Genomic DNA, 115,343 nt, shown 5'->3' on the forward strand with positions numbered 1-115,343 from the left:
CGACCAGGGCAGTGCGTGGCTGAGCAGCAGGCCCAGCAGCACGCCGTTGTAGCTGTACAGGCCGGCCTGGCGGTCGGCGCGGTTGTAGCCGCGGCGCTGCGCGGTGAGCAGCCCGGCAAGGGCGCCCAGCAGCGCACCGCCGATGAGTTCGGGGGCGGTAATCAGGATGGCCAGCAGGCACAGCAGGCCGCACAGCGGGTTGCGCTGCAGCAGCACCTGACTGAAACCGTTGAGCAAGGCGGTGGCCCAGTCGGGGCACGGGTTGACGAAGTTCTTGGTGTACATGGCAGTGGGTCAGGGTGGGTGGAGTGGGGCGCCTCTTCGGGCTATGTTGTCCCACGGTGTGGTGTGTGTCAGTGCGGGCCTCTTCGCCGGCAAGGCCGGCTCCTACAGGGTCTGTGCCGTGTGTAGGAGCCGGCGTTGCCGGCGAAGCGGTCAGAGCAGGGTTTCGATCCGCAGCGTATTGGTCGACCCCGGCTTGCCAAAAGGCACACCGGCAGTGATCAACAGGATGTCGCCACGGCTGGCCATGCCCTGGGCCTGGGCAATCTCCAGTGCCGTGGACACCACTTCGTCCACCTGGCGCAACCGATCGTTGACCACCGAATGCACGCCCCAGGCCACACTCAGGCGCCGTGCGGTGTTGAGGTTGGGGGTCAGGTTGAGGATCGGTGCACGCGGCCGTTCACGCGCTGCGCGCAGGGTCGAGTTGCCCGACTCGCTGTAGTTCACCAGCACCGCCACCGGCAGGATGCCGCTGATGCGACGGATCGCGCAGCTGATCGCATCCGACACGGTGGCCTCGGCCTGTGGCCGGCCCACGTCCAGCTGGGCCTGGTAGTCCGGGCCGCTTTCGACCTGGCGGATGATCTTGCTCATCATCTGCACCGCTTCGAGCGGGTAGTCGCCCGAGGCGGTCTCGGCCGACAGCATCACCGCATCGGCGCCCTCGGCCACGGCGTTGGCCACGTCGGTGACCTCGGCGCGGGTCGGGGCCGGGCTGAAGCGCATCGACTCGAGCATCTGCGTGGCCACCACCACCGGGCGGCCCAGCTGGCGGCAGGTGGTGATGATGCGCTGCTGGATCTGCGGCACGCTTTCGGCCGGCACTTCCACGCCCAGGTCGCCACGGGCGACCATGATCGCGTCGCTCAACTGGGCAATCTCGCGCAGTTGCGCGACCGCCGAGGGCTTCTCGATCTTGGCCATCAGGTAGGCCCGGTCGCCGATCAGTTGGCGCGCCTCGATGATGTCTTCAGGGCGCTGCACGAACGACAGGGCCACCCAGTCCACGCCCAGCTCCAGGCCGAAGGTCAGGTCGCGACGGTCCTTTTCGGTCAGCGGGCTGAGCTCGAGCAGCGCCTGGGGCACGTTCACGCCCTTGCGGTCGGACAGTTCGCCGCCGTTGAGCACCTCGGTGTCGATGGCGTCGGCGTGCTTGGCGGTCACGCGCAGGCGCAGTTTGCCGTCATCGAGCAGCAGGTCCATGCCCGGCTCCAGCGCGGCGATGATCTCCGGGTGGGGCAGGTTGACCCGCTGTGCATCGCCCGGTGTGGCATCCAGGTCCAGGCGCAGGGCCTGGCCGCGTTGCAGCTGCACCTTGCCTTCGGCAAAACGCCCGACGCGCAGCTTGGGGCCCTGCAGGTCCATGAGGATGCCCAGCGGGTAGTTGAGCTGGCGCTCCACTTCGCGGATCCATTCGAAACGCATGGCGTGGTCGGCGTGCTCGCCGTGGCTGAAGTTCAGGCGAAAGATGTTCACCCCGGCTTCGACCAGCTGACGGATGTCGTCGATGCCTTTGGTCGCGGGGCCGAGGGTGGCGAGGATTTTGACTTTCTTGTCAGGCGTCATGTTGTGCGGTCTCGAGGATCAGGATGGCGCGAAAATCGTTGACGTTGGTGCGCGTGGGCTCGGTAACGATCAAGGCGTCGAGCGCGGCGAAATAACCGTAGCCATTGTTGTTGTCCAGCTCGTCCGCCGCCGACAGGCCCAGGGCCTGGGCACGCGCATAGCTGTCGGGGGTCATGAAGGCCCCGGCGTTGTCTTCGGAGCCGTCGATGCCGTCGGTGTCACCGGCCAGTGCGTACACGCCGGGCAACCCCTTCAGGCTTTCGGTGAGGCTGAGCAGGAACTCGGCGTTGCGCCCGCCGCGGCCATTGCCGCGCACGGTGACGGTGGTTTCGCCGCCCGACAGGATCACGCAGGGCGCCGCCAGTGGCTGGCCGTGCTGCACGATCTGGCGCGCGATGCCGGCATGCACCTTGGCCACTTCACGCGACTCACCTTCCAGGTCACCCAGGATCAGCGGGCTGAAGCCGGCCTGGCGCGCCTTTACCGCAGCGGCCTCCAGCGACTGCTGGGGGCGGGCGATCAGCTGGAAGTGGCTGCGGGCCAGGGCCGGGTCATCGGCCTTGACGGTTTCGGAGGCCGGGTTGTTCAGCCACGCGGTGACGGCGGCCGGGGCCTGGATGTTGTAGCGCTTGAGGATCGCCAGCGCTTCGGCCGAGGTGCTCGGGTCGGCCACGGTGGGGCCGGAGGCGATCACGGTGGCGAGGTCGCCGGGTACGTCGGAAATCGCGTAGGTGTACACCGTGGCCGGCCAGCAGGCCTTGGCCAGGCGGCCGCCCTTGATCGCCGAGAGGTGCTTGCGCACGCAGTTCATCTCGCCGATGGTAGCGCCGGATTTGAGCAGGGCCTTGTTGACCTGCTGCTTGTCGGCCAGGGTCAGGCCTTCGGCGGGCAGGGCCAGCAGGGCGGAACCTCCGCCGGAGAGCAGGAAGATCACCCTGTCGTCGGCGCTGAGGTCGCTGACCATCGCCAGCACACGCTTGGCCACGGCCAGGCCGGCGGCGTCCGGTACCGGGTGGGCGGCTTCGACCACTTCGATCTTGCTGCAGCTGGCGCCGTGGCCGTAGCGGGTCACGACCAGGCCCGAGACCTCGCCCTGCCAACTGCGCTCGACCACTTCGGCCATGGCGGCGGCGGCCTTGCCGGCGCCGATGACGATGACGCGGCCGCTGCGGTCGCTGGGCAGGTGGGCTTCGAGCACCTGGCGTGGATGCGCGGCATCGATGGCCGTGGCGAACAGCTCGCGCAGAAAGTGTTGCGGATCGACCGACATGGCAGGCTCCCAAATCTTATTGTTTTGCAGAATCGAAAACGCCCCTGGGCCTGCCTCCGTGCAGACGGGCCCAAGGGCGGGTGGTGCTCTTTAGCGCGGCAAGCTTCAGGCTACAAGCTGCGAGAGGCAGCGGACCGATGCGCGGTCTGCCGGTCTTGCCGCATGAAACCTGCCGCTTGACGCTTACTTGTCGCCGCGGATCGAGAAGTTGGCCATGTGCTCAAGGCCCTTGACCAGCGCCGAGTGGTCCCAGTTGGCGCCACCGATGGCCGCGCAGGTGCTGAACACCTGTTGGGCATTGGCGGTGTTGGGCAGGTTGATGTTCAGCTCCTTGGCACCCTGCAGGGCCAGGTTCAGGTCCTTCTGGTGCAGGCTGATGCGAAAGCCCGGGTCGAAGGTGCCCTTGATCATGCGCTCGCCGTGCACTTCGAGGATTTTCGAGGAGGCAAAGCCGCCCATCAGTGCTTCGCGCACCTTGGCCGGGTCGGCGCCGTTCTTGGCGGCGAACAGCAGGGCTTCGGCAACGGCCTGGATGTTCAGGGCCACGATGATCTGGTTGGCGACCTTGGCGGTCTGGCCGTCACCACTGCCACCCACGTGGGTGATGTTCTTGCCCATGGCCTGGAACAGCGGCTGGGCACGTTCGAAGGCTTTGGGGCAACCGCCGACCATGATGCTCAGGGTCGCGGCCTTGGCGCCGACTTCACCACCGGACACCGGGGCGTCGAGGTAGGTGGCGCCGGTGGCCTTGATCTTCTCGGCGAAGGCTTTGGTGGCGGTAGGGGAGATCGAGCTCATGTCGATCACCACCTTGTTCGGGCCAATGCCCTGGGCCACGCCGTTTTCACCGAACAGCACGGCTTCGACCTGGGGAGTGTCCGGCACCATGACGATGATGAACTCGGCTTCCTGGGCCACTTCCTTGGGGTTGGCCAGGGCCACGCCGCCGGCGGCGATCAGGTCGCTCGGCGCGGCGCCGTGGTGCGAGGAAAGGAACAGGCTGTGACCTGCCTTCTGCAGGTTCTGAGCCATTGGAAGGCCCATGATGCCGGTGCCGATGAATCCGATTTTAGCCATTACAATTACCTCTTGTTTTTGTACATGTAGGAGCCGGCCTTGCCGGCGAATGGGGCCATGAGGTGTTCGGTCAGGCCCCTTCGCCAGCAAGGCTGGCTCCTACAGGGGTTATGTGGGGTTCAGATCGCGTTGTGGGTCTTGAGCCAGCCAAGGCCCGCTTCGGTGGTGGTCAGCGGCTTGTATTCGCAGCCTACCCAGCCCTGGTAGCCGATACGGTCCAGGTGCTCGAACAGGAAGCGGTAGTTGATCTCGCCGGTGCCCGGCTCGTTGCGGCCCGGGTTGTCGGCCAGCTGGATGTGGTTGATCTTGGCCAGGTTGCCTTCCATCGTGCGGGCCAGGTCACCTTCCATGATCTGCATGTGGTAGATGTCGTACTGCAGGAACAGGTTGGTGCTGCCCACTTCGGCCTGGATCTCCAGCGCCTGCTTGGTGGTGTTCAGGTAGAAGCCCGGGATGTCGCGGGTGTTGATCATCTCCATCACCAGCTTGATGCCTGCTGCCTGCAGCTTGTCGGCGGCGAACTTCAGGTTGTCGACGAAGGTCTTGCGCACCGTGGCGCAGTCCGGGCCTTGTGGGCGAATGCCGGCCAGGCAGTTGACCTGGGTGTTGCCCAGTACCTGGGCGTAGGCAATGGCCAGGTCCACGCCGGCACGGAATTCCTCGACACGGGAAGGGTCGCAGGCGATGCCGCGATCACCTTTGGCCCAGTCGCCGGCCGGCAGGTTGAACAGCACCTGGGTCAGGCCGTTGCTGTCCAGGTGCTGCTTGATTTCAGCCGAGCTGAAATCGTACGGGAAGAGGTACTCGACCCCGCTGAAGCCGGCGTCGGCAGCAGCCTTGAAACGGGCGAGAAAGTCCTGCTCGGTGAACAGCATGGACAGGTTGGCGGCGAAACGAGGCATGGTTGTCTCCTTGCAAAAGTGGGCCCTGTGCGCGGGGCAGCAGGGCCGCTACAACAGTCAGTCGAGCAGCGAGATCGCGGTTGGCGCGTCGTTGCCGACCAGCGCCAGGTCTTCGAATTCGTTGACCGCGTTGATTTCGGTACCCATGGAAATATTGGTCACGCGCTCGAGGATCACCTCGACCACGACCGGCACCTTGAACTCTTCGGCCATCTGCTGGGCCTTGCGCAGGGCCGGCTGGATTTCTTCCGGCTTGAACACGCGCAGTGCCTTGCAACCCAGACCTTCTACAACCGCGACGTGGTCCACGCCGTAGCCGTTCAGTTCCGGGGCGTTGAGGTTCTCGAACGCCAGCTGTACACAGTAATCCATCTCGAAGCCGCGTTGGGCCTGGCGGATCAGCCCCAGGTAGGAGTTGTTCACCACCACGTGGATGTACGGCAGGTTGAACTGCGCGCCCACCGCCAGCTCTTCGATCATGAACTGGAAGTCATAGTCGCCCGACAGTGCCACGACCTTGCGCGACGGGTCGGCCTTGACCACGCCCAGTGCCGCAGGAATGGTCCAGCCCAGCGGGCCGGCCTGGCCGCAGTTGATCCAGTGACGCGGCTTGTACACGTGCAGGAACTGCGCACCGGCGATCTGCGACAGGCCGATGGTGCTGACGTAGCAGGTGTCCTTGCCGAACACCTGGTTCATTTCCTGGTACACGCGCTGCGGTTTGACCGGCACGTTGTCGAAGTGGGTCTTGCGGTGCAGGCTGGCCTTGCGCTGCTGGCAGTCCTTGAGCCACTCGCCACGGTCCTTGAGCTTGCCGGCGGCTTTCCACTCGCGGGCCACTTCCAGGAACACGTCCAGTGCGGCGCCGGCGTCGGACACGATACCCAGGTCCGGGGTGAACACGCGGCCGATCTGGGTCGGTTCGATGTCGACGTGAATGAAGCGACGGCCTTCGGTGTACACATCCACCGAGCCGGTATGGCGGTTGGCCCAGCGGTTGCCGATGCCCAGCACCACGTCCGACTTGAGCATGGTCGCGTTGCCGTAGCGGTGCGAGGTCTGCAGGCCGACCATGCCCACCATCAGCGGGTGGTCGTCAGGGATGGTGCCCCAGCCCATCAGGGTCGGGATGACCGGGATACCGGTGAGTTCGGCGAATTCCACCAGCTTGTCGCTGGCATCGGCGTTGATGATGCCGCCACCGGCCACCAGCAGCGGACGCTCGGCGGAGTCGAGCATGGCCAGGGCCTTCTCGACCTGCACGCGGTTGGCCGACGGCTTGCTCACCGGCAGCGGCTGGTAGGCGTCGATGTCGAATTCGATCTCGGCCATCTGCACGTCGAACGGCAGGTCGATCAGTACCGGGCCAGGACGGCCGGTGCGCATTTCATAGAAGGCTTTCTGGAACGCATACGGCACCTGGCCAGGTTCGAGCACGGTGGTGGCCCACTTGGTGACCGGCTTGACGATGCTGGTGATGTCGACGGCCTGGAAGTCTTCCTTGTGCAGGCGCGAGCGGGGCGCCTGGCCGGTGATGCACAGGATCGGGATGGAGTCGGCCGAGGCGCTGTACAGGCCGGTGACCATGTCGGTGCCGGCAGGGCCGGAGGTGCCGATGCACACGCCGATGTTGCCGGCCTTGGTACGGGTGTAGCCCTCGGCCATGTGCGAGGCACCTTCCACGTGACGAGCAAGGACGTGATCGATGCCGCCGACTTTCTTCAGGGCCGAATACAGCGGGTTGATCGCGGCGCCCGGGATGCCGAATGCGGTGTCGACGCCTTCACGGCGCATGACCAGCACGGCTGCATCGATTGCTCTCATTTTGCTCATGGTTTTGTGCCTCTTAGATTTTGTAATTGTATACAAATTGCTTTTCGACAGAGTGTATTCACGGCAGGCGACTCTGGTCAATCCATTTTCATCCGCCACTGGGTGCTTTCGTCGTTACCCCGTAAAAAAGGGGTTGTGACGGGTTTTGGTCGGATGGAGTGAATTATTGTATACAAAAATATTCTTCATTGTGTTCTATTTGTTGTATTGGTTTTTCACTTGCCCACGTGGGCTTCTAACAACAAGAGGACCTTTGGATGAACGTTCTGAGCTTGAAAGTAGCGGTGAGCCTGGTGAATGGCGCGCTGGCGGCCGGCCGCAGGATCTCGGCGGCGCCGCTGACCGTGGTGGTGCTCGATGCCGGTGGGCACCTGCTGACCCTGCAGCGCGAGGACGGCGCCAGCCTGCTGCGTCCGCAGGTGGCGATGGGCAAGGCATGGGGCGCGATTGCGCTGGGCAAGGGCTCGCGCCTGCTGGCGCTGGACGCGCAGCAGCGCCCGGCGTTCTTCGCCGCGCTCAACGGGTTGGGCCAGAGCCCGGTGGTGCCGGCGCCGGGTGGGGTGCTGATTCGGGATCAGAGCGGGGCAGTGCTGGGCGCGATCGGTATCAGCGGTGATACGTCGGATATCGACGAGCAGTGCGCGATCAGTGCGATCGAAGAGGCGGGGTTGACGGCGGATGCGGGGGTAGCGGCTTAAGGCCCTATCGCGGGTCAAGCCCGCTCCCACAAAGATCACTGGTGTTTTTGTGGGAGCGGGCTTGACCCGCGATGCAATCGCCGCTATCTGTCAGGCGTCCGGCGCACAGCCCTTGAGCACCAGCCGGATGATGGTCTGCGCCGCCGCCTCGTAGTCGCTGTCCTCGAGCTTGGCCTTGCCGGTGACCACCGAGATCTGCCAGTCGAAATCGGCATAGGTCTGGGTTGCAGCCCAGATGCTGAACATCAGGTGGTGCGGGTCGACCGGGGCGATCAGGCCGCGTTCGATCCAGCCCTGGATGCATTCGATGTTGTGCCGTGCCTGCACGTTGAGCTGCTCGACCTGGCTGGCGCTAAGGTGCGGCGCGCCGTGCATGATCTCGCTGGCGAACACCTTGGACGCGAAGGGCAGGTCGCGGGAGATGCGCACCTTGGAGCGGATGTAGGCACTGAGCACCTCTTGCGGCTCACCGTCGGCATTGAACGGGGTGGAGGCCTGCATGATCGGCTCGATGATGCTTTCGAGCACCTCGCGGTAGAGGTTTTCCTTGGATTTGAAGTAGTAGTAGACGTTGGGCTTGGGCAGGCCGGCCTTGGCCGCGATGTCGCTGGTCTTGGTGGCGGCGAAGCCCTTGTCGGCGAACTCCTCGCTGGCGGCCCGCAGGATCAGTTCTTTGTTGCGCTCGCGAATGGTGCTCATGGTGGCGCTGTTCCTTGTATCTGGCCGCGTGCGGCAACAGGCCTGGGCAGGCGGTTGCGCATGGTAGCACCGCGTTCGCGAAGCGCTCAAGGTCGCCCCTTTTGCCCATCGACAGGCTAAGCTTGGCGCCATCTCACCTCAACGGAACATGAATCATGGCTGCAAGCAGTTTGCTGGTACTGATCGACGATATCGCCACGGTACTCGACGATGTCTCGGTCATGACCAAGGTCGCGGCCAAGAAGACCGCCGGCGTACTGGGTGATGATCTGGCCCTCAATGCCCAGAAGGTCACGGGTGTGCGCGCCGAGCGGGAACTGCCGGTGGTGTGGGCGGTGGCCAAGGGCTCGTTCCTGAACAAGCTGATCCTGGTGCCGGCTGCGTTGCTGATCAGCGCATTCATCCCGTGGGCGGTAACCCCGCTGCTGATGCTCGGCGGCGCCTACCTGTGCTTCGAGGGGTTCGAAAAGCTCGCGCACAGGTTTCTGCACAGCGCCGAGGAGGCCAAGGCCGGGCATGCGGCATTGACCGAAGCAGTGGCCAACCCGGCGATCGACCTGGTGACGTTCGAGAAAGACAAGATCAAGGGCGCGGTGCGTACCGACTTCATTCTCTCGGCCGAGATCATCGCCATCACGCTGGGCACCGTGGCCGATGCGCCCCTGCCCCAGCAGATCATCGTGCTGTCGGGCATCGCGATCGTGATGACGATCGGCGTGTACGGGCTAGTGGCGGGGATCGTCAAGCTGGATGACCTGGGCCTGTGGCTGACGCAAAAGGCCTCGCGTGCAGCCAAGGCCATCGGCAACGGCATTTTGAGTGCGGCGCCCTACATGATGAAAAGCCTGTCGGTGATCGGCACCGCGGCGATGTTCCTGGTAGGTGGCGGGATTCTGGTGCATGGCATCGCGCCGCTGCATCATGCCATCGAGGCCTTCGGCGAAGGGCGTGGCGGGGCGCTGACGACGGCCTTGCTCAATGCCGGCGTGGGCGTAGTGGCGGGGGCTGCGGTGCTGGCGGTGGTTGCCGTGGTGGGCAAGCTCTGGAAGGCCATCCGGGGCTGATGGCCTCTTCGCCGGCAAGGCCGGCTCCTACAGGAGTGAGCCCTCTGTAGGAGCCGGCCTTGCCGGCGAAGAACGCAACCCGGTCAGAAGTGCACTTTCACCAGCAGGCTCGCGGTGTTCTGGTCGGTATCGAAGGCGTCGCTGTCCTTGATGCCGTACTTGTCTTTCCAGTAGTCGTATTCGAAACCGACGTACAGCTGTTTTTCGCCCAGGTTCAGGGCCTTGCCCAGGTCATACTTGATCTGCGGGTTGAAGTGCAGGTTGGAATGATAGGTGCCGCGACGCCGGGTCTCGTCGTTGTCCACCACCCAGTCCATGTAGCCGTCGATCAGGATGTCCGACTTGCCCACGGGAATGGTGTACGACCACACCGGGGTGATCTGCCATACGTTGTCACCGGCGCGGCTGCCCTCGGTGTGGCGCTGGTAGAAGTTGAGCTGGAAGTAGTCGAAGCCGGGGATGGCCAGGTCGAAGCCTGGGCCGATCAGGTACGACTCGTTGTCTCCCTCGCCAAACTCGTAGGTCATGGCCAGCAGCACATCCTTGACCGGGCCGAACTCCAGTTTCTGGTCGAAGATCTTGCCGAACGACAGGCGCGGGGTGAACTCGCCGTAGTAGGTGTTCGGGCCGACGTTGCCGTCCTTCTTGCCGTTGTAGAAGATCTTGTCGATGAACAGGAAGTTGTCGCCGTACTTCCAGGCATCGGCGTGCTCGAAAGTGAAGGTCTGCTGGATCTGCGGGTTGACCGTAAAGTCTTTGCCGTAGAGGTAGGTCAGGCTGTTGTTCTGCCACTGCAGCAGGTCACCGGCGGTGGCGGTACTTGCCGCCAGCAGGCCGCCTGCAAGCATCAGGCTGTTGGTAATGCGCATTGCGTGCTCCCTTGATTGATTCGGCACTCTGTGTCGGCGCCGTTCTGGTTCAACGTGTTGTCTTTTTGGTCAGCTTTTTTCGATCGGCCACAGCGCGTTCGCAAGAGCTGAGCCAACCTTGGCGGGTTGGCGCAACGGGCCTGCTCGACGTCTTTCTGAACAGTTGAACAAGGGGCGTGAGGCTGGCAATACGCTTACCAACCGCCCGAATTCATTGACTGAGCGGTCAGTAAACGCAGGTAGGAGGGGTCCTACCCTGAGCGAGGGGGCGCGCAGATTACTGGCTTGCGCGCCGTCCCTCAAGTGCTCCGTTATGGAGCGTGTGCGACAAAAACTGTGCGTTCGATCAGGTTTTAGAAGTGAACCTTGATCAGCGCACTGGTCACGCTCTGGTTGGTCTTGAGGCGATCGCTGTCCTCGATGCCGTATTTGTCCTTCCAGTAGCTGTATTCGATACCCACGTACAGCTGCTTGGCGCCGATGTTCAGCGCCTTGCCCAGGTCGTACTTGACCTGCGGGTTGAAGTGCAGGTTGGCGTGGTAGGTGCCGCGACGGCTTTCGTCGTTGTCCACCACCCAGTCCATGTAGCCATCGATAAGCAGGTCGGACCGGCCCATGGGGATGGTGTAGGAGAACGCCGGGGTGATCTGCCACACGCGATCACCCGGGCGGCTGCCTTCGGTGTTGCGCTGGTAGAAGTTGAGGGTGAAGTAGTTGAAGCCGGGGATGGCCAGGTCGAAACCCGGGCCGATCAGGTAGGCCTCGTTGTCGCCTTCACCGGTTTCGTAGGTCATGGCCAGCAGCACGTCCTTGATCGGGCCGAACTCCAGCTTCTGGTCGAAGATCTTGCCGAACGACAGGCGCGGGCTGATCTCGCTGTAGTAGGTGTTCTTGCCCTTGTTACGGTCTTGGCCGCCGTTGTAGAAGATCTTGTCGACGAACAGGAAGTTGTCGCCGTACTTCCATTTGTTGGCGTGCTCGAAAGTCACCGTCTGCTGGATCCGCGGGTTGACCTGAAAGTCCTTGCCGTACAGATACGTCAGGCTGTTGGTGTGCCAGAGCAGCAGGTCCTCCGCTACCGCAGGAAGCGTGGCCAGCAAGCTGCTGCCCAGCAAGAGGGAAGAGGTGATGCGTTTCATGTGGTTATTCCCGGCTATTGTTATTGTTGGATTGCGGTTTTTTCGGCGCAAACGCGCCCCGAGCGGCCCACTCCCAGGGGCCGACGGTACTGCGTGGTGCTCGGGTTGAGCGGGGCGGCAGGCGCCGCCCCGTGTATCAGTGCTGGTGCACGGCGTCGTTGTGCGCGGCGCGTTCGGCGCCGCCCAATACGTTGAACAGCAGGTTCAGTACCAGGGCACTGACGGTGGCCATGGCGATGCCGCTGTGGGTGATCGGCTCCATCCACTGCGGCATCTGCGCGAAGAACTCCGGACGTACCACCGGGATCAGCCCCATGCCGACGCTGACGGCCACCAGCAACTGGTTGCGCCGGTCGCCGATGTCGGCCTCCTGCAGGATCTTGATGCCGGTGGCCGCGACCATGCCGAACATGGCGATGGAGGCGCCGCCCAGCACCGCCGGCGGGATCGAGGCAATCAGGAATGCCGCCTTGGGCAGCAGGCTGAGCACGATCAGGAACAGCCCGGCCACCACGGTCACGTAGCGGCAGCGCACGCCGGTCATCTGGACCAGGCCGATGTTCTGTGCGAACGAGGAGTGGGTGAAGGTGTTGAAAAAGCCTGCCACGAACGAGGCGCCGGCGTCCCAGAACAGGCCGCGACGCAGCATGCCCGGGGTCACTTCACGCTCGGTGACCTTGCCCAGCGCCAGGAACATGCCGGTGGACTCGACGAAGATGATCACCACCACCAGGCACATCGACAGGATCGGCGCCAGGCTGAAGGTGGGCATGCCGAAGTGCAGCGGGGTGACCACCTGTACCCAGGGGGCCTGGGCCAGTCCGCTGAGGTCGACCATGCCGATGGCGCCGGCAATGATGTAGCCCAGGCCCATGCCGATCAGTACCGACACGTTCACCCAGAAGCCACGCATGAAGCGATTGATCAGCAGGATGGTGGTCAGCACCAGGCCGGCCACGGCCAGGTAGATCGGCGAGCCGAACGGCGCGGCCGCCGCGCCGCCGCCGGCCCAGTTGACGGCGACCGGGAACAGCGACAGACCGATGGAGGTAATCACCGTGCCGGTGACCAGTGGCGGGAAAAACCTCACCACCTTGGACATGAACGGGGCGATCAGCATGCCGAAGAAGCCGGCGGCGATGGTCGCGCCGAAAATCCCCTGCAGGCCCACGCCGGGCATGCCGGCCATGGCCACCATGCTGCCGACGGCGGCGAAGCTGGCGCCCATCATCACCGGCATGCGGATGCCCAGTGCGCCAATGCCGAGCGACTGGACCACGGTGGCGACACCGGCGACCAGCAGATCGGCATTGATCAGGAATGCGATTTCTTCACGAGAGAGCCCGGCGGCCTGCCCGATGATCAGCGGCACCGCAATGGCACCTCCGTACATCAGCAGAACATGTTGCAAACCCACCAGGATCAGTTGCAGCAGGGGCAGTGGCTGTCGTGGCGGCGCAACGGGGATGTACGCCTTGCGTGACTCGGACATGCAGCACCTCAGGTTTTGTTTTTATTCTGGGTAGCTGCAGGCTCAGGCGCCCTGCTTGCGAAGAAGCAGGAGGCCGCGCCTGGCTTGCAGCTTGTAGCTTGCCGCTTGAAGCTTGTATCAGTTGGTTGGAGCACCCTTGGCGATCCATGCACCAATCAGTTCACGTTCCTGCTGGGTCATCTGGGTGATGTTGCCCAGGGGCATGATCTGGCTGGCGACGGCCTGTGCCTGGATGCGTGGGGCCAGTTGCTGGATCTGTTGCGGGGTATCGAGCATCACGCCGGCCGGGGCGGCACTGAACAGCGGGCTGGTCGGCTTGGCCGAATGGCACACGGTGCAGCGTTCCTGGATGACGCTGTGGATCTTGTCGAAGTTGCCGCTGTCCGCCGCAGCGGTGGCAGTGGCGGGTGCTTCGGCCGGGGTAGCGGCAGGTGCCGGGTTGGCAGCCTGTTCGGCGGCTTTCTCGGCAGCGGTCTTGCCACCCAGTGCGGTTTCCGGCAGCGGCTGGTACTGGACCTTGGCAGCGGCCTGCTCAGGGGCGGTCGGCATCGGCTTGGGGCCGGTGACGTAGGCCAGGCAGATCATCGCCAGGGCGCCGACGGGCAGGGTCCAGGCGTACTTGGCGCTGTCGTGGCGGGTGTTGAAGTAGTGACGCACCAGCACCGCTGCAATCGCGATCCCGGCCAGGATCAGCCAGTTGTACTGGCTGCCGTAGGTGCTCGGGAAGTGGTTGCTGATCATGATGAACAGCACCGGCAGGGTGAAGTAGTTGTTGTGGCGCGAACGCAGCAGGCCCTTGGCCGGCAGGGTCGGGTCGGGGGTTTCGTTCTTCTCGATGGCGGCGACCAGTGCACGCTGCGCCGGCATGATGATGCGGAACACGTTGCCGACCATGATGGTGCCGATGATCGCGCCGGTGTGCAGGTACGCACCACGGCCGCTGAACACCTGGCTGAAGCCGTAGCAGGCCGCAATGATCAGCACGAACAGCACCAGGCCGAGCAGGCCGGGGCGCTTGCCCAGGGGCGAGTCGCACAGTACGTCGTAGATGAACCAGCCGGCGATCAGCGAACCGACGCCGATGGCGATGCCTTCACCACCGCTCAGGGTGCTGCCGGGGGCCAGCAGGTAGACGCTGGGGTTCCAGTAGAACACCAGGCACAGCAGGGCAATACCCGACATCCAGGTGAAGTAGGCTTCCCATTTGAACCAGTGCAGGTTCTCCGGCATTTTCGGCGGGGCCAGCTTGTACTTTTCCAGGTGGTAGATACCGCCACCGTGAATCGCCCAGAGGTCGCCCGACAGACCGTCGCGCGGGTTGGCCCGGTTGAGGTTGTTCTCCAGCCATACGAAATAGAACGACGCGCCGATCCAGGCCACGCCAGTGATCATGTGAACCCAGCGCACGCTCAGGTTCAGCCATTCCAACAGATGTGCTTCCACAGTCTTTACCTCTTGCCGGTCACCGCAGGCCAGTGACCGACCTTCTCTTATTGGTGGGGTGCGAGGATCAGTTGCTCATCCTCATTGAAGAAATGTTCGTCGCAGTTGTTGCCGGAACCGCTGCGATCAACCACCAGGAAGTCATCCCGCTTTTCGATCGTCAGCACCGGGTGGTGCCAGACGCCGCGATGGTAATTGATGCCCTGCCTGCCATTACTGACAAAGGCGCGGACAAGACCCGATACAGGTACATCGCCAACGGGCGCGACCACGATCAGAAAGGGATTGCCGAGCAGCGGGATGAAGGCCTGGCTGCCCAGCGGATGGCGCTCCAGCATGCGCACGGTCAGCGGCATGTCCTGCGCGTCGGCGCGGAAGATGCTGATGATGGCGGAGTCCTCGGGCTGGGCGGTTTCTACCGTGGCCAGCTTGTGGAAGCGCATGGTCGAACCGTTGTTGATCATGAAGTGGTCGCTGCCGTCGGTTTCGATCACGTCACCGAAAGGGGCGAAGGCTTCTTTGGTCAGGGGCTCAATCACTAAAGTGCGCATGCGGGTGTTCTCTAATTATGTGTTGTCGGGGCTTTGGCGATTGCCGGCAGGCCAGTGCCTGCCAAGGCGCGCCGGTTACAGCTGCTGCAGGCGGAACAGGGCGATCAGGTTGATCTGCGCCAGGGCTTCCTTGAACTCGGCTTCGACCGAGTTGTGGATGCGTTTCTCGAACGAGGCGAGGATCTGGTGCCGGTTGCTGCCTTTTACCGCCATGATGAACGGGAACTGGAACCTGGCCTTGTAGGCGTCGTTGAGTTCGGTGAAACGGGCGAACTCTTCGGCGGTGCACTGGTGGATGCCGGCGCCAGCCTGTTCGTTGGTGCTCGATTCGGTCAGTTCGCCCTGGACGGCGGCTTTGCCGGCCAGGTCCGGGTGAGCATTGATCAGGGCCAGCTGGCTGGCGTGATCGGCGCTGAGCAGGATGTCGCTCATGCGCTGGTGCAGGGCTTCGATCTGGTCCAGCTCGTGCAGTTGTCCCAGGTCGTAGGCTTTTTCGGCGACCCACGGCGAGTGCTCGTAGATATCGGCGAAGGCGGCGACGAACGCGGCACGGTCCAGGGTCGAAGGCTTGAGGGTCTTGAAGTCGGTCATTTGGCGCTCTCGGCTTGGAAAGGGTGGGTGGCATGCCAGTGGCGGGCGATGTCCACGCGCCGGGCGAACCACACCTGCTCATGGCTCTTGGCGTACTCCACGAAGCGCTTGAGCGCGGCGATGCGTGCCGGGCGGCCGATCAGGCGGCAGTGCAAGCCGATCGAGAGCATCTTCGGCGCCTCGGCACCTTCGGCGTAGAGCACGTCGAAGGCGTCCTTGAGGTACTGGAAGAACTGCTCGCCACAATTGAAGCCCTGCACCTGGGTGAAGCGCATGTCGTTGGTGTCCAGGGTGTAGGGGATCACCAGGTGCGGCTTGCCGGTGGGGTTGTTGGGCTCCCAGTAGGGCAGGTCGTCGTCGTAGGTGTCGCTGTCGTAGAGGAAGCCGCCTTCCTCCATCACCAGGCGGCGGGTGTTGGGCCCGGTACGGCCGGTGTACCAGCCCAGCGGGCGCTCGCCGGTGAGGTCGGTGAGAATGCGGATGGCCTCGAGCATGTGCTCGCGCTCCTGGTTCTCGTCCATGTACTGGTAGTCGATCCAGCGGTAGCCGTGGCTGCAGATCTCGTGGCCGGCGGCGACCATGGCGCGGATCACGTCGGGGTGGCGCTGGGCGGCCATGGCCACGGCAAACACGGTGAGCGGCACGCCGGTGTCTTCGAACAGCTTGAGCAGGCGCCACACACCGGCGCGGCTGCCATACTCGTAAAGCGATTCCATGCTCATGTTGCGGGCGCCCTGCAGGGGCTGCGCCGAGACCATCTCGGAAAGGAAGGCTTCGGATTCCTTGTCCCCGTGAAGAATGTTGCGTTCGCCACCTTCTTCATAGTTGAGCACGAAAGACAAAGCGATGCGGGCATTCCCCGGCCAGCGCGGATGGGGTGGGTTGTTGCCGTAACCGATCAGGTCGCGAGGATAATCAGCGCTCACTGCAGCCTTCCTTCTTGTACGTGAAAACGGGGGTGTGGTGTCTGAGTCAGGTCATCGGCCACAACGATGGAGTGATTGTATACAACTTTATTGACGATTTGTAAGCCTGTTTTTTCGCATTTCTTCCGCCATTCGCCCTTGAAAAAGGTTGCAAGAAACCTGCCTGATTGGTCAGTAAATGACGATAGCGTCCGCCAGGCACGCGGCTTTGCGACTGATGGCGTATTTACAGGGTACGCTCGGCAGGCTAACAAAATCGTCGAATTTATTGTGTACAATTTTAGCTGAAAATGTCTTAATAATCCGACAGCCGCACGCTGCCCTGCTTCATCCCGGTGCCGTGCGGGTATTTTTTGCCCATAGATTGAAACGAGGCGCACGCAATGGGACGTTTGACCACGCATGTACTGGATGCCGCACATGGCTGCCCTGGCAGCTCGATCAAGGTCGAGCTGTACCGGGTCGAAGGCCAGCAGCTTGAGCTGGTGAACACGGCGCTGACCAACAGCGATGGCCGTTGCGATGCGCCACTGCTGCAGGGTGAGGATTACCGCAGCGGTGTGTACCAGCTGCAGTTCAGTGCCGGTGACTATTACCGTGCCCGTGGTGTGCAGTTGCCGGAGCCGGCGTTCCTGGATGTGGTGGTGCTGCGTTTCGGCATCAGCGCCGAGCAGGATCACTACCACGTGCCGTTGCTGATCTCGCCGTACAGTTACTCGACCTATCGCGGAAGCTAGTTGGTCGCTAGATGAATCTTCGTAGGTCCTTGCCCGCTCTCACTGGCGGGCTTTTTTTTGCCTCGGATTCGAGGGCGTGCCTGCAGGGCTGTTCGCTGGCAGAGCGGCACAGGCAACAAAAAGCCCCGCCCGAAGGCGAGGCTCCTTGAACCGACGCAGTGCTTACAGGAACACGAACTTGGCCACAAAGATCGCACACAGCACCCACAGGCTCGCCGAGATCTCCCTGTAGCGCCCGGTGCCGGCCTTGAGCACCACATAGGTGATGAAGCCCAGCGCAATGCCGTCCGCCACCGAGAATGTCAGCGGCATCATGATCGCCGTGACGATCGCCGGAATGCTGTCGGTGGCTTCATCCCAGTTGATGTGCGCCATGCTGCCCATCATCAGCATCGCCACATAGATCAGTGCGCCGGCGGTGGCATACGCCGGGATCATGCCCGCCAGCGGCGCAAAGAACATCGCCGCGACGAACAGCAGGCCGACCACCACGGCCGTGAGCCCCGTGCGCCCGCCGGCCGCCACACCTGCAGCACTTTCCACGTAGCTGGTGACCGGCGGCACACCCACCACGGCACCGAACACGCTCGATGCACTGTCGGCCTTGAGCGCCCGCGACAGGTTTTCGATGCGCCCCTCGGCGTTCACCAGGTTGGCGCGCTGGGCCACGCCCATCAGCGTGCCGGCGGTGTCGAACATGTGCACGAACAGAAACGCCAGTACCACGCTGATCATGCTGACGTTGAACACGCCCGCCACGTCCATGGCCATCCAGGTGGGCGCCAGGCTCGGCGGCAGGGAGAACACGCCGCCATATTCCACCAGGCCCAGGGCCCAGCCGGCCAGTGTCACGGCGATGATGCTGATCAGGATCGCGCCGAACACCCGGCGGTAGCTGAGCACGGCAATCATCAGGAAGCACGCCGCCGCCAGCAGCGGGCCAGGCTCGTGCAGCGAACCGAGCTTGATCAGGGTGGCTGGGCTGGCGACGATGATGCCGGCCGTCTTCAGCCCGATCACCCCGAGAAACAGCCCCACACCCGCGCCCATGGCGTGACGCAGGCTCAGCGGGATGCTGTTGAGCAGCCATTCGCGCACCCGCGACAGCGTCAGCAGCATGAACAGCACACCCGATACGAACACCGCACCCAGCGCGGCCTCCCAGGTGTAGCCCATGGTGCCGACCACGGTGTAGGTGAAAAAGGCATTCAGCCCCATGCCGGGTGCCAGGCCCACCGGCCAGTTGGCATACAGGCCCATCAGCAGGCAGCCGAGCGCCGCCGCGATGCAGGTGGCCACGAACGCGGCACCGTGGTCGATGCCGGCGTCGGCCATGATGTTGGGGTTGACGAAAATGATGTAGGCCATGGTGATGAAGGTGGTTACACCCGCGATCAGTTCGGTCCTGACAGTGGTGCCGTGCAGCTTGAGTTTGAAAATCCGCTCCAGCCAGCTCGTTTCGAGCGGTGGGGCAAGATCCAGCGTAGGGGCTTGGGGTTTGCGGCTTTCCACAGCGTGTACTCCTCACGTCTTTTCTTGTTGTTCAGAGCTTGTCCTGCGCGTTGACTGGGGGCTCTGCGAGGGGGAGGGCATGGCGACCAGACCTGTTGTTGACCTGCGGGTCAGGAAGTTGCACGGCTGGATTATGCGTTTGTATACAAATAATGCAAATAATGTTTTTGTCGGTGTGTGCAGGTAAATTGTCGCCACGGCTATAACGTGATGGCACTCTGCAGAAATCGCCAAGCCTGTGTACAATGCGTCAATACCATGAACGTCTAATTTTCTATCCAGGACTTGCCATCGCCCTACTGGCTGGTATTACAGTCAGGGTCCGATAGGTGGATCTCCGTGCTCGAGCGCCCATGAACGAACAGCTGCAACCCCTCAAGAAACCCACGCGCACCGGCAAGGCCGGTCGTAGCGGCACCCAGGACGATATCGTTTACGCGCACATATTCGAGGCAATCCTCGAACAACGCCTGGCGCCGGGTACCAAGTTGAGTGAGGAAGCCCTGGGCGAGATCTTCGGCGTCAGCCGCACCATCATCCGGCGTGCGCTGTCGCGCCTGGCCCACGAAAGCGTGGTGCTGCTGCGCCCCAATCGCGGTGCGGTAGTGGCCAGCCCGACCGTCGAAGAGGCGCGTCAGGTGTTCTTTTCGCGGCGCATGGTCGAGCGTGCCATCACCGAACTTGCAGTGGAGCACGCCACCGCCGAGCAGTTGAACGAACTGCGCCAGATGGTGCGCGACGAGCGCGACAGCTTCTCGCGCGGCGACCGGGGTGCCGGCATTCGCCTGTCTGGCGAGTTTCACCTCAAGCTGGCGGAAGCGGCGGGCAATGCACCGCTGATCAGCTTCCAGCGCAGCCTGGTATCGCAGACTTCGCTGATCATTGCCCAGTATGAAAGCGGCAACCGCTCGCACTGCTCGTATGACGAGCACATGCAACTGATCGACGCCATCGAGGCGCGTGATGCGGCCCAGGCGGTGAGCCTGATGATGCACCACATGGACCACATCGACAGCAAGCTCAACCTCGACGAGGAGAGTGCGTCGGATGACCTGCACGCGGTGTTCTCGCACCTGCTGCAAACCAAGAAGCGCGGCAGCTCGGTGCCGGCAAAGGGCTGATACTGCGTCGCCTGCAATCGCGGGTCGAGCCCGCTCCCACAGGATTGTCTCGGTCCTTGTGGGAGCGGGCTTGACCCGCGATGCTTTCAGGGCTGCTGGCACTTGAGCCAACCTCTGCTAGATTTCTATCTGTTGCACTCCCGCAAACCTTCATCAAGCAGTTGGGCTTGCGCTTCAGGCGTACCACTTCTTGAGGACTGACTGATGTCGATGCCCATGAGCAAACGCATGGGAGCTGAATTGATAGGGACGTTCTGGTTGGTGTTGGGGGGTTGTGGCAGCGCGGTACTGGCTGCGTCTTTTCCGATCGGCATTGGCCTGGTCGGTGTCTCCATGGCCTTCGGGCTGACTGTGCTGACCATGGCATTCGCCATCGGTCATATCTCCGGTTGTCACCTCAACCCTGCGGTATCGCTGGGCCTGGTCGTGGGCGGGCGTTTTCCGCTCAAGGACCTGGTGCCGTACGTGATCGCCCAGGTGGTGGGCGCCATCCTGGCTGCCGGTGTGATCTACCTCATCGCCAGCGGCAAGGCCGGCTTCGAGCTGTCGAACGGGCTTGCCTCGAACGGCTATGGCGAGCATTCGCCGGGGCAGTACTCGCTGGGGGCAGGTTTTGTCAGCGAGGTGGTGATGACCGCGATGTTCATTCTGATCATCATGGGCGCCACCGATTCGCGGGCGCCGGCCGGCTTTGCGCCGATCGCCATCGGGCTGGCGCTGACGCTGATCCACCTGGTGTCGATACCGGTTACCAACACGTCGGTGAACCCGGCACGCAGCACCGGGCCGGCGCTGTTCGTCGGTGGCTGGGCGCTGCATCAGCTGTGGCTGTTCTGGGTGGCGCCGCTGATCGGGGCAGTGATCGGCGGCGCGTTGTACCGCGGCCTGTTTCGAACGCCTTAGCGCTGGTGCACGCTGCGCCCGGCGGCAAAGGTTTCGCGAATGGTACGGTCGTCGCCCAGGGTGGTCAGCACGAACAGGGTCTCCTCGATGCTGCCGGACTGCTGGAGACGGTAGTCCAGCAACGGGGTGGCCTTGTAGTCGAGCACGATGAAGTCGGCATCGCTGCCCGGTTGCAGGTTGCCGATGCGCTCCTCCAGGTTCAATGCCCGCGCACCGCCCAGGGTGGCCAGGTACAGCGACTTGAACGGGCTCAGGCGTGCGCCCTGCAACTGCATGACCTTGTAGGCTTCGTTCAGGGTGTACAGCAGCGAGAAGCTGGTGCCGGCGCCCACGTCGGTGCCCAGGCCGACCTTGACCTTGTGCTGCTCGGCCTGGGGCAGGTTGAACAGGCCGCTGCCCAGGAACAGGTTGGAGGTCGGGCAGAACGCCACGGCCGAACCGGTCTCGGCCAGGCGCTGGCACTCGGCATCGCACAGGTGAACGGCGTGGGCGAACACCGAGCGCTCGCCCAGCAGTTCGAAATGGTCGTACACATCCAGGTAGCCGCTGCGCTCGGGGAACAGCGCCTTGACCCACTCGATCTCCTTGAGGTTTTCGCTCAGGTGGGTGTGCAGGTACAGGTCCGGGAACTCCTTGAGCAACTGGCCGGCCAGGGCCAGCTGTTGCGGGGTGCTGGTGGGCGCAAAGCGCGGGGTCACCGCGTAGTGCAGGCGGCCCTTGCCGTGCCAGCGCTGGATCAGCGCCTTGCTGTCGGCGTAGCCCGACTCGGCGGTGTCGGTCAGGTAGTCGGGGGCGTTGCGGTCCATCATCACCTTGCCGGCGATCAGGCGCAGGTCCAGGCGCTCGGCTTCCTCGAACAGGGCGTTGACCGAGGCAGGGTGCACGCTGCCGAACACCAGCGCCGAGGTGGTGCCGTTGCGCAGCAGCTCCTTGAGGAACAGCTTGGCCACCTTGTCGGCGTGAGCCTTGTCTTCGAACTGGCGCTCGCACGGGAAGGTGTAGGTGTTCAGCCAGTCCAGCAACTGCTCGCCGTAGGAGCCGATCATGCCGGTCTGCGGGAAGTGGATATGGGTATCGATGAACCCCGGGGTGATCAAGGCGTCCTGGTAGTGCACCACTTCGATGTCGGCGTCCAGGCCTGGCAGCAGTTCGCTGGCGTGGCCGATGGCGCTGATCTTGCCCTGGTCGATGACCAGCAGGCCGTCTTCGAAATATTCATACGATGCTTCGACGCCTACCTCGGCAGGGTCGGCGAGGCTGTGCAGCAGGGCGGCACGGTAGGCTTTGCGGGTTGCGCTCATGTGGCTCTCGTCAAATGGCTTGGCTGCGCCGTGACGGCGGCAGCAGTTTGGCAATGGGTTGGGTGGTGGCCGAGCCGGTATGCTGGCCGAAGTTCGCGTTGTAGGTGGCGATGATTTCGGCGGCGATGGACACGGCGATCTCGATCGGCAGCTTGCCCTTGACCTCGGCCAGGCCCATCGGGCAGCGCATGCGTGCCAGGCTGTCGGCGGCAAAGCCGCGCTCGCGCAGGCGGTGCTCGAACTTCACGCGCTTGGTCCTGGAGCCGATCAGGCCGAACCAGGTGAAATCGTTGCGCTTGAGGATCGCGGCGGTCAGTTCCAGGTCCAGTTGATGATTGTGGGTCATGACGATGCAATAGCTGCCGGTGGGCAGTTCATCGACCTCGTCGACCGGTTCCTCGCTGACGACCTTGCTCACCCCCGTGGGGATGATGTCGGGGAATTCCTGCTCGCGCGAATCGATCCAGCGTACCCGGCAGGGCAGCGCGGCGAGCAAGGGTACCAGAGCGCGGCCGACATGGCCTGCGCCGAATACCGCGATCTGCGCCTGCACGCCGCCCATGGGCTCGAACAGCAGCACGGTGGCGCCGCCGCAGCACTGGCCAAGGCTGGCGCCGAGGCTGAAGCGCTCCAGGTGGGTGGTTTCGCGGCCTTCGGCAAGCATCTGCCGGGCGATGTGCATGGCCTTGTATTCCAGGTGCCCGCCGCCGATGGTGTCGAACAGCTGGGTCGCGCTGACTACCATCTTCGAGCCGGCATTGCGTGGGGTGGAGCCCAGCTCTTCGATGATGGTCACCAGCACGCAGGGTTCGCCTCGGGTGTGCAGGTCGGACAGGGCGTTGATCCAGGTGTGCATAGTCGGTTGCCTCTTCAGTGCCTGATCGGGCCTCTTCGCCGGCAAGGCCGACTCCTACAGCAATCGCGCCCTGTAGGAGCCGGCCTTGCCGGCGAAAGGCGCACTACGGTGTAACGGTTTCCACCTCGGCAGCCGCCTGCCGGCCCGCCACCACCTTGCGCATCTGCTCGCAGCCCCACAGCACCCGCTCGGGGGTGGCCGGGGCATCGATCTGCGGTTGCTCGCGATAATCCGCCAGGCTGGCCACTGCATCCTTGATCGCGCACCACGGCGCGATCCCCAGCATGAACGGCGGCTCGCCCACCGCCTTGGAATGGAACACCGTGTCCTCGGGGTTCTTGCGGTTCTCCACCAGCTTCACCCGCAGGTCCACCGGCATGTCCGCCACCGCCGGGATCTTGTAGCTGGCCGGGCCGCTGGTCATCAGCTTGCCCTTGGCGTTCCACACCAGTTCCTCGGTGGTCAGCCACCCCATGCCCTGGATGAACCCGCCCTCCACCTGGCCAATGTCGATGGCCGGGTTCAGCGAGGCGCCCACGTCATGCAGGATGTCGGTGCGCAGCATCTTGTACTCGCCGGTCAGGGTGTCGACGATCACCTCGGCGCACGCCGCGCCGAAGGCGAAGTAGTAGAACGGGCGCCCGCGCGCCTGGCTGCGGTCGTAGTAGATCTTCGGGGTCTTGTAGAAGCCGGTGCTCGACAGCGACACCTGGGCAAAGTAGGCCTGCTGCACCAGGCTCTCGAAGGTGAGGATTTCATCGCGCACGCGCACGTGCCCGTTGCGAAACTCGACGTCTTCTTCACTGACCTTGTACTGGCGCGCGGCAAATGCCACCAGGCGCTGCTTGAGGATTTCGGCTGCGTTCTGCGCCGCCTTGCCGTTCAGGTCGGCGCCGCTGGACGCCGCCGTGGGCGAGGTGTTGGGCACCTTGTCGGTGTTGGTGGCGGTGATCTGTATGCGGCTGAAGTCCACCTGGAACACTTCGGCCACCACCTGGGCCACCTTGGTGTTCAGGCCCTGGCCCATCTCGGTGCCGCCATGGTTGAGGTGGATGCTGCCATCGGTGTAGATGTGCACCAGCGCACCGGCCTGGTTGAGAAAGCTGGCGGTGAACGAGATGCCGAACTTCACCGGGGTCAGCGCCAGGCCCTTTTTCAGCACCGGGCTGTTGGCGTTGAAGCGGCGGATCGACTCGCGGCGCTGCTGGTAGTCGCTACTGGCTTCGAGCTCGGCGGTGATCTCCTCGAGCATGTTGTGCTCGACCGTCTGGTAGTAGTGGGTGACGTTGCGCTCGGTCTTGCCGTAGTAGTTGGCCTTGCGTACCGCCAGCGGGTCCAGTGCCAGGTGGCGGGCGATGCGGTCCATCACCTCTTCGATGGCAACCATGCCCTGCGGGCCGCCAAAGCCGCGGTAGGCGGTATTGGAGGCGGTGTTGGTCTTGCAGCGGTGGCCGTTGATGGTGGCGTCGCCCAGGTAATAGGCGTTGTCGGAGTGGAACATCGCACGGTCGACGATCGAGGCCGACAGGTCCGGCGAGCAGCCGCAGTTGCCGGCCAGTTCCAGGTTGATGCCATGCAGGCGGCCGCTGTCATCGAACCCCACGTCGTATTCGATATAGAAGGGGTGGCGCTTGCCGGTCATCAGCATGTCCTCGACCCGTGGCAGGCGCATCTTGGTCGGCTGCCCGGTCAGGCGCGCGATCACCGCGCACAGGCAGGCGGGGCTGGCGGCCTGGGTTTCCTTGCCGCCGAAGCCGCCGCCCATGCGGCGCATGTCCACCACGACCTTGTTCATCGGCACGTCCAGCACTTCGGCCACCAGCTTCTGCACCTCGGTGGGGTTCTGCGTGGAGCAGTACACGATCATGCCGCCATCCTCGGTGGGCATCACCGAGGAGATCTGAGTTTCGAGGTAGAAGTGCTCCTGGCCGCCGATATGCAGGGTGCCCTGCACCCGATGCGGGGCGCTGGCCAGCGCGGTGACCGAATCGCCGCGCTGGTGGGTGTGGCTGTCGAGCACGAAATGCTTCTTGCGCAGGGCCTGAACCACATCCAGCACCGGCTCCAGGTCTTCGTATTCGATGATCGCGGCCATCGCTGCGCGGCGGGCGGTGTCCAGGTCGCAGGCGGCCACGGCCAGCACCGGCTGGCCGACGAACTCGACGGTGTCGATGGCTAGCAGCGGGTCGCCCGGCAGCAGCGGGCCGATGTCCTTCAGGCCCGGGATGTCTTCGTGGGTGATGGCGATGCGCACGCCTTCGATGGCGTAGCACGGGCGGGTGTCGATGCTCAGCACCCGTGCATGGGCGCGGTCCGACAAGCGAGCGTACACATGCAACTGGTTGGGGAATTCGAGGCGGTCATCGATATACACCGCCTCGCCGGACACATGCTTGTCGGCGCTGTCGTGCTTGATGCTGCGCCCGACGCCACTGGTCAGACCCTGGGCGAACAGCTCGGCCAGTTCGGCCTGGCTCCTGGCAACGTGAGGATGGTTAGACATAGGCGGTCACCCGGGTTTCGATGTGCGGCGTGTGCAGTTCGATGAAGTACTTGCGCAGCAGGTTCTGCGCGCCGAGCAGGCGGTATTCCTTGCTGGCCCTGAAGTCCGACAGCGGGGTGAAGTCTTCGCCCAGCGCCTGGCAGGCGCGCTCGATACCGGCCTGGTTGAACGGCTTGCCGAGCAGGGCGGCTTCACAGGCGCGGGCGCGCTTGGGGATGGCGGCCATGCCGCCGAAGGCGATACGGGCCTCGGCCACCACGCCGTTGTCGATGCGCAGGTTGAAGGCGGCGCACACCGCCGAAATGTCGTCGTCCAGTCGCTTGGACACCTTGTAGGCCCGGAACGCCCAGGCCAGCTTGGCCCGCGGCACGATGATCTTCTCGATGAACTCGCTTTCCTGGCGTGCGGTGATGCGGTAGTCGATGAAATAGTCTTCCAGCGCCAGGGTGCGTGTGTCCTGACCCCGGCGCAGCACGATCTGCGCACCCAGGGCGATCAGCAGGGGCGGCGAATCGCCGATCGGCGAGGCGTTGCCGATGTTGCCGCCCAGGGTGCCCTGATTGCGGATCTGCAGCGAGGCGAAGCGGTGCAGCAGTTCGCCGAAGTCGGGGTATTCACGGCTCAGCGCGTCATAGCAGTCGGTGAGTGGCGTGGCGGCGCCGATTTCCAGGCGATCGTCAAAGGCCTCGACCCGCTTCATCTCGGCGACGTTGCCCACGTAGATCATCACCGGCAGGGTCTTGTGGAACTGCGTGACCTCCAGCGCCAGGTCGGTGCCGCCGGCCAGCAGGCGGGCTTCGGGGTGCGAGCCGTACAGCTCGGCCAGGTCGGCCACGGTCAGCGGCACCAGGCAGCGCTTGTCGCCGCTGTTGAGTTCGCCGGTTTCCTTGGGCGCAATCGCCTGGAGCCGGGCGATGGTCTGTGCCTGGGCGCTGTCGAACTGGTCGGGGGCGGCCTGGCAGCAGGCCTGCTCGGCGGCTGCCAGGATCGGCCGGTAGCCGGTGCAGCGGCACAGGTTGCCGGCCAGGGCCTCCTGGGCGCGGTGCAGGTCGGGGGCGTCGCTGTTCTTCTGCAGGGCGAACAGCGACATCACGAAGCCCGGGGTACAGAAGCCGCATTGCGAGCCATGGCAGTCGACCATGGCCTGCTGCACGCTGTGCAGCTTGCCCTGGTGCTTGAGCCCTTCGACGCTGATCAGCTGCTTGCCATGCAGCGACGAGACGAACGTCAGGCACGAATTGAGGCTGCGATAACGCAGGTGCTGCCGGCCGTGTTCATCTGCAGCCAGTTCACCGACCACGACGGTGCAGGCGCCGCAATCGCCGCTCGCGCAGCCTTCCTTGGTACCGGGTTTGCCCAGGTGCTCGCGCAGGTACTCGAGCACCGTCAGGTTGGGGTCCAGGGCATGCTCACTGCGCAGCTCCTGGTTGAGTAGAAACTGGATCACGGAAGGCCTCACAAGCGAATTATTGTTGTTGAGTGGACGGGGTCGACTGTAGGCAGACTTGACTTGCCGGTCAACTGCTTTCTGACTTCAAGGTCAGCTTTTTGTGCGTGCTGATCCTGTCATCCTCGATAGCCTCTGTATTCAGCATAGAACCGGGGCCGGGTTGACGATTGTTTTGCTTCAATCGTGCCAACTGCGTGCCTGTGCCGCTGCGCGAGGTGCAGGCAAGTGCGCTACAATCGGCGCTTGTGCACAGTTCAATGATTTTGAAGGAAAACCATGACGTTCAAGGCGCCGGACAGCCTCTCCGAGCAAATTGCCCATTACCTAGCCGAGCGGATCATCCGCGGTGAGCTCAAACCTGCCGAGCGCATCCAGGAACAGAAGGTCACCCAGGCGCTCAATGTCAGCCGTGGCTCGGTGCGCGAGGCACTGCTGATACTCGAGCGCCGGCACCTGGTGACCATCCTGCCGCGCCGTGGCGCGCAGGTTACGGCGCTCAACGAGCACAACGTGCGCAGCCTCTGCACCCTGATGAGCGAGCTGTACATCCTGCTGGGCAATGCCGTGGCCAGCGCGCCGCGCAGCGAAGCCGAACTTGCACCGTTTCTGGTCATCCAGCAGCGTCTGCACGCCGCCAGTGCGCGCCAGGACATCAAGGCCTTCGTCGAAGAGAGCTTCGCGGTGATGCGCGCCGCGTACCCGTTCGCCAACAACCCCTACCTGCAGGAAACCGTCGAGAACCTGCAGCCGGCCATGAGCCGCACCTATTACCTGGCGCTGGACCAGCGCAAGGCCAACATGAACGACTTCCTGGTGCTGTTCGCCCAACTGCTCGAAGCGGTGGTGGGTGGCGACCTGCCGCGTATCCGCGAGGTGCTGACGCAGTACTGCGAGCGCAGTTGCACGCTGGTGCTGTCCTCGCTGGTTGCTGGCTGAGCATGCGCCTCAAGTGCATTCGCCTGGCGGGGTTCAAGTCGTTCGTCGACCCGACTACCGTCAACTTCCCCAGCAACATGGCGGCCGTGGTCGGCCCCAATGGCTGCGGCAAGTCCAACATCATCGATGCGGTGCGCTGGGTGATGGGCGAAAGCTCGGCGAAAAACCTGCGTGGCGAGTCGATGATCGACGTCATCTTCAACGGCTCCACCAGCCGCAAGCCGGTCAGCCAGGCCAGTATCGAACTGGTGTTCGACAACAGTGACAACACCCTGGTGGGCGAGTATGCCGCCTATGCCGAGATCTCGATCCGGCGCAAGGTGACCCGCGACGCGCAGAACACCTATTACCTCAACGGCACCAAGTGCCGTCGGCGCGACATCACCGATATCTTCCTGGGTACCGGCCTGGGCCCGCGCAGCTACTCGATCATCGAGCAGGGCATGATCTCCAAGCTGATCGAGGCCAAGCCCGAAGAGTTGCGCAACTTCATCGAAGAGGCCGCCGGCATCTCCAAGTACAAGGAGCGCCGCCGCGAAACCGAAAACCGCATCCGCCGCACCCACGAGAACCTGGAGCGCCTGACCGACCTGCGCGAAGAGCTCGAACGTCAGCTCGAACGCCTGCACCGCCAGGCCCAGGCAGCGGAGAAGTACAAGGAATACAAGGCCGAGGAGCGTCAGCTCAAGGCCCAGCTGGCGGCCCTGCGTTGGCGTGCGCTGAACGATCAGGTGGGCCAGCGCGAGGCGATCATCGGCGACCAGGAAGTGGCCTTCGAGGCCCTGGTGGCCGAGCAGCGCAATGCCGATGCGAGCATCGAGCGCCTGCGCGACGGTCACCACGATCTGTCGGAGCGTTTCAACCTGGTCCAGGGGCGCTTCTATTCGGTAGGCGGCGACATCGCCCGGGTCGAGCAGAACATCCAGCACGGCCAGCAGCGCCTGCGCCAGTTGCAGGATGACTTCAAGGAAGCCGAACGCGCGCGTCTGGAAACCGAATCGCACCTGGGCCACGACCGTACCTTGCTGGCGACCCTGGGCGAAGAGCTGGAGATGATCGAGCCCGAGCAGGAACTGTCGCTGGCGGCAGCCGAGGAGGCCGCCGCGACCCTTGAGGAAGCCGAGACCACCATGCACGGCTGGCAGGAGCAGTGGGACAGCTTCAACACCCGCTCCGCCGAGCCGCGCCGCCAGGCCGAGGTGCAGCAGTCGCGCATCCAGCAGCTGGAGCAGAGCCTGGAGCGCGTCTCGGAGCGCCAGCGCAAGCTGGGCGAAGAACGCGACCAGTTGAGCGCCGACCCTGAAGATGCGGCCATCCTGGAACTGAACGAACAACTGGCCAGCAGCGAATTGCTGCTCGAAAACCTGCACCTGGAAGAACAGCAGGTGATCGAGCGCCTCGACGCGCTGCGCGAGCAATTGCAGCAGGCCGCTCAGGCGCAGCAGCAGGCCCAGGGTGAACTGCAGCGCCTGGGTGGCCGGCTGGCATCGCTCGAAGCCTTGCAGCAGGCCGCGCTGGACCCAGGCAGCGGTACCCTCGACTGGTTGCGCGCGCAGGGCCTGGAGCAACGCCCACGCCTGGCTGAAGGCCTGCGCGTGGAGCCGGGTTGGGAGCTGGCGGTGGAAACCGTGCTGGGCGCCGACCTGCACGCGGTACTGGTGGACGACCTGGCCGGGCTCGACCTGACGGGCTTCGAGCAGGGCGAGTTGCGTCTGCTGGAGGCCGCCGGCACCGGCAAGCGCCTTGCCGGCAGCCTGCTGGACAAAGTACAGGGCGGCGTTGACCTGGCCCCCTGGCTGGGCCAGGTCAAGCCGGTCGAGAGCCTCGAGCAGGCATTGAGCCTGCGCGGCCAGCTGGCCGACGGCCAAAGCCTGATCAGCCGCGACGGCTACTGGGTGGGGCGCCACTTTCTGCGGGTCAGCCGAGGCAACGATGCCCAGGGCGGCGTGCTGGCCCGCGGGCAGGAGCTTGAGCTGCTGGGCCTGGGGCGTCTGGAGCAGGAAGCTGCCCTGGAGCAGCTCGAAGCGCAGTTGCTGGCCCTGCGTGAACAGCAGCGCGTGCAGGAAGACAGCCGTGAACAACTGCGTCGTCGCACCCAGGAAGAAGCCCGCCAGCAAGGTGAGCTCAAGGCCCGTCTGTCGGCCGGCAAGGCCCGCGCCGAGCAGCTGACGTTGCGCCGCCGGCGCCTTGAAGAAGAGCTGGCCGAGCTGCTGGAGCAGCGCGCCATCGAACACGAAAGCCTGGGCGAGTCGCGCCTGCACCTGCAGGAAGCCCTCGACCTGATGGCCCACGACACCGAACAGCGCGAGGCCTTGCTGGCCCAGCGCGACAACCTGCGCGAACGCCTCGACCGCGTGCGCCAGGAAGCCCGCCAGCACAAGGACCACGCCCATCAGTTGGCGGTGCGCCTGGGCTCGCTGCGTGCCCAGCACGACTCCACGCGCCAGGCCCTCGAGCGCCTGGAGCTGCAGTCGGAGCGCCTGAACGAAAAACGTGAACAACTGAGCCTGAACCTGGAGGAGGGCGAGGCGCCCCTCGAAGAGCTGCGCATGATGCTTGAGGCGCTGCTGGAAAAGCGCATGAGTGTCGACGAGGAAATGCGTCAGGCGCGCCTGCACATGGACGAGGCCGACCGCGAACTGCGCGAGGCCGAAAAGCGTCGTACCCAGGCCGAACAGCAATCCCAGCTGCTGCGCGGTCAGCTCGAACAGCACCGCATGGAATGGCAGGGGCTGAGTGTGCGGCGCAAGGCCCTGCAGGAACAGTTGCAGGCTGACGGCTATGATCTGGAAGGCGTGTTGGCGACCTTGCTGGCCGAGGCCAGCGAGCAGGAGGCTGAACTTGAGCTGGAGCGCATCGATGCGCGCATCCAGCGCCTGGGCGCGATCAACCTGGCGGCCATCGACGAGTACCAGCAGCAGTCCGAGCGCAAGCGCTACCTCGACGCCCAGGATGCCGACCTGGTCGAGGCCCTCGATACCCTGGAAAACGTGATTCGCAAGATCGACAAGGAAACCCGCAACCGCTTCAAGGATACCTTTGATCAGATAAATGCCGGATTACAGGCACTTTTCCCAAAAGTTTTCGGTGGTGGCAGCGCTTATCTGGAACTGACGGGCGAAGATCTACTCGATACAGGGGTAACGATCATGGCGCGCCCGCCGGGCAAGAAGAACAGCACCATCCATCTGCTCTCGGGTGGCGAGAAGGCGCTGACGGCCCTGGCCCTGGTGTTTGCCATCTTCAAGTTGAACCCGGCACCGTTCTGCATGCTCGACGAAGTCGATGCGCCGCTGGACGATGCCAACGTCGGACGCTATGCGCGCCTGGTCAAGGAGATGAGCCAGACCGTGCAGTTCATCTATATCACCCACAACAAGATCGCCATGGAAATGGCCGATCAACTGATGGGGGTGACCATGCACGAGCCCGGTTGCTCGCGGCTGGTGGCGGTGGACGTGGAGGAGGCGATGGCCATGGTCGACGCCTGAAAAACGGATATAACGCACGAACTTGCAGCAAATGCCCCTGTCAGTTGCGACAGACGGTGTAAAGTTATCTTTGGTCGTGCTAGCTTAATGTAAATTTTTCTATGCGTGGGTAAAACGCCTGTCAGAACATAGAGTTGGCGCCACGTTTTAAAGGGGTTTAAACCCTTTATTTTTCAGCATTTTTCACAGAGGCACGGGATTACATGGAAATCGGTCTGCGCGAGTGGCTGATCGTCATCGGCATCATAGTCATTGCCGGTATTCTTTTTGACGGCTGGCGCCGCATGCGCGGCGGCAAGGGCAAGTTGAAATTCCGTCTGGACCGCAGCTTCTCCAACCTGCCGGACGAAGAGACCAGCGCCGAAGTGCTGGGCCCGCCGCGGGTGCTTGACGACCACAAGGAGCCCCAGCTCGACGAGCACGACCTGCCGTCGATGACGGCTGCGCGCGAGCAGCGCGAGCCGAAGGTGGGCAAGGGGTCCAAGCGCGCCAAACGTACCAGCGAGCCGCAGCAGGGCGACCTGAACCTGGCGGCCGAGCCACGCGAGCCTGACCTGTTCGGCAATGCCGACGACGACTTCCCGGACGAAAGCCCCAAGAGCACTGGCTTCGGTGCCAGCGAAGGCAAGGACCTGCCGCCGGTCGAGGAAGTGCTGGTGATCAGCGTGATTGCCCGCGACGAGAGCGGCTTCAAGGGCCCTGCGCTGCTGCAGAACATCCTGGAAAGCGGCCTGCGCTTTGGCGAGATGGACATCTTCCACCGTCACGAAAGCATGGCCGGCAATGGCGAAGTGCTGTTCTCCATGGCCAACGCGGTCAAGCCTGGGGTGTTCGACCTGGACGACATCGACCATTTCAGCACCCGTGCGGTCAGCTTCTTCCTTGGCCTGCCGGGCCCGCGCCATCCCAAGCAGGCGTTCGACGTGATGGTGGCGGCGGCGCGCAAGCTGGCCCATGAACTGAATGGCGAGCTCAAGGATGACCAGCGCAGCGTGATGACCGCGCAGACCATCGAACACTACCGCCAGCGCATCGTCGAGTTCGAGCGCCGCGCCCTGACCCAGAAACGCTGACAGGTATGGCCGCTCCCTGCAGGAGCTGGCCTTGCCGGCGAAAGCTGCCCCGCCGATCCACCGATTTGAACGCCAAGAGCAGCCCCGAGCTGCTCTTTTGCTTTGCAAGAGACGACACACATGACCGCCCAAACCCGCATCCTCGAACTGCGCGCCGAACTCGACCAGCACAACTACCGCTACTACGTGCTCGACGAGCCAAGCGTCCCGGACGCCGAATACGATCGCCTGTTCCGCGAGCTGCAGGCCCTGGAGGCCGAACACCCCGAGCTGGTCACCCCCGATTCCCCCACCCAGCGGGTGGGCGGCGCGGCGCTCTCGGCCTTCACCCAGGTGCGTCACGAGGTGCCGATGCTGAGCCTGGGCAACGCCTTCGAGGAAAATGACCTGCGCGAGTTCGACCGGCGCGTGGTCGAAGGCCTCGACCTGCCGACCGGCGACCTGTTCGGCGCAGGGGCGGCGGTGGACTACAGCTGCGAACCCAAGCTCGACGGCCTGGCGGTCAGCCTGCTGTACCGTGACGGCCTGCTGGTGCAGGGTGCCACCCGTGGCGACGGCACCACCGGCGAAGACATCAGCGTCAACGTGCGCACCATCCGCAACGTGCCGCTCAAGCTGCAGGGCAAGGGCTGGCCGGCGGTGCTGGAGGTGCGCGGCGAAGTGTTCATGAGCAAGGAGGGCTTCGAACGGCTGAACGCAGCCCAGGCCGAGATCGGCGGCAAGACCTTCGCCAACCCGCGCAACGCCGCCGCCGGCAGCCTGCGCCAGCTCGATTCGAAGATCACCGCCAGCCGCCCCCTGGAGTTCTGCTGCTATGGCGTGGGCCAGGTGTCCGAGGCCATCGCCGACACCCACATCGGCACCCTCGAAAAGCTCAAGGGCTGGGGCATGCCCATCAGCCGCGAACTGCGACATGCCGCCGGCATCAAGGAATGCCTGGACTACTACCGTGACATCGGCGAGCGGCGCAACGCGCTGCCCTACGAGATCGACGGGGTGGTGTTCAAGGTCAACAGCCTGGCCTCGCAACGTGAACTGGGCTTTCGTGCCCGTGAGCCGCGCTGGGCGATAGCGCACAAGTTTCCGGCCATGGAAGAGCTGACCGAGGTGCTCGACGTCGAGTTCCAGGTTGGTCGCACCGGTGCGGTAACCCCCGTCGCACGGCTCAAGCCGGTCAAGGTGGCCGGCGTGACCGTGGCCAATGCCACCTTGCACAACATGGACGAAGTGGCGCGCCTGGGGGTGATGATCGGCGATACGGTGATCATCCGCCGTGCCGGTGATGTGATCCCGCAGGTGATGCAGGTGGTCACCGAGCGTCGCCCGGCCGATGCGCGTGCGGTGCACATCCCTACCCAGTGCCCGGTGTGTGGCTCGCAGGTCGAGCGCACCCAGCTGGTCAAGCGCAGCAAGGGCAAGGAAACCGTCAGCGAAGGCGCGGTGTACCGCTGCGTCGGCCGCCTGGCCTGTCGCGCGCAGCTCAAGCAGGCGATCATCCACTACGTGTCGCGCCGCGCCATGGACATCGAGGGCCTGGGCGAGAAGAGCGTCGAGCAGTTGGTGGACGAAGGGCTGATTGCCTCGCCGGCAGACCTGTACCGCTTGAAATTCGAAGACATCGTCGACCTCGAAGGCTTTGCCGAGGTGTCCAGCAACAAACTGCTGGCTGCCATTGCCGACAGCAAGCGCCCGAGCCTGGCACGCTTCATCTACGCCCTTGGCATCCCGGATGTGGGCGAGGAGACCGCCAAGGTGCTGGCGCGCTCGCTGGGCTCGTTGCAGCGCGTGATGGTGGCGTTGCCGCAGGTGCTGACCTACCTGCCGGATATCGGCCTGGAAGTGGCGCACGAGATCCACAACTTCTTCGAGGACGAACATAACCGCAGCGTCATCGCGCAACTGCTCGAGAACGGCCTGCAGTTGCAGGAGGAGGGCGAGCTTGCCGCCGAGTTCGCGGCCAGTACGACCCTGGCCGGGTTGATCGCCAAGCTCGACATCCCTTCTGTCGGCCCGACGGGTGCCGAGAAGCTGGTGGCCAAGCTGCAAAGCCTTGAGCGCATCATTGCCGCCGACGGCATCGACCTGCGCCAGGCGCTGGCAGCCAAGCAGGCTGATGCGGTGCGCGAGTTCTTCCTGGTCGAGGCCAACCAGGCGCTGGCGCGCAGCGTCGAGGCGCAACTGCGCGAGTTCGGCATGCACTGGGAGAGCGAGAAGAAGGTTGCCCAGGGCTTGCCGCTGGCGGGGCAGACCTGGGTGCTGACCGGTTCGCTGGAGCGCATGAGCCGGGATGTCGCCAAGGACAAGCTGGAGAGCCTGGGGGCCAAGGTGGCGGGGTCTGTTTCGGCCAAGACCCACTGCGTGGTGGCGGGCCCGGGGGCAGGCTCCAAGTTGGCCAAGGCCACTGAGCTGGGGCTCAGGGTGTTGGATGAGGATGCGTTCGTGGCGTTTCTGTCGGAGCAGGGCATAGCGGTGTAGCGGTCACGCGGCCCACTTCTGCCCGAAGGGCGTGGGAGCGGGCTTGACCCGCGATCGAGCGCGAAGCGCTCGCAACACCTGAGCGCACGGTGCGTCAGGCACACCGCAAGCGCTGTCACGCACATGGTGTAGGCTAGGCTCCAGCCAGGAGGTGGCCCCATGTACCCATTCTTCGAACAGCTCGTCGCCCGTATCGCCGCACCCTTCGTCAGCCAGGCACGCCGCAGCGCGCGCGTGTGGCAATGCGAGTGCGGACAGTCCGTGTTCTTTCGCAACAGCCAATGCCTGGCCTGCCAGGCGTCGCTGGGCTACTGGCCCGATACCCACCATGTCGGTACCTTGCTGCCGGCCGCTGTGGACGGCCAGTGGTACCTGGACGGCCAGCCAGAACTCGGCCCGCTCAAGCGTTGCGCCAACCTCGACACCCCGGCTTGCTGCAACTGGCTGCTGGCTGCAGACGACCCCGAAGCGTTCTGCCTGGCCTGTCGCCTCAACCGCACCATCCCCGACCTGTCGTTCACCGAAAACCACCTGCGCTGGCGCAAGCTGGAAACCGCCAAGCGCCGCCTGATTGCGCAACTGCTGCACCTGGGGTTGCCGGTCACGCCCAAGCAAGGCGCAGCCGGCGAGGGCATCGCCTTCGACTTCATCGGCATCGACATTGCCGGCAATCCCCCCACCACCGGCCACGCTGGCGGCCTGATCACCCTGGATATCCGCGAAGCCGACGACGACTGGCGCGAGCAGGTGCGCGTGCAGCTTCAGGAGCCCTACCGGACCGTGCTGGGCCACCTGCGCCACGAGATCGGGCATTACTACTGGGACCGTCTGGTGGCCAGCAGCGCCTGGCTGCAGGACTTCCGCCGCCTGTTCGGCGACGAGCGCGCCAGCTACGCCCAGGCCATGGAGCGCCACTACCAGCAAGGTGCACCGCTGGACTGGGCAGTCGCCCACGTCAGCGCCTATGCCACCATGCACCCCTGGGAGGACTGGGCCGAAACCTGGGCGCACTACCTGCACATGACCGATGCGGTGGACACCGCCCTTGCGCTTGGCATGGACGCCTCGGTGATGGACCTGGACTATCCGCCGTTCGATGCCCGCAGCCTGTACCAGCCCGAGCACCCTGGGGCGCCTGCGTTCCTGGCGTTCATCAATGCCTGGGTGGAGCTGTCGGCGATGCTCAACGAGCTGTCACGCAGCATGGGCCAGACCGACTTCTACCCGTTCGTACTGAGTGCGCCGGTGGTGGCCAAGCTGCACTTCATTCACTGCGTGATCCAGGGCGATGCCCCGGCGGCAGTCACAAGTCCTTGAGCCAGAGTGGTTTTTTCACGGTACAGAGGTTGTAACTTCGCGTCAGACCGGTACAATGGCCCCGCTCGCTGCCAGGCGAGCATCGTTATGGTGACCCCATCGGTCCCCCCGCAACGATTACCCGTAAACCTGGTCAGGCCCGGAAGGGAGCAGCCACAGCGGGAACATCGTGTGCCGGGGTGTGGCTGGTGGGGTTGCCTCCATAACGCAAGCCCTTGTCTGCCAGGGGCCGCCTCTATCCAGTTCCCTTTCCCCCGAATACGCATGCAGTGCACTGCTTTCCCTTCGCGCGCACGAAAAATGCCTGCGACCGGATCACTGTCGCAGACACCTCACTCTCTTCAGCGCTATCAGCAGGGCTCGTAAATGAACGCCTTGTAATCGCCACCCTCCCGGTAGATATAGCGCCCGATACATTCAATGTTGGCTATCTGTGCAACGTAGGTAATACGATCCGGTTTGAATTCCCGTGCCGCGGTGAGCAGCACTTTGGACAGGTCTCTTTTGACGTTTGTCACATGTTGCTCGTTGGTCTGGCTGAAATCATCATACTCGATGGCCCAGACGGTATTCACACCAGCCAACTTCTTCCATTGTTGTTCTGCCAGGAAGTTGTTGAAGTTGTCTCGTTCCGATTCCTTGTTGGTGAGGTCCAGCGAAAGCAATACCCTGATCATTGAGTCATTCCTTTGTGCGGTGCGCTAAGGGACGACACTGCCCGCTGGCAGCGCCCGGCGGGCATGATTGCAGAAGCGCAGCGCTCGCTTCAAGACGCTGTAATTGCGCCGAAACGGCACGCCTTTGAATGTTTCTGTTTATTTTAAAGTGCCTGAAAGCCCTTTGTTCCATAAAAAGACTTTATAGCTCGTGTTTCTTTGCGTAGTAACTTTCCTACATGGCCTTGGCTAAGTTGTTTAGTTGCTGTTTTTTGGTAAATTCTTGAATTATTTTAACTCTCAGGTGATGGCCATTTAGCATTGATGGATGAAAAGCGAGTGACTAGGTTGCAAGGGAATTTCACTGCTTATGGGAGCCCACCATGACCCTCTGCCTGTTGTCCCTCGACCTGTCCAATACCGGCGAAGTTCAGCGCGTGGCCTTTTGCAAGGTGCTCAAGGACGATAACTGGAAGCGATTTCGCAATGCCGACGCCACCTGGGAGAAGTCATACGAACTGGCCTACGACGCCCTTGTCGAAAAGCGCGTCAAGACCCTGCTCGAAGCTGCCGCCAATATGGCGGGTATCGAAGAACTGAGGTTCGTGGTGCAAGCCGGCGAGCAGGAGGGCTGGTGTTGCCAGCTGGAGAAGATCCACGGCATCTACCACTTCACCACGTTCGATTCAGCGGCAGATCTGAAAAAACTTGCCTGAGCAGTCGCCAGCGCCCGCTGCGCCGTGTCAACGCGCGCAGCGGGCGTGGTGCGTCATGGCCTGGGGGGCAGCTGCACGTCACCCGCATAGGGCGTCTGCAGGTCGCGCTCGGGTATCTCCCAGATCACCAGCTGTGGCGGCGTCTGCCTGAACGCCGGGCTGTCGAAGTAGGCCTTGGCGGCTCCGGAGAATTCGCCGCCGTCCTTGGCGAAGTTGCCCACAGGCGCCGACAGCGCACGTTGCAGAAAGCCGACAAAGCTCGAGTTGCGCGAAAACGAGGTGCCGATCAGCGCGACGTTCGGCAGGTTGTCGTCGCCGAACAGGTCATCGAGGTTGTCGCCCGCATCGCTGACGGCCTCGGCCCGCTCGGTGATGACCGTTGGCGCCACCTGTTCCTGCGGCGGCTGCAAGGCCACTGGCAGCCAATCGATGCCGGCCAGCCGCACCAGGTCCCCGGGGCGCGGTGCCAGAGGCTCCTGGCGGGTGTCGAAGGTCTTGCTGGGGGTGGCGCTCAAGCCCATGCCCTTGACCTGCTCGGCAATGGCCTGGGCAGCGGCCTGGGCGCCGGCTTCGCTCCAGTGGGTATCGGTACGCAGAAATGCACTGGCGCCCAGCGGCTGCAGGCTGGCAGTCAGGTCCAGGGTGGCCACGCCGGCCGCCTGGAGTTTCTGCACCCACTGCTGGATGCGCGCCTGCGAGGCCGTGGGGCGAGTCAACCCGCACAGCTCGCTGGCGGCGATACGGCTCTTGTCCGGCACCACGCTCACCAGCAGGCGGATACCCCGTTGCTGCAAGCTGCGTTGCAGGGCGATCACCGCATCGGCCTTGGCCTGGGCGTTGTCGGCCGCGTGCCGGTCGAGCTTGAGTTCATCGCTCAGAAAAAGCCACTGCGTGCAGCCCGGCCGCACCCGCGGCCCGGTGTCGCCCAGCAACAGCCAACTGCCGGCCCGTTCCAGGTCGGCGGCCTCGCTCGGCAGCGGCGCCTTGGCCAGCTCCTTGGCAATGCGGTGGGTGATTTCACCATGCAGCACCTGGCCATTGGACAGGTGCTTGTCGGGCATCAGCTCGAGCTTGCCGCTGGCCACCAGCCAGCCACACGACAGCAGGCCGGCACCCAGGAACAGCGCCAGGGTGACGCCGGCGATCGGGCTGGTGCGCAGGGCCAGTGCACTGGGGGGCGTGGGCGCTGTACTGGGAGGAGGTGTCTTCATCGTCATCAGAACTGGAAGTACAGGAAGGGGACCGAATCACGGCTGGCGATCAACGCGAACGACAGCACGAAGCCGGCCACGGGCCACAGGGCAGCGGCATGCACGAACCACGCGCGGCTGGCGAAGCGGTGCTCGGCGCGTGTCTGCCAGATCGGCAGGATGATGCACGCCACGCCCAGCAACGCCGCCAGGCCGTGCACCGGGCGTACGGTGGCTGCCAGTGCCTCGCCCAGGGCAAAGCCGTGCAGGCCGAACTGGCCGGCGTACATCGACAGCGCCGTATGAAAGTCCGGGGCGCGGAACAGCGTCCAGGCCAGGCACACGAACAGCAGCGTCAGGGTGTGCGACAGCACCTTGGGGATCGCCGGCAGGCTGGAACGGCTCCAGGCCCGGTCGACGCACAGCGCGATACCGTGGGCCGAGCCCCACAGCAGGTAGTTCCAGCTGTCCCCGCCATGCCACAGGCCGGCAATGGCCATGGTCAGGAACAGGTTGCGGTAGGTGTTCCAGGTGCCGTGGCGGTTGCCGCCCAGGGCGATGTACAGGTAGTCGCGCAGCCAGCTCGACAGCGACAGGTGCCAGCGCCGCCAGAAGTCCTGGATGCTGCTGGCCAGGTACGGCCGGTTGAAGTTCTCGGGAAAGTGGAAGCCCAGCATCAGGCCCAGGCCGATGGCCATGCAGCTGTAGCCGGCAAAGTCGAAGAACAGTTGCAGCGAATACGCCAGGCAGCCCAGCCACGCGTCCAGGAACGACGGGTTGTCCAGGTGGAAGGCCACGTCCACCAGCGGCGACAGGGTATCGGCCACCAGCACCTTCATGCACATGCCGATCATGAAGCGGCGCGCGCCCAGCGAGAAGTTCTGCCAGTTGAAGTAGCGCTGGTTGAGCTCGCGGCGTACCCAGTCGTAGCGGATGATCGGGCCGGCGATCGAGTGGCCGAACATCGAGATGTAGGTGGCGAAGTTCACGAAGCTGCGCTCTACCGGCACGGTATGGCGGTGCACATCCACCAGGTAGGAAATCGCCTGCAGCACGATGAACGACAGCCCCGCCGGCAACGCCACCCGCTGCCACTCCATCGGCAATGCACCGTAATAGGTGATCAGCTCGTTGTAGTTGGCGGCCAGGATGTTGGCGTACTTGTACCAGCACAGCACCAGCGTATTGAACACGATCAGCGCGGCCAGCAGGCGTATGCGCCCGCGCGAGTCCTCATGGCTGCGGTTCACCAGCAGCCCGCCAACCCACGCGACCACGGTCAGCGCCATGTGCAGCAGCAGGAACAGCGGGCTCAGCCAGCCATAGAACAGCCAGCTGCCGATCAGCAGTACGCCGTTGCGCCAGGCCGGACGGCTCAGCGCGTACACCAGCATGAAGATCGGCAAAAACAGCGTCAGGAACTCGAGTGAGGCGAATACCATGGTGGTGAAGACGTCCGATCAGTTGGAGAGCGTGTCCGTGACGGGCACAAGCTGCGGGCCGCTCGCCGTGGGCAGCAGCAATACGCTGTAGCGCTCGCCGGCCTTGAGTTCGCCCAGGTCCACCGGGCCGCCGACGTTGGCATTGGCGCACACCAGTTGCACCGACAGCTTCACCGGGTTGATCGATCTACGCTGCACGCTGGCCTCTGGCGCGTCCTTGAACAGGTCCGCCGTGCGCCCGGCAGGGCGCAGGCTTGCGCCCTGGCAGGAAGGGTCGAGGTTGACGAAGGCCAGCGAAGCCTTCAGCGCATTGAAGTCGTCGGGTTGCTCGCGTACCACGCGTTGCCGGATGCCGCTGGCGTCCTGCAGGGCGACTACCGTGGCGAATTCGCCAGGAGCAACGCTCAGCTGCAGGGCCGAGCGCTGGCCGTCAAGGCTCAGGGTGCCCTTGATGGCCTTGTTGGCCGGTACCGGCAGGTACGCCGACACCGGTTTGGCCGCGTCCAGCTGCAGGCTGGCCCTGGAGCCGTCCGCCACCAGTTGCAGGGTGCCGGGGGCCGCGTTGACGAAGCGCAAGAACGCCGAGTCTTCGCTGGGGCCGGTGGGGTACAGCGCGATCTCTGCCTGGGCCAGGCCCGCGCCGAAGGCGGCGGGCAGGGCCAGCAGTACAGCGTGCAGGGCGCGCTTCATTTCTTGATGCTCGTCACGACCGGCGCCTTGACGATCTCTTCGCTGATCTTCTTGCTCCAGGCCAGGTAGCCCGGGGCGGTCAAATGCTGACCGTCGACCGTGGCCCACTCGCCTTGCTTGGAGAATTTGAGCGAGTCGACGTAGTCGCACGGCGCCACGTTGGCGGCGAGGAACTTGGAGGTCAGTTCGACGCGGGCGTAGGTCTTGCCGTACTTGCCGCCTTCGGTCCCCCAGTTGGGGCCGACCCATACGCACTTGGCCCCGGTGTTGGCGATTTCCTTGGCAAAGCTGGTGGTCTGCTGCCACAGCCAGGCCTTGGGGAAGGCCGGTTTGGTGTAGCTGGCCATGGTGTCGCCCATCACCACGACCACCAGGTCCGGCTTGTCGGCCTTGATCAGGTCGCCGATCGGCCGGGTGGCCGCCTTGCTGCCCAGTACCACGGGCTTTTCGGTGCCACGGCGCTCGGCACCGCCGCAGGTGCCAGGGGTGGCTTTGAGCCAGTCGCCGGCATTGGCGCCGCAGATACCCAGCGAGTGCACCTGGGCACCTTGCTGCACGAGGTTGTCGTGCAGGCTCTTGATCAGGTAATCGGGGGTCGCCAGGTGGCTGTCGCCGATCATCAGAATGGTCAGGCCTGCGAGAAGTGAACTAGCCATGGTTGATACTCCTGCAAATCAATTCGAATAAGGGGAACGGTACGGGTTGACGGGCAACGGCATGGCGCCGCGGCCGTCGTCGAACAGGTAGCGCAGGTACAGGCCACCGGTCCATTGCTGGTAGTCGCGGGCGTTGTCCACACCCAGGGTGCCGCCGAAGAAGAACCCATCGCCCAGCCGGTATTCGCCACTGGCGCCCAGCGAGTAGCCGATGCCGGTCTTGCTCTGCGAGGCATAGGTGGTGCGCAGGGTCGTACCGTCCGTGGCAAAGGCCTGGGAAATTCGTTCCAGCGCCGCTTGTGACTGCCTGTCGCGGAAGTACGGTGCGCTGTCCTGCTCGATGTGCTGCATGCCCACCGAACCCTGCACCTGGTAGCTGAAGTTCGGTCCCCGCTGCGCCCAGCTGACCGGCACACCGATGGAGAAGAAGTTCTGCGGGCTGAAGTAGCCGCCGTGGCCGTAGGTGAAGAAGCTCTGGTTGTTCGCGTAATGCGCCCCGGACACGCTCAGGCCAGCGGTAAGGCGTTCATCCTGATTGTTGAGCAGGTACCAGTAGATGCCGCTGCCCAGTTCACTGCGGGTGTTGGACTCCACGTCGTGACCCAGCAGCTTGTGCCAGGAACCATAGCCGTACATGCCGTAGGTCTGATTGTCATAACCCAGCTGCAGACGACCACCGTTGGAGGTTACGCCACCCCATTGCAGGTCGGTGCGCTTGTCGCGGGCTCCGGCGAAGGAGGTCAGGCTGTCGGTGACCGAGCGCCGGGACAGGTTGAGGTTGTAGCGCCAGTTGCTGCCTTCTGCAAAGGGGCGATCCAGGCTGATGCCGCCCACGGCGGTGTTGTACAGGAAGCCTACCGGGCTCACGCCCAGGTCTGCCTTGAGGCCCTGCGACGGGTTCTCGTAGGCTACGGCCACGCCTACGCCGCTGTCCTTCTGCGAGCCGGGGCTGTCGATGTAGAAGTCCTCTGCTTCTGCAAGCAGGTCGGGTAGCGGCATGGCGAGTATGTTCCTGGCCATTTCGCTGGTGATCCCGCCAAAGCGCGAATTGGCGCTCAGCTCGTTTTTCACCCCCCCTGCGTTCAGCGACACTGGCGTGATGCGCAGGGCCAGTCGATCGTCGTTCCACGGCACGCTGATCTCCAGCGGCGCCTCCACATCGGTAATCTTGCCCAGCCCCGATTCGCTGTCGTTACCGCGGAAAGTGACACCCTGCTTGATCTGCGGGCTGCGGGCCTCGCGAATCGTATCCAGCTCGGTCTGCAGCGCGGCGCGCGGGTCGACCGGTGCCGGCGTGGCGAGCTGCGGCGTGGCCTGGCTGGCCGTGCGCAGGCCAGGTTCGCTGTCGCGACTGGCCAGCAGCACCGGTGCGTCGAACGCCTCGTTGGCGCGGCTGCTGACCTGGGTCTGTGCCGGCTCGGGAATCTCGGCCAGCACCGTTTCGCTCAGGCGCGACTGCTTGCGCTGGCCCGGCTGGCCGACGAAGGGGTTGACGGCAATCGCCTGGCCGAAGGGGTTGAGCACGTTCTGCTCCGGCGGCGCCTGCAAGGCCAGGGCCTGGGCATACAGCTGCTCGGCCTTGGCCAGCTTGCCGCGGCCACGGTAATAGCCGGCAGCACTGGTGAGAATCTGCGGGTTCTGCGGGGCCAGTTGCAGGGCCTTTTCAACGGCGCGCTCGGCCTTGTCGGCATCGCCGGCCTGTACGAAGGCCTGGGCGGCGCCCATCTGCACGTCGGCATTGTCCGGGTACTGGCGCAGCAGCGGGGTGAACAGCTCCACCGCCTTGGCCGGGTTGCGGTTGTCCAGGTACATGCGCGCCAGCGACGACACTGCCTGCGGGTCTTGCGGGCGTTGCGCCAGGGCCGGGGCGAGGGTGTCGTAGGCGGCCACCAGGTCGCCCTTTTCACGCAGCAGGTCGGCCTGGCGCACGGTGTACTGGAACACCAGGTCGTCGTAGCTGCGCTGGTCGCCGGCCTGCAGTGGCTGGCTGCGCAGCTCGCGCAGAATCTGGTTCACCTGCACGTCGTCGCCGGCCTTGAGCAGTGCGCCGGCATAGGCCAGGCGCAGGGACGGGGAGGGCGTGCTGCTCTGGGCAATGGCGGTGCGCAGCATGCCCAGCGCATGTTCGGTCTGGCCGATATCGATATAGGTCGCGGCCAGCGCCGAGAGCATGCCGGGGTTGTTGGCCGCTGCCGGTTCGGCGCGTTGCAGCAGCTTCATGGCCTGTTGGCGCTGGCCCTGTTTGGCCAGGTCTGCCGCCTGGCGGGTCAGCAGGTGCAGTTCGATCTCTTCGGCCAGGGTGTGCATGGCGGCGCTGCGCTGGGCCGCGGGCACCTGCGCCAGGCTGCGCTGGGCCGACTGCCACTCGCCCAGGCGGCTGGAGAACAGCGCGCTGGCATACAGCGCCTCGGCCCGCTGCGGGTTGGCCTTGAGCATCTCGTCGATGGTCTGGCGCGCCTTGCCGGAGGCATCGCTCTTGAGGTAGACCTGCGCCAGGTCGTAACGCGCCCACACGTTCTGCGGGTCGTTGCGCACGGCCTCTTCCAGCGCCTTGCGAGCGCCGGCCAGGTCGCCACTGCGCTCGGCGTCGCGGGCCTGGCCTACGGCGATGGCCGCGCGCAGCACGCGCAGGTCGCCCAGGCGTTCGCGCTGGGCATCGCTGAGCCCGTCGATCAGGCGCTGGCTTTCGCCCAGCTTGCCGTTCTGCGCCAGCACGCTGACCAGCCCGCGCAGCGCATCGGGGTTGCCGGCATCCAGGCTCAGGGCCTGGCGATAGGTGGTTTCGGCGCTGTCGAACTGACCCTGGGCGGCCTGCAGGTCGGCCAGGCTGACAGGCCCCTGCACCTGGCGCGGGTTCATCGCGATGGCGCGTTGCAGCAGCTCGCGGGCGTCTTGCGGATTGCCGGCGTCGCGGGCGGCATTGGCCTGGTCCAGCAGCACCCAGTAGCGGTTGCCTTGCAGGGCGCTTTGCCAGCGGCTGCTGTTGCCACGGCTGATGGCCTGCTTGAACAGTGCATCGGCGTCGCCCAGGCGGCCCTGGCGCTGGCGCACGATGCCCAGCCCGCCGAGGGCGTCGGCATCCTGCGCCTGCTCGCGCAAACGGGCCTGGAACGACTGCTCGGCCTGGGGCAGGTCGTTGGCGTCCAGCGCCTTGAAGCCGCGCACCAGGTGGCTGTTCTGGCGTTGGACGGCGCTGGCCTGGCTGGCACGGGCACCGCTCTTGAGCTGGTTGCGGATCTCTTCGTCGTCCGGGTAGGCTTTGAGGTAGGCATCGAACAACGGCATCTCGGCCGGGCGCGGCGCACCCAGCCAGGACAGGCCCTGGCGCCAGCCCTCGATCGATTCACTGCCGATCACCGGGTCGTTGGCATAGGACGCCAGCCGGCGAATGCCCTCCACCCGCGTGCTTTCGTTGCGCAGCAGCAGCTTGGCCAGGTTGAGCTTGATCTTGGGGTTGTCCGGCGACTGGCCCTGCAGGCGCTCCAGGCCCTGGCGCGCTTCCTGCCAGCCGGTGGCGGTGTAGCCCAGGTAGCTGTAGAACTCCAGGCCCAGCTCGCCCTGCGGTGCACTGCCACCGAACAGCGTGCGGTATGCCGCCACGGCCTGATCCAGCTCGCCCGATTCGGCGAGTTGGCGGGCCTGCTCCAGTTGCGCGGTGTTATCGGCGCTGTGCAGGGCGATCTCCTGTTGCAGCAACAGGGTCTGACGCTCGCCGGGGTGCGCCTGCCTGAGCTGGTCGAGGTAGCGCTTGGCGCCCTGCGGGCGATTGCCATCAAGCTCCAGCAGGCCAAGGCCGTACAACGCGTCGGCCTGCTGCGGATCGATCAGCAGCAGCTTGCGCCATGCCTCGGTGGCGCGGGTGGTGTCTTTGCGGGCCTGCCAGTATTGACCCTGTTCCAGCAGGACCTTGCCGTTCTCGCTGAGCTCGGCAAAGCTGCTGTTGTGGATCAGGGCGGCAAGCACCCCAATGGCTAGGGTTTGGCGGCGCGAGGGCATGAAGTCTCCCAGAGTGGTTGCAGCTTCCCGTCGTCGAGGAAGTGGTAACGATCATCCATGAAGCCGAGGGCGAACAGGCTCAGCACGAAGTCGTAGTAAGGGGGTTGTCTGGCCTGCAGCGCTTCGGGGCTCAGGCTTTTGCTCATCAGCTGGTCGACACGGGCACGCTGCTGTTCCTGCAGCCAGGGCTGCTGGCGCGCCTTGAAATACGGCAGCAGGGCGGCAGAAAAGCCGAACGGGCCATCGCCGCTGCTGGTGTTGGCCTGCACCTGCACTTTCTCTGGCGGTACGCCGTGGGTCGCGACACTGCGCGCCATGCCGTCGAGGCTGTCGAGGATCGGCTTGGCCAGTGGGTCCTTGGCCGGGGTCATGCCGGCCCACAGGTAGGTGCGGATGGCGTCGTAGCTGCCGGTTTCGCCCTTGACCGGGTCGATCACGAACAGGCCCTTGTCCGGGCCGGTGCCACGGTAGCCCACCCAGTCGGCCACATAGCCGTTGTGGCTCACGCCCTTGATCAGGCTGGCGGTGCTGCGGGCGATCTGGCTCCACGGCCCCTTGGGGTCGACCACCGCCAGGCGTCGCAGCACCGGCACCGGCAGGTAGCTGGGGTTGAGCTGCCAGAAGTGATCGGGCTTGGCAAAGCCCTCCACGCCGGGCAGCAGCATCATGCCCAGGCCCGGTAGCTCGGCCACTTCGCGGGCCTTGATATTGGCCAGCAGCTGGGCAGCCTGGGCGTTGTAGGCCGGGGTGTTCCACAGCCGCGCGGCCTCGCTCAGCGCGTAGGCGAACCACAGGTCGGCGTCCGAGGCCGAGTTGTGGTCCAGCAGGCGCCACTGGCCCTTGTCGTCCAGGCCCCAGATCCACCCCGGCAGGTTCTGCTTGATGTCGCCACCGGCAAGGTTGTTGCTGGCCCACAGCCAGAGCTTGTCGAAGCTGGCCTGGTCGTTGGCCACCAGGGCAAAGAACATCGCGTAGGACTGGCCTTCGGACGAGCTGTGCTGCTGCGGCGTGCTGGCATCGAGCACGCGCCCGTCGGGCTGCACGAAGTGCTGGCGAAACACCTGCCACAACGGCCAGGGGTCGGCCTGGCAGCTGTTGGCCTGGCTCACGCCGGGCAGCAGCAGGGTAAGGGCGCTGGCGCCCAGCAGGCGGCGCAGCAGCGAGCGCGAACGCCTGGCGGGCAACGGTGCGGTGTGTCCGGTTGGCAGAGGCATGCGATTACTCGATGTTGAGGCGACGTTTGGCCTGGGCGCGCAGCGAGAAGAACGCCACCAGGCTGACCAGGGCAACCCCCAGCAGGGTCAACAGCAGCAGCGCCGGTACATGCTGGGACAGCAGCCACTGGATGTAACGGAACGGCCCCAGGTGCCCCACGTAGTAAGCCTGCTCGGCCACCAGCGATTCGACATTCCTGCCGTTGATCACCACAAGGCTGCCTTGCAGTGCCTGGGTGTACTGTTCGCCGCCGATCAGGGCGTCGGTGACCTCCACCAGGTTCTGCGGCTGCGGGCTGGACAGCACCACCACGCTGCGCCCGCTCTTGAGCGGCGACTCGAACCCGGTGACGTACGAGCTGCGGTTCTCGCCGGTGAAGGTGAGCGCACCGCGCGCGGCGCGCAGGTTGGCCTTGGGATCGGGGCTGATCCATTCGCGCAGGCGCATCGGCAGGTCGGAGAACTCCACGTAATGCCTGGCGTCCTGGGTCCTGCTGGGCAGGTAGTCGGCCCAGGTCTTGAGCAGTGGCTGGTTGTCGCCGGAAGCCAGCACCAGCAGGTCCTTGTCGGCCAGGGCATCGACCTGGCCGGCCTGGGCCACGGTGACGGCGGTGGCCGGGTAGCCGGTGGAGTCGCCAAAGCGTCCGAGCACGGTGAGGTAGGCGCTCCAGTCGGCGCTGCCGGCGTTGTCCGGCAGGATCACCGCCGAGTCGGACAGGTCGGCCAGGCGCGTGAACGGGAAGCCGCTGTCCTTGAATACGCCCAGGTTGGGCATGGCGATGAAGTGGTCGTAGCCGCTCAGGTCCAGGGTGGAGTCCGGGTCGATGGCGCCGCGCATGTTGTCGATGATGATGTCGCGGCATTCACCCTGCTTGATGTAGTCGTACATGAAGCGGAACTGCAGGCGCGACTGAAGGGCGACCGAGTCCAGCGGCAGCAGCATGCTCGCCTCGCGGGCGATGCTGTCGTCTTTCTTCAGGGCTGCCAGCAGGCTGTCGCCGCCGCCCAGGCGCTCGATCGAGGGCAGGTTCATCGACTTGATGAAAGTGTCGTTGAAGCTCACCAGCAGCGAAGAGTTGGACGAGGTCTGCTGTGGGGTGTAGCGGTACTTGAGGTCCAGCCGGGCGCCCTGTTCGCGCCAGTTGAACAGGTCGGGTGGCAGGCGCACCGGCACGGTGATCATGCCGGGGTTGTAGCCCGACACATTGAGCTGACGCGGGTCGATCAGCTCGCCAAGGCGCACCGGGCGATCGGTCGGCAGCCAGTTGGGCGCGTCATACGGCTGGCGTGGCTGCAGCGCATTGACGGTGTCGATCTGCACGCTGGGGCCGGAGAAGCTGCGGTAGCCGATCACCAGGGCGGTGGCGGCGCGCTTGAGTTCGGCGCTGTCGCGTCCGGCGATGACCAGCAGCTTGCCGTGCGGGTCGTTGGGGTTGCTCACCAGCGACAGGGTCGGGCCCTTGAGGTCGGGCAGCGTCAGGCCCTCGACCTGGTTGGCCTCGGCGGTGTTGACCAGCACCACCGCGTTGCCGCTGGCGGGCAGGCTGTGCAGGTTGGTGGGGAAGTTTGCGCCACGGTAGCTGGCCAGTGCACCGATCCACGACGACACCGCGCCCGCCGCTTCGAGGGTGGTGTTGTCGGGGGCCACGGCAAACACGAACGGCAGGCTCAGGGCGCGTGGGTCGCGACGATCGAACAGCGGCAGCGGCAGCAGGGCCAGGTCGTTGGGCAGCACCACCGGCTTGACCTGCAGGCTCAACTGGCTTTCGTTGCTGATCTTGGCCCACAGGCTCGAATGCAGCGGGTCTTCGCACTGCATGGTGTAGTGGCCGATCAACTGCACGCCGAGCCGGTTGAACTCGGTGATCAGGTACGGCGGAATGTCGATCACCTGCTTTTGCAGGACGCCGGCGTTTTCCTTGGGCAACGGCAGGCTGGCGGCCACTTCGTCGTTGACCATGATGTTGATCTGCGAGAGGTCGCTGAGCAGCGCTGGCGAATAGGTGTATTGCAGGGTCAGTTGCGCGCCGGTCACCACCTCGTCGGCCCGCACGTCGAAGTTGACCGTGTCGGTCGACTCCACGCCACGCAGGCTCATGGTGTAGTTCTTGCCCAGCTGCTTGAGGCTGAGCTGGTACTTTTCGCCGGCCGCATCCGGTGCCGCCGGCGCCGTTTCGCTGGCGGCGGGCTCCGTGGCGGGCGCCGCTGCGCTGGCCGCGACCTCATCGGCCTGGGCAGGTTGCAGCAGGCTGCCCAGGCACAGCAGCGAGCCGGCGAGCAGACGGCGAGAACGGCGCGACAGGTTCACTTGTTGGTCGGTATGAAGCATGACGGTCATTGCGAGTCCAACGAAGGTTCGAGGTGGGTGGGGGCTTGCTTGCGCTTGTAGCGACGATGGCGCAGGGCGCTGAGGGTCGCCTGGGCCAGGTCCATGATGCCGCGCACGCCGATGCGGCTCACATCGTGCAGGGCGCTCAACGGGGTGTCGGGCTTGCTGCCACCCCAGGTTGCGGCCCAGGTATCGGCCCGCGAGAAGGTCAGGCGCACGAAGTCGCTCTGCTGGCGCAAGGTCAGCGGCTTGAACTGCACCCCGACCATGGCGCCACGGCTGAACACCACGGTGGCCGGCAGTACGCAGGCCTGCTGCTTGCGCATCAGGATCACCTGGATGTCCTGGCCCTTGTGCAGGCTCTGGCCCTCGGGAAGCTTGAAGCCCACGCCCTTTTGCGAGAAGTCCACGGTGGTGCAGTCGATGGTGGTGCCGTCGGCGGTCTGCACCTGAATCGGCAGCTCGGCGCGCACGCGCGGCTCGGAACGCACCTGGCGGGTTTCACTGGCAACCGCAACGGCAGCGCTGGTGATGATCACGTTGTAGATCGTCCAGGCCAGGTTGATGATGATGGTGATGGCTGCGGCCGGGTCGCCCCAGATCAGTTGCACCACACCGAACACCATGCCGATCAGGTTCAGGGTCAGCAGGATGATGTAGGGGCGCGCCAGCTCCCAGTCGAAGTATTCCTTGTCGATGATGCCGCCCTTGTCGGTCACGTTGAAGCCGCCGAGCTTGGGGTTGATCAGCGCCACCAGTACCGGGCGCATGATGTACCAGGCCAGCACCGACTCGTAGACCTCGTTCCAGAACGAATGGCGAAAGCGCCCCTGGATACGCGAGTTGGTCAGGCTGGCGTGGAAGATGTGCGGCAGTACGTAGGCGGTGATCATCAGCGCCGAGGCGTGGAAGATCTGCGCGCCGAAGATCAGGTACGCCAGCGGCGCGGTCAGGAAGACCAGGCGCGGCAGGCCGTAGAAGAAGTGCAGCATGGCGTTCACGTAGCACACGCGTTGGCCGAAGCTCAGGCCCTTGCCGATGAACGGGTTGTCGGTACGGAAGATCTGCGCCATGCCGCGTGCCCAGCGGATGCGCTGGCTGATGTGCCGCGACAGGCTCTCGGTGGCCAGGCCCGCAGCCTGGGGGATCGCTAGGTACGCGGTGTTGTAGCCCTTGCGGTTGAGCTTGAGCGCGGTGTGCGCATCTTCGGTCACCGTCTCGATGGCCACGCCGCCCACTTCCAGCAGGTGGCTGCGGCGGATCACTGCACACGAGCCGCAGAAGAAGGTGGCGTTCCACAGGTCGTTGCCGTCCTGCACCAGGCCGTAGAACAGCTCGCCCTCGTTGGGCACCGAGCGGAACGTGTCGAGGTTCTTCTCGAACGGGTCGGGCGAAAAGAAGAAGTGCGGGGTCTGCAGCAGGGCCAGTTTCGGGTCCTTGAGGAACCAGCCCATCGCCACCTGCAGGAAGGAGCGCGTGGGCACGTGGTCAGCGTCGAAAATGGCGATGTACTCGCCGTCGGTGACTTTCAGGGCCTCGTTGAGGTTGCCGGCCTTGGCGTGGACGTTGTCGGCGCGCACGATGTAGTTGACCCCGATCTGCCGGCAGAACTCGCGAAAATCGTCGCGGCGGCCATCATCCAGCACGTGCACGCGCAGCTTGTCGCGCGGCCAGTCGATGGCCTGGGCGGCGAAGATCGTCAGCTTCACGATGCTCAGCGCTTCGTTGTAGGTGGGGATGAACACATCCACCGTGGGCCAGTCCTTGGGGTCCTGGGTAAGAATCTTGGGCTTGCGCTGCAACGGCCAGGCGGTCTGCATGTAGCCGAACGCCAGCACCACCAGGGCATAGAACTCTGCTGCCACCAGGCCGTAGCCGAACACGATGTCCAGCCAGCTGTCGAAGCCCAGCGTGTCGGTGACGCGCCAGTACACATAACGCAGGGTGGCCACCAGCGACAACACCACCATGGCCAGCACTGGCAGGCGCCCGGGCAGCTTGCGCAGTATCAGCAGGCCGGCGAAGCACAGGGCGGCGAAGGCGAACTGGCGCTCCAGCTCCAGGGGGGCGGTGACCACGGCCACCAGCAGCAGGGCGCCGATCAGGCCGGCACCGATCTTCAGCGCGCGCAGCACCGGGGCGGGCCATTGCCCGAAGCGTTCGAGCCAGACATTCAAGCGCGCAACCGTGTTGGGCGCCTGCACTGCAGACGCCTGGTCTAAGGGGGCGGTCATGGGGTACCGGACTGTTGGTGGTGATGGGCGAGGTGGGCGCCAAGGGCATGCGCCACGTCGCGCAGGTCCTGGCAGGCAGGGCTGTCGGGCACCTTGACGAACGGATCGAATTCGAAGGCCTGGGCTTCGTCCAGGCTGTGGTCGAGACGGACCATGCCCAGCAGCTCGCGACCGATGCGCTGGCGCAGTACCTGGCACATGTCCAGGTCCAGCGCGCGGGTGGGGTCGACCTTGTTGATCAGGTAGCTGCAGCGCGGCGCGGGGCTGCGCTGGTGCAGGGGCGCAAGCCAGGCCTGCAGTTCATCCAGCACGCGGTAGGCGGCTGGAGTCGGCAGGGTCAGGGCCACCACCTGGTCGGCCATCTCCAGCACTGGCGCAAGCCATGGGGTGGCGCCGGTGGGCAGGTCGATGATCAGTACGTCAGCGGGTGTCAGTGCCAGCGTTGCCAATTGCTGCAGCAGCCAGCCAGGCTGGTTGGCCAGGCGCTGCTCCAGGCTGCGCAACTGGGTGGCGTCGGCGTGCCCGAATGGCAGGCATTCGGCGGTCGAGTCGGGCACTGGGTGGCAGTGGATGCTCCAGGGTTCGTCGCTGTCGGTAGCCTGGCTCAGACCGGGGGCGGTACGCGGCAGCATCAGTTGGCTGGCGAGGCTGTTCTGCGGGTCCAGGTCCAGTGCCACCACGCGACCGTGCGGGCGCTCCAGCAGCTTGGCCAGCGCGGCGGCAAAGGTGGTCTTGCCCACACCACCCTTGGCCGAAACCACAGCGATGATGCTGGCCTGGGGGCGTGTCGGTGCCGGTTTGTGCATGGCATGCTCCAGTGCACCCTGATTCAGCCCCTGGGCCGTGGCATGGCGCAGGCGAGCCGCCGCTTCGAGTTGTTCACGCAGCGACAGGGGGGCGCCGGCGGGTTGTGCAGCCGGTTCGGGAGCGGGCGATATACGCTTCACGGGCGCGGGCACCGCAACGACTGCCGGCGCAGGAACTGGTGCCTGTACCGGCGCAGGCACCGATGCCAGGGTCGGCGGCAGCTTCAGGGCCGCCAGGGTCGCGGCCACCGGGGCAACCGGCTCGGGCGCGGCAGCAGGTGTGATCGGTTCAGCCACCGTCAGCGCGGGTTCGAGGTATTCGAACTCGGTGTCGATTTCTTTATAGCTGTCCGCACTTGCCCCAAACCTGGTGAACAGATTTCCAATGTCGTCTGCATGACTCATATGTGTAATCCCGGCCTACGGCTATCTGATCAACTGCTGGGGCAGATAAGGTCTGTCACACTGCTAGGATGCTAATGTGTGATATCAAACTGATAGTGTCAATATTTTGTTTATTTCTGGGCTGGTTTTTCGCATTTTCGCCGAGTTAAAAAAAATACCGCCATAAGTTTGACTGTTTTGTCGCTGCCTGTGCAGCGCATCTGTACGATGGATGCCGTTCTTGAACAAGGTCGGCACGAACGGCATAAAGCTTAGCCTAGCTTGTAGGAAATGACTGATAAGTCGTGCTGACATATATCAGTTTGTTTCACGATTGGCACATAGGTTACCAAGCTTTGCCTGGCGCGTGTTCAGTCAGAGGACAGGCAACCGGCCAGCCCGCGCCGTTGTCCGATCAACGGTGACTGGCCGGCGTGCCCATGCACGGCGGATGCATTTTTGCCCCTGCTCCGCTAGGATTAGCGGTCTTTGGTCTATCTATCCGACGGTTTTCGATGAGTTATCAGGTTCTTGCACGTAAATGGCGTCCGCGCTCGTTCCGCGAAATGGTCGGCCAGACCCATGTGCTCAAGGCCCTGATCAACGCGCTGGACAACCAGCGGCTGCACCACGCCTACCTGTTCACCGGCACCCGCGGGGTGGGCAAGACCACCATCGCGCGCATCATCGCCAAATGCGTCAACTGTGAAACCGGCATTACCTCGACACCGTGCGGCACCTGTTCGGTGTGCCGCGAGATCGACGAGGGGCGCTTCGTCGACCTGATCGAGATCGACGCCGCCAGCCGCACCAAGGTCGAGGATACCCGCGAGCTGCTCGACAACGTGCAGTACGCGCCAAGCCGCGGGCGCTTCAAGGTCTACCTGATCGACGAAGTGCACATGCTCTCCAGCCACTCGTTCAACGCCTTGCTCAAGACGCTTGAAGAGCCGCCGCCCTACGTCAAGTTCATTCTTGCCACCACCGACCCGCAGAAGCTGCCCGCCACCATCCTGTCGCGCTGCCTGCAGTTCTCGCTCAAGAACATGACCCCCGAGCGGGTGGTCGAGCACCTGAGCCATGTGCTCGGGGTCGAGAACGTGCCGTTCGAAGACGACGCCCTGTGGTTGCTGGGTCGCGCCGCCGACGGTTCGATGCGCGATGCCATGAGCCTCACCGACCAGGCCATCGCCTTTGGCGAAGGCAAGGTGCTGGCGGCGGATGTGCGCGCCATGCTCGGCACCCTCGATCACGGCCAGGTCTATGGCGTGCTCCAGGCCCTGCTCGAAGGGGACGCACGAGCCCTGCTCGAAGCCGTGCGGCACCTGGCCGAGCAGGGGCCGGACTGGAACGGCGTGCTGTCTGAAATGCTCAATGTGCTGCACCGCGTGGCGGTGGCCCAGGCGCTGCCCGAGGCGGTGGACAACGGCCAGGGTGATCGTGACCGTGTGCTGGCGCTGGCCGGCGCTCTGCCGGCCGAAGATGTGCAGTTCTATTACCAGATGGGCCTGATCGGCCGGCGCGATCTGCCGCTGGCCCCCGACCCGCGTGGCGGCTTCGAGATGGTGCTGTTGCGCATGTTGGCGTTCCGCCCGGCCGACACCGTCGATGCGCCGACACCGACGCTAAAGTCGACGGGGATCAGCCAGGCCACAGCTGACTCCCCACCCGCGGTGGCAGCGGTCGCCGCGCCGGTGGTGGCTGCACCAGTCGTGCCCACGCCCGTTGCCGAACCTGTTGCCCGCCCGCAGCCCGAACCCGAGCCGCCGGTGCAGGCTGCGCCAGTACTGCAAGCGCAGGTTGCCGAGCCGCCCGTGCCCGAGGTCGACCTGCCCTGGAACGAGCCGGCCGCGCCTGCGCCCGAGCTCGCTGCGGCGCCTGAACCCGAACCGGAACCCGAGCCGCAGCCCGAACCTGAACCCGAGGCGATTGCTGCGCCCGTGCCAGCCGCGCCCGCGCCGGCCATCGCGCATCACGATGAGCCACCGATCGCCGACCACGCCAGCTATAGCCCGGCGGGCATGGAGCGCGACGACGAGCCACCGCTGGACGAAGATTACTACGACGCCGAGATCGACCCGGTGGGCTACAGCTACCTGGACGAGCTGGCCAGCGAGACCGCGCCGGAGCCTGCACCGGAGCCCGAGCCAGAGCCTGCCGCGCAACCGGCCACCGGCCTGGCGTTGCAATGGCTGGAGATGTTCCCGCTGCTGCCGATTTCGGGCATGACCGGCAGCATCGCCGCCAACTGCACGCTGATCGCGATGGACGGCGACAACTGGCTGCTGCACCTGGACCCGGCGCACAGCGCCCTGTTCAACGCCACCCAGCAGCGGCGCCTGAACGATGCGCTCAACCAGCACCTTGGGCGTACCCTGAACCTGAGCATCGAGCTGATCCGCCCTGAGCAGGAAACCCCGGCCCAGGCCGCGTCGCGCAAGCGTGCCGACCGTCAGCGCGAGGCCGAGGCGTCGATCGAGAACGATCCGTTCATCCAGCAGATGATCCAGCAGTTCGGCGCCACCGTGCGTCACGATACTATTGAACCTGTCGACGCCCTGGTGGCCCAGGGCGAATAACCCGTTTACCCCAGCACCGCGGTCTGCCGCGGTGTGCCAAGTAACTTGATACCGAGGTGATTCCCATGATGAAAGGTGGCATGGCCGGCCTGATGAAGCAGGCACAGCAGATGCAGGAAAAAATGGCCAAGATGCAGGAAGAGCTGGCCAACGCCGAAGTGACCGGCCAATCGGGCGCCGGCCTGGTCAGCGTGGTGATGACCGGTCGCCATGACGTCAAGCGCATCAGCCTGGACGACAGCCTGATGCAGGAAGACAAGGAAGTGCTGGAAGACCTGATCGCTGCGGCCGTGAACGATGCGGTGCGCAAGGTCGAGGCCAACAGCCAGGAAAAGATGGGTGGCATGACCGCCGGCATGCAACTGCCGCCGGGCTTCAAGATGCCGTTCTGAGGCATTGCCTGCGTGACCCTCGGTGGGAGCACAGCCAGTCGGTTGTCGCTCCCATCGTCGTTTTTCCGTTCAACCGATGATCTGCCAGGCCTTTTACCATGAGCTTCAGCCCCTTGATTCGCCAACTGATCGACGCCTTGCGCACGCTGCCGGGTGTGGGTCAGAAAACCGCCCAGCGCATGGCCCTGCAACTGCTGGAGCGTGACCGCAGCGGCGGCGTGCGCCTGGCCCAGGCGTTGAGCCAGGCCATGGAGGGGGTGGGGCATTGCCGTCAGTGCCGCACCCTGACCGAGCAGGAGCTGTGCCCGCAGTGCGCCGACCCACGGCGTGACGACACCCTGCTGTGCGTGGTGGAGGGGCCGATGGACGTGTACGCGGTGGAGCAGACCGGTTATCGCGGCCGCTACTTCGTGCTCAAGGGGCATCTGTCGCCACTGGACGGCCTGGGGCCGGAGGCCATCGGGATTCCGCAGTTGCTGGCGCGTATTGCGGAGCAGGGCAGCTTCACCGAGGTGATCCTGGCCACCAACCCCACGGTGGAAGGGGAGGCCACGGCGCATTACATCGCGCAGCTGCTGGCGGACAAGGGGCTGGTGGCTTCACGCATCGCCCATGGTGTGCCGCTGGGCGGGGAGCTGGAACTGGTGGATGGCGGAACGCTGGCGCATTCGTTCGCGGGGCGCAAGCCGATCACGCTGTGACCGTGCCGGCCAATCGCGGGTCAAGCCCGCTCCTACAGGGGTTGCGTAACACCTTGTGGGAGCCGGCTTGACCCGCGATTGGCTGCACAGCGGCCCCATCAATATTCGCTAAGCGAAAACTCGGTCAGGCAGAACGTCTGCACCCCTGCCGCCTGCAGCTTCTGCGAGCCGCCCAGCTCCGGCAGGTCGATGATCGCCGCCGCCTCGAACACGGCCGCCCCCATGCGCCGTATCAGGCTGGCCGCTGCCAGCAGGGTGCCGCCGGTGGCGATCAGGTCATCCATGATCAGCACCGCATCGCCCTCGCACAGGCTGTCGGCATGCACTTCCAGAAACGCCTCGCCATATTCGGTCTGGTAACCCTCGGCCAGCACATCGGCCGGCAGCTTGCCCTGCTTGCGAAACAGGATCAGCGGCTTGTTGAGCTGGTGGGCAATGATCGAGCCGATCAGGAAGCCGCGCGCATCCAGCGCCCCGACATGGCTGAAGTCAGCCTCGACATAGCGTTCGATGAATTGGTCGGCAACGTGGCGCAGGCCCCGAGGGGACTGGAACAGCGGGGTAATGTCGCGAAAGATCACCCCCGGCTTGGGAAAGTCCGTTACCGGGCGGATCAGGGATTTGAGGTCGAACGCATCGGTCGGCATGGGACAGGTATCCTGAAGGGCAAACGCCAGCCAGTATACCTGCTGCGCCAGGTGTCAGCTGTCCAGCGAGCCGCCGGCCAGGGCGCACAGCTGAATCGGGTCGATGATGCGTACTTCCTTGCCTTCGGCTTCGATCAGGCCGTTCTGCTGGAAGCGCGTGAACACCCGTGACACGGTTTCCACCGCCAGGCCCAGGTAGTTGCCGATTTCGTTGCGCGACATGCTCAGGCGGAACTGGTTGGCCGAGTAGCCGCGTGCGCGAAAGCGCGCCGACAGGTTGACCAGGAAGGTGGCGATGCGCTCGTCCGCAGTCTTCTTGGACAGCAGCAGCATCATCTGCTGGTCGTCGCGAATCTCGCGGCTCATCACCCGCATCAGTTGGCGACGCAGCTGCGGCAGTTGCACCGACAGCTCGTCCAGGCGCTCGAAGGGGATCTCGCACACCGAAGTGGTTTCCTGGGCCTGCGCCGATACCGGGTAGGCCTCGGTGTCCATGCCCGACAGCCCGACCAGCTCGCTGGGCAGGTGGAAGCCGGTGATCTGCTCCTCGCCCGCGTCGCTCAGGCTGAAGGTCTTCAGGGCGCCGGAGCGCACGGCGTAAACCGAGCCGAAGTTGTCGCCCTGGCGGAACAGAAACTCGCCTTTTTTCAACGGACGCCCGCGCTTGACGATTTCGTCCAGTGCGTCCATGTCTTCCAGATTCAGCGAAAGAGGCAGGCACAAGGGCGCCAGGCTGCAATCCTTGCAATGGGCCTGGTTGTGAGGGCGCAGTTTAACTGGCTCGGACATTTTCATTCGATCCTTCTGGGGAAAGCACACATAAGCCGTAAGGGTAACTCAGACGGCCGGGTTCAGGCCAGCGTGCGCGCTTTTGGTGCGTGCTGGGCTCAAGATCGGCGATGTTTGGCCGATGACCTGGAATAGTGTCCTTAACAGGAAAGACTGTCCATGCTCTCTATCGATTCAAATCCTCTGAATAGCGCTGCAACCCAGCTCAAACCCCCTGTCGCCAAGACCAATGTCGACGGTACCCAGAGCGCCCAACCGGCCGAGGCTCCTGCCAAGGAGGGGGTCAGGGTCAACCTGTCCCTGGCGGGCCTGCAGGCGTCCAAAAGCAGCGGCGGCAACAAGGACATCGAGGAAAGCGGTCTGCCCCAGACCATCCAGCAGACCCTCAAGACCATCCGCAAGCTGCAGCAGCAACTGGCTGAAAAGATGCAGCAGATGCAGGCCGTCATGCGAGACAACTCCCTGACCCCCGAGCAGATGCGGCAAAAGGTCTCATCGCTGCAGGGTGAGATCGCCACGCTGACGGGGGCAATCACCACCGCCACCGCCAACCTGAACAAGGCAATGAAGCAGGAGAACCTGAGCCTTGATCAGGTCGCGAAGGTGTTCGAGTTGATGGGCTGATTCAAATCACCCGCGAAAACCGCTGGCGGTTGTGCAGGTCCAGGTAGGCATCGAACACCATGCATACCGAGCGTACCAGCAGGCGCCCCGCCGGCAACACCTTGATCCCGTTGGCATCCAGGCTGATCAGGCCGTCCTTGGCCATGCCCAGCAGGGCAGGCCACTGCGCGTTGAAGTAACCGCGAAAATCGAGGGTGAAGGCGCGCTCGATGGTCTCGAACTCCAGTTCGAAATGGCAGATCAGCTGCTGGATCACCGCGCGGCGGATGCGGTCGTCCTCGTTGCAGATCAGGCCGCGACTGGTGGGCAACTGCGAGGCGCCGAGGGTGTTCTGGTATTCGTTCAGATCACTGCTGTTCTGGCAGCACAGGTCGCCGATCTGGCTGATGGCCGACACGCCAAGGCCGATCAGGTCGCAGTGGCCGTGGGTGGTGTAGCCCTGGAAGTTGCGCTGCAGGGTCGACTCTTCCTGGGCAATGGCCAGTTCGTCGTCGGGCAGGGCGAAATGGTCCATGCCGATGTAGCGATAGCCTGCCTCGGTCAGCTGCTCGATGGTGTTGTGCAGCATTTCCAGTTTCAGCGCAGGCGCCGGCAGGTCGCTGCTGTCGATGCGCCGCTGGGGCATGAAACGCTCGGGCAGGTGCGCATAGTTGAACACCGAGAGGCGGTCGGGCTGCAGCTTGATCACTTCCTCGACGGTGCGTGCAAAGCCTTCGGTACTCTGCTTGGGCAGGCCGTAGATCAGGTCGAGGTTGATCGAGCGAAACTGCAGGGTGCGCGCCGCCTCGATGATCGCGCGGGTCTGCTCCAGGCTTTGCGGGCGGTTGATGGCCCGTTGCACCACCGGGTCGAGGTCCTGCACGCCCAGGCTGACACGGTTGAAGCCCAGTTCGCGCAGCAGCCCCATGGTCGACCAGTCGGCCTCGCGCGGGTCGATCTCGATGCCGTAGTCGCCCGAATCATCATCCAGCAGGTTGAAGTGCTGACGCAGGTGCGTCATCAGCTGGCGCAGTTCGGCGTGGCTGAGAAAAGTCGGTGTACCGCCGCCCAGGTGCAGCTGCTCCACGGTCTGGCGCGGGTCCAGGTGGCAGGCGATCAGCTGGATTTCCTGCTCCAGGCGCTGCAGGTAGGGCTGGGCGCGGCCGCGGTCCTTGGTGATCACCTTGTTGCAGGCGCAGTAGTAGCAGATGTTGGCGCAGAACGGCACGTGCACGTACAGCGACAGCGGGCGCGCGGCGCGGCGGCTGTCACGCAGGGCGTGCAACAGGTCGAACGAGCCGACCTGGCTGTGCAGTTGCACGGCGGTCGGGTAGGAGGTGTAGCGCGGGCCCGCCAGATCGTAACGGCGAATAAGGTCGGGGTCCCAGTGGAGGGCGTCGAGCATGGTGGCAGTCCCTGGAATGGCGGCAGTGTCCGGAGTCTAGGGAGCGTTGTGTCAGGGCGTGTTGATTTGTATCAACGGGTGTTCAGTGCCCCATGAGCCAGTGCTGGTGCGACCCCGGCAGGGTCCACAGGCCGAACAGGATCACCAGCAGGCCCCCCGTCACGCGTACCCCGCGCTTGCGCAGCAGGGCGCTGGTGCGCTCGGCAGCCAGCCCCGTGGCCAGCAGCACCGGCCAGGTGCCCAGGCCGAAGGCCAGCATCAGCAGGGCGCTGTGGGTGGCGTTGCCCTGGCTGGCGGCCCACAGCAGGGTGCTGTAGACCAGCCCGCACGGCAACCAGCCCCACAGCGCGCCCAGCAGCAGCGCGCGCGGCAGGCTCGACACCGGCAGCAGGCGATTGGCCACCGGCTGTATGTGCCGCCACAGGCCGCGCCCCAGGCTTTCGATGCGGGTCAGGCCGCTCCACCAGCCGGCCAGGTACAGGCCCATGCTGATCAGCAGCAGCGCCGCGAGCACGCGCATGCCGGTGGCCAGCGGGCCGCCCGCCACCGCCCAGCCGGCCAGGCCCAGCAGCAGGCCGGCAGCGGCATAGCTGAGGATGCGCCCCAGGTTGTACGCCAGCAGCAGCTGAAAGCGCCGGCTGCGCTGCGCCTTGGGGATGGCCAGGGTGAGTGCGCCCATCAGGCCGCCGCACATGCCCAGGCAGTGGCCGCCCCCCAGCAGGCCGAGGATCAGCGCCGAACTCAGCAGCGGCAACAGGTCAAGCACGGGGCGGGGCGCCGCTGTCGTCGGGCTTGCGCGGCTCGGCCTGGTCCAGGGCGGCCTGGTGCTTGGGGTCCTGGTCGTCGAACAGGATGCTGTGGGCCGGGCCTTCGAGGTCGTCGTACTGGCCGCTGTCCACGGCCCAGAAGAAGATGTACACGGCGATCGCGACGATCAGCAGCGCGGCGGGAATCATGACGTAGAGCGCGGGCATGGGGTCTCCGGGTCAGGCCGTCGCGGGGTGTGCGGCGTCGACGATAGGGGCGGTGGCAGGCAGCTCGCGGATGCGCGTAAGGCGCAGGGCGTTGAGCACCACGATCAGCGAACTGACCGACATGCCGACCGCCGCCCAGATCGGAGTGATCCAGCCCAGTGCGGCGAACGGCAGCATGAGGCCATTGTACAGGCCAGCCCACAGCAGGTTCTCGATGATTATCCGGCGCGTGCGGCGCGCCAGGCCGAAAGCCTGCACCAGCGCCTCCAGGCGGTTGGACAACAGCACCGCATCGGCGCTGGTCTTGGCCAGGTCGGTGGCCGAGCCCATGGCAATGCTGATGTCGGCCGCGGCCAGCACCGGCACGTCGTTGACCCCGTCACCCAGCATCAGCACCTTGTGTCCCTTGGCCTGCAGGGCCTTGAGCCGTTGCAGCTTGTCGTCCGGGCGCAGGCCGCCGACGGCCTGGTCGATGCGCAGCTCGGCGGCGACGCTGGCCACCATCGGCGAGCTGTCGCCCGACAGCAGCAGGGTCTGCCAGCCGCGGGCACGGCAGGCTGCCAGCAGGTCCGCGGCGTCGTGGCGCAGGCGGTCGTCGAGCACGAACCAGGCCAGCGGCCCGTGGCTGTCGCCCAGCAGCAGCCACTGCCCGGGTTCGTCGGGCATCGCCGGCGCTGCGCTGTGGCTCAGGGCGCACACGAAGTCGGCCTGGCCGATGCGCAGGCGGCGGTTCTCCACCTGCCCCTCAAGACCCAGCCCCGGCGTGCTCTGCACGTCGTCGGCGACCGTGATGGTGCGCCCGAAGGCGCGGGCGATCGGGTGCTCGGAGCGGCTTTCGAGGGCGGCGGCGAGGGTCAGGCACTGGTCGGCGTCCAGCGTCCCCAGCGGGCGGATGGCGCGCAATGTCAGGCGCCCCTCGGTGAGGGTGCCGGTCTTGTCGAAAATCACCGTGTCGATCTGGTTCAGGCCTTCCAGCACATGGCCGCGGGTGAGCAGCAGGCCGAGCTTGTGCAGCGTGCCGGTGGCCGCCGTGAGCGCGGTGGGGGTGGCCAGCGAGAGTGCGCAGGGGCAGGTGGCGACCAGCATGGCCAGCACGATCCAGAACGCCCGCGAGGGGTCCAGTTCCCACCACAGCAGGCCGATGGCCGCGGCGGCCACCAGCGAGAACAGCAGGAACCACTGCGAGGCACGGTCGGCGATCTCGGCCAGGCGAGGTTTTTCCGACTGGGCGCGTTCGAGCAGGCGCACGATGGCCGACAGTCGGGTGTCCTGGCCCAGGGCCTGCACCTGCACGGTCAGTACGCTCTCGATGTTCAGCGTGCCGGCCGTCACCGCATCGCCGCGCTGGCGCGGTTGCGGCAGGTACTCGCCGGTCAGCAGCGATTCGTCGACGCTCGACTGGCCGTCGATGATGCGCCCGTCGGCGGGCAGCACCGCGCCCGGGTGTACCAGGACCCGGTCGCCGGTCTGCAGCTCGCGCAGCAGGATGCGCTGGCTGTTGCCGTCGGCATCCAGGCGCAGGCACGAGGCCGGCAGCAGGTTGACCAGTTGCGCGGTGGCTGCGGCGGTGCGCTCGCGGGCACGGCGTTCCAGGTAGCGCCCGGCCAGCAGGAACAGCGCGAACATGCCCACTGCATCGAAATACAGCTCGCCGCTGCCGGTGATGGCGGTCCAGATCCCGGCGAAGTAGGCCAGGCCGATGGCCAGCGACACCGAGACGTCCATGGTCAGGTGGCGGGTGCGCAGGTCGCGGGCGGCGCCCTTGAAGAACGGCGCGCAGCTGTAGAACACGATGGGCGTGGTGAGAAACAGTGCCACCCAGCGCAGGATGGTGTGCAGCTCCGGGCTCAGGTCGATGTTGAACTCGGGCCAGGTGGCCATGGTTGCCATCATGGCCTGGAACCACAGCAGGCCGGCCACGCCGAGCTGGCGCAGGGCGGTGCGGTTCTCGCTGGCCAGCTGCTCGGCGGCGCGGTCGGCCTGGTAGGGGTGGGCGGCGTAGCCGATATGGCGCAGTTCACCCAACAGTTGCGAGAGCGGCAGCTGGCTGTCGGCCCATTGCACCTGCAGGCGATGGTTGGACAGGTTCAGTCGCGCCTCGGCCACCGCCGGCAGGTTGCGCAGGTGCTTTTCGATCAGCCAGCCGCAGGCGGCGCAACTGATGCCTTCGATCATCAGGGTGGTTTCAGCGAGTTCGCCGGTGTGGCGCACAAAAGGCTTCTGCACGTCGCTGCGATCGTACAGGGCCAGTTCGTCGACCAGTTGCACGGGCAGCGCGTCGGGGTTGGCGCTGGCTTCGCTGCGGTGCTGGTAGTAGCTTTCCAGGTTGCCGGCGACGATGGCTTCGGCCACGGCCTGGCAGCCGGGGCAGCAGAATGCACGGGGTTCGCCGAGTACCACGGCGGTGAAGTGGCTGCCGGCCGGGACGGGCAGGGCGCAGTGGTAGCAAGGCGTGGGGCTGGTCATTGTTATCTATCGCAGATGGGTGGTGACCTTGTCGCGGGTCAAGCCCGCTCCCACAGGGTGTCTGAGCACCGAAAACCTGTGGGAGCGGGCTTGACCCGCGATTGCAGTCGACTCATTTCTCGAGGTGTTCAGCCCCTTGCAGCGCCTCGTCACCCAGCATCAGCGTGGTGTCGTGCGCCACTTGCTCTTCTTCGAACAGGCGCCATACCTGGCCCTTTTCGGTACCCAGCAGCTCGACGAAACGCCGGCCCTCGACCTTGTCGCTCAACTGCCCCAGGTAACGTCCGGGCTCGCTTTCGCTGCGGGTCAGCATGATCTTGCGGTCCTTCTCCGGCTGGGTCGGCGAGATCAGGTTCAGCTCCAGGGTCTGCGGCTGGCTGTCACCGCTCAGGCGCAGGTCCACTTCGCCGGTCAGCTCGTCCAGGTGCACGCTGGCCTTGAGCTTCAGGCTCTGCCCCAGCAGCTCGCGGTCCAGCGAGCGGTTGATGCCCTTGCCAGCCTCGTAGTAGTTGTCGTTGACCAGGTTGTCCGGGTTGTTCACCGCGATGGTCACCATGGTCAGGCTCAAGGTCACCGACGTGGCCAGCACGCCGATGATGATCCACGGCCAGAGGTGGTGGTGCCAGGGGCTGGAGGCGTTTGCAGGCATGTCTCTACTCTCTTAGCGAATGTTGGGGCCGATGAAACGGCTCTTGGCTTCGACCTGGGTGCCGTTGTCGTCGGCGTCCTTGAGGGTGAAGGTGACTTCGTTGGCAGTCGAAGGCAGATCTTCCGGTGCCATCGACAGTTGTACCGGCAGGCTGACGATATCGCCGGCCGCCACGCGGATCTCCCGCGCGCCTTCGAGCTTGAGGTCCGGCAGGCCGGAGGCATCGAGCACGTACACGTGGTCGCGCTGGTCCTTGTTCATCACCTTGAGGCTGTACACGTTCTCGATGCGGCCCTGGGCGTTCTCGCGGTACAGCACGCGGTCCTTGCTCACGTCGAAGCCCACCAGCGGGCGCATGAGGAAGGCGGTGGCCAGCAGGCCGATCATCACCAGCAGCACCACGAAGTAGCCGATCAGGCGTGGGCGCAGCATGTGCGTCTTCTGCCCCGACAGGTTGTGCTCGGTGGTGTAGCTGATCAGCCCGCGCGGGTACTCCATCTTGTCCATGATGGTGTCGCAGGCATCGATGCAGGCGGCGCAGCCGATGCACTCGATCTGCAGGCCGTCGCGGATGTCGATGCCGGTCGGGCACACCTGCACGCACATGGTGCAGTCGATGCAGTCGCCCAGGCCCTTGGCCTTGTAGTCCATGTCCTTCTTGCGCGGGCCGCGGGTTTCGCCGCGACGCGGGTCGTACGACACGATCAGCGTGTCCTTGTCGAACATCACGCTCTGGAAGCGCGCATACGGGCACATGTAAATGCACACCTGCTCACGCAGCCAGCCGGCGTTGCCGTAGGTGGCCAGGGTGAAGAAGCCGACCCAGAAGTAGGCCCAGCCGTCGGCCTGGCCGGTGAAGAATTCGATGCTCAGTTCGCGAATGGGGCTGAAGTAGCCGACGAAGGTCATGCCGGTGACGAAGCCGATGCTCAGCCACAGGCTGTGCTTGGCCAGCTTGCGCAGCAGCTTGTTGGCGCTCATGGGCGCCTTGTCGAGCTTGATACGCTGGTTGCGGTCGCCTTCGGTGACCTTCTCGCACCACATGAAGATCCAGGTCCACACGCTTTGCGGGCAGGTATAGCCGCACCACACGCGCCCGGCGAACACGGTGATGAAGAACAGGCCGAAGGCCGCGACGATCAGGATGCCCGAGAGCAGGATGAAGTCCTGGGGCCAGATGGTGGTGCCGAAGATGTAGAACTTGCGCTCGGGCAGGTTCCACCACACGGCCTGGTGCCCGCCCCAGTTCAGCCAGACGGTACCGAAGTACAGCAGAAACAGGAGGGCCCCGCCGGCCATGCGCAGGTTGCGGAACAGGCCGGTGAAGGCGCGGGTGTAGATCTTTTCCCGTGCGGCATAGAGGTCGACGCCGCCGGCATCTTTCTTGGCAGGTGGGGTGACGTCATGTACTGGAATCTGTTTGCTCATCATTGAGTCCCACGGCAGTGGAAAAGTGCCGCGGCCAGTACATGCCGACCGCAGTCAGAAGTTGTTGCTGCTCTAGGGCGCATGATACGCCTGTCATTGCGGTACAGGGTGCAGTGCGACCTTTGGTCGCGTTGGTTAGTGGCGGGCGATAGTGTAGTGGAGCTTGTCAATTGACCTGAGTCACGTGGGTGGCAGATCCGGCCCCTTGGCCGGCTAGCCGGCAGAAGGGGCCTGCGCCAATAAAAAGGCCCCGCCAGCAACACTGGCGGGGCCTTTTCACAGCCGGGGCATGTTCACTGCGCTTCGGCGGTTTTCTCTTGCTGGTGAGACAGGCTGTAGACATAGGCCGCCAGCAGGTGGACCTTGTCGTTGCCCTGAATGTCCTGCTGCGCCGGCATCTGGCCCTGGCGGCCGTAACGGATGGTCTGCTGCAGCTGGGCGTAGCTCGAGCCGTAGATGAACGCCTGCGGATGGGTCAGGTTGGGCGCGCCCATCGCCGGGGTGCCTTTGCCTTCCGGCCCGTGGCAGGCCACGCAGTTGGCGGCGAACAGCTTCTTGCCGTTTTCCACGTCGGCCTTGGCGTCCTTGGGCAGGGTGCGGCCATCGAGGTTGGTCAGCACGAACCCGGCCACATCGGCCACGCCCTGCTCGCCGATCACTTCGGCCCACGCCGGCATCACGCCGTGACGACCGCCCATGATGGTGGCCTTGATGGTCTCGGGCTCGCCGCCCCAGCGCCAGTCGTCGTCGGTCAGGTTGGGGAAGCCGTAGGAGCCCTTGGCGTCGGAGCCGTGGCATACCGAGCAGTTGGAGGCGAACAGGCGGCCACCCATCTTCAGGGCTTGCGGGTCCTTGGCCACTTCTTCAATTGGCATCGCTGCAAATTTGGCGAAGATCGGCCCGAACTTGGCATCGGAACGCGCCATTTCCTTTTCCCACTCGTGCACGCCGGTCCAGCCCGACTCGCCGTTGGCAAAGGCCACCTTGTTTTCGTTGTCCAGGTACTGGTAGCCCGGCAGCAGGCCTTTCCAGTTGCCCAGGCCCGGGTACAGCACCAGGTAGCCCAGGGCGAACACGATGGTGCCCACGAACAGCATGAACCACCACTTGGGCAGCGGGTTGTCGTATTCCTCGATGCCGTCGTAGGCGTGGCCCACGGTTTCTTCGGTGGTTTCGCTGCGCTGGCCCTTGCGGGTGGACAGCAGCAGCCAGGTCAGGGCAAAGATGGTACCCAGACTCAGAACGGTGACGTACAGACTCCAGAAGGTAGTCATTCTTTGTTACTCCTAGAAGCGCTCGCTTGCGCTTGCTCGACGTGCTTGCTGGCTTCGGGATCATCCGCGAAGGGCAGCATGGTCGCTTCGTCGAACTCGGACTTGCGCCGAGAACTGAATACCCACAACGCCAGGCCGATGAAGGCCACCATCACCACGACGGTGCCCAGGCCACGAATCATCCCGATATCCATCAAGGTCACCGTTTGCTTTTGATGATGGTGCCCAGCCCTTGCAGGTAGGCAACCAGAGCGTCCATTTCAGTCTTGCCCTTGACCGCGTCGCGGGCACCGGCGATGTCCTCGTCGGTGTAGGGCGTGCCGAGGGTACGCAACACTTCCATTTTCCTGGCGGTCAGCTTGCCGTCGAGGGTGTTCTCCACCAGCCACGGGTAGGCCGGCATCTTCGACTCCGGCACCACGTTGCGCGGGTTGTACAGGTGCGCGCGGTGCCAGTCGTCGGAGTAGCGGCCGCCGACGCGGGCCAGGTCAGGCCCGGTACGCTTGGAACCCCACAGGAACGGGTGGTCCCACACGCTTTCACCGGCTACCGAGTAGTGGCCGTAGCGCTCGGTTTCGGCGCGGAACGGACGGATCATCTGCGAGTGGCACTGTACGCAGCCTTCACGGATGTAGATGTCGCGGCCTTCCAGCTCCAGCGCGACGCGGGGCTTCATGCCCTCGACCGGCTTGTTGGTGACGTCCTGGAAGAACAGCGGGACGATCTGGGTCAGGCCGCCGATGCTCACGGCGATGACCATGAAGAAGGCCAGCAGGCCGATATTCTTCTCGACTACTTCGTGCTTCATCAGTGAGCTCCAACGACAGCGATCTGAGCGGCGGCTTCAGCTTCGGCCGGCTGCGAGGCGCGGACGGTGCGCCAAACGTTGTAGGCCATCAGCAGCATGCCGGAGGCGAAGAACGCACCGCCCAGTGCACGCACGATAAAGCCCGGGTGGCTGGCCTGCAGCGCTTCGACGAAGGAGTAGGTGAGGGTGCCGTCGTCGTTGATGGCGCGCCACATCAGGCCCTGGGTGATGCCGTTGACCCACATCGAGGCGATGTACAGCACGGTGCCGATGGTCGCCAGCCAGAAGTGCGCGTTGATCAGGCCCACGCTGTGCATCTGCACGCGGCCATAGATTTTCGGAATCATGTGGTACAGCGCGCCGATCGAGATCATCGCTACCCAGCCCAGAGCGCCGGCGTGTACGTGGCCGATGGTCCAGTCGGTGTAGTGCGACAGCGAGTTGACGGTCTTGATCGCCATCATCGGGCCTTCGAAGGTCGACATGCCGTAGAACGCCAGCGATACCACCAGAAAGCGCAGGATCGGGTCGGTGCGCAGCTTATGCCAGGCGCCCGACAGGGTCATCATGCCGTTGATCATGCCGCCCCAGCTCGGGGCCAGCAGGATGATCGACATCGCCATGCCCAGCGACTGCGCCCAGTCGGGCAGGGCGGTGTAGTGCAGGTGGTGGGGGCCTGCCCAGATGTACAGGGTGATCAGCGCCCAGAAGTGCACGATCGACAGGCGATACGAGTAGATCGGGCGTTCGGCCTGCTTGGGTACGAAGTAGTACATCATGCCCAGGAAGCCGGTGGTCAGGAAGAAGCCTACGGCGTTGTGGCCGTACCACCACTGGATCATCGCGTCGGTCGCGCCCGAGTAGGCCGAGTACGACTTGAACAGGCTGACCGGCAGCGAGGCGTGGTTGACGATGTGCAGCATCGCGGTCACCACGATGAAGGCACCGTAGAACCAGTTGCCCACATAGATGTGCTTGGTCTTGCGCTTGACGATGGTGCCGAAGAACACCGCACCGTAGGTAACCCACACGATGGCCAGCAAAATGGCGATAGGCCATTCCAGTTCTGCGTATTCCTTGGTCGTGGTGTAGCCCAGCGGCAGGGTGACCAGCGCGCCGACGATCACCGCTTGCCAGCCCCAGAAGGTGAAGGCCGCGAGGCTGTCGGAAATCAGTCGCGTCTGGCAGGTTCGCTGCACGACATAGTAGGAAGTGGCAAACAGTGCGCACCCACCGAAGGCGAAGATCACCAGGTTGGTGTGCAGGGGGCGCAGGCGTCCAAAGCTCGTCCACGGCAGGTCCAGGTTCAGCTGAGGCCAGACCAGTTGCGAGGCGATGAAGACACCGAGGCCCATGCCAAGGATCCCCCAGACCACCGTCATGATGGCGAACTGGCGGACGACCTTATAGTTATAAGCAGTCGGACTGATTGCTGTGCTCATTCTAAGGTTCCACGGTTTGGGTGTTTTTGTTGGTTAAAAAATCGGCGCAAGTATGTATAAACCGTGTGGTTATTGCAACGCGATGGAAATCGCGCCGCACCTTGCGAAGGCCGATTTTACGGCGTTTCCAGCCGATTGGCGGTGGGAAGTGTACACAATCGCAAGGCGATAATGTGCACCATTATTCCGCTTTCGTTGTGCACGCATTAAGCTGCCTTGGCACTATCGTCCTGCGTGGTCAGGGCAGGCAATTCGCACTTGGGCCGGGATCCATCAGCCTTTGGTGGTGGCTCGCGAACAGAAAGTGCGCCAAAAAGGTGCATTCAGGTGCAAGACTTCAAGCCACTGTGGCAACAAGCTTAGTCTCGATCAGGGGGGGTGCAAGGCGGGTGTGCGGCGGGGTGCGACACTTGGTCGCAAGGGGCGGTGGGAACCGCCGCACCGTTGTCGATGCGGCGGTTTGAGTCAAGGCTCAGTTACATCATCGTTTCACTTGGCAGTTACGTTCTCTGCCGGTTGCGACAGGCTGTAGACATAGGCCGCCAGCAGGTGGACCTTGTCGTTGCCCTGAATGTCCTGCTGCGCCGGCATCTGGCCCTGACGGCCGTAACGGATGGTCTGCTGCAGCTGGGCATAGCTCGAACCGTAGATGAATGCCTGCGGGTGGGTCAGGTCAGGTGCGCCCATCGCCGGGGTGCCTTTGCCTTCCGGTCCGTGGCAGGCCACGCAGTTGGTGGCGAACAACTGCTTGCCGTTTTCCACGTCGGCCTTGGCGTCCTTGGGCAGGCTGCGGCCATCGAGGTTGGTCAGCACGAACCCGGCCACATCGGCCACGCCCTGCTCGCCGATCACTTCGGCCCAGGCCGGCATCACGCCGTGACGACCGCCCATGATCGAAGCCTTGATGGTTTCCGGGTCACCGCCCCAGCGCCAGTCATTGTCGGTGAGGTTGGGGAAGCCGTAGGCACCCTTGGCGTCCGAGCCGTGGCACACCGAGCAGTTGGAGGCGAACAGGCGACCGCCCATTTTCAGCGCCTGCGGGTCCTTGGCCACTTCCTCCACCGGCATGGCGGCGAACTTGGCGAAGATCGGCCCGAACTTGGCGTCGGCGCGGTCCATTTCCTTTTGCCACTCGTTCGCGCCGGTCCAGCCGTTCTCGTAGCCGGGCAGGATGCCTTTCCAGTTGCCCAGGCCCGGGTACAGGATCAGGTAGCCCACCGAGAACACCAGGGTGCCGACGAACAGCCAGAACCACCACTTGGGCAGCGGGTTGTCGTACTCCTCGATGCCGTCGAAGCTGTGGCCCATGGTCTGGTCGGTGGTGCCCTTGCTCTGGCCCTTGCGGGTGCTGAGCAGCAGCCAGGTCAGGCCGATCAGGCTACCGATGGTCAGTACGCAGATGTACGTACTCCAGAAGGTGGTCATTGCCCGTTACTCCTCGATTCGGATTCTTTGGCGGCAGGTACAAGGCGATCGTCGGCGAACGGCAGCAGGCTCGCTTCGGCGAACTCGCGGTCACGCCGGCCGCTGAACACCCACAGCGCCAGGCCGATGAAGGCGATGGCTACCAGCAGGGTGCCCAGGCCGCGCAACTGGCCGATATCCAGTGTGAAGTCCATGGCGCTTACCTCTTGTTCTTGATCGCGGTGCCGAGCACCTGCAGGTAGGCGACCAGCGCGTCCATCTCGGACTTGCCCTTGAGCGAGGCCACGGCGCCGGTGATATCGTCGTCGCTGTAGGGCACGCCCAGGGTGCGCATCACGCGCAGCTTGGTCTCGGTATGGCTGCTGTCGACCGGGTTGGCCACCAGCCACGGGTAGGCCGGCATCTTCGACTCGGGTACCACGTTGCGCGGGTTGTACAGGTGCGCACGGTGCCAGTCGTCGGAGTAGCGGCCGCCGACGCGGGCCAGGTCAGGGCCGGTACGCTTGGAGCCCCACAGGAACGGGTGGTCCCACACGCTTTCACCGGCTACCGAGTAGTGGCCGTAGCGTTCGGTTTCGGCGCGGAACGGACGGATCATCTGCGAGTGACACTGTACGCAGCCTTCACGGATGTAGATGTCGCGGCCTTCCAGCTGCAGCGCGGTGTAGGGCTTCATGCCTTCGACCGGCTTGTTGGTGACGTCCTGGAAGAACAGCGGGACGATCTGGGTCAGGCCGCCGATGCTGACGGCAAACACCATCAACAACACCAGCAGGAAGACGTTCTTCTCGATTACTTCGTGTTTCATCAGGTTCTCCTCAGGCCAGCTGCGCAGTGGCGTTGGCGGTCTCGCCCGCTGGGGCACGCACGGTGCGCCAGGTGTTCCAGGCCATCAGGAACATGCCGGTGAGGAAGATCGCACCGCCCACGAACCGCACGATGAAGCCAGGGTGGCTGGCCACCAGGGTTTCGACGAAGGAGTAGGTCAGGGTGCCGTCGGCGTTGACTGCACGCCACATCAGGCCCTGGGCGATGCCGTTGACCCACATCGAGGCGATGTACAGCACGGTGCCGATGGTGGCGAGCCAGAAGTGCGCGTTGATCAGGCCCAGGCTGTACATCTGCTCGCGGCCGAACACTTTCGGGATCATGTGGTACAGCGCGCCGATCGAGATCATCGCTACCCAGCCAAGGGCGCCGGCGTGTACGTGGCCGATGGTCCAGTCGGTGTAGTGCGACAGGGCGTTGACGGTCTTGATCGCCATCATCGGGCCTTCGAAGGTCGACATGCCGTAGAACGCCAGCGACACCACCAGAAAGCGCAGGATCGGGTCGCTGCGCAGCTTATGCCAGGCGCCCGAGAGGGTCATCATGCCGTTGATCATGCCGCCCCAGCTGGGCGCCAGCAGGATCAGCGACATCACCATGCCCAGCGACTGCGCCCAGTCGGGCAGGGCGGTGTAGTGCAGGTGGTGCGGGCCGGCCCAGATGTACAGGGTGATCAGGGCCCAGAAGTGCACGATCGACAGGCGATACGAGTACACCGGGCGCTCGGCCTGCTTGGGCACGAAGTAGTACATCATGCCCAGGAAGCCTGCGGTCAGGAAGAAGCCTACGGCGTTGTGGCCGTACCACCATTGCACCATCGCGTCGGTGGCGCCGCCGTACAGCGAGTACGACTTGGTCAGGCTGACCGGGATTTCCAGGTTGTTGACGATATGCAGGATCGCCACGGTGATGATGAACGCACCGAAGAACCAGTTACCCACGTAGATGTGCTTGGTGGTGCGCTTCATCAGGGTGCCGAAGAACACCACGGCGTAGGCCACCCAGACGATGGTGATCAGGATGTCGATCGGCCATTCCAGTTCGGCGTATTCCTTGGAGCTGGTATAACCCAGCGGCAGGCTGATGGCCGCGAGCACGATCACCAGTTGCCAGCCCCAGAAGGTAAAGGCGGCAAGGCGTGGCGAGAACAGCACGGTCTGGCAGGTACGCTGTACCGAGTAGTAGGAGGCGGCGAACAGTGCACAGCCCCCGAAGGCGAAGATCACCGCGTTGGTGTGCAAGGGGCGCAGGCGCCCGAAGCTGGTCCACGGGAGGTCGAAGTTGAGTGAAGGCCAGACGAGCTGCGCGGCGAGAAAAACGCCGAGCCCCATCCCGACGATTCCCCACACCACCGTCATAATGGCGAATTGGCGGACCACCTGGTAGTTGTAGGCGGTACTGCTGGTTGTGTTCATGTATGGGTTCCCATCCACGGTTATAGGCAGGCTAAACAGCGAGGCAAGCATGAGTAATGGGCAAGTGGCCGGTATTGACGGGGATCAATGGGCGCAGTGGGTCGAACAACGCGGCTGGTTGTACGATGCCCCGCAAAATCAGGCAGATGCGTCGCCTCTGGGGTGCCTGATCCTGGCCCACGGCGCGGGCGCACCCATGGACAGCGCGTTCATGACCGACATGGCGCAGAGGCTTGCCGCGCAAGGGCTGGCGGTACTGCGCTTCGAGTTTCCCTACATGGCTCAGCGCCGGCTCGATGGTGGCAGAAGGCCGCCAAACCCCCAGGCCCGCCTGCTCGACTGCTGGCGCGAAGTGGTGGCCCAGGTGCGACCATTGGTCGCTGGGCCGCTGGTGATCGGCGGCAAGTCCATGGGCGGGCGCATTGCCAGCCTGGTGGCGGACGAACTGGGGGTGGATGCGCTGGTGTGCCTGGGGTATCCGTTCTATGCCGCAGGCAAGCCCGAGAAGCCGCGGGTGGCGCACCTGGCCGAACTGAAGACGCCAACCCTGATCGTGCAGGGCGAGCGTGATGCGCTGGGCAATCGCGAGACGGTGGAGGGGTATGCACTGTCGTCAGCCATCGAGCTGTGCTGGCTGGTGGCAGGGGATCATGACTTGAAGCCGCTGAAGGCCTCGGGGTTCAGCCATGCGCACCACCTGGGGGCGGCGGCGGACAGCATCGTGGCGTTTTTACGCTGATGGCCGCTTCGCCGGCAAGGCCGGCTCCTGCAACGACCGCAGTCCCCTGCAGGAGCCGGCCTTGCCGGCGAAGCCTTTGAATCAGTCGCGGTATTCGCACAGGTAGGCGGTATCGACCTTCACCTGCAACTGGAACTTGCTGTCGGCCGGCACATTGAACTGGCTGCCGGCGGTAAAGGTTTCCCAGTTGTCGCTGCCCGGCAGCTTGACGATCAGGGCGCCGGACACCACGTGCATGATCTCGCGCTTGGCCGTACCGAACTCGTACTCGCCCGGGGCCATCACGCCGACAGTGGCCGGGCCTTCGGCGCTGGTGAAGGCGATCGACTTGACCGTGCCATCAAAGTACTCGTTGACCTTAAACATGGGCGACTCCTGAAAGGGGCAAAAAAGGGCTGGCCAGTATGCCCAAGCCTCCCGGTGGCGTCATCCGCTTTCAGGCGCCCTGGGCCGGCAGGCTCAGCGGCAGCAGGCGTGCGGTATTGCGCGCATCTTCCAGGGCGCGGTGCTGCTGCCCGACAAACTGCAGCCCGGCCAGGGCCAGCGCGCCCTTGAGCCCGGGCGGGCGTTTCAGGTGGCGGGCCTTGGCGAAGCGCTGCTTGAGGTTGAGGTGGCAGGCGTCGGCCAGCAGGCTGTGCACCTGGTGCACCTGCCATTCCTGCAGCAGCTGGCGGCGATCGTAGTCGCCCCAGCTGACCCAGCCCTGCAGGTGCGCCTGCTGATGCTGCAGCCAGCGCTCGAAGGCTTTCCACACCTCTGCAAACACCGCGGCCGAGTCGATATCGGCCTGGCTGATATGCGTCAGCTCCCGGCAAAAGGGCGTCAGCAGCGGGCGCCGCACGGGTTTGACGAAACGCTGGAAGTGGTCCACCTCGCGGCCTTCGCGGTTGACCAGGCTGGCGCCGATCTCGATGATTTCCATGTCTTCGATCGGCCAGCCACCCTCGTCGGTGGTAGCTTCCAGGTCGATCACCAACCAGTGGCCCATGGCAGGCTCCTTGACAGATACTCGCCTGAGCGTAGCCAATCTGTGGCCTGTGCGGTATCCCGTGGCCATTTGCCTGATGGTTCTGCCAGTTGTGCAAGCGTAGGAAAACGCCTAGTTTAGGCGCGAACCCGTAAAGAGTGTGTTGCCTTGAGTTCAGCGTCACTGCCACAGGTCGTGCTCTCCCTGTCGATGCTCGCGGTGGCGTGGCTGACCACACCGGCGTGTGCCCAGGAGCAGATCAGGATCGGCGCAGCGCACTTTCCGCCGTACACCGTCAATCCCGAACGCGATACCGACAGCGGCCTGCTGGCGCAGTTGATCCAGGCCTTGAACGCGCTTCAGGACACCTACCATTTCACGCTGGTGCCCACCTCCATACCGCGACGCTTTCGCGACTTCAACGAGGGTCGCATCGACATGGCGATCTTCGAAAACCCTGACTGGGGCTGGAAAGGCATCGACTTCGTCAAGGTCGATCTCGGCCTCGAAGATGCCGAAGTCTTCGTCACGCACAATATCGAAGGCCGCGGCCAGGGCTACTTCGACAGCCTGCAGGGCAAGCGCCTGGCGTTGTACAGCGGCTATCACTACGCCTTCGCCGGTTTCAATGCCGACGCCAGGTACCTGCAGCAAACATTCGGCGCCACCCTGACCTATTCCCACGACAGCAACCTGATGATGGTGCAGCGCGACCGCGCCGACGTGGCCTTGGTGACCCGTTCGTACCTGTACGACTTTCTGGCGCGCCACGAGGATTACCGAGGCCAGTTCTTGGCCTCCGAGCGTACCGACCAGACCTATCACCATTACGCACTGTTGCGTCCTCAGGCACCGATCAGTGGCGAGGCCTTTGCCCGTCTGTTGCAGCAACTGCACGAGAACGGTCAGTTGCAGGACATCTTCGGGCCTTACCAGATCGGTGTCAGCGCGGCCCATTCGCCCTAAATTCGCCCACGGTTTTCACGTCAACAGCAGTGAGATTGTCTCTTCCACTTCGTGAGCCCAAGACCATGCCTTCCGATACCGCATCCTGCGCGTTGGCCCTGCCGCGCTGGCGCAGCCTCAGCGCCGATGAAACCGACTGCCACCTGAGCCTGGTGCTCGAAGACACGCCATTGGTGCGCCTGCGTCTGGAGCGCGGTGATGACCTTAACGTGCACCTTGAATACACCTGCCCCGAGCGCCCACAGCAGGCGTTGTGGGCCGCGTGCTACTGGCTGTTTTCCCGCGATCCGGGGTGTCAGCGCCTGTGCTGGCATCTGGCGCAGGAGCCCGAGGCGGCACTGGCCAGCGGCCTGCTGGTGGCCGACGAACAGGCGGGGCGCTACCGCTGCGAGCGCACGCTGTTCTGGCAGTTGCCGCAACCGTGGCTGGGCGAATCGCTGTCGGGCGTGTACCCGCAGCAGATGCAGATCAGTGCCGGCAAGCGTCATCCGCGCCGTGCGCCCAAGCCGCGGGGGGAAGTGTATCGGCGCTTCGATGCGCGGCTGGGGGCCTGGATCTCGTTGCGGACCCTGGAAATCGACCACGACCTGGAGCGCTTCAACCGTTGGCAGAACAACCCGCGGGTGCTGAGCTTCTGGCAGGAGGGCGGCAGCCTCGAACAGCACCGCGACTACCTGAGCAAACTTGAGGCCGACCCGCACACACTGACCCTGATCGGCTGCTTCGACGACCAGCCGTTTGCCTACTTCGAAGCCTACTGGGCCAAGGAGGACCGGATTGCACCGTTCTATGCGGCCGACGACTACGACCGCGGCATTCACATGCTGGTAGGGGAGCAGGCGCACCGCGGGCCGCACAAGGTGGCCAGCTGGCTGTCGGCGCTGGTGCACTACCTGTTCCTGGACGACCCGCGCACCCAGCGCGTGGTGGCCGAGCCTCGGGCCGACAATGCCAAGATGATCGGCTACATGCACGACCAGTGCTTTCACTGCGAGAAGGAATTCGACTTCCCGCACAAGCGTGCGGCGCTGATGATCCTGGGGCGCGAGCGCTTCTTCGAGCGCTGCAGGCTGGTATAGGCCGGCACCCGATCCTGTAGGCGCCGGCGTTGCCGGCGAACCAGCAAAGGCGCTCGTGCTGCCGGACACCCGGCATCTGGCCTGGAGGATCGCCGGCAACGCCGGCTCCTACAGGGCAGCAGCGGCGCAGGGTGGCCCCTTCAGGCCACCTCACCCCGCGCCAGCGACACCTTGCGGCAATGCACCAGCGCATCGCGAATCATGAAGTTCACCAGGGTCGGCGACACGCCCAGCTCCTTGGCGATGTCCTTCTGCGGCACGCCATGCAGGCGGTACATCTCGAACGCATAGCGGGTGCGCTGCGGCAGCTCGCTCAGCGCATCGGCAATGTGCTCAAGCGTCGCGAAATTGATGTGCGTGGCTTCGGGCGAGGCACCATGGATGACCACATTCAGACCTTCCTCTTCGCTGCCGGAATACTTCAGCTCCATCGCCTGCTTGCGGTAATGGTCGATGGCCAGGTTGCGCACGATCTGGAACAGGTAGCTCAACTGCGCCTTGAACGACGAGGTGATCTGCGGGGCTGCACTGAGCCGGAAGAAAGCGTCCTGCACGACATCCTCGGCGCGTGAGCGACACCCAGTGATCCGGGCGGCAATTTTCACCAGAATGCTGCGATTGTCGACGAACGCTTGGAGTAACGGTGAATCGCACTTACTTGTGGACAGTTGTTCCGCCATGGAAATTTCACCTTGTTCTCGAAGAGGGAAGCGAAGCACTCCGCGAGGAGATGCTTCCTACGACGTGCGACAAGCTATTCTTAATGATAATTATTGTCAAATGCGAAAAGTAATACTTCAAACTGTTTTTTGGTTCTAAGCACCACCCCGTGATCCGCTTCGAAAATCACCTGTCGCCGCGCCACAGTGGCGCCTAATTATTTCACCCGTTCATCCGTTCCCCTGTGTACATCCTCGGCCCCTGAAGGGCGTGTGCCGGTGCCCGAACACCCGGCTCCCTGCGCCCCGCGATGCCGATTTTCACGTACAGACACTGGCAGGAACTTTCCATGACGGACGCCTTCGAACTCCCGGTTACGCTGGTCCAGGCCCTCACCCAGCGTGCTGCGCTGACCCCTGAGCGGGTGGCCTTGCGCTTTCTCGCCGAAGACGCCCGCGACCAGGCCGTGCTCAGCTACCGTGACCTGCACCTGCGTGCATGCAGCATCGCCGCCGCATTGCAGGCGCGTGCGGTGCCGGGCGACCGCGCGATCCTGCTGTTCCCCAGTGGCCCGGACTACGTCGCCGCGTTCTTTGGCTGCCTGTATGCCGGGGTTATCGCCGTGCCGGCCTATCCGCCGGAATCCTCGCGCACCCACCACCAGGCCCGCCTGCTGTCGATCATCGAGGACGCCCAGCCGCGCCTGCTGCTGACCGTCGACAACCTGCACAACAGCCTGCTGGCCCTGGATGCACTCAAGGGCGAGGATGCGCCGCAGCTGCTCAGCGTCGATCACCTCGACGTCGGCCTGGGCGAGCAGTGGCAGGCCCCGTCGCTCAAGCCGGACGACATCGCCTTTCTGCAGTACACCTCCGGCTCCACCGCGCTGCCCAAGGGCGTGCAGGTCAGCCACGGCAACCTGGTGGCCAACGAAGTGCTGATCCGCCACGGCTTCGGCATCGACGTGAACCCCGACGACGTGATCGTCAGCTGGCTGCCGCTGTACCACGACATGGGCCTGATCGGCGGCCTGCTGCAACCGATCTTCAGCGGCGTGCCCTGCGTGCTGATGGCCCCGGCCTACTTCCTGGCGCGGCCGCAGCGCTGGCTGCAGGCGATTAGCGATTACCGCGGCACCATCAGCGGCGGGCCGGACTTCGCCTACCGCCTGTGCAACGAGCGCGTCAGCAGTGCGGCGCTGGCCAGCCTCGACCTGAGCTGCTGGCGCGTGGCCTATTCGGGCTCCGAGCCGATCCGCCAGGACAGCCTCGACAGCTTTGCCGACAAATTCGCCGCGTGCGGTTTCGTGCCCTCGAGTTTCTTCGCCAGCTACGGCCTGGCCGAAGCCACCCTGTTCGTCAGTGGCAGCGTGCGCGGCGGCGGTATCCCCGCGCTGGCGCTGGACAGCGCGGCACTGGCGCACAACCGCGCCGAAGCAGGCGAGGGCAGCGTGCAGATGAGCTGCGGCTTCAGCCAGCCGCTGCACGCGGTGCAGGTCGTCGAACCGCACACCCTGGCTGTGCTGGGCGATAACCAGGTGGGCGAGATCTGGGCCGCCGGCCCGAGCATCGCCCTCGGTTACTGGCGCAACCCCGAGGCCAGCGCAAAGACCTTCGTCGAGCACGGCGGGCGCACCTGGCTGCGCACCGGCGACCTGGGCTTCATGCGTGACGGCGAACTGTTCGTCACCGGGCGCCTGAAGGACATGCTCATCGTGCGCGGGCACAACCTCTACCCGCAGGACCTGGAAAAGACCCTGGAGCGCGAGGTCGACGTGCTGCGCAAGGGCCGCGTGGCGGTGTTCGCCGTCGACGACCAGGGCGAGGAGGGTATCGGCATCGCGGTGGAGATCAGCCGCAACGTGCAGAAGGTCATCGAGCCGGCGAACCTGATCCGCACCCTGCGCCAGGTCATCGCCGATGCCTGCCAGCAGGCACCGGCGGTGGTGCTGCTGCTCAACCCCGGTGCGTTGCCCAAGACCTCCAGCGGCAAGTTGCAGCGTTCGGCCTGCCGCCTGCGCCTGCACGATGGCAGCCTGGACTGCTACGCCCGCTTCCCGGAGGCCCAGGCGCCTGCCGCACGCCACGCGGCGCCGAGCGGCGACGGGTTGCAGGCGCTGATCGCGCGGCTGTGGTGCGAGCAACTGAACGTGGCCGAGGTGGGCGACGACGATCACTTCTTCCTGCTCGGCGGCAACTCCATCGCCGCCACCCAGCTCACGGCGCGCCTGCGTGACGAACTGGGGCTGGAACTGAGCCTGAGCCTGCTGTTCGAAGCGCCGACCCTGGCAGGCTTCACTGCCCAGGTGGCCCGCCTGCACATCGACGGCGGGGTGGCCCAGGGCGCCATCGCGCAATTGCCCCGGGAACAGGCGCTGCCGCAATCGCTGGCTCAGGCCCGGCTGTGGCTGCTGTGGCAACTGGAGCCTGGCAGTGCGGCCTACAACATCCCGGGTGGCCTGCGCCTGCGCGGCGAACTGGACGAGGCCGCGCTGCGCAGCAGCTTCCAGGCGCTGGTGGCCCGCCATGAAGCGCTGCGCACGGTGTTTGCCGACCACCACGGGCAACCGGTGCAGCGCGTGCTGGCGAACCTGGCGTTGCAGGTGCACAGCCTGGACCTGGGGCACGAAACCCCGGCCCGCGTTCAGCAGTTGCGCGAAGACGAGGCGCGCCAACCCTTCGACCTGGAGCGCGGGCCGCTGCTGCGGGTCACCCTGGTACGCCAGGACAACGAAACCCATCAGCTGTGGGTGACCCTGCACCACATCATCGCCGACGGCTGGTCGATGAACATTCTGCTGGACGAATTCGCGCGCCTGTATGCCGCCGCCTGCCAGGGCCAGCAGGCGCGACTGAATACGTTGCCGGTGCATTACGCCGACTATGCCAGCTGGCAGCGCCAGTGGCTGGCCCAGGGGGAAAGTACCCGCCAGCTCGCCTACTGGAAGGCCTTGCTCGGCGATGCGCAGCCGGTGCTCGACCTGCCCACCGATCACCCGCGCTCGGTGCAGCAGCGCAACAGCGCCACGCGCCTGAGCCTGCGTCTTGAGCCGGCGCTGGGCACTGCACTGCGCCAGGTGGCCCAGGCCCACGATGCCAGCCTGTTCATGCTGTTGCTGGCGGCCTGGCAAACCCTTCTGCACCGCTATAGCGGCCAGCGCGACATCCGTGTCGGCGTGCCCAATGCCAACCGCCCGCGCCTGGAAACCCAGGGCCTGGTCGGCTTCTTCATCAACCCCCAGGTGCTGCGTGCCGAGCTTGACCCGCGCCAGCCCTTCAGTGCCTTGCTGGCCCAGGTGCGCCAGCGCACCCTTGAAGCCCAGGCCAACCAGGACCTGCCGTTCGAGCAGTTGGTCGAAGCCTTCCCCGAGGCCCGCGAGCAGGGCCTGTTCCAGGTCATGTTCAACCACCAGCAGCGCGACCTCGGCGCCTTGCGCCGCCTGCCGGGGCTGTTGGCCGACGAACTGGCGTGGCACAGCCGCGAGGCCAAGTTCGACCTGCAACTGCACAGCGAAGAAGACCACCAGGGCCGCATCAGCCTTTCCTTCGACTATGCCGACGAGCTGTTCGACGCTGCCAGCATCGAGCGCCTGGCCGCGCAACTGGTCAGCCTGCTGCAGCAGGTGAGCAGCGCGCCGCAGCTGCCGCTGGCCGAGCTGAACCTGCTCGACGCCCCGGGCCGCGCCCAACTGCTCGACTGGGGCCAGGCCCCGGCAGCGGCCCCCGGCCAGTGGCTGGTGGAGCAACTCAACGAACAGGCGCGCAGCACCCCGCAGCGCACCGCGCTGGTATGGGCCGGCGGCAGCCTGGACTACGCGAGCCTGCACACCCAGGCCAACCGCCTGGCCCATTACCTGCGCGACAAGGGCGTGGGCCCGGACGTGTGCGTGGCGATTGCCGCCGAGCGTTCGCCGCAGCTGCTGGTGGGCCTGCTGGCGATTCTCAAGGCCGGTGGTGCCTACGTGCCGCTGGACGTCGACTACCCGGCCGAGCGCCTGGCCTACATGCTCGCCGACTGCGGCGCAAGCCTGCTGCTCAGCCACAGCGAGGTGCTCGAACGCCTGCCCCAGGTCGAGGGCGTGAGTACCATCGCCATGGACACCCTGCACCTGGACAACTGGCCCAGCCAGGCGCCGGGCCTGCACCTGCACGGTGACAACCTGGCCTACGTGATCTACACCTCCGGCTCCACCGGCCAGCCCAAGGGCGTGGGCAACACCCATGCGGCCCTGGCCGAGCGCCTGCACTGGATGCAGGCCACCTATGCGCTGGACGACCACGACGTGCTGCTGCAAAAAGCCCCGATCAGCTTCGACGTGTCGGTGTGGGAATGCTTCTGGCCGCTGGCCCAGGGCTGCACGCTGGTGCTGGCCGGCCCCGGCGAGCACCGCGACCCGCAGCGCATCGCCGAACTGGTGCAGCAGCATGGCGTGACCACGCTGCACTTCGTGCCGCCGCTGTTGCAGGTGTTCGTGCAGGAGCCGCTGGCGGCCGCCTGTACCAGCCTGCGCCGGGTGTTCTCCGGCGGCGAGGCGTTGCCGGCGGCGCTGCGCGACCGTGTGCTGCAGGAACTGCCGCACGTGGCACTGCACAACCGCTATGGGCCGACCGAAACCGCGATCAACGTCACCCACTGGCACTGCCGCCGTGAAGACGGCCTGCGCTCGCCCATCGGCCGGCCCCTGGCCAACGTGCAGTGCCAGGTGCTTGATGAGGAGCTGGCGCTTTCGCCTGTGGGGGTGCCCGGTGAGCTGTGCCTGGGCGGTGCGGGCCTGGCCCGTGGCTACCTGGGCCGGCCGGGCCTCACCGCCGAACGCTTCGTGCCCGGCGCCGACGGCCAGCGCCTGTACCGCAGCGGCGACCGTGCGCGCTGGCTGGCTGACCTGGGGGCACTGGAATACCTGGGCCGCATCGACCAGCAGGTCAAACTGCGCGGTTTTCGTGTAGAGCCCGAAGAGGTGCAGGCCTGCCTGCTGGCCCAGCCGGGCGTGGAGCAGGCCGTGGTGCTGGTACGCGACACGGCGGCCGGCCCGCAACTGGTCGGCTACTACACCCACGCGCACGACTGCGGCGAAGCATTGCTGAGCGCACTGGCGGCGCAATTGCCGCCCTACATGGTGCCCGCGCAACTGGTGCACCTGGCGCAGATGCCGCTGGGCCCCAGCGGCAAGCTCGACCGCAAGGCGCTGCCCGAGCCGAGCTGGCAGCAGTGCGTGCATGTTGCCCCGGTCACGCCGCTGCAACAGCAGATCGCCGCCATCTGGTGCGATGTGCTGGGCCTGGCGCGGGTCGGCCTGGACGATGACTTCTTCGCCCTCGGCGGGCACTCGCTGCTGGCCACCCAGATCATCGCCCGCACGCGCCAGGCCTGCGACGTCGAACTCCCGCTGCGCACCCTGTTCGAAGCCAGCGCGCTGGGCGCCTTCGCCGCGCGCATCGAGGCGCTGCAACTGGCCGGGCAGCACAACCTGCAAGGCGAAATTACGCGCATCGACCGCAGCCAGCCGGTGCCGCTGTCGTACTCGCAGCAGCGCATGTGGTTCCTCTGGCAGATGGAGCCGGACAGCCCGGCCTACAACGTCGGCGGCATGGCACGCCTGCGCGGGGTGCTGGACGTCAGCCGCTTCGAACAGGCCCTGCAGGCGCTGATCGTGCGCCACGAAACCCTGCGTACCACCTTCCCGAGCATCGATGGCGTACCGTACCAGGCCGTCTCGCCCGACACCGGGCTGGTGATGAACTGGCTGGACTTTTCGGCCCACGACCAGGCGCAGCGCCAGCAGCGCCTGCAGGCCCTGGCCGACGAGCAGGCGCACCAGCCGTTCGACCTGGAGACCGGCCCGCTGCTGCGTGCCTGCCTGGTCAAGGCCGGCGAGCAGGAGCACTACTTCGTGCTCACCCTGCACCACATCGTCACCGAAGGCTGGGCCATGGACATCTTTGCCCGCGAGCTGGGCGAGCTGTACGAAGCGTTTCTGGACGACCGCGATTCGCCGCTCGAACCGCTGCCGGTGCAGTACCTGGACTACAGCGTGTGGCAGCGCCAGTGGCTGGAGGCCGGCGAGCGCCAGCGCCAGCTGGACTACTGGCGCGCACAGCTGGGCGATGAACACCCGGTGCTGGAATTGCCCGCCGATCGTCCGCGCCCGGCGGTGCAGAGCCACCGCGGCGAGCTGTACCGCTTCGACCTGAGCGATGAGCTGGCCGCCAGGGTGCGCGCCTTCAATGCCGAGCATGGCCTGACCCTGTTCATGACCATGACCGCCACCCTGGCGCTGCTGCTGTACCGCTACAGCGGGCAGACCGACCTGCGCATCGGCGCACCGGTGGCCAACCGCATCCGCCCGGAAAGCGAGGGGCTGATCGGCGCCTTCCTCAACACCCAGGTGCTGCGTTGCCAGCTGGACGGGCAGATGCGCGTGGCCGACCTGATCGAGCAGGTGCGCCAGACCGTGATCGACGGCCAGTCGCACCAGGACCTGCCGTTCGACCACCTGGTCGAAGCCTTGCAGCCACCGCGCAGCGCCGCCTACAACCCGCTGTTCCAGGTGATGTGCAACGTGCAGCGCTGGGAATTCCAGCAGAGCCGCCAACTGGCCGGCATGCAGGTGGAGTACCTGGTCAACGACGCCCGGGCGACCAAGTTCGACCTCAACCTGGAAGTCACCGACCTCGACCGTCGCCTGGGCTGCTGCCTGACCTACAGTTGCGACCTGTTCGACGCGCCGCGCATCGCGCGCATGGCGGCGCACTGGCAGCGGTTGCTCGACGCCTTGCTGGCCGACCCGCAGCAACGCCTGTGCGAACTGCCGCTGCTGGGCCAGGGCGAGCGCCAGGCCCTGTTCGACAACCTGGCCGGCGACCCCGCAGCGCCGGGCCTGAACCGCACCGTGCATGACCTGTTCAGTGCACAGGCCCAGCGCACCCCGGATGCACTGGCACTGACCTTTGCCGGTGAACACCTGAGCTACGCCCAGCTCGATGCCCGGGCCAACCGCCTGGCGCGGGTGCTGCGCGAACGTGGCGTGGGCCCGCAGGTGCGGGTGGGCCTGGCGCTGGAGCGTTCGGCGCAGCTGGTGATCGGCCTGCTGGCGATCCTCAAGGCCGGCGGCGCCTACGTGCCGCTGGACCCGGAATACCCCCTCGAACGCCTGCAGTACATGATCCAGGACAGCGGCATCGGCCTGCTGCTGGGCCAGCGCGCGCTGTTCGACAGGCTGGGCGAGCTGCCGCCCGGCGTGGCCCGCTGGTGCCTGGACGACGACGCGGCGGCGCTGCACGGCTACAGCGCCGAGGCCTTGCCGTCACTCAGCCTGCCGGGCCACCAGGCCTACCTGATCTACACCTCCGGCTCCACCGGCAAGCCCAAGGGCGTGGTGGTCAGCCATGGCGAGATCGCCATGCACTGCCTGGCGGTGATCGAGGCGTTCGGCATGCGCAGCGACGACTGCGAGCTGCACTTCTATTCGATCAACTTCGACGCGGCCACCGAGCGCCTGCTGGTGCCATTGCTCAGCGGCGCACGGGTGGTGCTGCGCGCCCAGGGGCAGTGGGGCGCCGAGGAAATCTGCACGCTGATCCGCCAGCAGCAGGTCAGCGTGCTGGGCTTCACGCCGAGCTACGGCAGCCAGCTGGCGCAATGGCTGGCCAGCCGCGACGAACAGCTGCCGGTGCGCCTGTGCATCACCGGCGGCGAAGCCCTGACCGGCGAGCACCTGCAACGCATTCGCGAGGCGTTCAAGCCGGCGCAGTTCTTCAATGCCTACGGCCCCACCGAAACCGTGGTGATGCCGCTGGCCTGCCTGGCACCACCGGCCCTTGAAGCGGGCGTCGGCAGCGTGCCGATCGGCCGGGTGATCGGCGCCCGCGTGGCGTACATCCTCGATGCCGACCTGGCGCTGCTGCCGCAGGGCGCCATTGGCGAGTTGTACATCGGTGGCGCAGGCCTGGGCCAGGGCTACCATGATCGACCTGGGCTGAGCGCCGAACGCTTCGTCGCCGACCCGTTCAGCCAGCGGGGCGGGCGCCTGTACCGCACCGGCGACCTGGTGCGCCAGCGCGCCGACGGGCTGCTGGAGTACATGGGGCGTATCGACCATCAGGTGAAGATCCGCGGCTTCCGTATCGAGCTGGGTGAAATCGAAAGCCGCCTGCTGGAACATGCCGACGTGCGCGAGGCCGTGGTGCTGGCGCTGGACATGCCCGGCGGCAAGCAACTGGCTGCCTACCTGATGTGCGAGCAGGCACAGGCCGGCGCCGAACAGCAGGCGGCGCTGCGCGACAGCCTCAAGGCGCAACTGCGGGTGAACCTGCCCGACTACATGGTGCCCGCCCACCTGGTGCTGCTGGATCAGATGCCGCTGACCGGCAACGGCAAGCTCGACCGTCACGCGTTGCCGCTGCCGGACAGGGAGCAGGGCCGCGAGCACTACGAGGCGCCACGCAGCGAGGTGGAGCAGCAACTGGCCGCGATCTGGCGCGATGTGCTCAACGTCGAGCGCGTGGGCCTGCAGGACAACTTCTTCGAACTGGGCGGCGACTCGATCCTGTCGATCCAGGTGGTCAGCCGCGCCCGCCAGCTGGGCCTGCACTTCAGCGCCCGCGACCTGTTCCAGCAGCAGACCGTGCAGACCCTGGCCACGGTGGTCAGCCGCAGCCAGGCCACGCTGATCGAACAGGGCCCGCTCAGCGGCGCCGCAGCGCTCACGCCGATCCAGCACTGGTTCTTCGACAGCGACGTGGTGCAACCGCAGCACTGGAACCAGGCCGTGCTGCTGCAACCGGCCGAGCGTCTTGTCGGCAAGGCGCTGGAGCAGGCCTTGCACGCGCTGGTGGCGCATCACGATGCGCTGCGCCTGCGCTTCAGTGAAGGCCACGCCAGCTATGCCCATACCGACGCGCGCGAGTTGCTGTGGCAGGCCTCGGTGGCCGATCTGCAGGATTGCCAGGCCCTGTACAGCGATGTGCAGCGCAGCCTCGACCTCGCCGACGGCCCACTGCTGCGTGCGCTGCTGGTGGAGGACGGGCAGGGCGCCCAGCGCCTGCTGCTGGCGATCCATCACCTGGTGGTGGATGGCGTGTCGTGGCGCGTGCTGCTCGAAGACCTGCAGGCGCTGTACCGTGGCCAGCCGCTGGCAGCCAAGACCAGCGCGATGAGCCACTGGACCGCACGCCTGGCCACCTATGCCGGCAGCGACTCGCTGCGTGACGAGCAGCACTGGTGGCAGGCGCAGCTCAGTGCCGCCACCCGCGAGCTGCCGTGCGACCACCCCCAGGGTGCCAACCTGCACCGCCAGGCGCACACCGTCAGCGTGCAACTGAGCCAGGGGCAGACGCGCCAGTTGCTGCAGCAGGCCCCCGCGGCCTACCGCACCCAGGTCAACGACCTGTTGCTGACCGCGCTGGCCCGGGTGCTGTGCCGCTGGAGCGGCGATACCTCGGTGCTGGTGCAGCTCGAAGGGCATGGCCGCGAGACCCTGTTCGACGACATCGACCTGAGCCGCAGCGTCGGCTGGTTCACCAGCGCCTACCCGCTGCGCCTGAGCCCGCTGAACATCGAGGAGGCCGCCGGGCAGGCGGCCTCGATCAAGGCGATCAAGGAGCAACTGCGCAGCGTGCCGCACAAGGGCCTGGGGTATGGGGTACTGCGCTACCTGGCCGATGACGCCACCCGCGAAGCCATGGCCGCGCTGCCCCAGGCGCGCATCACCTTCAACTACCTGGGCCAGTTCGACCAGCAGTTCGGCAGTGCGGCGCTGTATCAGCCGGTGGATGAACCCGCGGGCCTGGCCCACGACCTCGACGCACCGCTGCCCAACTGGCTGAGCGTCGACGGCCAGGTGTACGGCGGCCAGTTGCAGCTGCGCTGGAGCTTCAGCCGCGAGCGCTTCGACACCCAGACCATCGAAGAGCTGGCCCGCGCCTACCTCGGCGAGCTGGCGAGCCTGATCGTCCATTGCCTGGATGACGCCAACGGCAGCTTCACGCCGTCGGACTTCCCGCTGGCGCGCCTGACCCAGGCACAGATCGACAGCCTGCCGGTGCCCGCCGCGCAGATCGAGGACGTGTACCCGCTGACCCCGATGCAGGAGGGCATGCTGCTGCACACCCTGCTCGAACCGGGCACCGGCATCTACTACATGCAGGACCGCTACCGCATCAACAGCGAGATCGACCCGCAGCGCTTCGCCCAGGCCTGGCAGGCGGTGGTGGCGCGGCACGAAGCCCTGCGCGCCTCGTTCTGCTGGAATGCCGGCGAAGGCATGCTGCAGATCATCCACAAGCCCGGCACCACGCCCATCGACTATCAGGACTGGAGCGCCGACCCGCAGGCCGATCACGAAGCACGCCTGCAGGCCCTGCACAAGCAGGAGCGCGAGGCCGGTTTCGAGCTGTTGCAGCAGGCGCCGTTCCACCTGCGCCTGATCCGCGTGGGCCAGGCGCAGTACTGGTTCATGATGAGCAACCACCACATCCTCATCGATGCCTGGTGCCGCTCGCTGCTGATGAACGACTTCTTCGAGCTCTACCTGGCCCTGGGCGAGGGCCGTGAGGCGCAGCTGGCGACGCCGCCGCGCTACCGCGACTACATAGGCTGGCTGCAGCACCAGAGCCTGGACGAGGCGCGCCAGTGGTGGCGGCAGAACCTGCAGGGCTTCGAGCGCACCACCTACCTTCCAAGCGACCGCCCGCTGCTGCGCGAGCACGCGGGCGATCACGGCGGCATGCAGGTGGGCGACTGCTACACGCGCCTGGCGGTGGAGGACGGGGTACGCCTGCGCGAGCTGGCCCAGGCCCATCAGCTGACCGTCAACACCTTCGCCCAGGCGGCCTGGGCGCTGGTGCTCAGCCGCTTCAGCGGCGAGCGTGACGTGGTGTTCGGCGTGACCGTGGCCGGGCGCCCGGTCAGCCTGCCGCAGATGCAGCACACCGTGGGCCTGTTCATCAACAGCATCGCACTGCGTGTCACCCTGCCGGCCCCCGGCGAGCGGTGTTCGGTGCGCCAGTGGCTGCAGGGCCTGCTGGAACGCAACATGGAGGTGCGCGAGTACGAGTACCTGCCGCTGGTCAACATCCAGGAATGCAGCGAACTGCCCAAGGGCCAGCCGCTGTTCGACAGCCTGTTCGTGTTCGAGAACGCCCCGGTCGAAGTGGCGGTGCTGGACCGCGCCCAGAGCCTGAATGCAACCTCCGACTCGGGCCGCACCCACACCAACTTCCCGCTCACGGCGGTGTGCTACCCCGGCGACGACCTGGGCCTGCACCTGTCGTTCGACCAGCGCTACTTCGACCGCGCCACCGTCGAACGCCTGCTGGGCGAATTCAAGCGCCTGCTGCTGGCGCTGATGGAGGGCTTGCACGGCGATGTGGCGCAGCTGGCACTGCTGGGCGAGCAGGAACAACGCTTCCTGCTGCAGGACTGCAACCGCAGCGAGCATGCCTATCCGCTGCAGCAGAGCTACGCGGCCTTGTTCGAGGCGAGGGTGGCGGCGCATCCCGAGCGGGTGGTCGCACGCTGCCTCGAACAGCAGTGCAGCTACGCCGAGCTGAACTGCCAGGCCAACCGCCTCGGGCATGCCCTGGTGGCGGCCGGGGTGCAGGTCGACCAGCCGGTGGCACTGCTGGCCGAGCGCGGGCTGGCGCTGCTGGGCATGATCGTCGGCAGCTTCAAGGCCGGCGCCGGCTACCTGCCGCTGGACCCGGGCCTGCCCGGCGCGCGTCTGCAACGCATCGTCGAGCTCAGCCGCACCCCGGTGATCGTCTGCACCCGGGCCTGCCTGGCCCAGGCACAGGCCCTGCTCGACGAACTGGGGTGTGCCGGGCGGCCGCGCCTGCTGGTGTGGGAGGACATTCAGGCCGGCGACGGCACCGAAGCCAACCCGGGCATCTACAGCGCGCCGGAGAACCTCGCCTACGTGATCTACACCTCCGGCTCCACCGGCCTGCCCAAGGGCGTGATGGTCGAGCAGCGCGGCATGCTCAACAACCAGCTGAGCAAGGTGCCGTACCTGCAACTGGGCGAAGCGGACGTGATCGCGCAGACCGCCTCGCAGAGCTTCGATATCTCGGTGTGGCAGTTCCTTGCCGCGCCGCTGTTCGGCGCGCAGGTGGCGATCGTGCCCAATGCCATCGCGCACGATCCGCAAGGGCTGCTGGAGCATGTGCAGGCCGCCGGCATCACGGTGCTCGAAAGCGTGCCGTCGCTGATCCAGGGCATGCTGGGCAACGAGCGCCAGCACCTGAGCGGCCTGCGCTGGATGCTGCCCACCGGCGAGGCGATGCCGCCGGAACTGGCCTGGCAGTGGCTGGAGCGCTACCCGCAGATCGGCCTGGTGAATGCCTACGGCCCGGCCGAGTGCTCCGATGACGTGGCGTTCTTCCGCGTCGATGCGGCCTCCACCCAGGGCAGCTACCTGCCGATCGGCACGCCGACCGACAACAACCGCCTGTACCTGTTCGGTGAAGATCACGAGCTGGTGCCGCTGGGCGCGGTGGGTGAGCTGTGCGTGGCCGGCACCGGGGTAGGGCGCGGCTACGTGGGCGATCCGCTGCGCACGGCCCAGGCGTTCATCCCGCACCCGTTCGGCGCCCCGGGCGAGCGTCTGTACCGCACCGGCGACCTGGCACGCCGGCGTGCCGACGGGGTGCTGGAGTACGTGGGGCGCATCGATCACCAGGTGAAGATTCGCGGCTACCGCATCGAACTGGGCGAAATCGAGGCACGCCTGCATGAACAGGTCCAGGTGCGTAACGCGGCGGTGGGCGTGCAGGAGGGTGCAAACGGCAAGCACCTGGTCGGCTACCTGGTGGCGGCCGACAGCCGTGCCGACACGGCGACATTGCTGGAACAGGTTCGCCAGCGCCTGCGCGCCGAACTGCCGGAGTACATGGTGCCGCTGCACTGGGCGTGGCTGGCCGAGTTGCCGCGCAACGCCAACGGCAAGCTCGACCGCAAGGCGCTGCCGGCCATCGAGTTCGGCCAGCAGCACAGCCAGGCCTACCTGGCGCCGCGCAGTGAACTGGAGCAGCAGCTGGCTGACATCTGGGCCGATGTGCTCAAGGTCGAGCGGGTGGGGGTGCGCGACAACTTCTTCGAGTTGGGCGGGCATTCGCTGCTGGCCACCCAGATTGCTTCGCGGGTGCAGAAGGTGCTGCAACTGAACGTGCCGCTGCGGGCCATGTTCGAATGCAGCAGCGTGGAGGAACTGGCGATCTATGTGGAGGGCCTCGAGGCCACGGTGCTGAGCGACGACAAGGTCGACCGGCTGAGTGACCTGATGGCTTCGCTGGAGGCGTTGTAGGCAGCCGAGCGGGGCATTTTGGTTTAGCATCCATGCTTCGCTCATGCGCGCCAGCCTTCGGGCTGGCGCGCTGCTGTTCATCTGCACACGGTCGGTATCGATGCGCCTTTTCCCTGCTTTGTTTCGTGGTTGTTCCTGTCTGTCGCTGCTGGCGGCCCTCTTGTTGCTGTGCCTGCCGGGCATCGCCAGCGCCGCCGAGGTCGATGGCGCGCGCATGGGCCTGCTGTGGGGCGTGCCGTTTGCCGGCATCCTGCTGAGCATCGCCTTGCTGCCCATCGTGGCCGCACCGCTGTGGCATCACCATTTCGGCAAGATCACCCTGGGCTGGACGCTGCTGTTCGCGCTGCCGTTCTGCTTTGCCTTCGGCTGGCACGCCAGCCTGGGGCTGGGCGTGCACGTACTGCTGGCCGAGTACCTGCCGTTCATCATCCTGCTGTTTGCGCTGTTCACCATTTCGGGCGGGATCGTGGTGGAGGGCAACCTGCATGGCTCGCCGTGGCTCAACACGCGGTTGCTGGCGCTGGGGGCGGTGCTGGCCTCGGTGATGGGCACCACGGGGGCGGCGATGCTGCTGATCCGCCCGCTGCTGCGTGCCAACGACAACCGCAAGCACACCGCGCACGTGGTGGTGTTCTTCATCTTTCTGGTGGCCAACGTCGGCGGCGGCCTGACCCCGTTGGGCGACCCGCCGTTGTTCCTGGGTTTTCTCAAGGGTGTGAGCTTTGCCTGGACCCTGCAGCACATGGCCTTGCCGGTGGTGCTGCTGGCGGTGCCGTTGCTGGGCGTGTTCTACCTGATCGACCGCTACTACTATCGCCGCGAAAACGAGATGCTGGCCGAAGACCCGACGCCGGATGCGCCGTTGCGCCTGCTGGGCAAGCGCAACTTCCTGCTGTTGGCGGGCGTGGTGCTGGCGGTATTGATGTCGGGCCTCTGGAAACCGGGGATTGGCGTCGAGCTGATGGGCACGCGGGTCGAGGTGCAGAACCTGTTGCGTGACGGCCTGCTGGTGGTACTGGCCTTGCTGTCGTTGTGGTTCACCCCGCGCGGCCTGCGGGTTGCCAACGAGTTCGACTGGGGGCCGATCGTCGAGGTGGCCAAGTTATTTGCGGGCATCTTTCTCACCATTGCCCCGGTGATTGCGATATTGCGGGCCGGCAGTGACGGCCAGTTGGCGTGGTTGGTGGCGAGCGTGAGTGGTGCGCAGGGCGAGCCGATCGACAGCATGTACTTCTGGTTGAGCGGGACCTTGTCGAGCTTCCTGGACAATGCGCCGACCTATTTGTTGTTCTTCAACATGGCGGCTGGGGATGCGCAGGTGTTGATGGAGCGCATGCCGCAGACCTTGCTGGCGATCTCCATGGGTTCGGTGTTCATGGGGGCGATGACCTACATTGGCAACGCGCCGAACTTCATGGTCAAGGCGATAGCCGAGCAGCGCGGGGTGAAGATGCCGAGCTTCTTCGGGTACATGGCGTGGTCGTGTGCGGTGCTGTTGCCGTTGCTGGTGGTGTTGACGCTGGTGATGCTGTAGCGCCACCCCAACCCCCAAAGGCCATGATGGCCCTACTGCGATCTTCGGCCGAACAAACAAGGCTGACAACACCGATCCTGCAGGCCATGGCCTGTGGGATTTGCATCGCCAGCCCTGGTGCCCGGCTTCAGATATCTGTTGGTGTGGTGAGTCTCAACGCTTGCCCAGTATCTTCCCCAACATCTCTGGCCGCGGCGCACCCTGCTGGGTCTGCAACTGCCCCTTGTCATCCAGGTAGAAGATCGCCGGCGTAGCCGACAACCCCAGCTCCTCCATCAGCGCCAGGTTCGCATCCAGCTTGGCCTGCACCTGCGCCGGAATCTTCGCCAGCGGCTTGAGCGTGCTGGCCTTGCCCGCGCTTTCATGGGCCTGCAAGGCCTTCTGCGGGTCGGCGCTGGCCAGCAACGCGGCCGACTTGGCCGGGCTGTCGGCGCGGATGATGCCGACCATGATGTGGCGCAACTGCACCTTGCCCGAGTCTACCCACGGCCGTGCCTGCTGCCAGAACATGTTGCAGTACGGGCAGTTGGGGTCGCTGAACAGGTACACCACCCGCGGTGCATCGGCCTTGCCATCGGCAATCCACGCGGTCTTGTCGAGCTTGGCCCACACCTGCTTGGCCATGGGCGCATACACCAGCTTCTCCAGCGGCGCCTCGCTCAGGTCCTGGCCCTGTTCGTCGAACAGGCTGCCCACCAGCACGTGCTTGCCGTCCGGGGTCAGGTACAGGGCCACGCCACGGTTCTGGAACTGCGCGGCATAACCTTTCAGGCCATTGGGCGCATCGAAGCTGCCGGTGACCTTGGCGCCCTTGGCCTCGATCTGCTGCACGGCCTTGGGCAATTCTTCGGCGACGGCCAGTTGGGTGGCGAACATGCCCAGGGCGAGGGTAATGGCGGAAACTTTCATGGTGTCGTCCTTGCTGGAACGGTGGGAGCGAGCGCGGTATCGCGGTCGAAGGATTCGAGGGCATGGCGCAGGCTGGCACGGGACAGCTCCCCCAGGTGGCTGCCCACCAGGCGCCCCTCGGCGTCGTAGAACAGGGTGGTGGGCAGCGCCATGGAGCCGACCTGCTGGGCCAGCTGGCCACCGGTATCGAACAGTACATGGGACAGGTTCAGGCCGGTGGTGGCCAGGAAGTTGGTGACGATCTGCGGGGTTTCGCCCTGGTTGACGAACAGGAAGGTCACGTCCGGATAATCATGCTGGGCCTGTTGCAGCACCGGCATCTCGCGCCGGCACGGCGGGCACCAGGTGGCCCACAGGTTAATCACCAACGGCCGGCCGCGGTGGCTGTGCAGCGCCACCGAATGGCCCTGGGCATCGCGCAGGGCCAGGTCCGGCAGTTGCGTGCCCTGTTCGTAGAGGTGGCTGGCCCAGCTGGCCAGCAGCCAGAACAGCGCGCCGCTGAACAGGCCCCAGCCCAGTGGCCGGCGCAGGCTCGCCTGGCGCCAGGCGTACCAGGCCGCCCCCAGCAGCACCGCCACCAGGCCGGCCCAGGGCAAAAAGCCGCCATCGCGGATGTCGATGATCTGCACCGGGTCTTCGGCATACATCGACCAGTAGCGCGCCACGAACCCCAGCCGGGCGCACAGCAGGCCGAGCAGGAACAGGCGAAACAGTGCGGCCTCGGGGTTGTCGCCGCCGCGCCTGGCCACCCGCCAGCCCACCAGCGTGGCCAGGCCCAGGGCGCAGAGCAGCAGCAGGTGGTCGAGGGCGATGGTCAGGGGGCCCAGGTTAACGGTCAGCATCAGCCTTGGCTCCGGGTGGCGGTCCAGTGTTGCAGGAAGGTGGCGGCGTTGACTTCACCGGTGATGCGCCTGGCCCGGCGCTCGTCACCCTCGGGGCCGATCCACAGCATGCTCGGCGGGCCGGGCACCTGGTAGCGCTGCAGCAACTGCTGGCTGGCCGGGGCATCGGCGGTCACGTCCAGGCGTACCAGGCGCACGCCTTCCAGCGCGGCGAGCACTTCGGGGCGGGCGAACACCTGTTTTTCCATGACCTTGCACGACACGCACCAGTCGGCGTAGTAATCCAGGAACACCCACTGCCCCTGGGCCTTGGCGGCGTCCAGCTGCGCCTGCAGCTCGGCCGGGGTGCGCACCGTGGTGAAGGCGTCGGCGTGGGGCGCAGCCACGGCATTGCCGGTGCCACCGGCATAGGGTTGCAGGGGCTGCAGCAGGTTGCTCGCGCCACCGGCCGCGCCCACCACCAGCAAGGCGCCCCACAGGCCCGCCAGCAGCACGGCCGGTTGCAGGGCGCGCAGGGTGTGGACCGCGGGCCAGGCGCCCCAGGCCAGCGCGATCAGCCAGGCCCCGCACAGGCCCAGCCACAGCGCAGGGTCGAGCACCGCGCGCAGGGTGTACAGCGCCATGCCCAGGAACACGAAGCCGAACACCGCCTTGACCCGGTTCATCCAGGCCCCCGGACGTGGCAGGTAGCGGTTGCCCACGGTCACCAGCAGCAACAGCGGCAGGCCCATGCCCAGCCCCAGGCTGAACAGCACCAGCGCCCCATGCACGGCATTGCCGCTCTGCGCGATGTACAGCAGCGCGCCGGCCAGCGGGGCGGTCATGCACGGCCCCATCAGCAGGCCCGACAAGGCCCCCAGCAGTACCGCGCCATACAGATTGCCGCCACGGGTGTTGCGGCCTGCGCGCTCCAGGCGGTCGCGCACGAAGGTGGGCAGCTGCAGCTCGAAGGCGCCGAACATCGGCAGGGCCAGCAGCACGAACAGCGCGGCCAGGCTGCCCAGCAGCCAAGGCTGCTGCAGCCATGCCTGCAGGCTGGCGCCAAGCAGTGCGGCGACCACGCCCAGGGCGGCATACACCAGCGCCATGCTCAGCACGTAGGCGCCTGCCAGCACCAGCCCGCGGCGGGTGCTGGCGCCGTTGCCCATCACCAGCCCGGCCAGGATCGGCAGCATCGGCAACGAACAGGGGGTAAAGGCCAGCAGCAGTCCCAGGCCGAAGAAGGCCAGCAGGCTCCAGGCCAGCGGGTGTTCGCCGAGGCTGCCGGCCAGGGCCTGGTCGCTGGCCTGTTCGGCGCCTGCGGCCTGCCCGCCCAGGTCGACCGGGCTGGTTTGGGGCGGGTAGCACAGCCCCGCGTCGGCACAGCCCTGCCAGCCCATGCGCAACTGGCCGGTGGCGTTGGCCGGTATCAGCAGCTCGAGTTCGCCGCGGTACACCTGGGTTTCGCCGAAGTACTCGTCGCTGTGGGGCAGGGCCGGCGGCAATGGTGGTACCGCCTCGGGGGCCAGGCCATCGAACTTCAGACGCTTCTGGTACAGGTAGTAGCCGTCGCTGATCTGCCAGTGCAGGCGCATCTGCCCCGAGGGCAGGCGCTCGCTGCTGAACACGAAGGCCTTTTCCACGGGCAGGAATTCGCTCTGGGCAAAAGGGTTGTTGAAGGGCTGGGCCTGGCTCAGCGAACTGAACAGCCACAGCAGGGCTAGCAGAAATACGCGCATGTCGACGCCTTGGCAGTGCGATAAGCCCGCAAGACTGACCGGCATGGATTAACCCAGGGTTAACCGATGGGCAGCCGTCGCCTCGCAGGCGACGTGTGCGCCTGGGCGCGGCATAATCCCCGGTTAATCCGCCTGTGGCCCACTGGGCCTTTCTGCCAACGACCGAGCCCGCCCCATGCACGTACTGCTCTGTGAAGACGATGACCTGATCGCCAGCGGCATCATTGCCGGCCTGAGTGCCCAGGGCCTGACCGTCGACCGCGTGGCCAGCGCCAGTGCGGCGCGGGCGATGCTGCAGGCCGCGCATTTCGACGTGATGGTGCTGGACCTGGGGCTGCCCGACGAAGACGGCCTCAAGCTGCTGCAACGCCTGCGCCAGCAGGGCCACAGCCTGCCGGTGCTGATCCTGACCGCGCGCGATGCGGTCACCGACCGGGTCGACGGGCTGCAGGCCGGCGCCGACGACTACCTGCTCAAACCCTTCGATCTGCGCGAGCTGGCCGCGCGCCTGCACACCCTGCTGCGCCGCGTGGCCGGGCGCTGTGTCAACGTCATCGAACACGGCCCGCTGAGCTTCGACCCCTCCAGCTGCGAAGCGCACCTGGCCGGTCAGCCGGTGGACCTGTCGCGCCGCGAACAGGCGCTGCTCCAGGCCCTGCTGCAGAACCGCGGCCGGGTGCTGTCCAGCGAGCAGCTCAAGGACAGCGTCTACGGCTTTGGCGACGAGGTCGAAAGCAATGCCCTGAACGTGCACATCCATCACCTGCGCCGCAAGCTGGGCAACGGCATCGTCGAGACCGTGCGCGGCCTGGGTTATCGCCTGGGGCCGGCCCAGGTGCCGCAGGCGTTGCAACGATGAGCCTGCGCCTGCGCCTGAGCCTGATTCTGGGCACTGCCTTCATCCTGATCTGGGCCCTGGCCGCGACGTGGATGCTGTGCGACCTGCGCCAGCAGATGATGTTCTCCCTCGACCAGCGCCTGGTGGCGTCGGCGCGCATGGTCGCCGGGCTGATCGACCAGTTGCCGCAGCCGCTGACCAGCAAGGGCGAGGGCACGCGCCTGAGCACCGACCAGTTCAGCATCCCCGATGGCATGGCCTGCCAGGTCAGCTCGCTGCGCGGCGAGATCCTGGCGCGCAGCCACAACCATGCCGACCAGACCCTCGACGACCAGCGCAGCGGCTTTCACGACCAGATGATCGATGGCGCACTATGGCGCAGCTTCACCTATGCACGCGGCGACGTGCGCATCACCACTGCCGACCGGCACCTGGAGCGCGAGGCGCTGAACCGCTCGATCCTGCTGGCGGCCTCGGCACCCGTGCTGGTGGCGTTGCTGGGTAGCCTCGGGCTGCTGTGGCTGGGGGTGGGCAAGGGCCTGGCGCCGCTCAACCGCATGCGCGACGCACTGCGCAGGCGCAGCCCCGATTCGCTGGAGCCGTTGCAGGTGCGTGCCCTGCCCAGCGAATTGCAGCCGTTGCTCGAAACCCAGAACCAGCTGTTCCAGCGCATCGGCCAGACCATCGAGCGCGAACGGCGCCTGACCGGCGATGCCGCGCATGAACTACGCAGCCCGCTGACGGCGATCAAGACCCACCTGCAAGTGGCCCGCATGACCGATGGCAAGGTGCGCGAGCAGGCCCTGGAGCATGCCGAGCAGGGCGCCGATCGCCTGCACCGTACCCTGGAGCAGCTGCTGTTGCTGGCGCGGGTGGAGGGCAGCCTGTCGTTCGATGATGGCGTGCAGTACAGCGCCGAGCAGATCGCCCGCCAGGCCATCCAGGATGCGGGCCTGGGCGACAATCGGCGCATCGTGCTGCAGGCTGCGGCGCCGGCGGCCCAGGTGTTTCCCGACATGCCCGCGGCGCTGGCGGTGGCGGCCTTGCGCAACCTGCTGGACAACGCCCTGCGCCACAGCGCCGCCGATGCGCCGGTGGAGCTGCAGGTTCAGGTCGAGGCGAACACCGTGGGCTTTCTGGTGCGCGACCATGGGCCGGGCATCGATGCACAGAACCTGCAGCATGTGACCCAGCGTTTCTGGCGCAATGGCCATAGCGAAGGCTGTGGCCTGGGCCTGGCGATCGTGCAGGCGATCGTGCAGCGCTGCGCCTGCTCGCTGACGTTCGACAGCCACGCCGACGGCTTGCGCGTGTTGCTGCAGATGCCGTTGCGTGCACATCAAATGTAACCCCGCCGGCCTCGTCAGGCGCCGGTCGCCCCCGTAAGGTGTGGACCGCACAGCACCAGGGAGCACTCATGGACGAACGGATTCGCATTGCCAGGGCCCGGCCGGCCGAGGCCGCCCTGATCGAGCGGCTGATGCAGCAGAGCATCGCCACCGCAGCCGACCAGGACCATCACGGTGACCTGCAGGTGATCGACGCCTGGTCGCGCAGCAAGCAGCGTGCGCAGATCACCGACTGGCTGGGCGACCCGGCCCTGTACCTGAACCTGGGGCGCTGGCAGGGTCGCCCGGTGGCTACCGCGCTGGCCTTGCGCAGCGGCGAGATCTGCCAGTGCTTCGTGCAGCGCGACTACACAGGGCATGGCATCGGTCGGGCACTGGTGCTGGACCTGGAACACGCCTTGCGCCGCTGGGGCTGTACCCATGCATCGCTGTACAGCACCGCCTCGGCCCAGGATTTTTTCGCACGCCTGGGTTATTCGCCCAGCGGTGAGGCGCTGGGATTTCATGGCCTGCACCTGCAACTGATGCACAAAACCTTCTAGAAGACCGCCCCGCGCGCTAAATCCGCAGGGCGTTGATGCGTCTTTCAAGCGAGTACACATCCCGACACAACGCTGCCATCGGCGCGTGGTGGGACCATCCGCTTGCTTGCGAGGGTTACTTCCGATGTCAGTCGCTACCTGCCTTGCCCAGGCACAGCCGGCTTCTTCAGCCGACGAGCCTGGCGAAACGCTTTATCACTTCGAAGATTCGCCGCTGCTGACGCGACAGAAGCAGCAGGAGTCCAATGCACGCAGTTACCCGCGGCGCATTCCGCTGGCGCTCAAGCGTGCCCAGGGGCTTTACGTCGAAGACGTCGAGGGCCGCCAGTTCATCGACTGCCTGGCCGGCGCCGGCACCCTGGCCCTGGGCCACAACCACCCGGTGGTGATCGAGGCGATCCAGCAGGTGCTGGCCGACGGCCTGCCGCTGCATACCCTGGACCTGACCACGCCGGTCAAGGACCAGTTCGTGCAGGACCTGTTCGGCCTGCTGCCACCGGCCTTCAGCGCCCAGGCCCGGATCCAGTTCTGCGGGCCGACCGGCACCGATGCGGTGGAGGCCGCGCTCAAGCTGGTACGCACTGCCACCGGGCGCAGCACGGTGCTGTCGTTCCAGGGCGGCTACCACGGCATGAGCCTGGGCGCGCTGAGCCTGATGGGCAGCCTGGGGCCTAAGAAACCGATGGGCGCACTGCTGGGCAACGGCGTTCAGTTCCTGCCATACCCCTACGACTACCGCTGCCCGTTCGGGCTGGGCGGCGAGCAGGGCGTGCAGGTCAACCTGCGCTACCTGGAAAACCTGCTGAGCGACCCCGAAGGCGGCGTGCAGTTGCCGGCGGCGGTGATCGTCGAGGTGGTGCAGGGCGAGGGCGGCATGATCCCGGCCGACCTCGACTGGCTGCGCGGCGTGCGGCGCATCACCGAGCAGGCGGGCGTGGCGCTGATCGTCGACGAGATCCAGAGCGGCTTTGCCCGTACCGGCAGGATGTTCGCCTTCGAGCACGCCGGCATCGTGCCGGATGTGGTGGTGCTGTCCAAGGCCATCGGCGGCAGCCTGCCGCTGGCAGTGGTGGTGTACCGCGACTGGCTCGACACCTGGCTGCCGGGTGCCCACGCCGGCACCTTCCGTGGCAACCAGATGGCCATGGCTGCAGGCTCGGCGGTGATGCGTTATCTCAAGGAACACGACGTGGCCGCCCACGCCGAGGCCATGGGCGCACGGCTGTGCGAGCACCTGGCGGTGCTGCAGCGCGACTTCCCGCACCTGGGCGACATTCGCGGTCGCGGGCTGATGCTCGGCGTCGAGGTGGTGGACCCGCAAGGGGCCGCCGATGCGCTGGGGCATGCGCCCGGGTTCGGCAAGCTGGCCTCGCTGATCCAGAACGAATGCCTCAAGCGCGGGCTGATCATCGAACTGGGTGGGCGCAACGGTTGCGTGGTGCGCTTTCTGCCGCCGCTGATCATTACCGCCGCGCAGGTGGACGACGTGGCCGAGCGCTTTGCCCGCGCCGTGCCGGCGGCCCTGCAGCGTCTGTAAGGCGCGCGGGTGCGATCAGCCCTGGCCGGTGCGCAGGGCCTCGATGTAGCGCATCACCGCGGGCGCCTTCTCGAAACGCCGATGCAGCACGGTGAGGCACGAGGTGGGTTGGCTGTCGGCGATGCGCCGGTAGCTGACCTGCGGCAGGGTGATGTGTTGCAGCACCGACTCGGGCACCAGCGCCACGCCCTGGCCCAGCGAAACCAGGGTGATGACCGCCACCAGGCTACCCGGCTGCGGCCCCAGGCGCGGCACGAAGCCACCTTGGGCGGCGACGGCCAGGGTGCCGGAGATCTGCTCGGGCAAGATGAAGGTTTCGGTGGCCAGGCGTGCGGCCATGATCTGCGGCAGCTCGTTCAACCGCGAGCTGGCCGGCAGGGCCAGGACAAAGCCTTCTTCGTGCAGGTCCATCGCGACCAGTTCGTCGGGCAGGTCCATCGGCGTGCGCACGTAGGCGATATCCAGCACACCGTCACGCACCAGCGCGGGGGACTCGGCCATGGGTTGCTCGCGGATGTTCAGCACCACCCCCGGGTGCGACTGGCTGAAGCGCGTCACCTGCTGCTGGAGCAGCCCCGAAAAGGCTGCCGAGGCCACATACCCCAACTCGATACGCCCCACGTCACCGCGCCCGGCCCGTTGTGCGCCCAGCTGCGCGGCATCGAACTGGCGCACCGCCTGTTCGGCCTCGGGCAGCAGCGCCTCGCCGGCGGCGGTCAGGCACACCTCGCGCTGGCTGCGCTCGAACAGGCGCACACCCAGCTGCCTTTCCATGTCCTGGATCTGCCGGCTCAGGGTCGGCGGGGCGATGCCCAGTTGCTCGGCGGCGCGGGTGAAGTGGCCGAGGCGGGCGACGCTGAGAAAATAGCGGAAATGGCGGATTTCCATGGGGTCTCGTTAGCTGCAGGCTAATGACGCAGGCGATCCTGGCTAACAAGGCCAGGCCGTTGCGGCGGTAATGTGTAGTAACACTACAAGATGCGTGACGTGGCGGCAAAGCCGCTGCGCCTATGAGCATCCGGTGGCTACACCGGCCCTGTCGCGGCAGCCTGCTCGGACACCGCGACACTGGCCCCAGATCGCCTTGCACGGGAGCCTTGCAATGTCCTCCGCCCGTTTCACCCTGTTCACGGCTTCGGCCGTGTGCGCCCTGATCATCCTCGACACCAATATCGTCGCCGTCAGCCTGCCTAGCATCGCCCGCGACCTGTCCGGCTCGTTCGCCGACATCGAATGGGTGGTCAGCGCCTACCTGCTGGCCTTCGCCGCACTGCTGCTGCCCGCCGGCAGCCTGGCCGACCGCTTCGGGCGCCGGCGCATGCTGCAACTGGGCCTGGGCCTGTTCGGCCTCGCCTCGCTGGCCTGCGGCGCGGCGCCCACCCTGGTGTTCCTCGACATCGCACGGGCCGCCAAGGGCGTGGGCGCGGCGTTGCTGCTGACCTCGGCACTGGCTGCCATCGGCCACCGCTTCCACGAGCCCGAGGCGCGCATGCGGGCCTGGGCGTTCTGGGGCGCGTGCATGGGCGCGACCATCACCTTCGCGCCGCTGCTGGGCGGGCTGATCGCCAGCACCCTGGGCTGGCGCTGGATCTTCTACATCAACCTGCCGCTGGTGGCGGTGCTGGCGGTGATGGTGCGGCGCAGTGTCGAGGAGTCCCGCGATAGCGCCGCCGCGCGGCTGGACCCGTTTGGCAGCCTGACCTTCGCCGGCAGCCTGGGCTACCTGATCTGGGCGCTGATCGATGCCAACCAGGTCGGCTGGGGCAGTGCCCAGACCCTTGGGCGCCTGGTGATCGCAGCGTTCCTGTTCGGCCTGTTCATTCTGGTGGAGCGCAACCAGGCGCGGCCGATGATCGACCTGCAACTGATGCGCAGCGCACGCTTCATCGGTGCATTGCTGGGCATGTTCGCCTACGCCGCCTGCGCCCAGGTGATGATGACCCTGCTGCCGCTGTACCTGCAGAACGGCCTGCAACTGTCGGCCTTGGCCGCCGGCGCGGGCATGCTGCCGTTTGCCCTGGCGATGCTGCTGACCCCGCGCCTGGGCATGCGCCTGTCGGCGCGGCTGAGCAGCGCCCAGGTGTTCGCCCTGGGCCTGCTGCTGGTGGGCGCGGGCAACCTGCTGTGCGGCGCGGCGGCCAGCTATGGCGGCTACCTGAGCTTCGCCCTGGCCAGCATCGTGCTGGGCGCCGGGGCCGGGCTGCTCAACGGCGACACGCAGAAGAACATCATGGCCTGCGTGCCGCGCGAGCGCACCGGCATGGCCTCGGGCCTGAGCACTACCACGCGCTTTGGTGCCATCGTGCTGGCCATCGGCATTCTGGGCGGCATCCTGGCGGCGCGCAGCGGGCAGTTGCTGCGCGAGGCGGTGGCAGGGGTGGCGCCTGGGCAACTGGACAAGGTCGGCGACATGGCCACCCGGGTTGCCGCCGGTGACCTGCCGGCAGCGCTGGCTATGGTCGACCCGGCACTGCGCGAAACCCTCGCGCCGCTGGCGCAGCACGCCTTCATCGGCGGCTTCGAGACGGTGCTGCAAAGCGCCGGGGTGGCGGCGCTGGTGTTCGCCGTGGTGGTCGGTGTGCTGCTTGGCAGGCCGCTGCCGGTGCCGCAACCGCTGCCGGCGCGCTGATCGCGCGCACGCTGGCGTTCGGCGCAACTGAAAAGCCCCAGGCGTTGCGCACTGGGGCTTTGTTTTTGCCGACCTTAGGCCTTCGCGGCGAGTGCCTTGATCACTTCATCGATACTGCCCTGCAGTTCGCTCACCGGGTTTTCGCCGCCGCCCTCCAGCACCAGCAGGCGGCTGCCGGCCTTGGCGACTGCCGCAGCTACCGCCTCGCTCGGCTGGCGGTGGTCGAGTACCAGCGCCACGTCGTTGTCCTTGAGCAGGGCGGTCAGCTGCTGCAGTGCCTCGGGGGTCCACTGGTCTTCGGCGGGTACGCTGTAGGCCACCTGCTCCAGGTTCAGCCCGCCGATCAGGTAACCGAAGCGCTCCGACAGGCTTACCACGCTGAGGTTGTCGACTTCGCCCAGGCGCGCTTCGCTGTCGGCACTGAGCTTGAGCAACTGCTGCTTGAGCGTGGCCAGGTTGGCCTCGATTTTCGGCTTGGCGGCCGGCGCCAGGCGCACCAGGTCGGCGGCGGTCACGTCGGCCATGCGCCCCAGGTTGTTGCTCGACAGCCACGGCTGGCTGTTCAGGCCGTCCTTTGGCGCCCCCGGCTGCACCGCAATGCCGGGCAGGCTGCCATCCACCGGGCGTGCGGCATCCACTTCGACGATGCGGATATTGCTGCGCCGCGCCATCGGGTACAGCGGGTCGTCCGCCCATACCGAGCGCAGGCCGATCACCGCATCGGCGTTCACGGCCAGCTTCTGCAGGGCCGGCGCCCCACGCCCGCTGAAGTAGGCGGTCTGGCGCGAGCCGGGCAGGTTGGCCGCGGCGGCGCGTTGCAGCTTCACCTCGCTGCCGTCGAGCAGCAACTGGCCAAGGCCGTAGGTGATGGGCAGGGACGCCAGTACCTGCACCGGACGCGCGGCTTCGGCGGCCTGTGCGGCAACACTGAAGGCGCCGCTCAGGGCCAGTACCAGGGTCAGTTGGCGAAATGTCGGCTTCATCCGATGTTTCCTTTCAGGCTGGGCAGGGTGCCACGGGCGATGGCGGCCAGGGCGAAGGCCATGCCGGCGACCAGGATGATCGCGGCGCCCGAAGGCAACGGCAGGTCGAACACGATCGGCAGCAGGATGCCGCTCAGGGTGCTGAGGGTGGCGATCACCACCGAGGTCCAGAAAAAACCCTTGAGCGACTGGCTCAGCAGGCGGGCGGCAGCGGCCGGGATCACCAGCAGTGCGCCCACCAGGATCGCGCCGATGACCTTCACCGCGGCCACGGTGATCAGCGTCACCAGCACCACGAACAGGTAGTCCAGGGTCTTCACTGCCACCCCGCGCACTGCCGCCAGCTGCGGGTTGAAGCTGGCCAGCATGATGCGGTTGTACAGCGGCAGGCTCAGGCCCAGCACCAGCGCGCCGACGATGGCCAGCACCAGCAGGTCGTTGCCGTTGACCGTCAGCACCGAGCCGAACAGCACGTTCTCCAGGATGTGCACGTTGATCTTGCCCGCCAGTATCAGCAGCAGGCTTGCGCCCAGCGCCAGCGACACCGACAGGAACACCCCGATCAGGGTGTCCGGGGCCAGCCCGGTGCGGTTGCGCAGGTAGTTGAGCAGCACGCCGAACAGCAGGCAGTAGCCGAACAGGCTGCCGTAGGGGCCGGTATAGGGTTCGCCGAGCAGGATGCCGATGGCCACCCCGGTCAGGGCCGCGTGGCCCACCGCCTCGGAGAAGAACGCAAAGCGCTTGACCACCACCAGCGTGCCCAGCCCGCCCAGCACCGGCCCGATCAGCAGGCCGGCGAGCAGCGCGTTGACCACGAAGCCATAGGCCAGGGCTTCGGGCAGGTAGCCCGAGGACGCCAGGCCCTGGATCATCAGGCGAAATTCTTCATAGTTCATCAGGCGTGGCTCCCGGTCACCGCAGCGCTGCGCGGGTGGGTGGAAAACAGTTGCAGCAGCGCCTCCGGGCGCAGGGCCTGCTCGGGCGGCGCGTCGAACAGGATGCGCCGGTTGAGGCCGGTGACGTGGTCGGCCAGGCGTTTCACCGCCTCCAGGTCGTGTTCGATCCACAGCACGGTGGTGCCGCTGGCGCGCCAGTCCAGCAGCAGTTGTTCGAAGATGCGGATGCCGGCTTCATCCAGCGCCGACATCGGTTCGTCCAGCACCAGCAGTTGCGGCGCCGGAATCAGCCCCTGGGCCAGCAGCACGCGCTGGCGCTCGCCGCCGGAGAGGGCGCCCATGCGCCGCTTGCGCTTGTCCTGCATGCCCACGCGCTCCAGCGCCTGGCCGATGCTCGCCGCGTAGTGGCGCGACAGCCCCAGGAACGCCGGGCGGCGCTGGCACATGGCGGCCATGAAGTCGTCCACGGTCATCGGCAGGCCACGGTCGAATTCCAGGGCCTGCGGCACGTAGCCGATGCAACCGGGGGCGCCGGCCCAGTGCAGGTTCAGGCGGCCGTGGTGGGGCATCTGGCCGAGCAGGGTCTTGATCAGCGAACTCTTGCCGCCGCCGTTGGGCCCCACCAGCGCATGCACGCTGCCAGGGCGCACCTTGAAGCTCACCTGGTCGAGGATGGTGGTGCGGCCCAGGGTCAGGCCAACGGCGTCGAACTCCACGCCGGGGCCCTGGCTGGCAAGGGTGATCGGCTCGATGGCGCTCATGCCCCGGCCTCCTGGATCGCGCGCACCACGGTATCGAGGTTGCTGGTCATCTCCTTTTCGTACTTTTCGGCGCTGTAGTCGCCGTAGGAGATGTGCGACAGCGGGTACAGGCGCACGCCGGACTCACGCTGGATGGTGTCCACATAGGTGGACGGGAAGTCGAGCTCCGAGAAGATCACCTTCACGTCCAGGTCGCGCAGCTGGTTGATGGTCTTCTTCAGCTGGCTGGGGCTCGGTTCGATGCCATGGGCGGGCTCGACCACGGCGGTGACTTCCAGGCCGAATTCACGCAGCAGGTAGTCGTAGGCCGCGTGCACGGTGGCCACGCGCAGGTCGGCATTGGGCGCGCTGGTGAGCTTGGCCAGGGCCTCGGCACGCAGCTGGCGCAGGCGCTTGCCATAGGCGCGGGCATTGGCGGTGTAGGCCTTGGCGTTGGCCGGGTCGAGCTTGCCCAGCTCGCGGGCGATGTTGTTGACCTGGGCGATCGAGGCGCTTATCGACAGGAAAGTGTGCGGGTTGACCACCTTGCCCGCGCCGCGTGCGGCGATGCCGGTGGCCGCCAGCAGCGGCACGTTGGCGTTGGCCTCGATGGTGGCCACGCCAGGCTTTTCGCTGGCCTCGATCATGCGGTCGGCAAAATCGTCATGCCCCACGCCGTTGAGCACCACCACGTCCAGCGTGCCGATGCGCTTGATGTCCTCGGCGCGTGGCTCGTAGGCGTGCGGGTTGAAGCCTGCCGGAATCAGCGGCACCACCTCGGCCTTGTCGCCGACGATGTTGGCCACGTAGCTGTAGTAGGGGTGCAGGGTGATGCCGATACGCAGGCGCTTGGCCTCTTCGGCGTGCGCCAGGGGCGCCAGGCACAGGGCGAGCACGCCGGCCAGGATGCGTCGGCGGTTGACCAGAAACGATGAAATAGACATGGGCAGGCGGTCTTCTCTCAGGTGTATCCGTGGGTTCAGTGCCGATGCTGGCGAGTGACCCCGGCATCGAATTGCGCGACGACCTGTTGCCAGCCCGCAGCGCTCAAGGCGGCGTCGCTGAGGTCGTGGGGGGCGGTGAGGTCGGTGCTGCGGTTGAGCCAGATATCGGCCGGGCTGTCGGGCTGTGCGCCCAGGCGCATCAGGAACGAGCCGGCCACTTCGCTGGCCTGGCTGAGCCCCAGGTAGGCGCCGCCTTCGAGCAACTGCCAGGTGTGGCCGCCACGGCTCACGGCGCTGGCGTCGCGGGCGAACGGGGCGTAGCCCTCGGCATCCAGCTCGGCCGGGGTGGGCAGGCGCTGTTCTTCCTGCTGACGCAGCTGGATCTCCTCCAGGGTAACCCGCAGGTCGGCGTATACCCCTTGCTCGCCGGCCGTGAGGTCGCGGCGCGCATCGAACTGATGGGCCGCCACTTCGCTGGTTTCGGTGGTTTCGCCGCGCCAGCTGACCACCGCGCCGGCCACCAGCAGCACCAGGGCGCAGAACAGCAGCACGTACAGCGTTTCATGGCCGGCACCGGCCGGGCGGATGGTCTGGGTCGTGGTCGGGGTGCTCATGGTGCCTCGATGTCGGCCTGGTCGATTTCCACCACATGACCGGGGCCTGCGTCGAACAGCACGTAGAACTCGGCATCGGGGCGCTTGAAGGTGAGCTTGGAGTCTTCGCCCAGCTTGCCGGGCACCAGGATGCTTTCGTCGTAGCCGATCACGTCGAGGGTTACGCCGGGGGCGCCGCTGCCGTCGGAAAAGCCGCCGGTGCACTGGATCTGGCCGCCTTCGATCTGCTTGCATTCGCAGATCGGGTTGTGGGCCAGCGCCAGGTTGCTGAAGGTGGCGAGCGAAGTGAGCAGTGCCGCGCCACCCAGGCGACGCAGCAGGTCAGAAACAGGCATCATTTGCCTCCTTGTTTTTGAAGCCAGGCGACAGTGCTTGGCGAGGCCTTGCTGAGCGGGACCGAACCCTGGTGCATGCTGCCGTCCCAGCCTTCCATGGTCACCCACAGTTCGGCGTCGGGGCTGGTCTTGAGCGGCACCGGCACCGTGGCGCCCATGCGGTAAGGGGAACCGAAGAAGATTCCGCCGGCGGCGCGCAGGCTGCGCGGCTTGCCGATACGCAGGTAGGTGGCCTTGACCTGTGGGATACAGGCTTCGCACAGGCTGGCGTTGAAGCTCTTCATGTAGCCGGCCGGCCCGTCCTGGCGCGGCGCCTCGTTGCGCAGCTCGGCCAGCTTCAGGCTCCAGGGGCCGACCTGGACCTCGCCGATCTCGCGCTCGCCCAGGCCCACGTCGCCGCGAAACAAGGCCGCATCAGCAAAGTACTTGGGCATGAAACCCAGCGGTACCAGCAACAGCAGTATGTTGATGTGAAAACGCCATTTCAGCCAGAACTGGCGCAGGCGCGAAGGCGGTTGTGCAGCGATTGCCTTGCTCATGCCTGGCTCTCCGAAGGGGTAGGGGTGGCAGCGGCGGCGCGCTTGGCGCGTGCCGGTTTTTCGCTGCGCTTGAGGGCGGTGGCCGTGGCGATGGCGGTGCGCTTGGTCCAGATCAGCAGGCCGCTGAGCACCATCATGCTCAGCAGCAGGCCGAACACGAACCAGATCAGCTTGATCCAGATACCGCCGAAATCGCCGGTATGCAGCGGGCGCATCGACTCGGTGACGAATTCGAGCTTGCTGCGGTCGGACAGCAGCTCATGGGCCTCGACCACGCCACTGTAGGGGTTGACCGATGCGGTCTGGAACATCAGCGGGTACCAGCTGCGCCCCCCCACCGAGGTGTGGCTGTAGGCGTTGCTCGGCAGGCTGATGAAGCTCACGTCCAGCCCCGGGATCTTGTCGATGGCGATCTTTTCGATGGCATCCAGGCTCAGCACCGGGGCCGGCTGGCCGGCGGGCGCGGTGGGCACGTTCTCGCGGGCGATCACCGGCAGCACCTGGTTGCTGGAAATCGAGATCTGGTTGTCGAACAGAATCGCCTGGATCAGGAACCAGGTACCGGTGATCGAGATGACTGCGATGAACCAGATCGACCAGATCCCGCTCAGGCGGTGGAAGTCGCCCCAGAAAATCCGCGCACCGTGCTTCAGGCGCAGGGTCGGCTTGAGAAAGCCCTTCCAGAAGCGCTTGTACACCACCAGCCCGGTAACCAGCGAGGCCAGCATCGGCAGCCCCAGCAGCGACACCAGGTACCAGCCCCAGCTGTAGCCATTGGTGAACGGCACCAGCCACCAGCCGTGCAGGGCGCGGGTAAAGGCCTGGAAGTTGAACTGCGCCGCCTCGCCCTGGACCACCCCGGTGTACGGGTTGACGTAGAGCGTGGTGGAGCGCGAGTCGGGGTAGGTGACGCTGACGGTCAGGGCGAAATGCGATTCGTCCGGGCGCACGATGGTGCTGACATACACCCCCGGCTGCGCGGCCTCGACGGCGGCGCGCACCTGGTCGAAGCCCAGCATCGGCGGGTCGCCGTCGGGTTTGGAGGCGCGGACCTCGGGCTGCGCCAACCAGACGATTTCCTGGCTGACCACGGCCAGCGTCCCGGTGAAGCAGACGATCAGCACGAAGAACCAGATCGGCAGGGCTAGCCAGCTGTGGACCAGAAACCAGAGTTTTGAACGTGACTTTTTCGACATTGGGCAGGCAACTTCGATTCGGAGTGTGGTGAGCATGAGGTTCCGGAGCACGGGGTGTCTGGGCTCAGGCTCGCTCGAAAGGGTGCAGTGGTAATTGTTAGGACGAATGAGAAGCAGAAATCCTGCACTAAAAAATGCAAGCAAATGTTTCCAAGGCTCCCGGCCTGCCGCCCGGAGCCCTGGAAAACGCCTGCGGTCCTACTCGAACGTGCGGCCGGCGCGCCAGTAGCCCATCAGGGTCAGCGCGTTGCGGTCCAGGCCCTGTTCGTTGATCAGAAAGCGCCGGATCTGCATCACCGCAGCCGATTCCCCGGCCACCCAGGCGTAGAAGCTCTGGTGGCTGGCGCTGGCACGTTCCCAGAGGATCTGCTGGTCGATGTCCACCTCCTCGAGGCGCGTGTCGGCGGGCGGGCGTCTGGCGGGCAGGGTGGCCAGCTGGGTCACGGCATGCACCATGGCCTGGCCCTGGATGCGCTGTTGCTGGTCGCGTGGCAGCCAGTGCAAGGTGGTGCTGGCATTGCAGCGCAGGGCCAGGCAGTCCTGTTGCAGCGGCACCTCGACATAGGCTTCGACCTGGGGCGGGTCATCTTGCCCGGCGAGGGTTTCGAGAATGCCGGCAATGGCTGGCAAGGCGGTTTCATCGCCCACCAGCAGAATGTTGCGCACCCCGGCGGGCGGGTTCCATTCGTAGCCCCCGGGGTCGCCGGCGAAGGCCAGGTTGGGTGCCAGGATCTGCAGACGGTCGCCTGTGCGGGCGTGGGTGGCCCAGGCCGAGGCGGGGCCGTTGACCCCGTGCAGTACGAAATCGATATCCACCTCGGCCTGTTCGCGGCGCAGGGCACGGATGGTGTAGGTGCGCATGGGCGGGCGGCTGGCCTCGGCCAGGGCGCGGCGGGCTTCGTTCCAGTGCAGGTCGTTGGGCAGTTCGGGCGGGCTGCCGTCGGCGGCGGGGAAGAACAGCTTGACCCGTTGATCGGCAGCCAGGGTGTGCATCCGGGCCACGTCCGGGCCGGTGAACACCAGGCGGCTCAGCGACGGGCTCAGTTGGATGCGTTGCTTGAGGGTGACATCGAACAGGCGGTAGGCGCGCTCGGGCTGTGCGCCGGCCAGCTTGCGCAGGCCGCGCCCGACGGCGCGGGTCAGGGAGGAGGCGGAAGTCATGGCATGCACCTTCTTGCTACGGGTTCCATAGATAGACGGCTAGCGGCACGGCTGATTTAGCCGCGAGCAATGAACGGGGGCCGTGGCGGTGTTTAATTTTTCCTGGGGTGTATCCGTTTCGTAGGGATAACCGGGGCGCTGCCCGCTATCCACCCTGCACGGAAACCATTCGATGAATGCTGAGAAGTCCCTCCAACTGGCCTGTCGTTTCATCGAGCTGGCGCCGGAAAAGCGCAGCCTGTTTCTGCAGGCCCTGAGCAAGGAAGGCCTGGACTTTTCGCAGTTCCCGATTCCTGCCGGGGTCCAGGTGCCGGACCGCCAGGCGTTGTCCTATGCGCAGCAGCGCATGTGGTTTCTGTGGCAGCTGGACCCGCACAGCGGCGCCTACAACCTGCCGGGTGCGGTACGCCTGAACGGCGTGCTGGATGTGGCGGCCCTGGAGCGTGCGTTCAGCCTGCTGGTGGCGCGTCACGAGGTGCTGCGCACGGTGTTCCGCTCGCAGCCCGATGGCAGCGTGCAGCAGGTGCCGTTGGAGCATGCGGTGCGCCTGGAGCAACTGGACCTGAGCACGGTGCCGGCCGCTGCGCGTGAAGCGCGGGTGCAGCACGAGGCGCAGCAGGAGTCGCTGCGTGCATTCGATCTGGCACAGGGCCCGCTGCTGCGCCTGCGCCTGCTCAAGCTGGATGAACAGGCGCACGTGCTGTTGCTGACCTTGCATCACATCGTCGCCGATGGCTGGTCGATGAATATCCTGATCGACGAGTTCGCGCGCAGCTATGACGCCTGTGCCCAAGGCCTTGCGCCGCAGTTCGAGGCGCTGCCGATCCAGTACGCCGACTACGGCCTGTGGCAGCGTCGCTGGCTGGAGGCCGGCGAGCAGGCGCGGCAACTGGCGTACTGGCGTGAAAAACTCGGCGACGAGCATCCGGTACTGGAACTGCCGCTCGATTGCCCGCGCCCCTCATCGCCCAGCTTCGACGGCGAGCGCCATTGCCTGACGCTGGACGCAGGGCTGGCCGAGCAGGTGCGTGGCTTTGCCCGGCAACACAACGTGTCGTTGTTCATGGTGCTGCTGGCGGTCTTCAACGTGCTGCTCTATCGCTACACCGGGCAGACCGACGTGCGCTTCGGCAGCCCCGTGGCCAACCGCAATCGCAGCGAGCTGGAAGGCCTGGTCGGCTTCTTCGTCAACACCCAGGTGTTGCGCACCCCGCTGGCAGGGCACATGAGTTTTCTCGAGTTGCTGCAGGCTACCCGCGACACGGTGAGCGGCGCGCAGTCGCACCAGGACCTGCCATTCGAGCGCCTGGTCGAAGGGTTGCAACTGGAGCGCAGCCTGAGCCATTCGCCGTTGTTCCAGGTGATGTTCAACCACCAGCCGCACGTGGCCGATGTGTCCGCGCTCAGGCTGGCTGGGGGCCTGCAACTGTCGATGCTCGACTGGCGCAGCCGTACCACCGAGTTTGACCTGAGCCTGGACACCTACGAGCAGGGCGGCCAGTTGCAGGTGGCCTGGACCTATGCCAGCGACCTGTTCAAGGCCGCGACCATCGAGCGCATGGCACGCCACTGGGTGGCCCTGCTGCAGGCCGTGGTCGCCACTCCGACGTGTCGCCTCGACGAACTGGCGTTGCTCTCGAGCGAGGAGCACGAGTGTCTGCTCGAGCAATGGGGGCGTGCACCGCTGACCTGTCCCGACCTGCGCGTGCACCAGCGTTTCGAGGCGCAGGTGGCGCAGCGCCCGCAGGCCCTGGCGCTGATCTTCGAGTCGACGCAACTGAGCTATGCCGAGCTCAACCAGCGTGCCAACCGCCTGGCGCGCCACCTGGTGGCGTGCGGGGTAGGGCCGGAGGTGCCGGTCGGCATCGCGGTGGAGCGCGGCATCGACATGATCGTCGGGCTGCTGGCGGTGCTCAAGGCCGGTGGCGCCTATGTGCCGCTGGACCCGCAGTACCCGCAGGACCGTCTGCTGTGCATGATCGAGGACAGCGCCACGCCGCTGGTGCTGACCCAGACCCCGTTGCTGGCGCGCCTGGGCCTGCCGTGCGGGGTGCGCAGCCTGTGCCTGGACCAGGATGCGGCCTGGCGCCAGCTCGACGCCAGCGACCTGGCCAATACCGCCCATGCGCACAACCTGGCGTATGTGATGTTCACCTCCGGCTCCACCGGGCGCCCCAAGGGGGTGGGCATCAGCCACCTGGCGCTGGCCGGGCATGCGCAGGTCGCGCGTGAGTTCTCCAGGCTCGGGCCGGACGACCGGATCCTGCAGTTTGCCACCTTCAACTTCGATGCCTTCGTCGAGCAGTTCTACCCTGCGCTGATCTGCGGCGCTGCCGTGGTGCTGCGCGGCCAGGAACTCTGGGACAGCGAACGCTACTACCACGAGGTCATCGACAAGCAGGTCAGCGTTTCCGACCTGTCCACCGCCTACTGGAACCTGCTGGCCAAGGACTTTGCCGCCGCTGGCCCACGCGATTACGGCAAGCTCAGGCGCGTGCACATCGGCGGCGAGGCAATGCCACCTGAAGGGGTGGCAGCCTGGCGCCAAGCCGGATTGTCGCAGGTGGCGCTGCTCAACACCTATGGCCCCACCGAGGCCACGGTCTGTGTCACCACCCTCGAATGCGATGATTATGTCAGCGGTGTGCGCAGCACCCCGTTGAGCATGCCGATCGGTCGGGTGCTCGGCGGGCGCAGCCTCCATGTGCTGGATGCAAGCGGCGCACCGACGCCGGTAGGGGTGGTGGGGGAGCTGGTGATCGGCGGCGAGTTGCTCGCCCGTGGCTACTTCAACCGCCCGGGCCTGACGGCCGAGCGTTTCATCCCCGACCCGTTCGCCGCGCAGCCGGGTGGGCGCCTGTACCGCAGTGGCGACCTGGCCCGCTTCAATGCCGAAGGGGTGCTCGAGTATGCCGGGCGTATCGATCATCAGGTCAAGATTCGCGGGTTTCGCATCGAGTTGGGCGAAGTCGAGGCGCGCCTGCTCGAACAACCGGGCATTCGCGAGGCGGTGGTGCTGGCCCAGCCCGCTGCCGACGGCCTGCAGCTGGTTGCCTATGTGGTGCCCGGCGACAGCCGCCAGGCACTGGAGGCGCAGGCCCAGGCGGCGTTGCGCGAAGCGATCGGCGCACACTTGCGCGCGGTGCTGCCCGCCTACGTGGTGCCGGCGTACCTGCTGTTTCTTGAACGTTTGCCGCTGAGCCCCAACGGCAAGCTGGACCGCAAGGCCCTGCCACCGGTCGATGCCAGCCAGGCCCAGCACACTTACGTGGCGCCGCAAAGCGCGTTGGAACAACAGGTGGCGGCGATCTGGCAGGACGTGCTCAAGCTGGAGCGGGTAGGGCTTGACGATGCGTTCTTCGAGATCGGCGGGCACTCGTTGCTGGCCACCCAGGTGGTGTCGCGGGTGCGTCAGGTGCTGGGGCTGGAGGTTGCCTTGCGTACCCTGTTCGAGCGCAGCCGGCTGGGCGACTTCGTGGCAGCGCTGGGGGGGCGGCAGGCCGCCGGCGAGCCCCCGTTCACCTGTGTCGAGCGCGGCCGGCCATTGCCGCTGTCGTATGCCCAGGAGCGCCAGTGGTTCCTCTGGCAGCTGGACCCGCAGAGCAGTGCCTATCACCTGCCGGCCGCCCTGCGCCTGCGCGGGGCGCTGGACGTTGCGGCGCTGCAGCGCAGTTTCGACAGCCTGCTGGCGCGGCACGAAAGCCTGCGCACCACATTCGTCGAGGTGCAGGGCGAGCCGCGTCAGCTGATTGCCGAGCAGGCCCGTGTCGATATCGACCTCCAGGTGCTGTATGCAGGGGACGATCCGGCGGCGCAGATCCAGGCTTGTATCGAGGCCCAGAACGGCCGCCTGTTTGCCCTGGACCAGGGGCCGCTGCTGCGGGTCAGGCTGCTGCGGCTGGCGGCGCACGACCATGTGTTGGTACTGGTTCAGCACCATATCGTTTCCGATGGCTGGTCGATGCAGGTGATGGTCGACGAGCTGATCGCCTTGTATGCGGGCTACAGCCAGGGGCGCGAAGTTCAGTTGCCGGCCCTGCCGATCCAGTACGCCGACTTTGCCCAGTGGCAGCGCCAGTGGATGGAGGCCGGCGAACGCGAGCGCCAGCTCGATTACTGGTGCCGGCAACTGGGCGGCGAGCAGACGGTGCTGGAGCTGCCGAGCGATCGACCGCGGCCGGCCACGCGCAGCTTCAAGGGCGCGAAGCTGAACATCGTGCTCGATGCCGCACTGGCCCGTAGCCTGCGCGCGCTTTCCCAGCGCGAAGGGGTGACCCCGTTCATGCTGTTGCTCGCTTCGTTCCAGACCCTGCTGCACCGCTACAGCGGCCAGGCGCAGGTGCGGGTCGGGGTGCCGGTGGCCAGCCGCAACCGTCTTGAAACCGAGCGCCTGATCGGCTTCTTCGTCAATACGCTGGTGCTGGAGGCGAGGATTGGTGCCGATCTGTCGTTCGCCGAACTGCTGCAGCAGGTGCGCCAGACCACCCTGCAGGCCCAGGCCCACCAGGACCTGCCGTTCGAGCAACTGGTGGAAGCCCTGGAACCGGGCCGCAGCCTGTCACACAGCCCGCTGTTCCAGGTGCTGTTCAACCACCACAGCGAAGATGCCGGTGAACTGCGCGCCATCGAGCGACTGCCGGGCCTGGAGGTGGAGCGTCTGGACTGGGACAACCACACTGCACAGTTCGACCTGACGCTGGACACCACGGAAACGGCCGATGGCCTTTCGGCGATTCTGGTCTACGCCACCGACCTGTTCGACGCCGCGACCATCGAGCGTCTGGCCCGGCACTGGCAGAACCTGCTGCAGGCGATTGTCGCTGACCCGCAACAGCGCGTCGCTGAACTGCCGTTGCTCGATGCCCGCGAGCAACAGGCCAACCTCCAGCAATGGAACCCGGCGCCTGCGCAGTTCGCCAGCCAGCGCTGTCTCCATGAACTGATCGAAGCCCAGGCTGCGCGTGCGCCGGGCTCCATCGCGCTGACCCTGGGTGACGCCCAGCTCAGCTACCGCGAACTCAACGAACGCGCCAACCAGATGGCCCATGCGTTGATTGCCCAGGGCATCGGGCCAGAGGTGCTGGTGGGCCTGGCCTGCGAGCGCAGCCTGGAGATGGTGGTCGGCCTGCTGGCGATCCTCAAGGCTGGCGGCGCCTATGTGCCACTGGACCCGGCGTACCCCGAGGACCGCCTGGCCTACATGATGGAGGACAGCGGCCTGAGTGTGGTGCTGGCCCAGTCGCACCTGCAACTGCCAGTTCCGCAAGGCGTGCGCACGTTGCTGCTGGACGATGACTTCGGCGCCTTCGCCACGCACAACCCGGCACTCTCGCTGGACCCTGCCAACCTGGCCTACGTGATCTACACCTCCGGCTCCACCGGCAAGCCCAAGGGCGCGTTGCTCGCGCACCACAACGTACTGCGCCTGTTTGCCGCCACCGAACACTGGTTCAACTTCGGGCCGAGTGACGTGTGGAGCCTGTTCCACTCCTATGCCTTCGACTTCTCGGTGTGGGAGATCTTTGGTGCGCTGCTGTATGGCGGCAGGCTGGTCATCGTGCCGCAGGCCACCAGCCGGGCACCGGAAGAGTTCTTCCAGTTGCTGTGCGAGCAGGGGGTCACCGTACTCAACCAGACGCCATCGGCGTTCAAACAGCTGATGCAGGTGGCCTGTGCTCCGGCGCAAGCCGAGATGAAGCCCGCCCTGCGCTACGTGGTATTCGGTGGCGAAGCTCTCGACGTGCACAGCCTGCGCCCTTGGTTCGAGCGCTTCGGCGATCAGCAGCCGCAACTGATCAACATGTACGGCATCACCGAGACCACGGTGCACGTCACTTACCGTCCGGTGTCGCTGGCCGATCTGGCCGGCGATGCGGCAAGCCCGATTGGCGAGCCGATCCCGGACCTGTCGTGGTACCTGCTCGATGCCGACCTGAACCCGGTGCCAAAAGGCGCCATCGGCGAGCTGTATGTGGGCCAGGCCGGCCTGGCGCGTGGTTATCTCAAGCGTGCCGATCTCACCACCACGCGCTTCGTGCCCGACCCGTTCTCGGCCCGCGGCGAGCGCCTGTACCGCACGGGCGACCTGGCGCGTTATCGCCAGGATGG

At 65.7% G+C, this 115,343-nt stretch carries 87 protein-coding genes and 1 other RNA gene (2 of these 88 cut by a window edge); 27 read left to right on the forward strand and 61 right to left on the reverse strand.

Translation table 11 applies throughout. From position 1 onward, the window contains the following. The 6 genes from LOY33_RS08035 to gcl form a co-directional block, all read right to left on the reverse strand. Positions 1 to 285, reverse strand: partial view of an urea transporter gene (locus tag LOY33_RS08035; RefSeq protein WP_058542041.1) — the 5' end (the start) only. 594 nt of this gene lie to the left of the window's left edge; the window shows 285 of its 879 coding nt (coding positions 1-285); its start codon is at positions 283 to 285; its stop codon lies off the left edge, out of view. Between the two features lie 150 nt (positions 286 to 435). Continuing rightward, a complete protein-coding gene (gene pyk, locus LOY33_RS08040; protein ID WP_229590437.1) occupies positions 436 to 1,851 on the reverse strand; it encodes a pyruvate kinase in 1,416 nt (471 codons plus the stop codon). Then, complete coding sequence (locus LOY33_RS08045; RefSeq protein ID WP_054915605.1) at positions 1,841 to 3,121, reverse strand: glycerate kinase; 1,281 nt, start codon at positions 3,119 to 3,121, stop codon at positions 1,841 to 1,843. Before LOY33_RS08045 ends, pyk begins: the two co-directional genes overlap by 11 nt. 183 nt (positions 3,122 to 3,304) lie before the next feature. Then, entirely contained in the window at positions 3,305 to 4,198 is an 894-nt protein-coding gene (locus LOY33_RS08050; protein ID WP_054915604.1) for a 2-hydroxy-3-oxopropionate reductase, read from the reverse strand. Positions 4,199 to 4,317: 119 nt separating this feature from the next. Then, on the reverse strand, positions 4,318 to 5,100 hold the full coding sequence (gene hyi / locus LOY33_RS08055) for a hydroxypyruvate isomerase (RefSeq protein ID WP_054915603.1): 783 nt from the start codon (positions 5,098 to 5,100) through the stop codon (positions 4,318 to 4,320). Positions 5,101 to 5,157: 57 nt separating this feature from the next. Next, the gene (gcl, locus tag LOY33_RS08060; RefSeq protein ID WP_043859896.1) at positions 5,158 to 6,933 is read right to left on the reverse strand and encodes a glyoxylate carboligase; all 1,776 of its coding nucleotides are present in this window, start codon (positions 6,931 to 6,933) and stop codon (positions 5,158 to 5,160) included. Positions 6,934 to 7,190: 257 nt separating this feature from the next. On the opposite strand from gcl, the gene LOY33_RS08065 reads away from it, so the two are divergent. After that, a complete protein-coding gene (locus LOY33_RS08065) occupies positions 7,191 to 7,631 on the forward strand; it encodes a heme-binding protein (RefSeq protein WP_054915601.1) in 441 nt (146 codons plus the stop codon). A 90-nt stretch (positions 7,632 to 7,721) separates the two neighbouring features. Here the strand turns inward: LOY33_RS08065 and LOY33_RS08070 are convergent, their stop codons facing one another. Next, the gene (locus LOY33_RS08070) at positions 7,722 to 8,330 is read right to left on the reverse strand and encodes a TetR/AcrR family transcriptional regulator (protein ID WP_043862341.1); all 609 of its coding nucleotides are present in this window, start codon (positions 8,328 to 8,330) and stop codon (positions 7,722 to 7,724) included. Between the two features lie 155 nt (positions 8,331 to 8,485). Here LOY33_RS08070 and LOY33_RS08075 point away from each other — a divergent pair, with 155 nt between their 5' ends. Further along, entirely contained in the window at positions 8,486 to 9,394 is a 909-nt protein-coding gene (locus LOY33_RS08075) for a DUF808 domain-containing protein (RefSeq protein ID WP_258662415.1), read from the forward strand. A gap of 83 nt (positions 9,395 to 9,477) precedes the next feature. On the opposite strand, the gene LOY33_RS08080 is transcribed toward LOY33_RS08075, so the two are convergent. The 7 genes from LOY33_RS08080 to puuE form a co-directional block, all read right to left on the reverse strand. Beyond that, on the reverse strand, positions 9,478 to 10,263 hold the full coding sequence (locus LOY33_RS08080; RefSeq protein WP_043862344.1) for an outer membrane protein OmpK: 786 nt from the start codon (positions 10,261 to 10,263) through the stop codon (positions 9,478 to 9,480). Positions 10,264 to 10,616: 353 nt separating this feature from the next. Then, entirely contained in the window at positions 10,617 to 11,402 is a 786-nt protein-coding gene (locus LOY33_RS08085; protein WP_043862345.1) for an outer membrane protein OmpK, read from the reverse strand. Positions 11,403 to 11,538: 136 nt separating this feature from the next. Further along, entirely contained in the window at positions 11,539 to 12,894 is a 1,356-nt protein-coding gene (locus tag LOY33_RS08090; RefSeq protein WP_043862346.1) for a nucleobase:cation symporter-2 family protein, read from the reverse strand. A 117-nt stretch (positions 12,895 to 13,011) separates the two neighbouring features. Then, entirely contained in the window at positions 13,012 to 14,337 is a 1,326-nt protein-coding gene (locus tag LOY33_RS08095) for a urate hydroxylase PuuD (protein ID WP_043862347.1), read from the reverse strand. 47 nt (positions 14,338 to 14,384) lie between these two features. Continuing rightward, complete coding sequence (locus LOY33_RS08100) at positions 14,385 to 14,888, reverse strand: ureidoglycolate lyase (RefSeq protein ID WP_043862348.1); 504 nt, start codon at positions 14,886 to 14,888, stop codon at positions 14,385 to 14,387. Positions 14,889 to 14,963: 75 nt separating this feature from the next. After that, complete coding sequence (gene uraD, locus LOY33_RS08105; RefSeq protein WP_043862349.1) at positions 14,964 to 15,479, reverse strand: 2-oxo-4-hydroxy-4-carboxy-5-ureidoimidazoline decarboxylase; 516 nt, start codon at positions 15,477 to 15,479, stop codon at positions 14,964 to 14,966. Further along, on the reverse strand, positions 15,476 to 16,405 hold the full coding sequence (gene puuE, locus LOY33_RS08110) for an allantoinase PuuE (RefSeq protein ID WP_043862350.1): 930 nt from the start codon (positions 16,403 to 16,405) through the stop codon (positions 15,476 to 15,478). The genes uraD and puuE overlap by 4 nt, the downstream gene beginning before the upstream one ends. Positions 16,406 to 16,788: 383 nt before the next feature. On the opposite strand from puuE, the gene uraH reads away from it, so the two are divergent. Then, positions 16,789 to 17,142 (forward strand): hydroxyisourate hydrolase, encoded by a 354-nt coding sequence (gene uraH / locus LOY33_RS08115; RefSeq protein WP_043862351.1) that lies wholly within the window; start codon positions 16,789 to 16,791, stop codon positions 17,140 to 17,142. 162 nt (positions 17,143 to 17,304) lie between these two features. On the opposite strand, the gene LOY33_RS08120 is transcribed toward uraH, so the two are convergent. Then, positions 17,305 to 18,654: an NCS2 family permease gene (locus LOY33_RS08120; RefSeq protein ID WP_054915598.1), complete on the reverse strand. Its 1,350-nt coding sequence runs from the start codon at positions 18,652 to 18,654 to the stop codon at positions 17,305 to 17,307. Positions 18,655 to 19,007: 353 nt separating this feature from the next. On the opposite strand from LOY33_RS08120, the gene LOY33_RS08125 reads away from it, so the two are divergent. Both LOY33_RS08125 and aqpZ read left to right on the forward strand, forming a co-directional pair. After that, a complete protein-coding gene (locus LOY33_RS08125) occupies positions 19,008 to 19,775 on the forward strand; it encodes a GntR family transcriptional regulator (protein ID WP_043862353.1) in 768 nt (255 codons plus the stop codon). Between the two features lie 204 nt (positions 19,776 to 19,979). Continuing rightward, positions 19,980 to 20,678, forward strand: a complete 699-nt coding sequence (aqpZ, locus tag LOY33_RS08130; protein WP_054915596.1) for an aquaporin Z — start codon at positions 19,980 to 19,982, stop codon at positions 20,676 to 20,678. Here the strand turns inward: aqpZ and guaD are convergent. The 4 genes from guaD to xdhA all read right to left on the reverse strand — a co-directional run bounded on the left by guaD (position 20,675) and on the right by xdhA (position 26,785). Next, entirely contained in the window at positions 20,675 to 21,979 is a 1,305-nt protein-coding gene (guaD, locus tag LOY33_RS08135) for a guanine deaminase (protein WP_258662417.1), read from the reverse strand. The two genes, aqpZ and guaD, sit on opposite strands and share 4 nt — an antisense overlap. Before the next feature lie 10 nt (positions 21,980 to 21,989). Next, complete coding sequence (xdhC, locus tag LOY33_RS08140) at positions 21,990 to 22,835, reverse strand: xanthine dehydrogenase accessory protein XdhC (RefSeq protein ID WP_104572230.1); 846 nt, start codon at positions 22,833 to 22,835, stop codon at positions 21,990 to 21,992. Between the two features lie 103 nt (positions 22,836 to 22,938). Beyond that, positions 22,939 to 25,338, reverse strand: coding sequence for a xanthine dehydrogenase molybdopterin binding subunit (gene xdhB / locus LOY33_RS08145; protein WP_043862357.1), 2,400 nt, complete (start codon positions 25,336 to 25,338; stop codon positions 22,939 to 22,941). Beyond that, a complete protein-coding gene (xdhA, locus tag LOY33_RS08150) occupies positions 25,331 to 26,785 on the reverse strand; it encodes a xanthine dehydrogenase small subunit (protein WP_229590431.1) in 1,455 nt (484 codons plus the stop codon). Before xdhA ends, xdhB begins: the two co-directional genes overlap by 8 nt. 279 nt (positions 26,786 to 27,064) lie before the next feature. Here xdhA and LOY33_RS08155 point away from each other — a divergent pair, with 279 nt between their 5' ends. From LOY33_RS08155 to ffs, 6 genes are all read left to right on the forward strand, one after another. Continuing rightward, positions 27,065 to 27,724, forward strand: coding sequence for a GntR family transcriptional regulator (locus LOY33_RS08155; protein WP_043862359.1), 660 nt, complete (start codon positions 27,065 to 27,067; stop codon positions 27,722 to 27,724). A 2-nt stretch (positions 27,725 to 27,726) separates the two neighbouring features. Next, the gene (gene smc, locus LOY33_RS08160) at positions 27,727 to 31,215 is read left to right on the forward strand and encodes a chromosome segregation protein SMC (protein ID WP_258662418.1); all 3,489 of its coding nucleotides are present in this window, start codon (positions 27,727 to 27,729) and stop codon (positions 31,213 to 31,215) included. 203 nt (positions 31,216 to 31,418) lie between these two features. Then, the gene (zipA, locus tag LOY33_RS08165) at positions 31,419 to 32,288 is read left to right on the forward strand and encodes a cell division protein ZipA (RefSeq protein ID WP_043862361.1); all 870 of its coding nucleotides are present in this window, start codon (positions 31,419 to 31,421) and stop codon (positions 32,286 to 32,288) included. A gap of 120 nt (positions 32,289 to 32,408) precedes the next feature. Beyond that, the gene (gene ligA, locus LOY33_RS08170; RefSeq protein ID WP_054915589.1) at positions 32,409 to 34,763 is read left to right on the forward strand and encodes an NAD-dependent DNA ligase LigA; all 2,355 of its coding nucleotides are present in this window, start codon (positions 32,409 to 32,411) and stop codon (positions 34,761 to 34,763) included. A gap of 159 nt (positions 34,764 to 34,922) precedes the next feature. Then, positions 34,923 to 36,080 (forward strand): putative zinc-binding metallopeptidase, encoded by a 1,158-nt coding sequence (locus LOY33_RS08175; RefSeq protein WP_258662419.1) that lies wholly within the window; start codon positions 34,923 to 34,925, stop codon positions 36,078 to 36,080. Positions 36,081 to 36,177: 97 nt separating this feature from the next. Further along, positions 36,178 to 36,274, forward strand: an RNA gene (gene ffs / locus LOY33_RS08180) — signal recognition particle sRNA small type. 156 nt (positions 36,275 to 36,430) lie between these two features. Here ffs and LOY33_RS08185 read toward each other — a convergent pair. Then, on the reverse strand, positions 36,431 to 36,757 hold the full coding sequence (locus LOY33_RS08185) for a hypothetical protein (protein WP_043862364.1): 327 nt from the start codon (positions 36,755 to 36,757) through the stop codon (positions 36,431 to 36,433). A gap of 362 nt (positions 36,758 to 37,119) precedes the next feature. Here LOY33_RS08185 and LOY33_RS08190 point away from each other — a divergent pair, with 362 nt between their 5' ends. Continuing rightward, positions 37,120 to 37,452, forward strand: a complete 333-nt coding sequence (locus LOY33_RS08190) for a hypothetical protein (protein WP_043862365.1) — start codon at positions 37,120 to 37,122, stop codon at positions 37,450 to 37,452. Positions 37,453 to 37,505: 53 nt separating this feature from the next. On the opposite strand, the gene LOY33_RS08195 is transcribed toward LOY33_RS08190, so the two are convergent. Genes LOY33_RS08195 through bcsQ form a run of 9 tightly spaced genes read right to left on the reverse strand, consistent with a single transcriptional unit; the run spans position 37,506 to position 52,414 of the window. After that, positions 37,506 to 38,669, reverse strand: coding sequence for an alginate O-acetyltransferase AlgX-related protein (locus LOY33_RS08195; RefSeq protein ID WP_157811457.1), 1,164 nt, complete (start codon positions 38,667 to 38,669; stop codon positions 37,506 to 37,508). Next, positions 38,669 to 40,084, reverse strand: coding sequence for an MBOAT family protein (locus tag LOY33_RS08200; protein WP_100634380.1), 1,416 nt, complete (start codon positions 40,082 to 40,084; stop codon positions 38,669 to 38,671). The genes LOY33_RS08195 and LOY33_RS08200 overlap by 1 nt, the downstream gene beginning before the upstream one ends. An 18-nt stretch (positions 40,085 to 40,102) precedes the next feature. Then, entirely contained in the window at positions 40,103 to 40,774 is a 672-nt protein-coding gene (locus LOY33_RS08205; protein ID WP_258662421.1) for a DUF4397 domain-containing protein, read from the reverse strand. Then, positions 40,771 to 41,430: an SGNH/GDSL hydrolase family protein gene (locus LOY33_RS08210; RefSeq protein ID WP_043862368.1), complete on the reverse strand. Its 660-nt coding sequence runs from the start codon at positions 41,428 to 41,430 to the stop codon at positions 40,771 to 40,773. Before LOY33_RS08210 ends, LOY33_RS08205 begins: the two co-directional genes overlap by 4 nt. 18 nt (positions 41,431 to 41,448) lie before the next feature. Further along, positions 41,449 to 45,426: a cellulose biosynthesis protein BcsC gene (locus LOY33_RS08215; protein WP_258662422.1), complete on the reverse strand. Its 3,978-nt coding sequence runs from the start codon at positions 45,424 to 45,426 to the stop codon at positions 41,449 to 41,451. Beyond that, the gene (bcsZ, locus tag LOY33_RS08220) at positions 45,402 to 46,640 is read right to left on the reverse strand and encodes a cellulose synthase complex periplasmic endoglucanase BcsZ (protein ID WP_078480243.1); all 1,239 of its coding nucleotides are present in this window, start codon (positions 46,638 to 46,640) and stop codon (positions 45,402 to 45,404) included. The genes LOY33_RS08215 and bcsZ overlap by 25 nt, the downstream gene beginning before the upstream one ends. A 4-nt stretch (positions 46,641 to 46,644) precedes the next feature. Beyond that, positions 46,645 to 48,978 (reverse strand): cellulose biosynthesis cyclic di-GMP-binding regulatory protein BcsB, encoded by a 2,334-nt coding sequence (gene bcsB / locus LOY33_RS08225; RefSeq protein WP_043862370.1) that lies wholly within the window; start codon positions 48,976 to 48,978, stop codon positions 46,645 to 46,647. Further along, positions 48,975 to 51,203: a UDP-forming cellulose synthase catalytic subunit gene (gene bcsA / locus LOY33_RS08230; RefSeq protein WP_043862371.1), complete on the reverse strand. Its 2,229-nt coding sequence runs from the start codon at positions 51,201 to 51,203 to the stop codon at positions 48,975 to 48,977. Before bcsA ends, bcsB begins: the two co-directional genes overlap by 4 nt. After that, positions 51,200 to 52,414, reverse strand: a complete 1,215-nt coding sequence (gene bcsQ, locus LOY33_RS08235; RefSeq protein WP_258662424.1) for a cellulose biosynthesis protein BcsQ — start codon at positions 52,412 to 52,414, stop codon at positions 51,200 to 51,202. The genes bcsA and bcsQ overlap by 4 nt, the downstream gene beginning before the upstream one ends. 494 nt (positions 52,415 to 52,908) lie before the next feature. On the opposite strand from bcsQ, the gene dnaX reads away from it, so the two are divergent. The 3 genes from dnaX to recR all read left to right on the forward strand — a co-directional run bounded on the left by dnaX (position 52,909) and on the right by recR (position 56,065). Further along, complete coding sequence (gene dnaX / locus LOY33_RS08240; RefSeq protein WP_229590417.1) at positions 52,909 to 54,972, forward strand: DNA polymerase III subunit gamma/tau; 2,064 nt, start codon at positions 52,909 to 52,911, stop codon at positions 54,970 to 54,972. A 65-nt stretch (positions 54,973 to 55,037) separates the two neighbouring features. Next, positions 55,038 to 55,364: a YbaB/EbfC family nucleoid-associated protein gene (locus LOY33_RS08245; protein WP_010226011.1), complete on the forward strand. Its 327-nt coding sequence runs from the start codon at positions 55,038 to 55,040 to the stop codon at positions 55,362 to 55,364. 98 nt (positions 55,365 to 55,462) lie between these two features. Continuing rightward, a complete protein-coding gene (gene recR / locus LOY33_RS08250) occupies positions 55,463 to 56,065 on the forward strand; it encodes a recombination mediator RecR (protein ID WP_043862374.1) in 603 nt (200 codons plus the stop codon). 98 nt (positions 56,066 to 56,163) lie between these two features. On the opposite strand, the gene LOY33_RS08255 is transcribed toward recR, so the two are convergent. Then, positions 56,164 to 56,712, reverse strand: a complete 549-nt coding sequence (locus LOY33_RS08255; protein ID WP_054915581.1) for an adenine phosphoribosyltransferase — start codon at positions 56,710 to 56,712, stop codon at positions 56,164 to 56,166. A 54-nt stretch (positions 56,713 to 56,766) separates the two neighbouring features. Then, positions 56,767 to 57,501 carry a Crp/Fnr family transcriptional regulator FnrA gene (gene fnrA / locus LOY33_RS08260; protein WP_043862376.1) on the reverse strand — a complete coding sequence of 245 codons (735 nt, stop codon included), beginning with the start codon at positions 57,499 to 57,501 and terminating at the stop codon, positions 56,767 to 56,769. Positions 57,502 to 57,660: 159 nt separating this feature from the next. On the opposite strand from fnrA, the gene LOY33_RS08265 reads away from it, so the two are divergent. Beyond that, complete coding sequence (locus tag LOY33_RS08265) at positions 57,661 to 58,125, forward strand: hypothetical protein (protein ID WP_258662425.1); 465 nt, start codon at positions 57,661 to 57,663, stop codon at positions 58,123 to 58,125. A gap of 1 nt (position 58,126) precedes the next feature. Here LOY33_RS08265 and hemN read toward each other — a convergent pair whose 3' ends face one another. The 14 genes from hemN to ccoN (LOY33_RS08335) form a co-directional block, all read right to left on the reverse strand. Continuing rightward, on the reverse strand, positions 58,127 to 59,509 hold the full coding sequence (hemN, locus tag LOY33_RS08270; protein WP_258662426.1) for an oxygen-independent coproporphyrinogen III oxidase: 1,383 nt from the start codon (positions 59,507 to 59,509) through the stop codon (positions 58,127 to 58,129). An 82-nt stretch (positions 59,510 to 59,591) separates the two neighbouring features. Next, positions 59,592 to 60,275 (reverse strand): sulfite exporter TauE/SafE family protein, encoded by a 684-nt coding sequence (locus tag LOY33_RS08275; RefSeq protein ID WP_258662427.1) that lies wholly within the window; start codon positions 60,273 to 60,275, stop codon positions 59,592 to 59,594. Further along, positions 60,268 to 60,483, reverse strand: a complete 216-nt coding sequence (gene ccoS / locus LOY33_RS08280; RefSeq protein WP_116053294.1) for a cbb3-type cytochrome oxidase assembly protein CcoS — start codon at positions 60,481 to 60,483, stop codon at positions 60,268 to 60,270. Before ccoS ends, LOY33_RS08275 begins: the two co-directional genes overlap by 8 nt. A 12-nt stretch (positions 60,484 to 60,495) precedes the next feature. After that, positions 60,496 to 62,949, reverse strand: coding sequence for a heavy metal translocating P-type ATPase (locus tag LOY33_RS08285; protein ID WP_258662428.1), 2,454 nt, complete (start codon positions 62,947 to 62,949; stop codon positions 60,496 to 60,498). 112 nt (positions 62,950 to 63,061) lie between these two features. Further along, the gene (locus LOY33_RS08290; protein ID WP_043862382.1) at positions 63,062 to 63,598 is read right to left on the reverse strand and encodes a FixH family protein; all 537 of its coding nucleotides are present in this window, start codon (positions 63,596 to 63,598) and stop codon (positions 63,062 to 63,064) included. 12 nt (positions 63,599 to 63,610) lie between these two features. Next, entirely contained in the window at positions 63,611 to 65,026 is a 1,416-nt protein-coding gene (gene ccoG / locus LOY33_RS08295; protein WP_054915577.1) for a cytochrome c oxidase accessory protein CcoG, read from the reverse strand. 293 nt (positions 65,027 to 65,319) lie between these two features. Beyond that, complete coding sequence (gene ccoP / locus LOY33_RS08300; protein ID WP_258662431.1) at positions 65,320 to 66,300, reverse strand: cytochrome-c oxidase, cbb3-type subunit III; 981 nt, start codon at positions 66,298 to 66,300, stop codon at positions 65,320 to 65,322. After that, positions 66,297 to 66,494, reverse strand: a complete 198-nt coding sequence (locus tag LOY33_RS08305; RefSeq protein ID WP_043862418.1) for a CcoQ/FixQ family Cbb3-type cytochrome c oxidase assembly chaperone — start codon at positions 66,492 to 66,494, stop codon at positions 66,297 to 66,299. The genes ccoP (LOY33_RS08300) and LOY33_RS08305 overlap by 4 nt, the downstream gene beginning before the upstream one ends. Positions 66,495 to 66,499: 5 nt before the next feature. After that, a complete protein-coding gene (ccoO, locus tag LOY33_RS08310; RefSeq protein WP_043862385.1) occupies positions 66,500 to 67,108 on the reverse strand; it encodes a cytochrome-c oxidase, cbb3-type subunit II in 609 nt (202 codons plus the stop codon). Then, positions 67,108 to 68,550, reverse strand: coding sequence for a cytochrome-c oxidase, cbb3-type subunit I (gene ccoN, locus LOY33_RS08315; RefSeq protein ID WP_043862386.1), 1,443 nt, complete (start codon positions 68,548 to 68,550; stop codon positions 67,108 to 67,110). Before ccoN (LOY33_RS08315) ends, ccoO (LOY33_RS08310) begins: the two co-directional genes overlap by 1 nt. A gap of 489 nt (positions 68,551 to 69,039) precedes the next feature. Beyond that, on the reverse strand, positions 69,040 to 69,975 hold the full coding sequence (gene ccoP / locus LOY33_RS08320; protein WP_043862387.1) for a cytochrome-c oxidase, cbb3-type subunit III: 936 nt from the start codon (positions 69,973 to 69,975) through the stop codon (positions 69,040 to 69,042). Beyond that, entirely contained in the window at positions 69,972 to 70,169 is a 198-nt protein-coding gene (locus LOY33_RS08325; RefSeq protein WP_043862388.1) for a CcoQ/FixQ family Cbb3-type cytochrome c oxidase assembly chaperone, read from the reverse strand. The genes ccoP (LOY33_RS08320) and LOY33_RS08325 overlap by 4 nt, the downstream gene beginning before the upstream one ends. A gap of 5 nt (positions 70,170 to 70,174) precedes the next feature. Then, complete coding sequence (gene ccoO, locus LOY33_RS08330; RefSeq protein ID WP_043862389.1) at positions 70,175 to 70,783, reverse strand: cytochrome-c oxidase, cbb3-type subunit II; 609 nt, start codon at positions 70,781 to 70,783, stop codon at positions 70,175 to 70,177. A gap of 10 nt (positions 70,784 to 70,793) precedes the next feature. Then, positions 70,794 to 72,218: a cytochrome-c oxidase, cbb3-type subunit I gene (gene ccoN / locus LOY33_RS08335; RefSeq protein WP_123753608.1), complete on the reverse strand. Its 1,425-nt coding sequence runs from the start codon at positions 72,216 to 72,218 to the stop codon at positions 70,794 to 70,796. Positions 72,219 to 72,267: 49 nt separating this feature from the next. Here ccoN (LOY33_RS08335) and LOY33_RS08340 point away from each other — a divergent pair, with 49 nt between their 5' ends. Continuing rightward, on the forward strand, positions 72,268 to 72,957 hold the full coding sequence (locus LOY33_RS08340; RefSeq protein ID WP_258662432.1) for an alpha/beta fold hydrolase: 690 nt from the start codon (positions 72,268 to 72,270) through the stop codon (positions 72,955 to 72,957). An 81-nt stretch (positions 72,958 to 73,038) separates the two neighbouring features. On the opposite strand, the gene LOY33_RS08345 is transcribed toward LOY33_RS08340, so the two are convergent. Together LOY33_RS08345 and LOY33_RS08350 are read right to left on the reverse strand one after the other, a co-directional pair. Beyond that, positions 73,039 to 73,323, reverse strand: a complete 285-nt coding sequence (locus LOY33_RS08345) for a pyrimidine/purine nucleoside phosphorylase (RefSeq protein ID WP_043862392.1) — start codon at positions 73,321 to 73,323, stop codon at positions 73,039 to 73,041. Positions 73,324 to 73,393: 70 nt separating this feature from the next. Then, complete coding sequence (locus LOY33_RS08350) at positions 73,394 to 73,945, reverse strand: exonuclease domain-containing protein (RefSeq protein ID WP_258662436.1); 552 nt, start codon at positions 73,943 to 73,945, stop codon at positions 73,394 to 73,396. 189 nt (positions 73,946 to 74,134) lie between these two features. Here LOY33_RS08350 and LOY33_RS08355 point away from each other — a divergent pair, with 189 nt between their 5' ends. Beyond that, complete coding sequence (locus LOY33_RS08355; protein WP_213607514.1) at positions 74,135 to 74,890, forward strand: ABC transporter substrate-binding protein; 756 nt, start codon at positions 74,135 to 74,137, stop codon at positions 74,888 to 74,890. 65 nt (positions 74,891 to 74,955) lie between these two features. Beyond that, the gene (locus LOY33_RS08360) at positions 74,956 to 75,969 is read left to right on the forward strand and encodes a GNAT family N-acetyltransferase (protein ID WP_258662438.1); all 1,014 of its coding nucleotides are present in this window, start codon (positions 74,956 to 74,958) and stop codon (positions 75,967 to 75,969) included. 140 nt (positions 75,970 to 76,109) lie between these two features. Here LOY33_RS08360 and LOY33_RS08365 read toward each other — a convergent pair whose 3' ends face one another. Then, positions 76,110 to 76,649 carry an RNA polymerase factor sigma-70 gene (locus tag LOY33_RS08365; protein ID WP_043862395.1) on the reverse strand — a complete coding sequence of 180 codons (540 nt, stop codon included), beginning with the start codon at positions 76,647 to 76,649 and terminating at the stop codon, positions 76,110 to 76,112. 329 nt (positions 76,650 to 76,978) lie between these two features. Between LOY33_RS08365 and LOY33_RS08370 the strand changes: the two genes are divergently transcribed. Together LOY33_RS08370 and LOY33_RS08375 are read left to right on the forward strand one after the other, a co-directional pair. Beyond that, the gene (locus tag LOY33_RS08370; RefSeq protein ID WP_258662439.1) at positions 76,979 to 89,929 is read left to right on the forward strand and encodes a non-ribosomal peptide synthetase; all 12,951 of its coding nucleotides are present in this window, start codon (positions 76,979 to 76,981) and stop codon (positions 89,927 to 89,929) included. Positions 89,930 to 90,089: 160 nt separating this feature from the next. Then, complete coding sequence (locus LOY33_RS08375; protein WP_229590412.1) at positions 90,090 to 91,463, forward strand: sodium:proton antiporter; 1,374 nt, start codon at positions 90,090 to 90,092, stop codon at positions 91,461 to 91,463. Positions 91,464 to 91,616: 153 nt separating this feature from the next. Here LOY33_RS08375 and dsbG read toward each other — a convergent pair whose 3' ends face one another. Genes dsbG through dsbD form a run of 3 tightly spaced genes read right to left on the reverse strand, consistent with a single transcriptional unit; the run spans position 91,617 to position 94,932 of the window. Next, positions 91,617 to 92,372, reverse strand: a complete 756-nt coding sequence (gene dsbG / locus LOY33_RS08380) for a thiol:disulfide interchange protein DsbG (protein ID WP_043862397.1) — start codon at positions 92,370 to 92,372, stop codon at positions 91,617 to 91,619. Continuing rightward, positions 92,369 to 93,214, reverse strand: coding sequence for a TlpA disulfide reductase family protein (locus LOY33_RS08385; protein ID WP_043862398.1), 846 nt, complete (start codon positions 93,212 to 93,214; stop codon positions 92,369 to 92,371). Before LOY33_RS08385 ends, dsbG begins: the two co-directional genes overlap by 4 nt. Continuing rightward, positions 93,214 to 94,932, reverse strand: a complete 1,719-nt coding sequence (gene dsbD, locus LOY33_RS08390) for a protein-disulfide reductase DsbD (RefSeq protein ID WP_043862399.1) — start codon at positions 94,930 to 94,932, stop codon at positions 93,214 to 93,216. The genes LOY33_RS08385 and dsbD overlap by 1 nt, the downstream gene beginning before the upstream one ends. A 175-nt stretch (positions 94,933 to 95,107) precedes the next feature. On the opposite strand from dsbD, the gene LOY33_RS08395 reads away from it, so the two are divergent. From LOY33_RS08395 to LOY33_RS08410, 4 genes are all read left to right on the forward strand, one after another. Further along, positions 95,108 to 95,791 (forward strand): response regulator, encoded by a 684-nt coding sequence (locus LOY33_RS08395; protein WP_043862400.1) that lies wholly within the window; start codon positions 95,108 to 95,110, stop codon positions 95,789 to 95,791. Beyond that, a complete protein-coding gene (locus LOY33_RS08400) occupies positions 95,788 to 97,119 on the forward strand; it encodes an ATP-binding protein (protein WP_213607238.1) in 1,332 nt (443 codons plus the stop codon). The genes LOY33_RS08395 and LOY33_RS08400 overlap by 4 nt, the downstream gene beginning before the upstream one ends. Before the next feature lie 68 nt (positions 97,120 to 97,187). Continuing rightward, positions 97,188 to 97,661 carry a GNAT family N-acetyltransferase gene (locus LOY33_RS08405; protein ID WP_043862402.1) on the forward strand — a complete coding sequence of 158 codons (474 nt, stop codon included), beginning with the start codon at positions 97,188 to 97,190 and terminating at the stop codon, positions 97,659 to 97,661. 124 nt (positions 97,662 to 97,785) lie between these two features. After that, on the forward strand, positions 97,786 to 99,198 hold the full coding sequence (locus LOY33_RS08410; protein ID WP_058542018.1) for an aspartate aminotransferase family protein: 1,413 nt from the start codon (positions 97,786 to 97,788) through the stop codon (positions 99,196 to 99,198). A gap of 15 nt (positions 99,199 to 99,213) precedes the next feature. Here LOY33_RS08410 and LOY33_RS08415 read toward each other — a convergent pair whose 3' ends face one another. Further along, positions 99,214 to 100,086 carry a LysR family transcriptional regulator gene (locus LOY33_RS08415; RefSeq protein ID WP_100634398.1) on the reverse strand — a complete coding sequence of 291 codons (873 nt, stop codon included), beginning with the start codon at positions 100,084 to 100,086 and terminating at the stop codon, positions 99,214 to 99,216. 214 nt (positions 100,087 to 100,300) lie between these two features. On the opposite strand from LOY33_RS08415, the gene LOY33_RS08420 reads away from it, so the two are divergent. Then, on the forward strand, positions 100,301 to 101,827 hold the full coding sequence (locus LOY33_RS08420) for an MFS transporter (RefSeq protein ID WP_054915568.1): 1,527 nt from the start codon (positions 100,301 to 100,303) through the stop codon (positions 101,825 to 101,827). A gap of 74 nt (positions 101,828 to 101,901) precedes the next feature. Here the strand turns inward: LOY33_RS08420 and LOY33_RS08425 are convergent, their stop codons facing one another. The 9 genes from LOY33_RS08425 to LOY33_RS08465 form a co-directional block, all read right to left on the reverse strand. Further along, a complete protein-coding gene (locus LOY33_RS08425; protein WP_043862406.1) occupies positions 101,902 to 102,810 on the reverse strand; it encodes a metal ABC transporter solute-binding protein, Zn/Mn family in 909 nt (302 codons plus the stop codon). Next, positions 102,807 to 103,706, reverse strand: coding sequence for a metal ABC transporter permease (locus LOY33_RS08430; protein WP_043862407.1), 900 nt, complete (start codon positions 103,704 to 103,706; stop codon positions 102,807 to 102,809). The genes LOY33_RS08425 and LOY33_RS08430 overlap by 4 nt, the downstream gene beginning before the upstream one ends. After that, positions 103,706 to 104,467 carry a metal ABC transporter ATP-binding protein gene (locus LOY33_RS08435; RefSeq protein WP_058542016.1) on the reverse strand — a complete coding sequence of 254 codons (762 nt, stop codon included), beginning with the start codon at positions 104,465 to 104,467 and terminating at the stop codon, positions 103,706 to 103,708. The genes LOY33_RS08430 and LOY33_RS08435 overlap by 1 nt, the downstream gene beginning before the upstream one ends. Beyond that, a complete protein-coding gene (locus tag LOY33_RS08440; RefSeq protein WP_043862409.1) occupies positions 104,464 to 105,390 on the reverse strand; it encodes a metal ABC transporter substrate-binding protein in 927 nt (308 codons plus the stop codon). Before LOY33_RS08440 ends, LOY33_RS08435 begins: the two co-directional genes overlap by 4 nt. 35 nt (positions 105,391 to 105,425) lie before the next feature. After that, positions 105,426 to 106,004 carry a DUF6162 family protein gene (locus LOY33_RS08445; RefSeq protein ID WP_054915566.1) on the reverse strand — a complete coding sequence of 193 codons (579 nt, stop codon included), beginning with the start codon at positions 106,002 to 106,004 and terminating at the stop codon, positions 105,426 to 105,428. Further along, a complete protein-coding gene (locus LOY33_RS08450; RefSeq protein WP_043862411.1) occupies positions 106,001 to 106,339 on the reverse strand; it encodes a hypothetical protein in 339 nt (112 codons plus the stop codon). Before LOY33_RS08450 ends, LOY33_RS08445 begins: the two co-directional genes overlap by 4 nt. After that, the gene (locus tag LOY33_RS08455; RefSeq protein WP_078480229.1) at positions 106,339 to 106,878 is read right to left on the reverse strand and encodes a thiamine pyrophosphate-binding protein; all 540 of its coding nucleotides are present in this window, start codon (positions 106,876 to 106,878) and stop codon (positions 106,339 to 106,341) included. The genes LOY33_RS08450 and LOY33_RS08455 overlap by 1 nt, the downstream gene beginning before the upstream one ends. Further along, complete coding sequence (locus LOY33_RS08460; RefSeq protein ID WP_078480228.1) at positions 106,875 to 108,074, reverse strand: PepSY domain-containing protein; 1,200 nt, start codon at positions 108,072 to 108,074, stop codon at positions 106,875 to 106,877. The genes LOY33_RS08455 and LOY33_RS08460 overlap by 4 nt, the downstream gene beginning before the upstream one ends. Positions 108,075 to 108,272: 198 nt before the next feature. Beyond that, positions 108,273 to 109,235 carry a siderophore-interacting protein gene (locus LOY33_RS08465; protein ID WP_104572903.1) on the reverse strand — a complete coding sequence of 321 codons (963 nt, stop codon included), beginning with the start codon at positions 109,233 to 109,235 and terminating at the stop codon, positions 108,273 to 108,275. A gap of 172 nt (positions 109,236 to 109,407) precedes the next feature. Between LOY33_RS08465 and LOY33_RS08470 the strand changes: the two genes are divergently transcribed. Continuing rightward, a protein-coding gene (locus LOY33_RS08470; protein WP_309475762.1) for a non-ribosomal peptide synthetase crosses the window boundary here: on the forward strand, positions 109,408 to 115,343 show its 5' portion. Its footprint extends 3,871 nt past the window's final position; 5,936 of the gene's 9,807 nt are visible here — the first part of the coding sequence; the start codon lies at positions 109,408 to 109,410; its stop codon lies beyond the right edge, outside the window.

Origin of the sequence: Pseudomonas sp. B21-036, from assembly GCF_024748925.1 — a bacterium.
Taxonomy (GTDB): domain Bacteria; phylum Pseudomonadota; class Gammaproteobacteria; order Pseudomonadales; family Pseudomonadaceae; genus Aquipseudomonas; species Aquipseudomonas palmensis.

Bases quoted from the DNA above. Each gene is read 5' to 3' on its own strand.
- ccoO (WP_043862389.1), bottom strand. From the start codon at position 70,783: ATGAAACACGAAGTAATCGAGAAGAACGTCTTCCTGCTGGTGTTGTTG.
- bcsQ (WP_258662424.1), bottom strand. From the start codon at position 52,414: ATGAGTCATGCAGACGACATTGGAAATCTGTTCACCAGGTTTGGGGCA.
- LOY33_RS08435 (WP_058542016.1), bottom strand. From the start codon at position 104,467: ATGAGCGCCATCGAGCCGATCACCCTTGCCAGCCAGGGCCCCGGCGTG.
- ccoO (WP_043862385.1), bottom strand. From the start codon at position 67,108: ATGAAGCACGAAGTAGTCGAGAAGAATATCGGCCTGCTGGCCTTCTTC.
- LOY33_RS08400 (WP_213607238.1), top strand. From the start codon at position 95,788: ATGAGCCTGCGCCTGCGCCTGAGCCTGATTCTGGGCACTGCCTTCATC.
- LOY33_RS08410 (WP_058542018.1), top strand. From the start codon at position 97,786: ATGTCAGTCGCTACCTGCCTTGCCCAGGCACAGCCGGCTTCTTCAGCC.
- hemN (WP_258662426.1), bottom strand. From the start codon at position 59,509: ATGCTCGACGCCCTCCACTGGGACCCCGACCTTATTCGCCGTTACGAT.
- LOY33_RS08050 (WP_054915604.1), bottom strand. From the start codon at position 4,198: ATGGCTAAAATCGGATTCATCGGCACCGGCATCATGGGCCTTCCAATG.
- LOY33_RS08415 (WP_100634398.1), bottom strand. From the start codon at position 100,086: ATGGAAATCCGCCATTTCCGCTATTTTCTCAGCGTCGCCCGCCTCGGC.
- LOY33_RS08125 (WP_043862353.1), top strand. From the start codon at position 19,008: ATGAACGAACAGCTGCAACCCCTCAAGAAACCCACGCGCACCGGCAAG.
- smc (WP_258662418.1), top strand. From the start codon at position 27,727: ATGCGCCTCAAGTGCATTCGCCTGGCGGGGTTCAAGTCGTTCGTCGAC.
- gcl (WP_043859896.1), bottom strand. From the start codon at position 6,933: ATGAGCAAAATGAGAGCAATCGATGCAGCCGTGCTGGTCATGCGCCGT.
- LOY33_RS08080 (WP_043862344.1), bottom strand. From the start codon at position 10,263: ATGCGCATTACCAACAGCCTGATGCTTGCAGGCGGCCTGCTGGCGGCA.
- LOY33_RS08065 (WP_054915601.1), top strand. From the start codon at position 7,191: ATGAACGTTCTGAGCTTGAAAGTAGCGGTGAGCCTGGTGAATGGCGCG.
- LOY33_RS08210 (WP_043862368.1), bottom strand. From the start codon at position 41,430: ATGGCTAGTTCACTTCTCGCAGGCCTGACCATTCTGATGATCGGCGAC.
- uraH (WP_043862351.1), top strand. From the start codon at position 16,789: ATGGGACGTTTGACCACGCATGTACTGGATGCCGCACATGGCTGCCCT.
- LOY33_RS08370 (WP_258662439.1), top strand. From the start codon at position 76,979: ATGACGGACGCCTTCGAACTCCCGGTTACGCTGGTCCAGGCCCTCACC.
- ccoS (WP_116053294.1), bottom strand. From the start codon at position 60,483: ATGCCCGCGCTCTACGTCATGATTCCCGCCGCGCTGCTGATCGTCGCG.
- LOY33_RS08365 (WP_043862395.1), bottom strand. From the start codon at position 76,649: ATGGCGGAACAACTGTCCACAAGTAAGTGCGATTCACCGTTACTCCAA.
- bcsZ (WP_078480243.1), bottom strand. From the start codon at position 46,640: ATGCCTCTGCCAACCGGACACACCGCACCGTTGCCCGCCAGGCGTTCG.
- LOY33_RS08190 (WP_043862365.1), top strand. From the start codon at position 37,120: ATGACCCTCTGCCTGTTGTCCCTCGACCTGTCCAATACCGGCGAAGTT.
- bcsB (WP_043862370.1), bottom strand. From the start codon at position 48,978: ATGACCGTCATGCTTCATACCGACCAACAAGTGAACCTGTCGCGCCGT.
- LOY33_RS08285 (WP_258662428.1), bottom strand. From the start codon at position 62,949: ATGACCAGCCCCACGCCTTGCTACCACTGCGCCCTGCCCGTCCCGGCC.
- LOY33_RS08175 (WP_258662419.1), top strand. From the start codon at position 34,923: ATGTACCCATTCTTCGAACAGCTCGTCGCCCGTATCGCCGCACCCTTC.
- ccoP (WP_258662431.1), bottom strand. From the start codon at position 66,300: ATGACTACCTTCTGGAGTCTGTACGTCACCGTTCTGAGTCTGGGTACC.
- LOY33_RS08245 (WP_010226011.1), top strand. From the start codon at position 55,038: ATGATGAAAGGTGGCATGGCCGGCCTGATGAAGCAGGCACAGCAGATG.
- LOY33_RS08395 (WP_043862400.1), top strand. From the start codon at position 95,108: ATGCACGTACTGCTCTGTGAAGACGATGACCTGATCGCCAGCGGCATC.
- LOY33_RS08305 (WP_043862418.1), bottom strand. From the start codon at position 66,494: ATGGATATCGGGATGATTCGTGGCCTGGGCACCGTCGTGGTGATGGTG.
- bcsA (WP_043862371.1), bottom strand. From the start codon at position 51,203: ATGACCGCCCCCTTAGACCAGGCGTCTGCAGTGCAGGCGCCCAACACG.
- LOY33_RS08465 (WP_104572903.1), bottom strand. From the start codon at position 109,235: ATGACTTCCGCCTCCTCCCTGACCCGCGCCGTCGGGCGCGGCCTGCGC.
- recR (WP_043862374.1), top strand. From the start codon at position 55,463: ATGAGCTTCAGCCCCTTGATTCGCCAACTGATCGACGCCTTGCGCACG.
- LOY33_RS08290 (WP_043862382.1), bottom strand. From the start codon at position 63,598: ATGCCTGCAAACGCCTCCAGCCCCTGGCACCACCACCTCTGGCCGTGG.
- LOY33_RS08075 (WP_258662415.1), top strand. From the start codon at position 8,486: ATGGCTGCAAGCAGTTTGCTGGTACTGATCGACGATATCGCCACGGTA.
- ccoN (WP_123753608.1), bottom strand. From the start codon at position 72,218: ATGAACACAACCAGCAGTACCGCCTACAACTACCAGGTGGTCCGCCAA.
- LOY33_RS08420 (WP_054915568.1), top strand. From the start codon at position 100,301: ATGTCCTCCGCCCGTTTCACCCTGTTCACGGCTTCGGCCGTGTGCGCC.
- pyk (WP_229590437.1), bottom strand. From the start codon at position 1,851: ATGACGCCTGACAAGAAAGTCAAAATCCTCGCCACCCTCGGCCCCGCG.
- LOY33_RS08090 (WP_043862346.1), bottom strand. From the start codon at position 12,894: ATGTCCGAGTCACGCAAGGCGTACATCCCCGTTGCGCCGCCACGACAG.
- LOY33_RS08360 (WP_258662438.1), top strand. From the start codon at position 74,956: ATGCCTTCCGATACCGCATCCTGCGCGTTGGCCCTGCCGCGCTGGCGC.
- LOY33_RS08440 (WP_043862409.1), bottom strand. From the start codon at position 105,390: ATGTCTATTTCATCGTTTCTGGTCAACCGCCGACGCATCCTGGCCGGC.
- xdhB (WP_043862357.1), bottom strand. From the start codon at position 25,338: ATGTCTAACCATCCTCACGTTGCCAGGAGCCAGGCCGAACTGGCCGAG.
- zipA (WP_043862361.1), top strand. From the start codon at position 31,419: ATGGAAATCGGTCTGCGCGAGTGGCTGATCGTCATCGGCATCATAGTC.
- guaD (WP_258662417.1), bottom strand. From the start codon at position 21,979: ATGAGCGCAACCCGCAAAGCCTACCGTGCCGCCCTGCTGCACAGCCTC.
- LOY33_RS08445 (WP_054915566.1), bottom strand. From the start codon at position 106,004: ATGAGCACCCCGACCACGACCCAGACCATCCGCCCGGCCGGTGCCGGC.
- LOY33_RS08045 (WP_054915605.1), bottom strand. From the start codon at position 3,121: ATGTCGGTCGATCCGCAACACTTTCTGCGCGAGCTGTTCGCCACGGCC.
- fnrA (WP_043862376.1), bottom strand. From the start codon at position 57,501: ATGTCCGAGCCAGTTAAACTGCGCCCTCACAACCAGGCCCATTGCAAG.
- ccoG (WP_054915577.1), bottom strand. From the start codon at position 65,026: ATGAGCAAACAGATTCCAGTACATGACGTCACCCCACCTGCCAAGAAA.
- dsbG (WP_043862397.1), bottom strand. From the start codon at position 92,372: ATGAAAGTTTCCGCCATTACCCTCGCCCTGGGCATGTTCGCCACCCAA.
- LOY33_RS08205 (WP_258662421.1), bottom strand. From the start codon at position 40,774: ATGAAGCGCGCCCTGCACGCTGTACTGCTGGCCCTGCCCGCCGCCTTC.
- LOY33_RS08255 (WP_054915581.1), bottom strand. From the start codon at position 56,712: ATGCCGACCGATGCGTTCGACCTCAAATCCCTGATCCGCCCGGTAACG.
- LOY33_RS08195 (WP_157811457.1), bottom strand. From the start codon at position 38,669: ATGACGATGAAGACACCTCCTCCCAGTACAGCGCCCACGCCCCCCAGT.
- LOY33_RS08405 (WP_043862402.1), top strand. From the start codon at position 97,188: ATGGACGAACGGATTCGCATTGCCAGGGCCCGGCCGGCCGAGGCCGCC.
- LOY33_RS08355 (WP_213607514.1), top strand. From the start codon at position 74,135: ATGCTCGCGGTGGCGTGGCTGACCACACCGGCGTGTGCCCAGGAGCAG.
- LOY33_RS08200 (WP_100634380.1), bottom strand. From the start codon at position 40,084: ATGGTATTCGCCTCACTCGAGTTCCTGACGCTGTTTTTGCCGATCTTC.
- aqpZ (WP_054915596.1), top strand. From the start codon at position 19,980: ATGTCGATGCCCATGAGCAAACGCATGGGAGCTGAATTGATAGGGACG.
- LOY33_RS08345 (WP_043862392.1), bottom strand. From the start codon at position 73,323: ATGTTTAAGGTCAACGAGTACTTTGATGGCACGGTCAAGTCGATCGCC.
- LOY33_RS08340 (WP_258662432.1), top strand. From the start codon at position 72,268: ATGAGTAATGGGCAAGTGGCCGGTATTGACGGGGATCAATGGGCGCAG.
- LOY33_RS08100 (WP_043862348.1), bottom strand. From the start codon at position 14,888: ATGCGCACTTTAGTGATTGAGCCCCTGACCAAAGAAGCCTTCGCCCCT.
- LOY33_RS08265 (WP_258662425.1), top strand. From the start codon at position 57,661: ATGCTCTCTATCGATTCAAATCCTCTGAATAGCGCTGCAACCCAGCTC.
- LOY33_RS08385 (WP_043862398.1), bottom strand. From the start codon at position 93,214: ATGCTGACCGTTAACCTGGGCCCCCTGACCATCGCCCTCGACCACCTG.
- LOY33_RS08350 (WP_258662436.1), bottom strand. From the start codon at position 73,945: ATGGGCCACTGGTTGGTGATCGACCTGGAAGCTACCACCGACGAGGGT.
- LOY33_RS08450 (WP_043862411.1), bottom strand. From the start codon at position 106,339: ATGCCTGTTTCTGACCTGCTGCGTCGCCTGGGTGGCGCGGCACTGCTC.
- LOY33_RS08085 (WP_043862345.1), bottom strand. From the start codon at position 11,402: ATGAAACGCATCACCTCTTCCCTCTTGCTGGGCAGCAGCTTGCTGGCC.
- uraD (WP_043862349.1), bottom strand. From the start codon at position 15,479: ATGACCGACTTCAAGACCCTCAAGCCTTCGACCCTGGACCGTGCCGCG.
- LOY33_RS08185 (WP_043862364.1), bottom strand. From the start codon at position 36,757: ATGATCAGGGTATTGCTTTCGCTGGACCTCACCAACAAGGAATCGGAA.
- hyi (WP_054915603.1), bottom strand. From the start codon at position 5,100: ATGCCTCGTTTCGCCGCCAACCTGTCCATGCTGTTCACCGAGCAGGAC.
- dsbD (WP_043862399.1), bottom strand. From the start codon at position 94,932: ATGCGCGTATTTCTGCTAGCCCTGCTGTGGCTGTTCAGTTCGCTGAGC.
- xdhC (WP_104572230.1), bottom strand. From the start codon at position 22,835: ATGCACACCTGGATCAACGCCCTGTCCGACCTGCACACCCGAGGCGAA.
- ligA (WP_054915589.1), top strand. From the start codon at position 32,409: ATGACCGCCCAAACCCGCATCCTCGAACTGCGCGCCGAACTCGACCAG.
- LOY33_RS08455 (WP_078480229.1), bottom strand. From the start codon at position 106,878: ATGAGCAAGGCAATCGCTGCACAACCGCCTTCGCGCCTGCGCCAGTTC.
- ccoN (WP_043862386.1), bottom strand. From the start codon at position 68,550: ATGAGCACAGCAATCAGTCCGACTGCTTATAACTATAAGGTCGTCCGC.
- LOY33_RS08155 (WP_043862359.1), top strand. From the start codon at position 27,065: ATGACGTTCAAGGCGCCGGACAGCCTCTCCGAGCAAATTGCCCATTAC.
- ccoP (WP_043862387.1), bottom strand. From the start codon at position 69,975: ATGACCACCTTCTGGAGTACGTACATCTGCGTACTGACCATCGGTAGC.
- dnaX (WP_229590417.1), top strand. From the start codon at position 52,909: ATGAGTTATCAGGTTCTTGCACGTAAATGGCGTCCGCGCTCGTTCCGC.
- LOY33_RS08430 (WP_043862407.1), bottom strand. From the start codon at position 103,706: ATGAACTATGAAGAATTTCGCCTGATGATCCAGGGCCTGGCGTCCTCG.
- LOY33_RS08070 (WP_043862341.1), bottom strand. From the start codon at position 8,330: ATGAGCACCATTCGCGAGCGCAACAAAGAACTGATCCTGCGGGCCGCC.
- LOY33_RS08325 (WP_043862388.1), bottom strand. From the start codon at position 70,169: ATGGACTTCACACTGGATATCGGCCAGTTGCGCGGCCTGGGCACCCTG.
- LOY33_RS08215 (WP_258662422.1), bottom strand. From the start codon at position 45,426: ATGCCCTCGCGCCGCCAAACCCTAGCCATTGGGGTGCTTGCCGCCCTG.
- LOY33_RS08460 (WP_078480228.1), bottom strand. From the start codon at position 108,074: ATGTCGAAAAAGTCACGTTCAAAACTCTGGTTTCTGGTCCACAGCTGG.
- LOY33_RS08425 (WP_043862406.1), bottom strand. From the start codon at position 102,810: ATGAAGCCGACATTTCGCCAACTGACCCTGGTACTGGCCCTGAGCGGC.